General features: G+C 73.4%; 74 protein-coding genes and 3 pseudogenes. 41 read left to right on the plus strand and 36 right to left on the minus strand.

The features are described 5' to 3' along the window. Window positions 1–235: pseudogene (locus I003_RS0120955) on the plus strand (hypothetical protein); the annotation flags it as partial. Window positions 236–294: 59 nt separating this feature from the next. Here the strand turns inward: I003_RS0120955 and I003_RS32775 are convergent. Genes I003_RS32775 through I003_RS0120970 form a run of 3 tightly spaced genes read right to left on the minus strand, consistent with a single transcriptional unit; the run spans window position 295 to window position 2,544 of the window. Beyond that, window positions 295–915: an ABC transporter substrate-binding protein gene (locus tag I003_RS32775; protein ID WP_486584315.1), complete on the minus strand. Its 621-nt coding sequence runs from the start codon at window positions 913–915 to the stop codon at window positions 295–297. Between the two features lie 53 nt (window positions 916–968). Then, complete coding sequence (locus tag I003_RS0120965; RefSeq protein WP_078564231.1) at window positions 969–1,643, minus strand: branched-chain amino acid ABC transporter ATP-binding protein; 675 nt, start codon at window positions 1,641–1,643, stop codon at window positions 969–971. Between the two features lie 10 nt (window positions 1,644–1,653). Then, window positions 1,654–2,544, minus strand: a complete 891-nt coding sequence (locus I003_RS0120970; protein ID WP_486584316.1) for an ABC transporter ATP-binding protein — start codon at window positions 2,542–2,544, stop codon at window positions 1,654–1,656. A gap of 74 nt (window positions 2,545–2,618) precedes the next feature. Between I003_RS0120970 and I003_RS0120975 the strand changes: the two genes are divergently transcribed. Together I003_RS0120975 and I003_RS0120980 are read left to right on the plus strand one after the other, a co-directional pair. Then, window positions 2,619–4,232: a long-chain fatty acid--CoA ligase gene (locus tag I003_RS0120975; RefSeq protein WP_027773304.1), complete on the plus strand. Its 1,614-nt coding sequence runs from the start codon at window positions 2,619–2,621 to the stop codon at window positions 4,230–4,232. 134 nt (window positions 4,233–4,366) lie between these two features. Further along, a complete protein-coding gene (locus I003_RS0120980; protein WP_027773305.1) occupies window positions 4,367–4,786 on the plus strand; it encodes a VOC family protein in 420 nt (139 codons plus the stop codon). Window positions 4,787–4,834: 48 nt separating this feature from the next. Here the strand turns inward: I003_RS0120980 and I003_RS36145 are convergent, their stop codons facing one another. After that, window positions 4,835–5,236: an aldolase/citrate lyase/malate synthase family protein gene (locus tag I003_RS36145; RefSeq protein WP_158689010.1), complete on the minus strand. Its 402-nt coding sequence runs from the start codon at window positions 5,234–5,236 to the stop codon at window positions 4,835–4,837. A gap of 316 nt (window positions 5,237–5,552) precedes the next feature. On the opposite strand from I003_RS36145, the gene I003_RS0120995 reads away from it, so the two are divergent. From I003_RS0120995 to I003_RS0121045, 11 genes are all read left to right on the plus strand, one after another. Next, on the plus strand, window positions 5,553–5,981 hold the full coding sequence (locus I003_RS0120995) for a thioesterase family protein (RefSeq protein ID WP_027773307.1): 429 nt from the start codon (window positions 5,553–5,555) through the stop codon (window positions 5,979–5,981). 291 nt (window positions 5,982–6,272) lie between these two features. Next, window positions 6,273–7,367 (plus strand): hypothetical protein, encoded by a 1,095-nt coding sequence (locus tag I003_RS32780; RefSeq protein WP_051368366.1) that lies wholly within the window; start codon window positions 6,273–6,275, stop codon window positions 7,365–7,367. 228 nt (window positions 7,368–7,595) lie between these two features. Beyond that, the gene (locus tag I003_RS0121005) at window positions 7,596–9,185 is read left to right on the plus strand and encodes an AMP-binding protein (RefSeq protein WP_027773308.1); all 1,590 of its coding nucleotides are present in this window, start codon (window positions 7,596–7,598) and stop codon (window positions 9,183–9,185) included. Continuing rightward, window positions 9,182–10,435 carry an acyl-CoA dehydrogenase family protein gene (locus tag I003_RS0121010; RefSeq protein ID WP_027773309.1) on the plus strand — a complete coding sequence of 418 codons (1,254 nt, stop codon included), beginning with the start codon at window positions 9,182–9,184 and terminating at the stop codon, window positions 10,433–10,435. The genes I003_RS0121005 and I003_RS0121010 overlap by 4 nt, the downstream gene beginning before the upstream one ends. A gap of 22 nt (window positions 10,436–10,457) precedes the next feature. Beyond that, on the plus strand, window positions 10,458–11,201 hold the full coding sequence (locus I003_RS0121015; RefSeq protein ID WP_027773310.1) for an enoyl-CoA hydratase/isomerase family protein: 744 nt from the start codon (window positions 10,458–10,460) through the stop codon (window positions 11,199–11,201). A gap of 86 nt (window positions 11,202–11,287) precedes the next feature. Beyond that, on the plus strand, window positions 11,288–12,223 hold the full coding sequence (locus tag I003_RS0121020; RefSeq protein WP_027773311.1) for a VOC family protein: 936 nt from the start codon (window positions 11,288–11,290) through the stop codon (window positions 12,221–12,223). Continuing rightward, window positions 12,223–13,311: an acyl-CoA dehydrogenase family protein gene (locus I003_RS0121025; RefSeq protein ID WP_027773312.1), complete on the plus strand. Its 1,089-nt coding sequence runs from the start codon at window positions 12,223–12,225 to the stop codon at window positions 13,309–13,311. Before I003_RS0121020 ends, I003_RS0121025 begins: the two co-directional genes overlap by 1 nt. 380 nt (window positions 13,312–13,691) lie before the next feature. Continuing rightward, on the plus strand, window positions 13,692–14,051 hold the full coding sequence (locus I003_RS0121030; protein ID WP_027773313.1) for a UBP-type zinc finger domain-containing protein: 360 nt from the start codon (window positions 13,692–13,694) through the stop codon (window positions 14,049–14,051). Window positions 14,052–14,070: 19 nt separating this feature from the next. Then, complete coding sequence (locus I003_RS0121035; RefSeq protein ID WP_027773314.1) at window positions 14,071–15,003, plus strand: DUF5996 family protein; 933 nt, start codon at window positions 14,071–14,073, stop codon at window positions 15,001–15,003. Between the two features lie 68 nt (window positions 15,004–15,071). After that, window positions 15,072–15,494 carry a VOC family protein gene (locus tag I003_RS0121040; RefSeq protein WP_199784330.1) on the plus strand — a complete coding sequence of 141 codons (423 nt, stop codon included), beginning with the start codon at window positions 15,072–15,074 and terminating at the stop codon, window positions 15,492–15,494. 126 nt (window positions 15,495–15,620) lie between these two features. Further along, window positions 15,621–16,976 carry a glutamine synthetase family protein gene (locus I003_RS0121045; RefSeq protein ID WP_037721332.1) on the plus strand — a complete coding sequence of 452 codons (1,356 nt, stop codon included), beginning with the start codon at window positions 15,621–15,623 and terminating at the stop codon, window positions 16,974–16,976. A 21-nt stretch (window positions 16,977–16,997) separates the two neighbouring features. On the opposite strand, the gene I003_RS0121050 is transcribed toward I003_RS0121045, so the two are convergent. From I003_RS0121050 to I003_RS0121065, 4 genes are read right to left on the minus strand one after another with little or no spacing between them, the layout of a single operon-like run. Beyond that, entirely contained in the window at window positions 16,998–17,870 is an 873-nt protein-coding gene (locus I003_RS0121050) for a GntR family transcriptional regulator (protein ID WP_027773317.1), read from the minus strand. Window positions 17,871–17,881: 11 nt separating this feature from the next. Beyond that, window positions 17,882–18,961 carry a 4-hydroxythreonine-4-phosphate dehydrogenase PdxA gene (pdxA, locus tag I003_RS0121055; protein ID WP_027773318.1) on the minus strand — a complete coding sequence of 360 codons (1,080 nt, stop codon included), beginning with the start codon at window positions 18,959–18,961 and terminating at the stop codon, window positions 17,882–17,884. Beyond that, complete coding sequence (locus tag I003_RS0121060) at window positions 18,958–20,250, minus strand: four-carbon acid sugar kinase family protein (RefSeq protein WP_027773319.1); 1,293 nt, start codon at window positions 20,248–20,250, stop codon at window positions 18,958–18,960. The genes pdxA and I003_RS0121060 overlap by 4 nt, the downstream gene beginning before the upstream one ends. Beyond that, the gene (locus I003_RS0121065) at window positions 20,247–21,311 is read right to left on the minus strand and encodes a 2-keto-3-deoxygluconate permease (RefSeq protein WP_486584317.1); all 1,065 of its coding nucleotides are present in this window, start codon (window positions 21,309–21,311) and stop codon (window positions 20,247–20,249) included. Before I003_RS0121065 ends, I003_RS0121060 begins: the two co-directional genes overlap by 4 nt. 206 nt (window positions 21,312–21,517) lie before the next feature. On the opposite strand from I003_RS0121065, the gene I003_RS0121070 reads away from it, so the two are divergent. After that, window positions 21,518–22,075 carry a GNAT family N-acetyltransferase gene (locus tag I003_RS0121070; RefSeq protein ID WP_027773321.1) on the plus strand — a complete coding sequence of 186 codons (558 nt, stop codon included), beginning with the start codon at window positions 21,518–21,520 and terminating at the stop codon, window positions 22,073–22,075. 421 nt (window positions 22,076–22,496) lie between these two features. Here I003_RS0121070 and I003_RS0121080 read toward each other — a convergent pair whose 3' ends face one another. Beyond that, window positions 22,497–23,159 (minus strand): HNH endonuclease family protein, encoded by a 663-nt coding sequence (locus tag I003_RS0121080; RefSeq protein WP_027773323.1) that lies wholly within the window; start codon window positions 23,157–23,159, stop codon window positions 22,497–22,499. A gap of 323 nt (window positions 23,160–23,482) precedes the next feature. On the opposite strand from I003_RS0121080, the gene I003_RS0121085 reads away from it, so the two are divergent. The 5 genes from I003_RS0121085 to I003_RS32785 all read left to right on the plus strand — a co-directional run bounded on the left by I003_RS0121085 (window position 23,483) and on the right by I003_RS32785 (window position 28,567). Then, window positions 23,483–23,923, plus strand: a complete 441-nt coding sequence (locus tag I003_RS0121085) for a hypothetical protein (RefSeq protein WP_027773324.1) — start codon at window positions 23,483–23,485, stop codon at window positions 23,921–23,923. A gap of 75 nt (window positions 23,924–23,998) precedes the next feature. Continuing rightward, window positions 23,999–26,230, plus strand: a complete 2,232-nt coding sequence (gene secD / locus I003_RS0121090) for a protein translocase subunit SecD (RefSeq protein WP_027773325.1) — start codon at window positions 23,999–24,001, stop codon at window positions 26,228–26,230. Between the two features lie 90 nt (window positions 26,231–26,320). Continuing rightward, window positions 26,321–27,229, plus strand: coding sequence for a dihydrodipicolinate synthase family protein (locus tag I003_RS0121095; RefSeq protein WP_027773326.1), 909 nt, complete (start codon window positions 26,321–26,323; stop codon window positions 27,227–27,229). A gap of 138 nt (window positions 27,230–27,367) precedes the next feature. Further along, on the plus strand, window positions 27,368–28,078 hold the full coding sequence (locus I003_RS0121100) for a GntR family transcriptional regulator (protein WP_027773327.1): 711 nt from the start codon (window positions 27,368–27,370) through the stop codon (window positions 28,076–28,078). 111 nt (window positions 28,079–28,189) lie between these two features. After that, window positions 28,190–28,567: a DUF6081 family protein gene (locus I003_RS32785; RefSeq protein WP_486584318.1), complete on the plus strand. Its 378-nt coding sequence runs from the start codon at window positions 28,190–28,192 to the stop codon at window positions 28,565–28,567. A 510-nt stretch (window positions 28,568–29,077) separates the two neighbouring features. On the opposite strand, the gene I003_RS0121110 is transcribed toward I003_RS32785, so the two are convergent. The 8 genes from I003_RS0121110 to I003_RS32795 all read right to left on the minus strand — a co-directional run bounded on the left by I003_RS0121110 (window position 29,078) and on the right by I003_RS32795 (window position 37,434). After that, entirely contained in the window at window positions 29,078–30,604 is a 1,527-nt protein-coding gene (locus I003_RS0121110; protein ID WP_027773328.1) for a PQQ-dependent sugar dehydrogenase, read from the minus strand. 97 nt (window positions 30,605–30,701) lie between these two features. Further along, the gene (locus I003_RS0121115; RefSeq protein ID WP_027773329.1) at window positions 30,702–31,697 is read right to left on the minus strand and encodes a LamG-like jellyroll fold domain-containing protein; all 996 of its coding nucleotides are present in this window, start codon (window positions 31,695–31,697) and stop codon (window positions 30,702–30,704) included. 233 nt (window positions 31,698–31,930) lie between these two features. Further along, the gene (locus I003_RS0121120) at window positions 31,931–32,725 is read right to left on the minus strand and encodes a glutamine amidotransferase (RefSeq protein ID WP_027773330.1); all 795 of its coding nucleotides are present in this window, start codon (window positions 32,723–32,725) and stop codon (window positions 31,931–31,933) included. Further along, window positions 32,722–33,555, minus strand: a complete 834-nt coding sequence (locus I003_RS0121125) for an N-acyl homoserine lactonase family protein (protein WP_027773331.1) — start codon at window positions 33,553–33,555, stop codon at window positions 32,722–32,724. The genes I003_RS0121120 and I003_RS0121125 overlap by 4 nt, the downstream gene beginning before the upstream one ends. A 47-nt stretch (window positions 33,556–33,602) precedes the next feature. Further along, a complete protein-coding gene (locus I003_RS0121130) occupies window positions 33,603–34,718 on the minus strand; it encodes an ABC transporter substrate-binding protein (protein WP_027773332.1) in 1,116 nt (371 codons plus the stop codon). A 61-nt stretch (window positions 34,719–34,779) separates the two neighbouring features. After that, complete coding sequence (locus tag I003_RS0121135; protein ID WP_051368368.1) at window positions 34,780–35,613, minus strand: ABC transporter permease; 834 nt, start codon at window positions 35,611–35,613, stop codon at window positions 34,780–34,782. Continuing rightward, window positions 35,600–36,370, minus strand: a complete 771-nt coding sequence (locus tag I003_RS32790) for an ABC transporter ATP-binding protein (RefSeq protein WP_037721353.1) — start codon at window positions 36,368–36,370, stop codon at window positions 35,600–35,602. Before I003_RS32790 ends, I003_RS0121135 begins: the two co-directional genes overlap by 14 nt. Window positions 36,371–36,384: 14 nt before the next feature. Continuing rightward, window positions 36,385–37,434 (minus strand): LacI family DNA-binding transcriptional regulator, encoded by a 1,050-nt coding sequence (locus I003_RS32795; protein WP_051368369.1) that lies wholly within the window; start codon window positions 37,432–37,434, stop codon window positions 36,385–36,387. Window positions 37,435–37,591: 157 nt separating this feature from the next. Here I003_RS32795 and I003_RS0121150 point away from each other — a divergent pair, with 157 nt between their 5' ends. From I003_RS0121150 to I003_RS32800, 3 genes are all read left to right on the plus strand, one after another. Further along, on the plus strand, window positions 37,592–39,199 hold the full coding sequence (locus I003_RS0121150) for a helix-turn-helix domain-containing protein (protein ID WP_027773334.1): 1,608 nt from the start codon (window positions 37,592–37,594) through the stop codon (window positions 39,197–39,199). Window positions 39,200–39,425: 226 nt separating this feature from the next. Then, entirely contained in the window at window positions 39,426–39,863 is a 438-nt protein-coding gene (locus I003_RS0121155; protein WP_027773335.1) for a TIGR02611 family protein, read from the plus strand. A gap of 2,254 nt (window positions 39,864–42,117) precedes the next feature. After that, window positions 42,118–42,495, plus strand: coding sequence for a phosphotriesterase family protein (locus I003_RS32800; protein ID WP_486584319.1), 378 nt, complete (start codon window positions 42,118–42,120; stop codon window positions 42,493–42,495). Window positions 42,496–42,600: 105 nt separating this feature from the next. Here the strand turns inward: I003_RS32800 and I003_RS0121165 are convergent, their stop codons facing one another. Then, entirely contained in the window at window positions 42,601–43,299 is a 699-nt protein-coding gene (locus I003_RS0121165) for a TetR/AcrR family transcriptional regulator (protein WP_027773336.1), read from the minus strand. Between the two features lie 91 nt (window positions 43,300–43,390). On the opposite strand from I003_RS0121165, the gene I003_RS0121170 reads away from it, so the two are divergent. Then, complete coding sequence (locus I003_RS0121170) at window positions 43,391–44,524, plus strand: PQQ-dependent sugar dehydrogenase (protein WP_027773337.1); 1,134 nt, start codon at window positions 43,391–43,393, stop codon at window positions 44,522–44,524. On the opposite strand, the gene I003_RS0121175 is transcribed toward I003_RS0121170, so the two are convergent. From I003_RS0121175 to I003_RS35005, 10 genes and pseudogenes are all read right to left on the minus strand, one after another. Continuing rightward, window positions 44,521–45,675, minus strand: a complete 1,155-nt coding sequence (locus I003_RS0121175; RefSeq protein WP_027773338.1) for an XdhC/CoxI family protein — start codon at window positions 45,673–45,675, stop codon at window positions 44,521–44,523. The two genes, I003_RS0121170 and I003_RS0121175, sit on opposite strands and share 4 nt — an antisense overlap. 14 nt (window positions 45,676–45,689) lie before the next feature. Beyond that, window positions 45,690–47,876 carry a xanthine dehydrogenase family protein molybdopterin-binding subunit gene (locus tag I003_RS0121180; RefSeq protein ID WP_027773339.1) on the minus strand — a complete coding sequence of 729 codons (2,187 nt, stop codon included), beginning with the start codon at window positions 47,874–47,876 and terminating at the stop codon, window positions 45,690–45,692. After that, window positions 47,873–48,856, minus strand: a complete 984-nt coding sequence (locus I003_RS0121185) for an FAD binding domain-containing protein (protein WP_027773340.1) — start codon at window positions 48,854–48,856, stop codon at window positions 47,873–47,875. The genes I003_RS0121180 and I003_RS0121185 overlap by 4 nt, the downstream gene beginning before the upstream one ends. Further along, the gene (locus tag I003_RS32805; protein ID WP_037721338.1) at window positions 48,853–49,479 is read right to left on the minus strand and encodes a (2Fe-2S)-binding protein; all 627 of its coding nucleotides are present in this window, start codon (window positions 49,477–49,479) and stop codon (window positions 48,853–48,855) included. The genes I003_RS0121185 and I003_RS32805 overlap by 4 nt, the downstream gene beginning before the upstream one ends. A 214-nt stretch (window positions 49,480–49,693) precedes the next feature. Further along, on the minus strand, window positions 49,694–51,523 hold the full coding sequence (recQ, locus tag I003_RS0121195; protein WP_027773341.1) for a DNA helicase RecQ: 1,830 nt from the start codon (window positions 51,521–51,523) through the stop codon (window positions 49,694–49,696). A gap of 344 nt (window positions 51,524–51,867) precedes the next feature. Then, on the minus strand, window positions 51,868–52,872 hold the full coding sequence (locus I003_RS0121200; protein WP_027773342.1) for a proline racemase family protein: 1,005 nt from the start codon (window positions 52,870–52,872) through the stop codon (window positions 51,868–51,870). A gap of 95 nt (window positions 52,873–52,967) precedes the next feature. Beyond that, window positions 52,968–54,497, minus strand: a complete 1,530-nt coding sequence (locus I003_RS0121205) for an FAD/NAD(P)-dependent oxidoreductase (RefSeq protein WP_486584320.1) — start codon at window positions 54,495–54,497, stop codon at window positions 52,968–52,970. An 11-nt stretch (window positions 54,498–54,508) separates the two neighbouring features. Continuing rightward, a complete protein-coding gene (locus I003_RS0121210) occupies window positions 54,509–54,865 on the minus strand; it encodes a (2Fe-2S)-binding protein (RefSeq protein ID WP_078564237.1) in 357 nt (118 codons plus the stop codon). Then, window positions 54,852–56,045 carry an FAD-dependent oxidoreductase gene (locus tag I003_RS0121215; protein WP_027773345.1) on the minus strand — a complete coding sequence of 398 codons (1,194 nt, stop codon included), beginning with the start codon at window positions 56,043–56,045 and terminating at the stop codon, window positions 54,852–54,854. The genes I003_RS0121210 and I003_RS0121215 overlap by 14 nt, the downstream gene beginning before the upstream one ends. 61 nt (window positions 56,046–56,106) lie before the next feature. Further along, window positions 56,107–56,232, minus strand: a pseudogene (locus I003_RS35005) (helix-turn-helix domain-containing protein); the annotation flags it as partial. 262 nt (window positions 56,233–56,494) lie between these two features. Here I003_RS35005 and I003_RS0121220 point away from each other — a divergent pair. Then, window positions 56,495–57,601: a peptidoglycan recognition protein family protein gene (locus tag I003_RS0121220; protein WP_027773346.1), complete on the plus strand. Its 1,107-nt coding sequence runs from the start codon at window positions 56,495–56,497 to the stop codon at window positions 57,599–57,601. Window positions 57,602–57,726: 125 nt separating this feature from the next. Here I003_RS0121220 and I003_RS0121225 read toward each other — a convergent pair whose 3' ends face one another. Continuing rightward, window positions 57,727–58,407, minus strand: coding sequence for a hypothetical protein (locus I003_RS0121225; protein ID WP_037721341.1), 681 nt, complete (start codon window positions 58,405–58,407; stop codon window positions 57,727–57,729). A gap of 851 nt (window positions 58,408–59,258) precedes the next feature. Between I003_RS0121225 and I003_RS0121230 the strand changes: the two genes are divergently transcribed. After that, window positions 59,259–60,686 carry a multicopper oxidase family protein gene (locus tag I003_RS0121230; RefSeq protein WP_486584321.1) on the plus strand — a complete coding sequence of 476 codons (1,428 nt, stop codon included), beginning with the start codon at window positions 59,259–59,261 and terminating at the stop codon, window positions 60,684–60,686. A gap of 60 nt (window positions 60,687–60,746) precedes the next feature. Here the strand turns inward: I003_RS0121230 and I003_RS35010 are convergent. Next, window positions 60,747–61,191: pseudogene (locus I003_RS35010) on the minus strand (AbfB domain-containing protein); the annotation flags it as partial. A 281-nt stretch (window positions 61,192–61,472) separates the two neighbouring features. Here I003_RS35010 and I003_RS0121240 point away from each other — a divergent pair. The 3 genes from I003_RS0121240 (at window position 61,473) to I003_RS0121250 (ending at window position 64,237) form a co-directional block, all read left to right on the plus strand. Next, on the plus strand, window positions 61,473–62,354 hold the full coding sequence (locus I003_RS0121240; protein ID WP_027773350.1) for a universal stress protein: 882 nt from the start codon (window positions 61,473–61,475) through the stop codon (window positions 62,352–62,354). Between the two features lie 94 nt (window positions 62,355–62,448). Next, complete coding sequence (locus tag I003_RS0121245; RefSeq protein WP_027773351.1) at window positions 62,449–63,546, plus strand: baeRF3 domain-containing protein; 1,098 nt, start codon at window positions 62,449–62,451, stop codon at window positions 63,544–63,546. 118 nt (window positions 63,547–63,664) lie between these two features. Beyond that, the gene (locus tag I003_RS0121250) at window positions 63,665–64,237 is read left to right on the plus strand and encodes a dihydrofolate reductase family protein (protein WP_027773352.1); all 573 of its coding nucleotides are present in this window, start codon (window positions 63,665–63,667) and stop codon (window positions 64,235–64,237) included. Between the two features lie 53 nt (window positions 64,238–64,290). Here I003_RS0121250 and I003_RS35015 read toward each other — a convergent pair whose 3' ends face one another. Continuing rightward, window positions 64,291–64,410, minus strand: coding sequence for a DUF397 domain-containing protein (locus I003_RS35015; protein WP_486584322.1), 120 nt, complete (start codon window positions 64,408–64,410; stop codon window positions 64,291–64,293). Between I003_RS35015 and I003_RS36150 the strand changes: the two genes are divergently transcribed. Further along, window positions 64,387–64,560 carry a hypothetical protein gene (locus tag I003_RS36150; RefSeq protein WP_158689011.1) on the plus strand — a complete coding sequence of 58 codons (174 nt, stop codon included), beginning with the start codon at window positions 64,387–64,389 and terminating at the stop codon, window positions 64,558–64,560. The genes I003_RS35015 and I003_RS36150 overlap by 24 nt on opposite strands. Window positions 64,561–64,604: 44 nt before the next feature. Here I003_RS36150 and I003_RS0121260 read toward each other — a convergent pair whose 3' ends face one another. The 4 genes from I003_RS0121260 to I003_RS0121275 form a co-directional block, all read right to left on the minus strand. After that, window positions 64,605–64,970, minus strand: a complete 366-nt coding sequence (locus I003_RS0121260) for an Mth938-like domain-containing protein (RefSeq protein ID WP_027773354.1) — start codon at window positions 64,968–64,970, stop codon at window positions 64,605–64,607. Between the two features lie 149 nt (window positions 64,971–65,119). Further along, window positions 65,120–67,348, minus strand: a complete 2,229-nt coding sequence (gene katG / locus I003_RS0121265; protein ID WP_027773355.1) for a catalase/peroxidase HPI — start codon at window positions 67,346–67,348, stop codon at window positions 65,120–65,122. 366 nt (window positions 67,349–67,714) lie between these two features. Continuing rightward, on the minus strand, window positions 67,715–68,800 hold the full coding sequence (locus I003_RS0121270) for a magnesium and cobalt transport protein CorA (RefSeq protein WP_037721343.1): 1,086 nt from the start codon (window positions 68,798–68,800) through the stop codon (window positions 67,715–67,717). Between the two features lie 112 nt (window positions 68,801–68,912). Next, a complete protein-coding gene (locus I003_RS0121275) occupies window positions 68,913–70,271 on the minus strand; it encodes a family 43 glycosylhydrolase (RefSeq protein WP_027773357.1) in 1,359 nt (452 codons plus the stop codon). 261 nt (window positions 70,272–70,532) lie between these two features. Between I003_RS0121275 and I003_RS0121280 the strand changes: the two genes are divergently transcribed. The 8 genes from I003_RS0121280 to I003_RS0121315 all read left to right on the plus strand — a co-directional run bounded on the left by I003_RS0121280 (window position 70,533) and on the right by I003_RS0121315 (window position 79,251). Continuing rightward, a complete protein-coding gene (locus I003_RS0121280) occupies window positions 70,533–71,735 on the plus strand; it encodes an ROK family protein (protein ID WP_027773358.1) in 1,203 nt (400 codons plus the stop codon). A gap of 34 nt (window positions 71,736–71,769) precedes the next feature. Continuing rightward, the gene (locus I003_RS0121285; protein ID WP_027773359.1) at window positions 71,770–72,582 is read left to right on the plus strand and encodes an ABC transporter permease; all 813 of its coding nucleotides are present in this window, start codon (window positions 71,770–71,772) and stop codon (window positions 72,580–72,582) included. Then, window positions 72,579–73,358 (plus strand): ABC transporter ATP-binding protein, encoded by a 780-nt coding sequence (locus I003_RS0121290; protein ID WP_027773360.1) that lies wholly within the window; start codon window positions 72,579–72,581, stop codon window positions 73,356–73,358. The genes I003_RS0121285 and I003_RS0121290 overlap by 4 nt, the downstream gene beginning before the upstream one ends. A gap of 79 nt (window positions 73,359–73,437) precedes the next feature. Next, on the plus strand, window positions 73,438–74,424 hold the full coding sequence (locus tag I003_RS0121295) for an aliphatic sulfonate ABC transporter substrate-binding protein (RefSeq protein WP_027773361.1): 987 nt from the start codon (window positions 73,438–73,440) through the stop codon (window positions 74,422–74,424). Next, the gene (locus I003_RS0121300; protein ID WP_027773362.1) at window positions 74,421–75,890 is read left to right on the plus strand and encodes a sulfatase family protein; all 1,470 of its coding nucleotides are present in this window, start codon (window positions 74,421–74,423) and stop codon (window positions 75,888–75,890) included. Before I003_RS0121295 ends, I003_RS0121300 begins: the two co-directional genes overlap by 4 nt. A gap of 312 nt (window positions 75,891–76,202) precedes the next feature. Beyond that, window positions 76,203–76,409, plus strand: coding sequence for a hypothetical protein (locus I003_RS36510; RefSeq protein WP_027773363.1), 207 nt, complete (start codon window positions 76,203–76,205; stop codon window positions 76,407–76,409). A gap of 145 nt (window positions 76,410–76,554) precedes the next feature. Beyond that, window positions 76,555–78,168, plus strand: coding sequence for a phosphodiester glycosidase family protein (locus I003_RS0121310; RefSeq protein WP_027773364.1), 1,614 nt, complete (start codon window positions 76,555–76,557; stop codon window positions 78,166–78,168). A gap of 72 nt (window positions 78,169–78,240) precedes the next feature. Next, window positions 78,241–79,251: an alpha/beta hydrolase gene (locus tag I003_RS0121315; protein ID WP_027773365.1), complete on the plus strand. Its 1,011-nt coding sequence runs from the start codon at window positions 78,241–78,243 to the stop codon at window positions 79,249–79,251. Between the two features lie 38 nt (window positions 79,252–79,289). Here the strand turns inward: I003_RS0121315 and I003_RS0121320 are convergent, their stop codons facing one another. Then, complete coding sequence (locus tag I003_RS0121320) at window positions 79,290–80,498, minus strand: membrane protein (protein ID WP_027773366.1); 1,209 nt, start codon at window positions 80,496–80,498, stop codon at window positions 79,290–79,292. 115 nt (window positions 80,499–80,613) lie between these two features. Between I003_RS0121320 and I003_RS0121325 the strand changes: the two genes are divergently transcribed. The 3 genes from I003_RS0121325 to I003_RS0121335 form a co-directional block, all read left to right on the plus strand. Then, complete coding sequence (locus tag I003_RS0121325) at window positions 80,614–81,297, plus strand: response regulator transcription factor (protein ID WP_027773367.1); 684 nt, start codon at window positions 80,614–80,616, stop codon at window positions 81,295–81,297. Beyond that, entirely contained in the window at window positions 81,281–82,831 is a 1,551-nt protein-coding gene (locus tag I003_RS32810) for a sensor histidine kinase (protein ID WP_078564239.1), read from the plus strand. The genes I003_RS0121325 and I003_RS32810 overlap by 17 nt, the downstream gene beginning before the upstream one ends. 212 nt (window positions 82,832–83,043) lie before the next feature. Further along, window positions 83,044–83,254 (plus strand): transposase (locus I003_RS0121335; protein WP_027773368.1); only part of this gene is annotated, 211 nt, incomplete at its 3' end.

Consider the following 83,254-nt stretch of genomic DNA (forward strand, 5'->3'; position numbering starts at 1 on the left):
CGCCGACCGGCTCCCGGCCGTCCCACCAGACCTGCCCGAGCACCCGGACTACCCCCGCATCCTCGCCGTCTTCAACGGTGCGACCGGACCGCTACGGGCCCGGGATGTCTGCGAAGCCCTCGATCACGAACTGCTGCCGAAGAACATCGAGGGCACCCGCGCCAAGCTGAAACGCCTGGTCAAGCTCGGCATCATCACCGAGATCGACACGGGCAGCTTCGCCAGGAAGCAATAGCCGACCAAGCCCCGCGACCACCAGCCCTGCCCCAACCTCACCAGGAAACGGACATCAGATCACGAACCGCCCTCTGAGACAAGTCCAGAACAGCAGGTCAATCGCTCGCCGAGGGACATCGGAAACGCGAACCTACACTCGCCGCCCTGCCTGGTCACCTCCGTGCCCGTTCCGTTGGCCAGCATGTAGGTGTCGTACGCCCAGGCGTAGGTGTACGGGTTGCAGGAGGCGCCGGTCAGCTCCGTGGTCGCGGCGCCGATGTTGAAGTACAGCTTCTTCGACTGTTCGGCGATGGTCGCCACGGCGAGCGCCGCGGAGGACGTCGGCACGTCGAAGACGGCGTCGGCCTTCTCGCGCTCGTACATGTTCCGCGCCTGGGTGTTGGCGACGTCGGGCTTGTTCTGGTGGTCGGCCGAGACGACGTCGATGTCGTCGGTGACCGCGTCGTCGCCGTGCTTCTTCTCGAAGTCCGCGACGGCCATCTCCACCGCGGTGACCGCATCCTCCCCGGCCAGTTCGGCGTACACGCCGGAGAGGTCGGTGAGCACCCCCAGCGTGATCCCGTCGTCGCTGATCTTCCCGCCGCCGGAGCCCGGTCCGCCTCCGCCGCACCCTGCCAGCAGCGACCCCGCCACCACCGTGGCCGTGGCCACCGCGGCTTTGGACCATGTGTGTCCCATGCTTCCTCCTTGAAGTGGTCGAGGTGGCCGGTACGGCCGTGGCGACGGCCGGGCTACAGGCCCAGGTAGCCGAGGAGTTCGTGTTCGCGCTCCCGCACGTCGTCGTTGGCCAGCGACTCGGCGATCCGGCCGCGGTCCAGCAGGTAGTGGCGGTCGGCGACGGTGGTGGCGAAGCGCAGGTTCTGCTCGACGAGCAGCACCGCCGTGCCGAGCCGCTTGGCCTCGCGCAGGATCCCGCCGATGCGCTCGACGACGATCGGCGCCAGACCCTCGGTGGGTTCGTCGCAGAGCAGCACCCGGGCACCGGTGCGGAGTACCCGGGCGAGCGCGAGCATCTGCTGTTCGCCGCCGGAGAGCCTGCCGCCGGGACTCCGGCGGCGTTCGCCGAGCGCCGGGAACTCCTCGTAGACGCGCGCCAGCGGCCAGGGCGAAGTCCCCTTCGCCGGGGGCAGGGTGAGGTTCTCCTCCACGGTCAGGCCCGCGTAGATGCCCCGGTCGTCGGGGACGTACCCGAGGCCGCGGCGGGCCCTGCGGTGGGGCGGTACGGCGCTCAGGTCCCGGCCCTGAAGGCGAACGGTCCCCGCCGCGCCGCGGTGCAGGCCCATCACGCAGCGCAGGAGTGTGGTCTTTCCCGCTCCGTTGCGGCCCACGAGGGTCACGACCTCGCCGGCCCCGACGTCCAGGGACACCTCGCGCAGCACCTCGGCCTCGTCGTAGTGGGCGGTCACGCCCCGCACCTCAAGCAACGCCGGCCCCCAGGTACGCCTCGACGACCCGCGGGTCGGAACGGACGGTGCGGTACGGGCCTTCCACGAGCACCCGGCCGCGCTGGAGCACCGTGACGGTGTCGGCGAGCGAGCCGACGACGCTCATGTTGTGCTCGACCAGCACCACCGTGCGGCCTGTGCGGATGCGGTCCACCAGGGCGACGGTGCGATCCACGTCCTCCAGGCCCATGCCTGCCGTCGGCTCGTCGAGCAGCAGCACGCGGGGATCGAGGGCGAGGGCGAGCGCCAGTTCCAGCGCGCGCTTCTGCCCGTACGGCAGGCTGCCCGCCGGTGCCTCGGCCCGTCCGGCCAGGCCCACCTCGTCCAGCAGTTCCAGCGCCCGGCCGGTGAACCGCGCCAGCAGCCTGTCGGAACGCCAGAACCGGCGGCCCAGGCCCGTACCGGCCTGGAGCGCCAGTTCCAGATGGGCGCGCGCCGTCACCGCCGGGAAGAGACTGGTGAACTGGAAGGAGCGGGCCACCCCCAGACGCGCCACCCGCTCGGGCGGCAGCCCGGTGATGTCCTGCCCCGCCACGTCGATGCGCCCCGCCGACGCCGGCAGAAAGCCGGTCAGCAGGTTGAACAGCGTGGTCTTCCCGGCCCCGTTGGGGCCGACGAGGGCGTGGACGGTGCCCTCCGCGACGGCCAGGTCCACCTCGTCGACGGCGCGGAAGCCGTCGAACGCCTTGGTCAGGCCGTGGGTGGACAGGATGGCGCGCGGGAGCGGGGGGGTGGCTTCGCTCGTCCTTCTCGTCGTGCTCGTCATGCCGACCTCGGATGCCGCGGGTGGGGAGCCAGCCGACAGGGCGTCGGTGTCGGGGAGAACGTAGAAGCGGACGGCACGCGCGACTACAGAGAACATCTCCACAAGGAGAGGGTGCGGAGTGGGGGATTCATCCGTGGTCCGGGTCCGGGGCCCCGGTCAACATGTCCGCCATGGCGATGATGGACATCCCGCTCACCAGTTGGCTGCTGTTCGACCACGGGCCGCGCTACTTCCACGACACCGAGGTCGTCACCCGCCTCCCGGACGGCAGCGAGCACCGTTACACCTACGCGGACTTCGGCCGCCGCGCCCAGCAGCTCATGCACGCGCTCGACGACCTCGCGCTGCCGCGGGGCGCCCGGGTGGCCACCCTCGCCTGGAACGGCTACCGGCACCTGGAGGCGTACTGGGCGGTGCCCTGCACCGGGCGGGTGCTGCACACCCTCAACGTGCGGCTGTCCGCGGACGAACTCGCCTACGTCGTCAGGCACGCCGGCGACCGGGCCGTCCTCGTGGACGCGGACCTGCTGCCGCTGCTGGAGCAGGTGGCGGAGCGCGGCGGGCTCGCCGACGTGGAACACGTGGTGGTCCTCGGCGACCGGGTGCCGCCCGGCACCACGCTGCCGGGCGCCGTCGCCTACGAAGAGCTCATCGCCGCCCGGCCCGGGACGTACGAGCCGCGTGAGATCGACGAGCGGGCGCCGCTCGGCCTGTGCTACACCTCCGGCACCACGGGGCGGCCCAAGGGCGTGGTCTACACCCACCGCTCGACCATGCTGCACGCCGTCGCCGGCTCGTCCCGGGCCGCGATGTCGATCGGCCCGGGGGATGCGGTGCTGCCGGTGGTGCCGATGTTCCACGCCAACGCCTGGGGCCTGCCCTACACCGCCACCCCTTACGGCGCCAAGCAGGTGTTCTACGGCGGGCCGCTGGACGCCGCCGCGCTGGTGGACCTGATGGCCGCCGAGCGTGTCACCGTCGCCGCCGGCGTGCCGACGGTGTGGATGGCCGTGGCGGACGCGCTGGCCGCCCGCGGCGGCGGACTGCCGGACGTGCGGCACCTGCTGTGCGGCGGGGCGCGGCCGGCCCGGGCACTCATCGAGCGCTACCGCACCGAGTTCGGCATCCCGCTGGTGCAGATCTGGGGAATGACGGAGACGTCACCGCTGGCCAGCTTCGCCTGGCCGAAGGAGCACATGCGGGACTGGGACGAAGAGCGGCTCGCCGACGCCGTCCGCGGCATGGCGGGACTGCCCCTGCCGGGGGTGCAGACGCAGATCCGCGGCGACGACGGGCGCCCGCTGCCCTGGGACGGCGCGTCGATGGGCGAGCTGCTGGTGCGCGGGCCCTGGGTGGCCGACGCCTATCTCGGCGACGAGGGCGGCGGGCCGTTCACCGAGGACGGCTGGTTCGCCACCGGCGACATCGCGACCGGCTCGCCCGACGGCTACTTCGTCATCACCGACCGGGCCAAGGACCTCGTGAAGTCGGGCGGGGAGTGGATCTCCTCGGTCGACATGGAGTCGGCGGTGATGTCGATGGACGCGGTCGCCGAGGCGGCGGTGGTCGCGGTGCCGGACGAGAAGTGGTCGGAGCGACCGCTGGTGTGCGTGGTGCTCCGCCCCGGCGCAGCGGTGACCCTGGACGAGGTGCGGGCGCACCTGGAGCGGAGCGGCTTCGCGCGCTGGCAACTGCCCGACCGCGTGGAGCTGGTGGATGCCGTGCCGCGTATCGGCACCGGCAAGTTCGACAAGAAGGCACTGCGTGCCCGCTTCGACTCCTGAGACCGGCCGCCGACCGGCGGGAGTCCGCGCCGGGCGGGCCTGGGACCAGCGCCCGATGGGCGGCCGGCGGCGCCTTTCCCTAGGCTGCCTGACAGCGCCCGTTCCCGATGACCGCACCGCTCAGGAGGCAGCACGTGCCGGCCGACGCCACGGCTCATGTCCGCATCGCCCGCCCGTCCCGCGACCTTGCGGCGGCGGAACGATTCTGGCACTCGGGTCTCGGCCTCGACGTCCAGTACCGGCACACCGCGGACGGCACCTCCGGCGACCACTCGCTGCTCATGGTCGGCTGGCCGGAAGCCGCCTGGCACCTCGAACTCGTCCACGACCCCGCCGACCCCGTCGAGCCGCGGCCCACCGCCGAGGACCTGCTGGTGGTGTACCTCGGCGAACCGGTGCCCGACTCTCTGGTGGAACGGCTCGAACGGCACGGCGGCAGGCGGGTACCCGCTCACAACCCGTACTGGGACACCTGGGGTGTGACCCTCCGGGACCCCGACGGCTATCTGCTGGTGCTGTCCACCCGGGTCTGGTCCGGTCACAAGCGGGGCTAGCCGATCGCAGGCGGCCGGCCTCGCGGGGCGCGGCGCCGCGGTGCGTCCTCACGCCGGGCGGATCCCCGGCCAGCGGGGGCGCGGCGCGTCGTCCTCGCGGAAGACGGCGGCAAGGTCCAGCCGCCCGGCGAGCAGCAGTTCGTGCGCGTAGGCGGCGTGCACCTGCTCCAGTTGCGCCGGGTGGATGCACGGCTTGCCGCCGAAGCCCCAGTCCCGGCCGCGGCCGGCGGCCCGGGACACGGCCGGGGCGTCGCGCACCGCCGTGGTGACGCCGTCGACGGGCGCGGGCAGGCCGTGCGCGGCCGACCAGCGGACGAGATCCGCCCGCGCGGGGTCGAGCGCCGGGCCGTCGCTCCGGGCACGCCGGCCGCGGGGCGTCCGCCGCCACGGACGCGACCGCCCCGGGCTCGCCCGAGGACGCGCAGCAGGTTCTCGACCAGTCTCTGCCACCGTGTGCGTGCATGAGAGGGAAACACGGTGGTCACAGGGGCGGAAGGCGGAAATCCGCGAGAGGGGTATCAGCCGCGGTGAGGGCGCCGCCGGGAGTGCGCCGGCCGCGGTGCGTCCCTGCACCGTTGCCACCCCTTGACCGACCTGTCAGTGTGCTGCTGATCGACGGCGCCCACGCCCGCGTCGTCCCCGACGACCGCACGGCGATCCGTCCGCGCACGCCCACCGCCGCACGCCTCGTCTCCTGCGCCCGGGGGCCGGCCCCGACACACGGCCGGGGCGTGGGCCCACCTCAGGGCGACTGATGGAGGAGCTGATGGAGCTGTCACTCGAACCCGGCCTGCGCGCCACGTTGAACTACCGGGTCCCCGAGCACCGCACGGTGCCGCACCTGCTGCCGGAATCGGACCAGTTCACGGCCATGCCGGCCGTCCTCGCCACCGGCTACCTCGTCGGGCTCGTCGAATGGACCTGCATGCAGGCGCTCGTGCCGCACATCCCGTCGGACAAGCGCACCCTGGGCGTGCACGTCGACCTCAGCCACGAAGCTCCCACACCGCCGGGATCGACGGTCAGGATCGAGGCCGTCCTCAAGACCGTCGACGGCCGGCGTCTGCTGTTCGACGTCACCGCCAGCGACGAGGCCGCCGTCGTGTGCCGCGGCACCCACCGCCGTGCCGTCGTCGACCTGGACCGCTTCGAGTCCGCGATCACCGCCCGCAGAACCCGCCCGGTCGACGCCTGAGGCGAGGGCTCACTCTGCCGGTCATGCGAGCGGATGCGCCCCGGGCAACCGTCAACATGCACCGCGCCATGCGTACGGAGCGGTGGCGGTGTTAGCCCTGTCGGGGTCGATCGCGGGCGGGATCGGGGCCTGCGGCCGGGGCCGGGCCTAGGTTCTCTTGTACACGAGCGATTGCGGCGCAGGGGCTGATCCGAGCGGTCGGCCCCTGGCGGCAGCGCCGGCGGCATGCGGGGTGACGCCGCGTGCCGCCGCCCGCGATGCCCCCCAGGCCCCCGACCCCTGGAGCCCCGGTTGTCCCACCCGCCCTCCGGCCGCCTCCGCCGTGACGACCACGGTGGCCAGGCCCGACTGTGCCCGGAGAGTCATCTCCGGGAGGTTTTCCCGCGCGTTCGGCGGTACCTCGATACGTTCATCGACCGCCTGTACGGGACCCGGCACCCGATACTCCACGCCGCGCTGAAGACGCTCGTCGCCCGCGGCCGGCGCGACCCCCAGGAGTTCGCACTGCCCCTCCTCGTCCACGGGGCGATCCGCGGCGGTACCGAACCCGCCGTGCCGGTCGCGGCGGTGCACGCGCTGTGGTGGCGGGCGGCCAACGCGCTCGACGACCTGGCCGACGGTGACGCCGGCCCGCGGACGTACGGGATGGACCGGGGCGCGGCGCTGACCGCCGTGCTGGAGTGCGGCTACGGACTGCCGCTGCGCGTGCTCGCCGCGCTGCCGGCACCCGAACCGCTGCGCCGTGTCCTGGCCGCGGACTACCTGGAGAGCTGGAGCGCCGCCACCGACGGCCAGCTCGGCGACCTCCTCAACGACCCGCGGGAGGTGGGGCCCGAGGAGGTGTGCGAGGTGTACCGGAAGAAGAGCGGCGCGGTCTACGCCATGGCCTGCGTCCTGACCGCCCGGCTGGCCCACGGCGCCCGGTCGGCCGTCCCCGGTCCGGAAGCGGACGAGGTCGCGGCATGGGGTGAGTTCGGCGAGATCCTGGGGATCCTGGCGCAGCTCCGCAACGATCACGAGGACCTGCGCGACGGCGCCGGGTCGGACCTGCGCAACGGGACCGCCACCTACCGCCTCGCGCAACTGCTGCACGGGACCGGTTCGGCCGCCGGGGAGCGGGCGCGGCTGCTGGTCGGCCGGGCCGCCGTCTCCGAACCCCACCACCGCGAACTCACCGCGCTGCTCCGGTCCCCGGAAGTGGCGCGCCCCTGCAACCGGCTCCTCGCCGGGCTGCGCCACCGCGCCCACGGCCTGCTGGACGTCCTTTCCCCCGGGTCCCCCTCCACCGCCCTGCTGCGTGCCCGGGTCGACGCCGAGGCCCGGCCGCTCGATGCACCCGGGCGGCAACAACGCCCCCTCGCCCCGCCGATGGCCGACCGCACGTGAACCCGGGTTCCAGCATCCGGACAGGATCGGCAGATCCGGAGCCGCCGTAACACGGCGCTATGCAGCGTGAGTTGGCTGCCCAGCGCTCCGGGCGCCGGTGGGGCGCGCGTCCCAGCGCCCTTGCGAGCGCCATTCTTTCGTGGTCCGATGTTGACGACCTTGGTGGTCAAAAGCAGATCGACTGTCGCAACCGAATCAGCGCCGCCCAAAGCGAAGCAAGAGGTTCGAATGCGCAACGAAACGCTGGAGAGCCTTGTCCTCGGCGATGTGCTCCGAGAACGGGCCGCAACCCATCGGACCGAGACCTTCCTCAAGTTCCACGAGGGCGACGTCACGTACGGCGAGGTCGACTCGATGGCCGACCGCGTGGCCCAGGGACTGGTCACCGCGGGCATCGACCGGGGCGACCACGTCGGCGTGATGCTCCCCAACTGTGCCGACTTCATCCACGTGATCTTCGCGCTGGCCCGGCTGGGGGCCGTGGCCGTGCCGATCAACATCAGCTACCGCGGCGAGCTGCTCCGGCACGTGCTGCACACCTCCGACGCCTCGGCGCTGATCATCGACGCGCAGTACGCCGACAGGCTGCCGGCGGTGGCCGCGCGCCTGCCCGATCTGGGCCGCGTCATCGTCCGTACCGAGAACGCCTCCGACGTCGCGCTCCACCGGCTCGGCAAGCCCGCCGCGACGCTGTCCAGTCTCCTGTCCCACGGCGCGGAGCCCCCGCGGGCCGACGTCGGCTTCGGCGATCTCCAGGCGATCATGTACACCTCGGGCACCACGGGCCCGTCCAAGGGCGCGATGGTCCCGCACGCCCTGGCGCTGACGTGCGCGCTGGACTCGCTGGACTTCCTCGACAGGTGGGGCAAGACCACCTACTGCCCGCTGCCGCTGTTCCACGCCGCCGGGCTCTGGGACGGCGTGCTGTCCGCGCTCCTCGCCGGCGGCTCCATCGCCATCGTCGAGCGCTTCAGCGCCTCGCGGTTCTGGGACGACGTGCGGAGATTCGACGCACAGGTCGCCATGAGCGTCTTCTCGATGATCCCGATCCTGCTCAACCAGCCGCGGACCGAGCGCGACCGGGATCATCCGCTGGAGACCTTCTACATGGGCAAGTCGAGCCTCGACGAACCGCTGCTGGAGCGTTTCGGGGTCCGCTCCGTGGAGACCTACACCAGCACGGAGGTCGGGATAGCCACCGCGAGCCCGTACGGCGAGTGGCGGCTCGGGTCGTGCGGGCAGGCCCACGAGGAGCGATTCGAGGTGGCGGTGGTCGACGAGTGGGACCGCGAGGTCGGGACGGACGAGCCGGGCGAGCTGGTCGTACGCCCCAGGCAGCCGTTCGTGATCACGACCGGGTACTACGGCTCCCCGGACGCCACGGCCGACTGCTTCCGCAACATGTGGTTCCACACCGGCGACCGCGTGTGGCGTGACGCCGACGGCTACTTCTACTTCCTCGACCGGATGAAGGACGCCATCCGGCGCCGCGGCGAGAACATCTCGGCCTTCGACCTGGAGTGCGAGGTCAATCTGCACCCCGCGATCCTGGAGTCGGCCGCCACCGGCGTGCCCTCGGAGCTGGAGGACGAGGACGTCAAGCTGTGGGTCGTCCTGCGGCCGGGAGCGTCGCTGGAGCCCGCCGAACTGGTGGAGTTCTGCACCGAGCGGCTGCCCCGCTCGATGGTCCCGCGCTACGTCGAGTTCATCGACGCCCTGCCGCGCACGCCCACCGACAAGGTCGCCAAGTACCGCCTGCGGGCCGAGGGGGACCACGGCCTCACCCCCGCCACCTGGGACCGGGAGGAGGAGCGGTGAACTGGGAGGACACCCCGGAGCAGGCGGCCTTCCGGCAGGAGGTGCGCGCCTTCGTATACGACCGCTTCCCGCCGGCGTACGCGCCCGATCCCGGGGCCGAGCAGAGCCTCGAACCCGAGGACGTCTGGGGCTACAACTGGCCGGCCGACCGGGTCAGCGACGACCCGGCGCGCCGCGACGGGGCCCGCGCGTGGGCGGCGGCCCTCGCCGAGCGCGGCTGGATAACGCCGCACTGGCCGGCCGAGTACGGCGGGGCGGGGCTGTCGGTCCTGGAGGAGTTCATCCTCCAGGAGGAGATGATGCGCGCCCGGGTTCCCACCGTGAACGGGATCGGCGCCTTCCTGCTCGGCCCGACGCTCCTGCAGCACGGCACAGGCGAGCAGCGCGCCGCGCACCTGCCGCCGATCGCCCGCGGCGAGGTGACCTGGGCGCAGGGCTTCTCGGAGCCGGGCGCCGGGTCGGACCTCGCCTCGCTGCGCACCCGCGCGGTCCGCGAGGGCGACGAGGCCACCGGCACGTACACGGTCAACGGGCAGAAGGTGTGGACCTCCCTCGGGCAGTACGCCGACTGGCTGTTCGTGCTCGTACGCACCGATCCGCAGGCGTCGCGGCCACACCGGGGCATCACCTTCCTGCTGGTGGACGCGGCCTCTCCCGGCGTGACGATCCGCCCGATCACCGACATCCGCGGGGCGGCGCCGTTCTGCGAGATCTTCTTCGAGGACGTGCGGGTGCCGGCGGCCAACCGGGTCGGCGAGGAGAACCGCGGCTGGTACGTCGCGATGACCGCGCTGAGCTTCGAGCGGGCCGGTATCGGCGCCACGATCAAGTACGAGCAGGCGCTCTCCGAACTCGTCGGCTACCTCCGCTCGCCGGAGGGCCGCGCCTTCCTCCGGGACGATACGAGGGCCGCGCTCCGCCAGGAGATCGCCCGCCGCCACACCGAGATCCGGGTGCAGTACAACCTCGCCCGGTACACGGTGTCCCGGCAGGCGGCCGGCGGGGTGCCCGGCTACGAGGCGTCGGTCAACCAGCTCTTCGGTGCCGAGCTGCACCAGCGCCTGGCCCGTACGGGCGCCTCGGCCTTCGGCCGGTCCGCCCAGCTCTGGCAGCGCCGCGACGCGCCGCTCGGAGCCGTCTTCACCCACATGTCCCGCGACTCCGTCGCCTCCACCTTCCTCGGTGGCGCGGCGGAGATCCAGCGTGACGTGATCGCCACCCGGGGCCTGAACCTGCCTCGCAGCCGATGACGACGAAGGAGGAGTCCTCTCCATGTACGAAACCCTCGACCTGAAGATCGAGGAGCGGGTCGCCTGGCTCACCCTGAACCGGCCCGAGAAGCTCAACGCGCTCACCCCGACGACGATGCGCGAACTCCGCCGGTTCTTCACCGAGGTGGACGACGACGAGGACGTCTGCGTGGTGGTGCTGCGTGGTGCCGGTGAGCGCGCCTTCTGCGCGGGCATGGACCTTGGCTGGTCGGAGCAGCTCACCAAGCAGGAGCGGGTGGAGCAGGGCAGGCTCGGCGAGAAGACGTTCGCGATGATGGAGCGGCTGTCCGTCCCGGTCGTCGCCGCGGTGCACGGCTATGCCGTCGGCGGCGGGCTGGAGCTGGCCCTGGCCGCCGACTTCATCGTCGCCTCCGACAACGCGAAGATGGGCCTGGTCGAGATCACGCTGTCCGCCCGTCCGCCGTACCGGCCGAAGATGACCGAGGACGGCGACCCGGACCAGCCGGAGTTCGGCGGGTCCGCGCCCGGCTGGGGTGGCGTCAAGCGGCTGCCGCGGCGGGTCGGCAAGGCGATGGCCAAGGAGCTGCTGTTCACCGGCGTCCGGCTCGACGCCGCGCGGGCCCAGCAGATCGGCCTGGTCAACGACGTGTACCCGGCCGACGAGTTCGACAAGCGGGTCGGCGAGCTGGCCGAGCGGATCGCGGCGATGAACCGGTACAACCTGCGCCTCGTGAAGGAACTGGTGACCAACGAGTACGACTGGATCGAGCCGCACCCCAGTTGAGCCGCACCCCAGTTGAGCCGCACCCCGGTTGAGGTGCACCCCCGGCTGAGCCGGTCCCGGCTGAGCGGAAGCGAAGAGGAGGATCTGTGCGGATTTACCGGATCGACCACATCGGCCAGGTCGCGCCGGAACTGGAGCCGCAGGTGGCGCTCCTGGAGGGCTTGTTCGGGTTCCGGCGCATCCGGAGCTGGGACAACCCCGGCGAGGGCTGCCGCGGCGTACGGCTGGCGCTGCCGGGCGACCCCGGGCACACCTGGGAGGTGCTGGCGCCCGCCGGGGAGCGGTCCTCGATCCGGGAGTTCCTCGACGCCCAGGGCGGTCGCCCGGGGCTGCACCACGTCGCCGCCGAGGTCCCCGACCTCGGGGCCGTACGCGCCGAGCTGGAGACGCTCGGCGTCAAGGCGGCCGGCGGCGGGGCCGGGGACTGGCTGGAGGCGTCGCTGTCGCCGCCCGAGCGCGGTCCCGGCGTGCTGTTCCGGCTGCGCGGTCCCGGCGGCCACGGCCTGTGCGGGGACGGGCCGTCCGTACCGGCGACCGCCGAGCCCCCGGGCGCACCCTCGCTCGGCGTCGTCGCCCTCGACCACGTCTGCCAGGCGTTCCCCGACCGCGACGAGCTGGCCCGCTGGTACGAGCGGCTCGCCGGCTTCGTCCAGGTCTGGCGGACGCCCGAGGACGAGCACCCGGACATGGCGGACCTCGTGCTGAACATCCCCGGATCGACGATCTGCTGGGAGGTCATCATGCCGCGCGGCGAGGACTCGTTCATCGAGCGGTTCTGGAACAAGAACGGCGCCGCCGCGCATCACGTGACGTTCGAGGTCGCCGACTGGGAGCGGGCCATGGCGGCGTGCGCGCACCACGACGTGCCCACGTTCGGCGAGAACGACGGCAGCACCGACGGCGCCGCCTGGCGCGACACGTTCATCCACCCGAAGCACACCGGAGGCGTGCTCGTGCAGCTCTTCTGGGAGGAGCGGCCCGGCGTGTGGGTGCGGTCCGACAAGATCCCGCCGGAGAACTGATGGACCTGACGCTCACCGAGGAGCAGGAGCTGATCAAGGCCACCGCCCGCGATCTGCTGGAGTCGCGGAGCGCGGGCGCCGGGGCGCGCGCGATGGCGGACGGGCCCGCCGGCTACTCCGCCGCGCTGTGGAAGGAGATGGTCGAGCTCGGCTGGACCGGGCTGGCGCTGCCGGAGGCCCACGGCGGTGTCGGCGCAGGCTTCCTGGAACTGTGTCTGGTCGTCGAGGAGATGGGGCACTTCCAGGTGCCCAGCCCCTTCGTGTCCACGGTGGTGTGCTGCGGGCTGCCGCTGGCCGGGTTCGCCACCGAGGCGCAGCAGGCGCGGTGGCTCGGGGCGATCGCCCGCGGCCGGGTCATGAGCGCCGTGCCGGGCGACTGGGACGGCACGGGTGGCGGGATCACCGCGGCCGAGCGGGACGGCGGGTACGTCCTCGACGGCACCGCCCTGTTCGTGCCGTACGCGCACGCCGCCGAGGACCTGCTCGTCGTGCCCGCCGAGGGACCGGCGCTGGTGGTGGACACCGCCTCGCACGGCGTCGTCCGCGAGCCGCTCGACGCGATCGGCGCCGACCGGCCGCACCGGGTCCGCTTCGACGGGGTGAGCGTGCCCCGCGACCGCGCCCTGTCCGCCGGCCGCCCGGTCGCCGAGGCGATCGACGCCTACGGCGCCGCCGCCACCTGCGCCGCGATGGTCGGAGCGGCCCAGCGGGTCCTCGACATGACGGTCGCGTACGCCGCGGAGCGCGAGCAGTTCGGCCGGCCCATCGGCGCCTTCCAGGCGGTCCAGCACCACTGCGCGAACATGGCCGTCGACGTGCTGAGCGCGCGCTTCATGGCGTACGAGGCGATCTGGCGGCTGGCGAACGGACTGGACGCGGCGGAGGAGGTGTCGATGGCCAAGGCGTGGGTGAGCGAGGCGTGCCGGCGGGTCTGCGACACGGGCCACCAGGTGCACGGCGCGATCGGCTTCACCTACGAGCACGACCTGCACTTCCACTCCCGCCAGATGGCGGCGTGGGCGCTGGCCTTCGGCGACGCCGACCACCACTGGGACCGGCTGGCCGGCGGACTGGGTCTGCCGGCCTGACGGCACCCGCCCGGCGGTGCCGCGGGTGGCCGGACGTCCCGCTGCCCGCGGGTGACCGGCCACCGGCCCACCGCCGGGGGCGCGTGCGCACCCCCGCCGTGCCCGGTCCCGCCGCCCGGGTCCGCCGGGCGGCGGGCTGAGACGGCCGTGGCGCGTCGGGCCCCCGGCGCGGTTCGCGCCGCCGCGGGCCGAGCAGCCGGCTCCCCCCGTCGCGGTCACACATCTCCCAGGGGTTTCCCGGAGCCGGAGGACGGTGTCCGCTGCGCCGACCACCCGCCCTGCCGGCACCGCCCCGGTCGGCGGCCCGTGCTCCGTGCCTCCCGGCACCCGAACGGTCCTGCCGGAATGCCCGTCCCGGCCTTTCCGCTCAGCATGGAGGCATGGAAGCCGATGGGACACCCGGAATCGACCCCACCACCGCCCCCAGCGGGGAGGGCTGCGCCGAGTGCTTGGCCAGTGAGGCGCCGGGGTGGTGGTTCCATCTGCGGCGCTGTGCGGCCTGCGGGCACATCGGCTGCTGCGACTCGTCGCCTTCGCAGCACGCGAGCCGGCATGCCCGGGAGAGCGGGCATCCGGTGCTGACGAGTTTCGAGCCCGGAGAGGACTGGTTCTGGAACGCGGACACCGAGGAGTTCATGGAGGGGCCCGCGATGAGCCCGCCGACCGCGCGACCCGATGATCAGCCGGTGCCGGGGCCGGCGGGGAAGGTCCCGCCGGACTGGCAGCAGCGCCTCCACTGAAGCCGCCCGGGAGATGCCGATGACGAATGTGCCCCCCACCGCCGACCCGTGGCCGGCGCTGCGCGTCGCGGACTGGGCCGACACCCGCGAGACCCTCCACATGTGGACCCAGATCGTGGGGAAGGTCCGGCTGGCGCTGGCGCCGATGGTCAACCACTGGTGGCAGGTGGCGCTCTACGTCTCCGCCCGGGGCCTCACGACGTCGGCGATCCCGGGCCGGCGCACGTTCGACATGGAATTCGACTTCGTCGACCACCTGTTGCGGCTGCGCACCACGGCCGGGGCCGTGGAGACCGTCACGCTGGAGGCGAAGCCGGTCGCCGACTTCTACCGGGAGACGATGGAGGCGCTGGAGCGCGCCGGGATCGACGTCTCCATTCTGGCCCGCCCGGTCGAGGTGGAGGTGGCGATCCCGTTCGCCGAGGACCGTACCCACGCCTCGTACGACCCCGATCATGCCCGCGCCTTCTGGGGGCAGTTGGTGCAGGCTTCGCGGGTGCTGAGCGTGTTCCGTTCGCACTTCATCGGCAAGGCCAGCCCCGTGCACTTCTTCTGGGGCGGCATGGACCTGGCCGTCACCCGCTTCTCCGGCCGCACCGCGCCCACCCACTCCGGCTCCGCACCCAACTGCGCGCACTGGGTGATGACCGAGGGCTATTCGCACGAGCTGAGCAGCGCCGGTTTCTGGCCGGGCGGCGACGGCGAGGGCATGTTCTACTCGTACGCCTACCCGGAGCCGCCGGGCTTCAGCGAGCATCCGGTCCCGGCCGGGGGCTACTCGCAGGAGTGGAGCCAGTTCCTCCTTCCGTACGAGACGGTGCGCACCGCCTCCGACCCGGACGGCCTGCTGCTGGACTTCCTGCACTCCGCCTACGAGGCCGCCGCCGTCCACGGCGACTGGGATCGCGCCGCCCTGGAGGACAATCCCGCGCGGCGGGCCGCCCCGCGCTGACAGGAGGACCCGTGTCCGAACAGCAGTCGGCCATCGACCTGAAGAACCTGCCCGCTCCCGAGACCGGGATGGTCGTGACGCTCTTCCTGACCGTCAGGCGTGTCGCCCGCTCCCGGGCCTTCTACACCGAGGTGCTGGGCGGACAGGTCGTGCTGGAGGAGAACCCCTGCATCGTCAAGCTGGCCAATTCCTGGGTCATCATGAATCCGGGCGGCCCGCCGACCCCCGACAAGCCCAACATCTCGGTGGTGGACTACGAGCCCGGCGACACCGTCTCCAGCTTCATGAACCTCCGCGTCGCCGACATCGACGCCGTCCACCGGGAATGGAGCGCCAAGGGAGCGGCGTTCCTCACCCCGCCCCTCGACCGCGGGGCGGAGAAGCGCTGCTACCTGCGCGACCCCGACGGCTACCTCATCGAGGTCGGCCAGGCCACCGGCCTGCTCGAAGGCAGACTCGCGCGGAAGCGCCCCGAGGACCTGCCCGGCTGAACGGACGGTCCCCGGCGTGCCGTTGATCCGCCGGCCGGAGCGCCCGTGCGGCCGATCGGGTGAACGCCGTATCGGCTGTCGGAGTGGCGGGGGAGGGGGTGACCCGCCCGGCCGAATCATGGGGGCATGACTGTGCGTACCGCCGACGGGGCGGCCCCGGTGGATCGGGCGATGGCCGCCATGGCCGAGGCGGAGGTACGACTCATCGCGCTGAGCTGGGTCGACAACGCCGGCATCGGCCGGGTCAAGGCCGTGCCGCTCGCCCGTCTTCCCTACCTCGCGGTTCACGGCGTGGGGATGTCCCCGGTGTTCGACACCTTTCTCGTGGACGACTCGACGGCCCGCAGCGACGGCTTCGGCGGCCCGGTCGGCGACCTGCTCCTGCTCCCGGACCTGAACCGGCTCACCCGGCTCGCCGCTCAGCCCGGCTGGGCGTGGGCGCCGGCCGACCGGTACGGCCAGGACGGCGAACCGTACCCGGGATGCCACCGGTCCTTCGTCAACCGCATGGTGCGGGCCGCGGCCGGTCAGGGCCTGAGCCTGCGGATGGGATTCGAGACGGAGTGGAGCACCGGCCCCGGCGGCATCGGCGACGGACCGGCGTACGGGCTGTCCCGGCTGGCGGACTCCGGCGCGTACCTCCTCGACGTCGTCGACGCGCTCACCGCGCAGGGCGTGGAGGTCCTCCAGATCCACCCGGAGTACGAGCCGGGGCAGTTCGAGGTCTCGACCGCCGCCGAGGACCCGCTGGGCGCCGCCGACACCGCCGTTCTGGTCCGGCACACGGTGCGCGCCGTCTCCCACGCCCACGGCCTGCGGGCCTCCTTCGCGCCCCTGCCGGAGCCCTCCGGCATCGGCAACGGCGGTCACCTGCACCTGAGTCTGTGGCGCGGCGAGAAGAACCTGATGCACGGCGGTGCCGGGCCGCGCGGCATGACGCCGGAGGGCGAGGCGTTCCTCGCCGGCGTGTTGCGGTCACTGCCCGCCCTGACCGCCGTCGGCTGCCCCTCCCCCGCCAGCCATCTGCGGCTGGCACCGTCCCGTTGGACCGGCGCGTACGGCTGCTGGGGCTGGGAGAACCGGGAGGCGGCGCTGCGCTTCGTCACCGGACCGGCGGGCGAGTCGTCCCACCGGGCCAACGCCGAGCTGAAGTGCTTCGACCAGGCCGCCAACCCCTACCTCGTGGTGGGCTCCGTCATCGCCGCGGGCCTGGCGGGGTACGAGGAAGCGTCGCGCCTGCCGGAGGAGTTCACCGACGACCCGGCCCACGCCGGCCCCGGCGAGCTGGAGCGGCGCGGCATCGAACGGCTGCCGGCCGGCGTGGGGGAGGCGCTCGGCCACCTCAGTGGCTCGGTGGTGCTGCGCAAGGCGATGGGGGACCACCTCTTCGACGCGCTGCTCGCGGTACGCGCGGCGGAGGAGCGGCTCTTCGCCGGCCGGTCCCGCCAGGAGACCGTGGAAGCCACCCGCCGGCGGTACTGACGCGCGGAGCACCGCGGGCGATCAGCCGAGCAGGCGCCGCAGTTCCTCGGCGAGTTCGCGGGCCCGGTCCAGATCGGCCGGTGCCGGCGACCCGGTGCCGGAGGCACCGGGGGCGGCCTCGTCGGCTTCCGCGCCGGCGGCGTCGAGCGCGCTCAGTCGTACCGTCTCGGCGGTCTCGGAGACGTCGATGTCGAAGACGACGCGGTCGGCGCGGTGCCACGTGGTGAACCACTCCAGCGCGTGCCCGTGCTGGTCGGTGGTCTCGCCTTCGAGCATGAGCAGCGGCCCGCCCGGCTCGGTGCGCAGCGCCTCCGCGAGCATGTCGTCGGCGGCGACCGCGCGGACCTGCCGCCGGCCGCTGACCGGCCGCAGCCCGTAGTTCCGGGTGAGCAGCCGGTGCAGCGACGCGTCGGTCAGGTCCTCGGCGCGCAGCCCCGGCACCCTCGCGGCGGGCAGCCAGGTGCGTACGTATGCCAGCGGGTCGCCGCCGACGAGGCGGAGGCGTTCGAGGCGCAGCACGTCCGCCGTGTGCAGGAACGCCTGAGCCCGCGGCGGCGGCGTGCCGGGGCGCAGGGAGCGTACGACGGTGCGCAACTCCTGCCCGGCGACGGCGAACTGGTCGGACAGCCCGGTCGCCCGCTGGACCAGCCGCCGGTACTCGGCGGGCGACGCCACCAGCGTCGCCCGGCCCTGGCGGCGGATGACCAGGCCGTCCGCGGCGAGCCCGGCCACCGCCTGGCGCACGACGCTGCGCCCCACGCCGAACGCGGCGCACAACTTGGCCTCGCTGGGCAGGGGCGCCCCCGGCGGCAGGTCGTGGCCCAGGATCTGCTGGCGCAGGGACTGGGCGACCTGCTGGTGCAGGGGCCGCGGGTCACTTCTGTCGACTGCCATCGCCGGGGAGTCTACGAGGCCGGGTCCGGCCGCTCGACGGCGGCCGCCGGGGCCGGCTCGCCCGCCTGCGCGGTCCGCCACACCTGGTGCCAGCCCGGCGCCAGTTCGGCGGCGCGCCGGGTGGCCAGCACCAGGCTCGCCTCCCGGGCGACGCCCTTGCCCGCGATGTCGAACGCGGTGCCGTGGTCGACGGAGACCCGGACGACGGGCAGGCCGACGGTGATGTTCACGCCGTCGTCGCCGTAGACCGCCTTGAAGGGGGCGTGCCCCTGGTCGTGGTAGCAGACGACGACGAACTTCCACGCACCCCTGACCGCGGCGGGGATGAGCGCGTCGGCGGGCAGCGGTCCGACCGCGTTGATGCCCGCGGCGGCGGCCCGCTCGACGGCCGGGGCCAGCACGTCGGCGTCCTCGTCGCCGAAGAGGCGGTTCTCGCCCGCGTGCGGGTTGAGCCCGGCGACGCCGATGGGTTCCCCGGGCCGGCCCAGGGCGCGGGCGAACGAACCCACCAGGCGCAGCACGTTGTCGGTGCGTGCGGGGGTGACCCCGGCGATGGCCTCGGTGAGGGACACGTGGGTGGTGAGGTGGAAGAAGTACAACTCACCCGCGGAGAGCACCAGGCTGAAGTTCTCGACGCCGAACTCGTGCGCCAGCAGTTCGGTGTGGCCCGGCCAGAAGTGACCGCCGGCGTGCATGGCGGCCTTGTTCAGCGGCGCGGTGACGATGCCGTCGACGAGCCCGTCGCGGGCCAGCGCGCAGGCTCGCATGACGAAGCGGGCGGAGCCGTCGCCCGCCGCCGCGCTCAGCTCGCCGTAGGGCACCGTGGCCAGGGACGGTCCGTCCTGCACCAGATCGATGGTCCCCGGCTCGTTCAGGGCGTCGCGGGGCGAGTCGACGACGCGCACCACCGCGGGGTCTTCGCCGATCAGCTCGACGGCCGCGCGGACCGCGTCGGCGTCCCCGATCACGACCGGCCTGCAGACCGCGCGCAGATCGTCGTGGTGCAGCAGGGTACGGGCCGTGATCTCCGGTCCGATGCCGGCCACGTCGCCCAGGGTGAGGGCGAGCGTGGGCACCTGCGGGTCGTTCACCGGTGGCTCCTCTCCGTTCGTACCGCTTCCGCGGCCTTGATCAGTACATCGGGACCGCCGAAGCCCCCGGCCTTGGTGGCCACGGGCAGCCCGGCCGCGGTGCCGCCGACGACGACGCCGAGCGGCACGCCCGGCTCGACGGTGTCGAACAGCCTGATGCCGGTGCCGCCGAGACGCTCCAGAACCGCGCGGGCGCCGTCGCCCCCCGTGGCGACCAGGCCGCTGACCGCGCCCGCGGCCACCGCGTGCGCGGCGGCGTCCGCCAGGCGGCGGGCGACGAGTTCCGGGTCGACGGCCGTGGCGCCCCGGTCCGGGGTGCTCAGCAGCAGTGTGTCCGGGTGACCGGCCGCCGCCGCCCCGACCCGGTCGAGGAACGCGGCCCACGCGCGGGAGTCGGTCAGGTCCCGTCCGGTGGGCCGCAGGTGCGCGGCGGAGTGGGCCGCGAGGGCCGCGGCCTGGGCGCGGGAGGCGTCGTGCAGGCTCGTCACCACCACGAGGGCGGTGGCCGCCGCCGGCCCGGCCGGCGCCGGGCGGGCGCCGGGAGCGGGGCCCGGGTGCGGCGGGGCGGCCGGGCGGGTGTCGGCGGCCTTCGCCTCCCGCGGCCTCCACCGGGCGGCCAGCGGGCCCGCCAGCCCCGCGGAGCCGACGGCGAGCGCCTGTTCGCCGAGGTGGGCGACCGCGCGTGCGATCCGGTCCAGGTCCTCGCCGTCCGCGGCGTCCAGCACCACGATCCGGCTGTCCGCCGCGCGGACCGCCGCGGCCCAGGAGGCGGGCGTCCCCCGCGGATCGAGGCGTACGAGCGGCGCGTCGAGCACTGTGGGCAGATGGCTGACCGTCACGGGCGTCACCGGGTCCCGGCCCACCGCGGTCTCGGCGACGGGTCGGCCGCCGACCAGCAGGACGCCGTCCACGACGGTGCGGCCGACGGCCGGGAAGGCGGGGCACACCAGCGCGACGGTGCCGGGGCCGCGCACGTCCAGCATGGCGTCGGTCTCGGCGCGCACCGGCCCGCGCAGCGTGGAGTCCACCTTCTTGAACAGGTGCGCCACCCCGGCGCGCAGCAGCCCGGTCGTCGCACGGCGCACCAGGTCCGCCGCCTCGGCGGCGGGGCGGGCACGGGAGTCCGTCGTGACCGCCACCACCGAGGCGCCGCCGCCGCTCTCCCCGGCGCCTGAGGGCGGGCCGCCGCCCAGCCGCAGCAGGGTGGGCCAGCCCGCCTCGGCGAACTGCACGGCGGTGTCGCCGGCGCCGGTGAGGTCGTCGGCGACGATCGCCACCTCGTACGTCATGCGCGCTGCTCCTGCCCGGGGCGGCCCGCGATGCCGCCCGCGGAGCCGTGCGCGGTCGCGTCCGCATCCTCCGGCCGGTCGGTGACGCCTTTCTGGCGCAGGGCTCCCGCCCGCTTCAGCGCGTACGCGGCGAGCAGCGGCGCGACGATCGCCGTGACCAGGGCCGACGCCGCGACCTGCGCCGTGGCGGTGCCGACGAACTCCTCGAAACGGGGGTCGGCGGCGGCCACGACGGCCGGGGTGGCGATGGCGTTGCCCGCGGTGGTGCCGGCGGCGAAGCCCATGCCGGACATCGGGCCGCGCCGCAGCATGTACCGGTAGCCGACGTAGACCAGGAGGCCCGTGAACGGCGCGATGACCAGGCCGAGGAGCAGGCCGGTCACGCCGCCGGTGACGATGTCGCCGAGGTCGATGCCGGTGCCGAGGGAGAAGGCGAAGAACGGGATGACGATGTTCGGCACCGGCTCGACGACCTTGCGCCACTCGGCGTCGACGTTGCCCACGAGCACGCCCAGCAGGAACGGGACGATCGCGCCGAGCAGGGCGAGGAACGGGATGTCGCCGAGGCCGGAGGCGCCGAGGAAGAGCAGCGTCAGGAAGGGCCCGTCGTTGACGGCGCTGGCGACGTAGGCTCCGCGGTCCCGCTCGTCGCCGTACTGTCCGGAGAAGGCCAGCCACAGGCCGCCGTTGCTGTTGTCCATCGAGGCGAGCAGGGCCAGCAGCGAGATGCCGAGCAGGCCGTCGAGGCCGACGCCGAGCCCGAGCACCACGACCAGCGTGGCCGGGATGAGGCTCTTCATCAGCAGTAGGACGCCCGCGTGGGCGAGGATCGGGCCGCCGGTGCGCAGGGAGACCTGGGTGCCCGTCGCGAAGATCAGCAGGGCGATCAGGGGGAGCGCGCTGTCCTCGAACAGCGCGGTGGTGAAGCTGCCGATCCCGAGCGCCCCCGGTGCGAAGGTGCCGAAGATCGCGCCGAGAATCAGCGGGATCAGCATCAGTCCACCGGGTATGCGCTGCATCGTGGCGAAAAGTGGGACCCTGGACTTCTCTGGACCGCTCACGCCAACCTCCTCGTCGGCATCAGTCACGGCGCGAGCGCCGAACTTGTACGTATCTGTTGTACGTACAAGATGCCACACCGGACCGGGAAGGGGAAGCCCCGGTCTGCCGGACCGCGCCCGTCGCCGCGGGCCGGGACGAGAGCTGCGGGCAGAGGGCGCGGAAAACCCGGAAGACCCCGCCGGGCGGGGTGGGTAGGGTCGGGCCCATGCCCGAACTGGAGCGACTGCGCGCCCGTCATGCCTCCGCGGTTCTGGCCTTCGAGCGGACGAACCGGACCTACTTCGCCGCCTCGGTCCCCGACCGCGGCGACGCCTTCTTCGAGGACTTTCCCTCCCGGTACGACGCCCTGCTCGCGGAGCAGGAGGCGGGGATCTGCGCGTTCCACGTGCTCGTCGACCCGGACGGCTCGGTGCTCGGCAGGTTCAACCTGGTCGACATCGAGGACGGGGCCGCAGAACTCGGGTACCGGGTGGCGGAGCACGCCGCGGGCCGGGGCGTGGCGACCGCGACCGTCCTTCGGCTGTGCCGGCTGGCCGCGACCCGGTACGGGCTGCGCACGCTGCGCGCGGCCGCCGTGCACCGGAACGTCGCGTCGCAGAGGGTGCTGACCAAGGCCGGGTTCACGGCCGCCGGACCGGTGGACCCGGCCCACCTCGGCGGCAAGCAGGGCACGTGGTACCGGCGTGACCTGGCCGGCGAGGGCGCGGCCACCGGTCCGCGGGCGGGGTCCGAGGTCGTTGCCGAGACCCGTCGGTCTTCCTGAGAAGGGCGGGGCTATCGCCGGGCGGAGGCTGTGTAGCCTGGTCCGGACGCCGGAGGAGGCGGCGGGGGTGCGCCGGCTCCGGCCGGGTGGTGACGGCCGCCAGGGGAGCCCGTACGGGCCCCACGGCGGGAGCAGGGGGCGGTTCGTGGCGGAATGCCGGAAGTGCGGTGCGCGGAAGCGCCGCTGGCCCCGGTCCTGCCCGGCGTGCCACGCCGGGTCCGGCCGGGCGGATATGGCCGCCGACGGTGCCGACATGGCCGCGGCGACGGGACTGTTCGGCTGGATCGGCCGCGGGGTCATGGGATTGGTGCGGCTGGTGGCGCGCGCCTTCGACTGACCGGACCCGGTGCCGGCCCGCCGGCCGGGAGCACGGCCGCGTACGGGGCGCCCCGGCTGTGACGGGGCGCCCCGGCGGTCGGTACTAGTACGAGCAGCCGCTGAGCATGCTCTGCACCGCGGACTTCTCGGCGGAGTCGATCTTCAGGTTCCAGCGGTACTTGGTGTGGATCCAGAATTTCGCGTATCCGCACCAGGAAGCGGTGCGCGGGGGCTTCCAGTCGGCCGGGTCGCGGTCGCCCTTGGAGCTGTTGACCTCGGTGGTCACCGCGATGAGCTGCGGGCCGGTGATGTCGTTGGCGAACTGCTGGCGGCGCGAGGTGGTCCAGGAGCTGGCGCCGGAGCGCCAGGCTTCGGCCAGGGCCACGATGTGGTCGATGGAGATCTGCGAGGGCGAGCTGCGCGTGACGCCGTCGAAGTAGCTGTACCAGGAGCCGGACGTGGGATAGCAGTCGGCGCCGGTGGAGACGTTGGTGCCGTCGCGCTTGAGGACCGTCTCGCGGGTGTTGCAGGTGCCGGAGACCGTGCTCCAGTGGGGGAACAGGTCGCGGGAGTAGCCGGACATCGAGCCTTCCGCGGCCACGGTCAGGCTGTTGAGTTCGGACTGCACCTGCGCCTTGGGCGGCACGTCGGGCGGGAACGCCGCCGCCGGCGGCGCCGAGCCGAGCGCGACACCGAGGACGAGGGCCAGCAGGGCGAGCGCGGCCGTCCAGCCGCGCGGGGATATCGCCGGGGATCTGAGCAACATGGCCTCCGGGGGGTGGGGAGGAACATCTGGGGACGCGCGGGAGCACCGCCGGTGCCGAACTGCCCTACTGTTGACACGAGTTCGAGCTTCCGGCCCGGTCTACGCGAATAGACATGCCCATGACATGTCGTGCTCATGCCTAATGCTGCGGCGCGTCTCCGTACACGCGCGCGTCGTCGCCCGGACCTCGGCCCCTCTTCTCCGGTCCGGATGGCGCGGGGCGACCCGGCCGGGGGCGGGTGTCCTTGCCGGGCGGGGATGAGTAGCCTGGGCTCTTCGTGCCCGCTCTGCGGGCCCCCGTCCGGCGACCGAGGAGACCGCGTATGAGCAGGTACGCGCGCACGGTCGGCCGGGGCTCTGCCGGCGGAGCCGGCTGGCGGGGCGTGGTCGTCGCCGTCGTGCTCGCCGTCGCCGGCGTACTCGGCGCCGGGGCCGGACAGGGCGGCGGGGCGGCGGTGCACGACGGACCGCCGTCGTACTTTGCCGTCGCCGGTGTCGCCGGTGCCCCCGCCCCGGGTGCGGATCAGCACCTCGTCGCCGGCCCGGACGCCGGGCCCGAGGACCACGCCGCGCCCCAGCACGGTCAGCGCGGCGCCCCCGCGGAGCGGCCCTCCGTGCCGTTCGCCGCCGTACCCCGTCCCCCGTACGACCTCCCGCGCACGCCCGCCGCCACCGCCCCGGCCCCGTCCGGCGGCGGTGCGCTCCCCGGCTTCAGCCCCGCACCGGGTACCGAACGCGCTCCGCCCCCCGCTCCAGGCATCTGACACCACCCCTTTCATCCACCCCGGCGCGTCCCGCGCCCGCGGGCCACCGCGCCATGCCTGGCTGGAGCAAACCCCATGACACGCGCCACCCGCGTGCGGGCCGTGCTGGCCCTCGCCGTTCTCGCCCTGTCCGCAGCCGTCGCCGTTTTCGTGCCCGTACACCTGGGGCTCGACCTGCGCGGCGGCACCCAGATCGTCCTGGAGGCCCGCGACTCCGACACCGCGCGGGCGGACGCGGACACCACCGACCACACCCTCGAAGTGCTGCGCAACCGCGTCGACGCCCTCGGCGTCACCGAACCCACCCTGACCCGCTCCGGCGACAAGCGGATCATCGTCGAACTGCCCGGCGTCCAGGACCCCCGGGAGGCCGCCGGTCTGCTCGGCCGCACCGCCCAGCTCACCTTCCACCCCGTCCTCGGCCTCGCGGACGGCAAGGAGACGGACGGCGGGGGAGCCGGCGGCGAGGTCCTGCCCGACGAGGCGGGGCAGCCGCTGCGGCTCGGGCCCTCCGCGCTCACCGGCGCCGACGTCGCCGACGCCGAGGCCCTCTTCGACACCCGGCAGGCCCTCGGCTGGTTCGTCACCGTCGGCTTCGACGGCGCCGGCGGCAAGGGGTGGGCCGGGCTGACCGGCGCCGCCGCGTGCGCGCCCCCCGGTGACCCGGCGCGGCGTATCGCCATCGTCCTGGACGGCAAGGTCATCTCCTCGCCGCAGGTCGACCCCAACGTCGGCTGCCGCACCGGCATCACCGGCGGCTCGACCCGCATCACCGGCGACTTCGACCGCGACGAGGCGCGCGAGCTGGCCCTGCTCGTCAACGGCGGCGCCCTGCCCGTGCCGCTGGAGACCGTCGAGCAGCGCACCGTGGGCCCGACCCTCGGCGCCGAGGCCATCTCCGCCAGCGCCTGGGCCGCGCTCATCGGCGCCGCCCTGACCTCGCTGTTCATCGTCTTCGTCTACCGGCTGCTGGGCTTCCTCGCCACCGTCGCCCTCGCCTGCTACGCCCTCGTCTCCTACGCCGCGCTGGCCGCCCTCGGCGCCACCCTGACGCTGCCGGGGCTCGCCGGTTTCGTGCTGGCCATCGGCATGGCCGTGGACGCGAACGTGCTGGTCTTCGAGCGGGCGCGGGAGGAGTACGCCGCCCGCCGCCGGCCCAGCGTGCGCACCGCGCTGGCCGGCGGCTTCCGCAAGGCGTTCGGGGCCATCGCCGACTCCAACGTGACCACGCTCATCGCCGCCGGCCTGCTGTTCTTCCTGGCCTCCGGGCCCGTGCGCGGCTTCGGCGTCACACTCGCGATCGGCGTGCTTGCGTCGATGTTCTCGGCGCTGGTCGTCACCCGGGTGCTCGCCGAGTTCGCCGCCGGCCGCCGCGCGCTGCGTACGCGTCCCGGCAGGTCCGGGATCGCGGGCCACGGCCGGGTACGGGCCTGGCTGATCCGGCGCAACCCGCGGCTGATGCGGCACTCACGCCGCTGGCTGGCGGTCTCCGGCGTCGCCCTGCTGCTGGCCGGCAGCGGCATCGCGGTCCGCGGGCTGGACTTCGGCGTCGAGTTCACCGGCGGCCGGCTCGTCGAGTACTCCACCACCCGGACCGTCGACGCCGACCGGGCCCGCGCGGCGCTGGAGGACGCCGGGCTGCCGCGCGCCGTCGTCAACTCCTCCGGGGACAACGAGCTGACGGTCCGCACGGAAGAGCTCTCCGACGACCAGGCGGCCGACGTGACCGACGCGGTGGCCGAGCTGGGCGGCGGTGCGGAGAAGGTCCGTGACGAGATGATCGGGCCCAGCCTCGGCGAGGAACTGCGCACCGGCGCGCTCATCGCGCTCGGCGTCGCCCTGGCGGCACAACTGCTCTATCTCGCCGTCCGCTTCCGCGTGACGTACGCCGTCTCCGCCGTCGCGGCCCTCGTGCACGACGCCGTCATCCTCGTCGGCGTCTTCGCCTGGCTCGGCAAGCCCGTCGACGGTGTCTTCCTCGCCGCCCTGCTCACCGTCATCGGCTACTCCGTCAACGACTCCGTCGTCCTGTACGACCGTGTCCGCGAACTCGCCGCCGCCGACCGGACCAAGCCGTTCCGTACCGTCGCGAACGCGGCGATCCTGCAGACCGTCCCCCGCACCGTGAACACGGGCATGGGCGCCGTCTTCATCCTCGCGGCGCTGGCGCTGCTGGGCGGCGGGGCCCTCACGGACTTCGCGCTCGCGCTCCTCGTCGGCATCGCCGCGGGCACGTACTCCTCGGTCTTCACCGCCACCCCGCTCGCCATCGAACTCGATGCCCGGGAGAGCAGGAGGACGCGGTAGGCGAAAACCATGTGACATTGTACTTTGAGCCGCGGGTCCGCGCCGCCGGCGCGGACCCGCCCGCCTGCCGCGACTCACCGGGAGTACTCCATGACCTCTGCCCCACCGGAACGGTCCCGCCCCTGGCGCGGCCTCATGGTCGCCACCGCGCTTCCCCTGCGCCCCGATCTGTCCGTGGACTTCGACGCCTACGCCGAGCACGTCCGCCGGCTCCTCGACTCCGGCTGCGACGGGGTCGTGACCAACGGCTCCCTGGGCGAGTACCAGACCCTCACCGACGACGAGCGCACCCGGCTGGTGCACACCGCCGTGGCCGCTGCGGGCGACGGTGACCGGGTCATGGCGGGCGCCGCGGCCTACGGCAGCGCCGAGGCCCGCGGCTGGGCCGAGCGGGCGGCCGAGGCGGGCGCCGGCTCGGTCCTGCTGCTCCCGCCCACCGCCTACCGGTCGGACGAGGGGGCGGTGCGCGCGCACTACGCCGAGGTGGCGAAGGCCGGCCTGCCGGTGGTCGCGTACAACAACCCGTACGACACCCGCACCGACCTCACCCCCGCGCTGCTGGCCGCCCTGCACGGCGAGGAGAGCATCGTCGCCGTCAAGGAGTTCACCGGTGACGTCCGCCGCGCGTACGAAATCGCCGAACGGGCGCCCGCACTCGACCTGCTGGCCGGCGCGGACGACGTGCTGCTGGAACTGGCCGTCGCCGGCGCCGTCGGCTGGATCGCCGGCTTCCCCAACGCGCTGCCCGCCGCCTGCGCCACCCTCTACCGCGCCGCCGCCGGCGGCGACCTGGCGGTGGCCAAGCCGCTCTACCGGGCCCTGCACCCCCTGCTCCGCTGGGACTCCACACCGCAGTTCGTGCAGGCGATCAAGGTCGCGATGGACGTCGCCGGGCTGTACGGCGGCCCCTGCCGCCCGCCGCGCTCGCCGCTGACGGACGAACAGGAGGCGGTGGTGCGGCGCGTCACCGGGAAGCTGCTCGCCGACGGGCTGGGCTGACCCGCCGCACCACCGCGCGTACGGGTTCCCCGCCCCGCCCTGGCGCCCCTGCCCTCGGCCGCCGGGGCGGAGGGGCGGGGTACGATTGCGCAATGTCACATCGCGCCCCGGGCCCTCGCCGTCCGCGGAGGGAACGCCATGGCTGAGGCGAAGCGGGGCAAGCTCATCTCGGTGCAGAAGCACCTGCGCGACCAGGTCGCCAACGCACTGCGCGCCGCGCTGATAGCGGGGGAGCTGCACCCCGGCGTCATCTACTCCGCACCCGCGCTGGCCGCGGAGTTCGGCGTCTCGGCCACGCCGGTGCGCGAGGCCATGCTGGACCTCGCCCGCGAGGGGCTGGTCGAGGCCGTGCGCAACAAGGGCTTCCGCGTCACCGAGATGACCGAGCGCGATCTCGACAACTACACGGAGGTCCGCGAGCTGATCGAGGTCCCCACCGTGGGCCGGGTGACCGAAACGGCCACCGCGGAGGAGCTGGAGGCGCTGCGCCCTCTCGCCGAGGACATCGTCAAGGCCACCCGCGACCACGACCTGATCGGCTATCTGGAGGCCGACCGCCGCTTTCACCTCAGCCTGCTCGCGCTCGCCGGCAACGACCACCTCGTCACCGTCGTCGCCGAACTGCGCAACCGCTCCCGGCTGTACGGCCTGACCGACCTCGACCGGGCCGGCGTGCTCGTGGACTCCGCGCAGGAGCATCTCACGCTGCTCGACCTGATGATCGCCGGAAACGCCGCCGCGGCGCAGGAGTTGATGGCCCGCCACCTCGGGCACATCCGCACCCTGTGGGCGGCGGGCCGGAGCAGCGCCGCGAAGCGCGCCGGTGCCCTGCGGCTCGGTGAGGGCTGAGGGCCGGACCCGGGCGGACGGCCGGACGGCTGCCGGCCGGGCGCCCACGCCGAGGTCATGAGGGTCTGCGGGGCGGCCGGGACGCCGAGGTCGTGGCTGCCGAAGCGTGGATTGGCGCAGAGCGGCGTCGTCATCAACGCCGCCACTTACGACACGGTGTACGCGGTTGTCGAGCGGCTGGTGATCCCCGGGGTGAGCCGGCCGGACGACCATTACGTCCACCGCGTCCTCATGAACGTGCCCACCGAACTGGGGCAGCCGCACCGCTACCGGATCGGCTGCCGGGCCCGGACGTCCGAGGTGGAGTGGTCCGTCGACGGGCGGCTGGCCTACTGGGCGCAGGTACCGGTACCGGTGGCCGGCTTCCACGCGGGGATGGCCCTGTTCTCGGCCCGCGGCCTTGCCCGCTACTCCCGCGCGGAGCGGGAGCGCGGGCAGGGCGCGACCGGATGGTGGGGCCTGTGGCGGATCACGACGAGCGACCGCTGAACGCGGGCGCGGGGATGCCGTGGCCGCCCGGAGGGCCGGGGACAGCCGGTGCACCGACCGTACCCCGGCGCGGGCCCGCGGGCTCATCCCGTGTTCACGGTATTTCCTCCGGCTGCGCCGGCGCGGGCACGGGGGCGGGCGCCTGTGACGAAGGCCGGGAGTCCGCCGGGTAGCGGCGTATCGCCAGCGCCGTCACCGCGTACGCGAGCAGCCCCACCGCCGTCGCCGCGACCTTGACGCCGGTGCCGTCGGAGACGGCCAGCGCCGCGCCGCCGCCCGCGCCGGCGAGCGCGACGCCGACGTACAGCCCGCAGGTGTTGAGCGCGCTTCTTCGCGTCGGCCGAAGGCGAGGACACCGCCGGGCGGGCCGGCCGGGACGGCCAGGTCCGCCCGCTGGACGCTGCCGCCTGGCTGGAGTTCGCCCGCGAACGGGAACGGCGGGCGCGGACCCGGCCCGGCACGCCGGACTGACGACCGCGCCCGCCGTCCACGGGCAGGGCTCCCGGCCGGCTACGGCAGCCCCGGGCCGCGGGTGCCGGTGACCTTCCAGACCTTGCCGTTCGCCTTCGCCAGCAGGTACAGGCCGCCCGCTGCGTCCTGGCCGAAGCGCAGATCGACGCGGGTGTCGCCGGCCAGGTCCTGCGCCGAGACGCGCTTGCCGGTGGCGCCGTCGTAGAGCCTGAGCTGGTGGATGGTGGCCATCTCGGCCGCGTCACGGTCCATCTCGCCCGTCTTCGTGGCGAAGACGCGGCCGTCGACGAGATCGCCGAAGAGGTACGTGCCGCGCAGCTTGGCCAGGTCGTCGCCGCGGTGGACGAAGCCGCCGGAGACGGCCCGGCCGACGTCGTCGGTGCAGTTCCAGTCGGCCGGCGGGTCGTGGTCGTAGGCGGCGACAGGGTAGGTGTAGCCGTACGTGTCGTCGTCGGGCGGCAGCGGCTTGTAGGCGTTGCACGGGTCGGCCGGGTCCTTGTCGAAGACGAACGGGCCCTCGCGCTCGCTCCAGCCGAAGTTGTCCCCGGCCCGTACCTCGTAGACCGACTCGATGGCGTGCTCGCCGATGTGGCCGAGGTACATCCGGCGTTCACCGCCGCTGTCCCAGCTGAAGCGGTGCGGGTCGCGGAAGCCGTACGCGTAGATCTCACCGAGGGCGCCGGGGCGGTCGGCGAAGGGGTTGCCGGCGGGGATGCCGTACGCGCCGTTCGCGCTGTCGTCGCCGAGCGGGTCGATCCGCAGCAGCTTGCCGTGCGGCAGCGCCAGGTCCTGCGGCTCGGTGGTGCGCACGCCGGTACCGCCGTCGCCCACGGCCGCGTAGAGCATGCCGTAGTCGGCGCCGCCCTTGCGGGCGGTGGGGTTGAAGGCGATTTGCTGGATGCCGTGGATGCGGCCGTTGAAGCCGAGACGCAGCACCTCGCGGCGGGTGCCGGAGAAGGTGTCGGCGGCCGGGTCGTCGGCGGTCCACTCGGTGATGATGCCGTGGTAGCCGGTGTTCGGCTGCGGGGTGAGGTCCGGCTCCTCGTCGGTGGTGGAGGCCAGTTCGGTGTGCACGGTGTAGAAGAGGCCGTTGCGGGCGAAGTCCGGGTGGAAGGCCGCGTAGCCGAAGCCCTGGCCGAGGCCCTGGCCGGAGAAGAACTGCGGCGCGAAGGTGGCGCCGACGTCGAGGTAGGTGCGGGGCGGCTCCCCGTCCTCGACGAGGTACAGCTTGCCGTTGAGGTCCGGTACCGCCTTGCGGCCGGAGCCGTCGGGAAGTTCGGCGAGTGCGTTGATCCGGGCGTGGCGCATCAGCCGCGGATCGGTCGGCGGGGGCGTCGGCTCGGACTCGGGGAACTGCGCGTACTCCTCGACGACCAGGCCGAGCTTCGCGGGCACCGGCTTGGGGAGGATGGCGTCCCCGGGGAGGGCGGCCGGGGCGGTCGCGTCCGGTGCGGCGGTCGGCTCGGTGCGGGCCTCGGCGGGGGCGGTGAGGAGGGCGGTCGCGGCCACGGCCGCGGCGAGCGCCGGGGCGAGGAGGCGGGGCTTTCGGCGGGTGGGTGGGGGCATGCCGGCTCCGTTCTGGGTGTGCGGTCTGCGCGTGCGCTACGGGCGGGACGCGCCGCGTGGGTACGGGGGACGGGGGCGTACGGCCGCGGTGCGCGGCTCAGCGCCGCGGCGAGACCATCAGCCGGTACTGCGCGCGCACCTGCGTGCCGGTCAGCTCGCGGTCGAGGAACATCAGGCTGTCCATGCGGCAGTTGCAGGGATTGCGCTCCAGGGTGTTCTGCGGGAAGCTCCCGCCGATCTTGATGCCCGCGGGGTCCGTCGGGGACGCGCGGTGCTCGCCCGGCCCGCCGACCTGCCACGGGTCACCGGGGACGGTGTAGAAGGCGTCGAGGGGTTCGCCGTTGCGGTACAGCGCCATCGTGCCGTCCGCGTAGTCGAACGTCGCGGCCAGGAACACCCACTCGTCCGGCGGCAGCAGCCGGCGCCAGTCCTCGGTGGCGGCCAGCGTCTGCGAGGCACCCTCGTCGAGCCGGCGGCCCAGCGCGACCAGCCGCAGCTCGCCGTCCACCTCGATCAGCTCCAGCAAGGCGCGTACGCCGTGGCCGTCGGAGTTGCCGGAGAGCACGCCGGCCAGGCCGACGGCGTTGTAACGGTCGTCCGGGTCCGCGGTGGTGGAGTCGGGGGCGGGGTTGTCGCCGGTGACCTTGAACCAGCCCATGACGGTGGCCGCTTGCGCCCCGTTGAACGCCCTCAGGGAGGGCACGCCGTCCGGGCCGTGGACGCCGGCCTTCCAGTCGTCGTTCCCGGCGGTGCCGGGGGAGACCTGGGCGGTCTGCAGCGCGTCGCCGGCGCCGGGGAAGGCGCGGTCGGGCACCCGCATCGCGGCGCCGCCGTTGACGAGTTCGATGTCGGTGCCGGAGCGGCCCCGGTCGCGTTCGCGGGCCGGGTCGCCGGGGGCCGGGTGGGCGAAGTCGTAGTACGACACGAGGCCGGGCGCCAGCGCGGGCAGCACGACGGGCGCCCCCCGCCCCGCCGTCGGGGCCTCGCCGGCACCCTGCACCGCCTGCACCGGACCCGCCGCGAGGGCGGTCAGGGCCAGCGCCGCGGCTGCCGCGACGGCCCGTGCGGCAACGCTCCCGCTGTGCTTCCGCATTGCGTCATCTCCCCTGCCAGAAGAGGACTCCGAAGAATTCGGTAAGCGCTTGCTACGCGTCCCGCTGCGGACCGTATCCGCGCGACGTGAGCTCGTCAAGAAGTCGCGTCCGAAGCGGATGGCAGGGAGAAGACCGGCGGCAGGAGATCCCGGGTGCGCGCGGAGTGCGGAAGGCTTCAGCCGTGGTGGACGGGCCGGGACAGGCCCCGTGCGCGGGGACGGCGGCGGACCCGCTACCGTGCGGCGGCCCCCGGTGCCGCCGCCTCGGCGCCCCGCGGCGCCGCCGCGGTCCAGCTCAGCAGCGCGTCCCACATCGGCCCGTAGCCCGTCCACTCGGTGAAGCCGGCCGGGGCCCAGTGCGCCGACATGTCGGAGGTGAAGACCGCGGTACGGCCAGCGCCCGCCTCGCGCACGGCGATCAGCGGGTCCCCGTCGATCTCCGCGAGCAGCGTCGCCTCCTCCCGCAGCACGGTCCTGTTGTAGCCCAGCAGGTAGGGCCACGGCCCGGCCACGTCCGGCAGCGCGGGGTGCGCCTCGGCGCGCGGGGCGGGGACACGGCCGTCCGGCAGCTCGCGCCGGTCGTCGTGGTCGAGTACGCGGACGGGCAGGACGTCGGCCAGCGGGCTGGCCCCGTAGCGCGCCTTGCCGTCGATGCCCGCGAACGACAGGTAGCCGCCGACCATGGCCAGCCCGCCGCCGCCTTCGACGTACGCGCGGAGCATCCCCAGCCGGTCCACGTCCCGGTCGCCGTCGTTGAAGACGGAACGGGTGAGCTGGAAGGTGTTCACGCCGACGTCGGAGATGACGACGCAGCCGTACGCGCCCAACGCCGCGGGGTCGACCGGGAAGTCCCGCTCTATGGTGTGCGCCGGGAGGTGGTCGACCTCCCAGCCGCGCCGCGAGAGCGCCGCCGTGAGCGGGCCGGCACCCTCGACGTACTCGGTGGTCGTGAAGGTGTCGAACCCCTTCTGGTGAATCATGTGCGTGGTCCACGACTCACCGAGCAGCAGCAGTTTCTTCGCGGTCATCGAATGGTTCCTTTCGGGAAGTGCTCCGTGAACTGCCAGTCGTGCTCGGGGACGATGATGTCGGCCTCGCGATGCAGCCGGTCGTATCCACGCATGAGCTGGGCCAGGTCCCAGAAGGACCCCATCGGCCAGTTCAGCTCCAGATTCCGGTAGTTGTACATGACGTCGCTGGTGAGGCAGACGGTGCCGCTTGCGGTCTCGACCATGACCACCATGCAGCCGGGGGTGTGGCCGCCGATCTTCACCAGCCTGATGCCGTCCGCGAGTTCCACGTCGCCGTCGATCACCCGGAGCCGGTCGCGTACGTCGGTGACCTTGTAGGAGTACTCCGGGTAATAGAACATGCAGAACTGCGGCGGCGCGATTCCCTGCGGCAGCTCGTCGCGCTGCACCACGAAAGTCGCCCGCGGGAAAAGCTCGTTGTTTCCGATGTGGTCGAAGTGCAGATGGGTGAGGACCACCACGTCCACGTCCGCGGGCCGGACGCCGTGCCTGGCCAGACCCGCGACGATGTCCTGCTGCGACCCGCGGCGCTCGGCGACGAAGTCGACGCCGTAGCGCGACTGCATGGCGGAGACCTCCTCGATGTCGCCGAGACCGGTGTCGATGAGGATCGTGCGGTCCGCGCCCTCGATGAGCCACACCGGCACCGGCACCATCACGCCCTCGTGAAGGCTGCCGTCGAGGCGCCGGATGTCGTGGCGGTATCCGTACGGGAGCACGGAGCCGCGGTCGAGATCGGGATGCGCGCCGCTGTTCAGCAGGCTCACCGCCAGGGAGCTCTCCAGCTCGCCGGTCACGATGTGATGGATGGTGTGCGTGCCGCTCATGGCGTCCTCCTCGCTCCGACCGCCGGCCCGGCGGGGCCGCGCGGTGCTCAGTAGCCCTCTTCGTGCGCGCCGTACTTGTCCACGTAGTCCCGCCAGACCTTCTCGCCCGCGAAGTGCTTCTCGGGGTCGACGGGGGAGCCGAGGGCGCCGGTGCGGGTCAGATAGTCGTTGTCGCCGTCCCAGGTGCGCTTCCAGTAGGCGACGCCGTCCTCGTCCAGAACCCACTTCTTGACCGCCGCTGCGTTCGGCGCGTACAGCTCGATCTTCTGCCAGGCGTCCACGAAGTCCTTGACGCCGGACTGGCTGCCGGTCTCCTTGTTCAGCCGGTCGGTGATGATCTTCCCGCACGCTTCGGTCTCGGCGTCGCAGTAGCGGAAGATGCGATGCATGACATGGGTGAGCTTGAGGATCTTGTCCTCGTGGTCGTCCAGGTACGAGTCCGTGGTGACCCAGCCGTTGATCGGCGGCGGGGCGAGGTCCGGGCCGGCCAGCAGCACGGGGGAGCCGTCGGCGACGGCCCGCGCGCGCTGCGGGGCGCCGCCGATGTAGGCGTCGCCGGTGCCGGACAGGAACGCGGCCAGCCCCTGGTCCGGGTCCATGTCGATGACCGTCACGTCGTCGGTCGACATGCCGACCGACTCCAGCGCCAGGTCGAGCGCCTTGCCCATGTCGGTGGAGTTGGTGGTGACGACCGTCTTGCCGCGCAACTGCTCGATGACCTCGGTGCGCGCCCTCTCCTCGTCCTGGCCCTTCTCGACGGCGTCCTCGTACGTGGTGAGGTTGCTGCCGGGGCGGGCGACGAGGGCGGAGCCCTCCGTGAACGGGTTGAAGCCGTAGGCGTACACCATGTCGTCGGTGGCCTCCGCCACAGAGACCAGGCCGGTGGTGTTGTTGATCGCCACGTCCACGGAGCCGGAGGCGACCGACGGCGTCACCGTGTTCCACGCCAGCGTCTTCAGCTCGACGTTCAGGCCCTCCTCCTCGAACCAGCCCTTCTCCTGGCCGATGATCGGCAGCATGGTGTCCTGGAACGGGGAGATGCCCAGCCGCACCGTGTTCGGGTCGCCGCCGCCGGGCTCCGAGCCCGAGCCGCAGGCGGACAGGGTGAGCAGCAGGGCGGCGGAGACGGCGAGACCGGCGGTCAGCGGTGAGGACGTGCGCATGTCGTGCTCTCCTCGGGTGGTTCGTGCGCGCGCCCCGGCGGCGGGACGGCGCGGGGAGCGCTCACGGAGCCGACGCGGACCAGCGCGTGGCCCGGTCGCTCAGCAGCTTGATGATCCGGTCGAGCAGGACGGCCTCGATCGCGATGATGATCGTGCCCACCAGCACCGACGGGGTGTTGAGGGTCCGGCTGGCCTGCATGATCAGCCGCCCGAGCCCGCTCTGCGCGCCCTGGAACTCCGCGGCCACGACGACCGCGAACGTCAGCGCGCTGCCGATCCGCAGCCCGGAGAGCAACTCGGGGACGATGGCCCGCAGCACCACGGTGCGGTAGACCTGCCCGGAGCCGGCGCCCAGCGACCGGGCGGCCCGGCCGTACAGCGGGTTGACGTTCCCCGCGGCCACGATCGTGTTGACGACCATGACCATGAACGAGGCCAGCGCGCCGAGGAAGATCTTGCCGCTGTCGCCGATGCCGAACCACAGGATGACGAAGGGGATCAGCGCCACCGGGGGGATCGGCCGGACGGCCTCGATCACCGGCGTCAGCGCGTAGAACAGCGTGCGGGAGCGGGACATGAGCAGCCCCACGGCCACGCCGAGGGCGCTGCCGGCGGACCACGACACCACCACCCGGCCGAGCGTCGCGGTGGCGTCCGACCACAGCGTCTCGCGCAGGTTCGACGCGCTGTCCCACACCTTGTCGGGCGCGGGGAACTTCAGCGGGTCGATCGCGTCGGTGGCGGTGGTGAACAGCCACCACAGGAACAGCGCCAGCGCGATCACGGCCACGGAGAGCGCCGGCCCCGCCAGCCGCCGCGCGGGGCCCTTCCGCTTGGGGGACCGGTCGTCCGGCGCCGCGGGCGGGCGGACGGGAGTCGTCTCAGGCAGCGTCATCGGTCGTCTCCCTCAGCAGATGGGCGATGCGCAGGCGCAGGTGCTGGAACGCGGGCTCGCCGCGGACGTCGAGGTCGCGGGGCCGCTCGAAGGGGACCTCGACGATCTCGCGCACCCGTGCCGGGCGCGGCGTCATGACCGCGATGCGGTCGCCGAGGAAGAGGGCTTCCTCGATGTCGTGGGTGACGAAGAGGACGGTCTTCGGCGCGGCCTGCCACGTGCTGATCAGGAAGAGCCACATCTCCTCCTTGGTGAACAGGTCCAGCGCCCCGAAGGGCTCGTCGAGCAGCAGCACCTCGGGTTCGTTGACGTAGGCGCGGGCCAGGTCGACGCGCTTGCGCATGCCGCCCGACAGCTCCTTGGGATAGGCGTCGGCGAAGTCGCTCAGCCCGACCTGGGCTAGGAAGTGGTCGACGGCCGGCGCCCACTCGGAGCGCGGTACGCCGCGCATGCGCGGCCCGTACGAGACGTTGTCCCGTACGGTCAGCCAGGGGAAGACCGCGTCCGCCTGGAAGACGACCGCGCGGTCCGCCGACGGGCCCTCGACCCGCCGGCCGCCGACCTCGACGCTGCCCTCGGTGGGCTGCTCGAAGCCGGCGATGAGGTTCATCAGCGTGGTCTTCCCGCAGCCGCTCGGGCCGACGAGGCAGACGATCTCGCCGGATGCCACGCTGAGTTCCGTACGCGAGAGCGCGAGCGTCTCCCGCCGGCGGCTGACGAACAGTTTCGATGCCTGCGCTACATGGATGCCGGACACGTCCTCACGCTCCTTCACTCTCTCGTACGGCCTGGCGCTCCCTTCCGGCCTGCCGGGCGACGGGGCGCCGGCGCGGTGGAGTGGCGTTCCCTTAAGGTCACGGGCAGCACGGTGTGCTCGGGCCCGCTCGCAGGGTCGGTGATGATGCGGTACAGCTCCTCGGCGGCCCTCCGGCCGAGGACGGCGGCGTCCTGGCGCACCGTGGTGAGCGCGGGGGCGATCAGATGGGCCGCCAGCACGTCGTCGAAGCCGACGACGGAGACGTCCGCGGGGACGTCGAGCCCCAGGTTGCGCAGGGCGGCGACGGCTCCGAAGGCCATCATGTCGTTGGCGGCGAAGATGCAGGTGAAGCCGCGGTCGAGGAAGAGGGGGGCGGCCTCGCGCACGGCCGTGTAGCCGCCGTCGTAGGTGAAACCACCGGGACGCACCTCGCAGCCGCCGCCCGTCTCCCGCCAGAGGTCGCGGAAACCTTCGACGCGACGAAGGCTCGACATGAGCTGGGACGAGGCGGACAGCACGAGGGCGTCCCGGTGGTCCAGGGCCGCCAGATGCCGGGCGGCGAGGCGTCCGCCCTCCGCGTTGTCCGAGACGACGCTGGTGGCGCCGATTCCCGGCACCTCCTCGTCGACCAGCACGAAGGGGATCCCCGCCAGCATCTCGGCGGTATCCGGGGCCGGCGAGGGCGCGCCGGCGGCGTAGACGACGCCGTCGACGGCCCGCGACCGGATCATGTTCAGGTGGAAGCGCTCGCGCTCGACCTCGAAGGCGGTGTTGCCGAAGACGACGTTGTATCCCTGGTCCAGGGAGACGTCCTCGACGCCCTTGGCGAGGTCGGCGAAGAAGGTGTTGCTGATGTCCGGCACGATGAGGCCGACGATCTGGGAGGCGCCGCTCTTGAGTGTCTGGGCCGCGCGCCGCGGCACGTAACCCAGCTCGGCCATCGCCTCCTGCACGCGTTTGAGCACGGTGGGCGACACCGGCCGCTTGCCGGACAGGGCGTGGGAGACGGTCGTCCTGCTGACGCCCGCGCGGGCGGCGACATCCGCTATGACCGGTCGTGCCATCCCGCTCTCCTCCTCACGCAAATCGGTTTGCCAAACCGTTTTGCCCAACGTAGGCCGACGGCCGCCGCCACGTCAAGGCCCGGTGCGTGCGTCGTGCGGCGGGCATTTCTCAGGAAGATTCCGCAGGATGTCTGCCCTACGCAGAGGGGGGACTGCCATGCAGTCATCAGGGATCAGGGATCCGCACTGGCGCACCGCGCGCTCCGATGAACTACTCCGCGAGGTGCAGCGGCAGGCCGCACGGCCCGTCGAACCCGACCTGCGCCGCATCGTCGACTGGTTACGCGGCCACATCGACGCGCACGTCGCGCTCGTCTGGAGCACGGGGGCTCTGGTCGCGGCCTCCGCCGGGTTCCCGCACGCCGTGCTGGGCGCGGTACCCGCCGGGCTCGCCCGGCTCGGCGAGGGCCGGGGCGGAGTCGCCGGGCTGGAGGCCGGCGGGCTGCACCTGCGTCTCGACGTCCTCGAACCGCAGCCCCAGCCGGCCGGTCACCGCGCCCGCCTCCACGCCTTCGACACCGGCGACACCACCGGCCTGTGGCCCGCGCGGCCGGTACTGGTGGTCGCGGGCGCGAAGCCTCCCGCCCGGGAGGACGCCCGCCTCGCCGCCGACGCCGCCCGCTCCGTCGCACTCCTGCTGCGCCTGCACGAGGCAGGGGCGGTGCAGCGCAGCTACCAGGCGAAGGCCCGGCAAATGCGCTTCGCCGTGCTCCAGGCCCTGCTGGCCGGCGACCCGGATCTGGCCCGCCGGATGACCGTCGGCGCCGTCCCCGAACTGCTGCAGGCGCGCACCCTGCGCATCTACCTCCTGCAGTGCCCCGCGGCCGAACGCGACCGCCTGGCCTTCGGCCTCCAGGACCCCTCGGGCTACCACGACCGCGACCTCATGGTGCAGTGCCCGGTCATCCGCGAGCACCTCATCTGCCTGGTCTCCGAGGACTCCGAGGACTCCGAGAGCGGTCCTGCCCCTGCCGGGCGGGGCCTGGAGCTGCGCCGCCTGGCGCGGAAGAACGCCGGCTACGCCCTGGGCATCAGCGCCGTCCATGCGCTGGAGGCGACCTCGCAGGCGTACGAGCAGGCCCGGCACGCGCTCTCGGTGGCCGGGAACCTGCCCGGCGGCGTGGCGTCCTACCGCGGCGAGTCCCCCCTCGCCCAGCTTCTGCCCCGGCCGGACGCGGCGGAGTGGGCCCGGTCCTTCCTGCGCCCGCTGGCCGACTCACCCCGGCTGACCGTGCACATCCTGCGGGTCGGGCTGACCGTGTCACGCTCGGGGGCCGCCCGGTTCCTGGGCGTCAGCCGCAACACGGTCGCGGCCCACGTCAGACGGGCGGAGCGGCTGCTCGGCCTCGACCTCGACGAGGTGGACTCCCGGGCCCTGCTCCACCTGGCCCTGGCCCTCGCCGACCCCCCGTCCACCGGGCCCGTGGCCGGCGCCGGCGGCGGCTCCGGCCCCGGCCGCGCGGGCGACGGTGCCGTGCCGTCCGTCGCCGAGCTGATCCACTCACCGCCGGCGAGGGCCTGGGCGGCGGCGTTCCTGCACCCGCTCGACGACACCCTGCGTACCACCGCACGGGCCTGGGTCACGGCCAACGCCGACGCCCAGCGCGCCGCCCGCGCCCTCGGCATCAGCCGCAACACCGTCAGATCGCGGCTGCGCACCGCCGAGGTGCTGCTCAACCGGGACCTGCTCACCACCGGCTTCGGCATCTACGACCTCGTGCAGGCTCTCGCCATCACGGAAGGGCGCATGGCGCGTCTTCCATGAACGATTCCTGAGAACCTGCTGAGAAAGTGGGCGCCGAGCCGCGCCGCGTCCGCCCGGCGCGGCTGCGCGCGGTGCCCCGGCCCCGTGCTCCGGGGAGGGGGAGCGGAGTACACCGCCGGGAGGAGGCGGCTCCGGCACGACGGGCCGCCGGGTGGACGGCCGGAACCGTCTCAGCCCGTAACGTGTCTCCATGAATGTCGGGCGTGGCGATCAGGGGGACAGGAGAATGGACAAGACCGACACCGACGCTCCGGTGGCGAAGCTTGACGAGCCGGAGAAGCCGGAGACTCCGGAGCACCGGGTGTGGGGGTCGAAGGCACCGGGGTTCATTCAGCGCTCGCGCGCGCTGCATGTGAGCTGGCAGGTCGGGGTCTTCGTGGTGGGTCTGGCCATAGTCGGCGGGGGCATCATCCTGCTGCCGCTGCCCGGCCCCGGCTGGCTGGTGATCTTCGCGGGCATGGCCGTCTGGGCGACGGAGTTCGTGTGGGCGCAGATAATCCTCCGCTGGACGAAGCGGAAGGTCACCGAGGCCGCGCACCGCGCTCTCGACCCGAAGGTCCGCCGGCGCAACGCGATCCTGACCGCTGTCGGCCTGGTGATCGCCGGCGCGCTGATCGGTATTTATCTGTACAAGTTCGGTCTGGAGATGCCCTGGAAGGTGTGACCGTCCCGGACTCGCGGCCTGCGGCCTGCGGCCTGCGGGGTGCGGCCTGCGGGGTGCGGTCTGCGGGGCGCGGGGTGCGGTCTGCGGGGCGCGGGGCGCGGGGTGCGGTCTGTGGCGTGTGGCCCGAGGCGTGCGGCCTGCGGCATGCGGTCCGAGGCGCGCGGTCCGAGGCGCGCGGTCCGAATCCCGCGACCCGAGGCCCGAGACCGCCGGAGGCCCGCGGCCGTAGGTCCGAGGCGTGCGGTCCCGTCACGCACGGTCCCCATGCCGCGCGCTCCCGGCCCTGGCGGGCAGCCTGGCGGCTGCCCGCCAGGGCCGCATTATCGGCCGGGGCCGGGTTTTGCGGGGGGCGGGGATTTCGCTGGAGTCGGGCTGGATCCCCGGCGCGGAACTTCAGAGCTGGGGGGACGGCCGCGGGGCGGCCCGCTGCCGGACGGCCTGTCGCCGGACGCCTCCTGCCGGACGGCCTGTCGCCGGACGCCTCCTGCCGGAGGGCCCTCGACGGGGTTGCGGGGATGGGGTGCTTGGGGTGCGCCGGCGGCCCGGGTGGGCCGGGGGCGGGGCCGGCGTGCGGAGGACCTGCGTCGGTGGCGCCGGTGCCGGAGGGCCGCATGTCGGCTGCTCCACCGTTCGCCCAGCTCCCCAGTCCCTCACGCCCGCCCAAGGGTATGCGCCTGCTCTGACATTGGGCCCGCGTTGCCGGGGTGGCGGGCTGGTTCGTCGTGCCCGCGGGGCGGGTGCGGGGGTACGCGTCGGGGCGGGCGTTGGTGTGTGGGGTGGGCCGGTGTGCGGGGCGCCGTGTCGGGGTGCCCGTCCGTGACGGGGGCGGGTGCGGGGGTGCCGGTGTCGGGGTGGGGCGGTGTCGGGGGGGCTCCCCCCGGGCCACCCCGCTTGTTGATTGTCGGGCCTGCGTCCGGCGTCAAGGGCGCTCCCTCCGCTTCGCTGCGGGGGCGTCGCTGCGCGATGGGGCTTCGCCCCACCCTTGACCCCGGACTCCGGCCCGTGACAGACCGGCAGCTAAGGGTGGCCCAGGGGGAGCGGGCACCCTCCGGCAGGGCTACGGATGCCGACCCCGGCGGACGGGGGGCCGCTGGCCCGAGTCGGGCCTTCCCTGGTCGCGGGCGCCCTGGCGGACGGGGCCGGGGCACCGGCGCCGGGCCTGCCCGGTCGCGGGCGCCCCGGCGGACGGAGGCCGGGGCGCCGGTGCCGGGTCTTCCCTGGTCGCGGGTGCCCCGGCAGTCGGGGGGCGGGGCACCGGTGTCGGGCCCGCTCCGGTCGCGGAAGCTCCGGTGGACGGGGGCGAAGCCCCGGAGTTGGGTCTGCCCCCGGTCGCGGGTGGGCCGGGGACGGGGGCGGGGGTCGGTGTCGGGGTCCTCCGGTCGCGGGTGCGTCGGCAGTCGGGGTTCGGGGCCCCGGAGTTGGGTCTGCCCTGGTCGCGGGCGGGCCGGTAGGTGGGGGCGGGAGTCGGTGTCGTGGCCGTTCCGGTCGCGGGGTGCCGGCGGTCGAGGGCCGGGGCACCGGTGTCGGGTCTTCCCTGGTCGCGGGTGTGGTGGTGGTCGGGGTTCGGGGCCGGGGAGTGGGGTCGGTCCCGGTTGCGGGCGGGCCGGTAGGCGGGGGGCGCGGCGCCGGAGTGGGGTCGGTCCCGGTTGCGGGCGGGTTCGTGGACGGGGCCGGGCGCCGGTGCCGGGGGTCCTCTGGTCGCGGGTGCGGTGGTGGTCGGGGTCGGGGCGGACGGAGTGGGGTCGGTCCCCGGGGTGCCGATGCGTCCGGTGGGCGGGGTGAAGCCCGGTGCTGGGCAGCGGGTTTCGTGGTGGACGGCGGGTCTGTTGGGTCGCGGGGTGTGCGTGGGTGGGCAAGAGTCGGGGCGGGTGGGCGTTTTGGGCGGGTCTGGTTAGTGGGGTGCCGCGAGTTTGTCTCGGTGGCGTGCGCGAGGTCCGTTTCTGGGTGCGGATTCGGGGCTGCGGGGGGTTTTGTGCGTGTCGCGGGGTGAAACTCCACCCCCACGGGCGATTTAACCCGGTTTGACGGGCCGGAGGGGGCGAGTTTGTGTCGGTAGCCCTCATTCCGGGCCGCCTGGGCGGTGATGCGCACCGTCGGGGCGGGGCGGCGCGTGTCGTGGAGCAAAACTCGGACACCGGGGGGCGTTTGCCCTGGTTTGGTGGGCTGGTTGGGGTGACTTCGCACCGGAAGCGCTCCCTCCGGGCCGCCCAGGCGGCTGCGGGTAAGGGGCGAGGCCCTCCTTGGGGCGTTCGAGGTGCTGGCCGGACACGGGGTGCCGGCGCACCGCGTCGTTCTCGCGCACGCCGATCGCAACCCCGACCCCGGACTGCACGCGGAGCTCTGCGCGGCCGGGGCGTACCTCGGCTACGACGGCATGACCCGGCACCGCAGCCACCCCGACTCCACCGTGCTGGCCTGCCTGCTGGCCACCGCGGAACGCGCGGGCCCGGACCGGCTCCTCCTCGGCGGCGACATGGCCCGCCGCAGCCGCTACCGCGCCTACGGCGGCATGCCGGGCCTCGACTATCTGCCGCGCCGCTTCCTCCCGCGCGTCGCGGCCGGGGGCGGCGGGGAACGTGTGCGCGCGGTCACGGTCACCAATCCCGCCCGGCTGCTGGACTGGGCGGGCTGACCGCTCCGCCCGCCCCGCCGGCGCGAGCGCAACGCGAGGCGGGATCAGGGCCCGAAGACGGCTCGCCGGTGCGGGCTCGCGCGCTGAGCAGGGCGGACGCGGCGCTCAGTCCGTGGTGGCGATGCGGTCCAGCCACTCGGTGAGCAGGGCCCGTTCGGGGTCCGTCAGGGAGGTGGTCTGCGGGAGGGCGGCGCGCAGTGCGACCGCGTGGCCGACCACTCCGCCGCCGTCCGGCTGGGTCTGCCGGGGGGGATCGGTGGTGACGGCGGCGATGACCGATTCCCGGGCGAGGACCGAGAGGGACATGTCGCGCGCGTTCTCGGGCTGCGAGATCAGCGTGAGCGTCACGCCGCGCCCGGTGGAGTGGACGAGGAAGGCGGCCCGGTCCTCGCTCATCCGCAGTCGCCCCGCCGCGGCGATGCGACTGATCATGCCGGCCAGGACCGCGGATGCCTCCCGTGCGGCCGGGGGCTCGGTGCCGGGCCGCTGGTCGCCGTAGATCAGGGTGTAGAACGCGGGGTTGGCCAGGCCGAAGCCGACGTGGAGATCCCATCCGCGGCGCAGGTCCGCGACCGGGTCGTCGGTCGGCTGTTCGGCGGTCTTGCTGCGCAGGTAATCCGCGAAGCCGTGGCTCGCGACGGCGTCCAGCAGTCCCTGCTTGTCCCCGAAGATGCGGTAGATGGCCGGGGCCTGGACGCCGGCCGCCGCGCTGACCGCACGGGTCGACACGGCGTCCCCGCCGCCCTCGGCGAGCAGGGCGGCGGCCGCCTCGATGATGCGGTCGCGATTGTTCCTCGTCTCCATGTTTCCAACGTTAACAGAAATGCGCTATCGGATTCTGTTATCTGTGATACCGTCAATCTGTTTCCAGTGATTCGTGATCGAGGCGGTGGACATGAACGAGAGCATCCCGAAGAGGCGATCCGGCGTCGCGGCGGTCATCGCGCTGGCCGTTGCGCTGGGCGGGTGTACGGCGCCGGACGGCCGGCCGGCGGCCTCCGCGCCCCCGGCCGGGGACGGCCCCGGCGGTGCGGGCGCCGCGGTCGTCCCCGGCGAGGTGTCGGAGATCGCCACCCGGCTCGACTCGCCCTGGGGGCTGACGTTCCTGCCCGACGGGACGGCCCTGGTCTCCTCCCGGCTGTCCGGGGAGATCCGCCGCGTCCCCGCGGCCGGAGGCCGCACGTCGCTCGTCGGCACGGTGCCGGGGGTGCGCGAGAGCTCCGAGGGCGGCCTCCTGGGCCTGGCGGCCTCCCCGGACTTCGAAAGCGACCGGACGGTGTACGCCTACGTGTCCGCCGCGCCCACGAACCGCGTCGTCGCCCTGCGGATCGGGGACGGCTTCCGGTCGGTGACCCGGGAGCGGGTGGTGCTTTCGGGCATCGAGACGGCGGATCGCCACCACGGTGGCCGCCTGCGCATCGGGCCGGACGGCAACCTGTGGATCGGCACGGGGGACGCGTTCCGGCCCGGGAACGCGGCGGATGACTCGTCGTTGAGCGGAAAGGTGCTGCGCGTGCGGCCCGACGGGTCGATCCCCGGCGACAACCCCTTCGGCACGGCGGTCTACTCCACCGGCCACCGCAACGTGCAGGGCCTCACCTTCGGCCCGGACGGCACCATGTACGCCTCCGAGCTGGGGCACCGGACCTGGGACGAGGTGAACGTCCTGCGGGCCGGAGCGGACTACGGCTGGCCGGAGACCGAAGGAACCGCGGGAGAGACGGGGGAGCCGCCGCTCTTCACGGTTCACCCCGACGACGCCTCGCCCTCCGGCATCGCCTACGCGGGCGGCTCGCTCTGGATGGGCGCGCTCGGCGGGCAGAGGCTCTGGCAACTGCCGGTCGACGGCCCCCGGGCGGCCGGCGATCCGATCGCCCACTACGTCGGCGAGTACGGCCGCATCCGGACGGTCGAAACCGCGCCCGACGGCTCGCTGTGGATCACGACGTCGAACACCGACGGAGCCACCTGGGGCGGCACCGAGCCCCGGCCCGGCGACGATCGCATCCTGCGGATCGACCTCCCCTAGCCGAAGCCCGCGATCCGTTCCGGTGCCGCCTCACGGTGGAGGGGACCGGCGGTCTCGGACAGGCGGAGCCCGTGGTGCCCGTGACGCAGAAGGAGTATCTCGGCCGCGATGGAGACCGCCGTCTCCGCCGGGTCGGCGCCGCCGAGGTCGAGTCCCACGGGGGAGCTGAGCCGCGCCAGTCGGCCGGCGGGAAGTCCCGCCGCCCGCAGTGCCGCGATGCGCTGGGCCACGCTGCGCCGGGAGCCCATGGCGCCGACGTAGGCCAGATCCATCTCCAGGGCGGCCGTGAGCAGCGGTATGTCGAACTTCGGATCGTGCGTCAGCGAGACGACCACGGTGCGGTCGTCGATGCGCCGCTTCTCGGCTTCGTCGGCGAGGTGGCGGTGCGGCCAGCTCACGACGACCTCGTCGGCATCCGGAAAGCGCTCCGGGGTGGTGAACACGGGGCGGGCGTCGCAGACCGTGACACGGTAGCCGAGCAGGGCGCCCTGGCGGGCGAGAGCCGAGGCGAACTCGCCCGCACCGTAGATCAGCATGCGGGGCGGGGGAGCCAGGCAGTTGACGAAGATCCGCGGACCGTGCGCGCAGTCCGCTCCGGCCGGACCGGGGCGGACGGTGCCGGAGCGGTTCCGGGCCAGCAGCCGACGGGCCGCCGAGGCCGTCTGTGCATCGAGGACGGGACTGCCGGTGCTGCCCGCGGTGCCGTCGGCCCAGCAGACCAGGTGGTTTCCCGGTCGTGCTGCCGGCCACGACGGGTCGGCTTCGACGACGGTCGCCAGGGCGACGGGGGTCGCCGATCTCAGGTGCCCGAGGAGGACGCCCAGTTCGGGAAAGGACCGCCGGTCGACGCGCTCGACGAGGACCTCGATCGTGCCGCCGCACGTCAGACCGACGGCCCCGGCGTCGGAGTCGGACACTCCGTAGCGTTCGAGCACGGCGGTGCCGTCCGCGACGGCCTGCTGGGCCAGGTCGTGGACGGCGCCCTCGACGCAGCCGCCGGAGATGCTGCCGGTGACCCCGCCGTCCGGGGCGCAGATCATGAGCGCCCCGGGCCTCCGCGGGGCGGAGCCGAAGGTGGACACGACCGTGGCCACTCCGCTCGGGGTGCCCGCCTCCCACAGCCGGTGCAGTCGCTCCCACAGGGCGTTCACCGTGTGCGCGCCCCTCACAGCAGCTTGTCCGGGGTGATGGGCAGGGCGCGGATCCGGCGCCCGGTGGCGTGGTAGACGGCGTTGCCGATCGCCGCCGTCATCCCGGTCCCCGGGGTCTCGCCGAAGCCGCGTGCCCCCAGAGCCTCCTGCTGTACAGGGTCGGGTTCGTCGAGGAACACCGTCTGGATGCGGGGGATGTCGGCGTTGACGGGCACCAGATAGCCGGAGAGGTTCGGATAGACGACCCGGGCCCGGTGGGGGTCGACCAGGGTGTGCTCGGTGAGGGCGAAGCCGACCGCGCAGACGGCGCCGCCGAGGGCCTGGCTGCGCAGGGTTCTGCGGTTGAGGACGCGGCCGGCGTCGTACGCCCCGGCCATGCGGGTTACCCTGACCCGCCCGGTCCTGGGATCGACGCGCACCTCGGCGAACTCCGCGCCGACCGAGTAGCCGGGAGGGATGGGTACGGGGTCGGCGGTGGCCTCGACCGCTCTGCCGTGCCGGGCGAGGACGGCACGGATGCGTTCGCGGCGCCGGGGTTCGCCGGTCACGTACAGGACCCCGTCCTCCGCGGTGACCTGCTCGGCGGCGACACCGTGCAGGGGGGAGCGGGGGTCGGCGACCGCGATGCCGATGAGCGATCGGCGGGCCGCGGTGCAGGCGCGGGCGACGGCGGCACCGACGCCGGGGACGGTGGCGGACGCGACGGACATGAAGGCGAAGGGATAGTCGGTGTCGCCCAGTTCGAAGCCGACGTCGTCCAGGTCCAGCCCCAGGGTCTGGGCGGCGACCTGGGTCATGACCGTGTAGGTCCCGGTGCCGATGTCGTGGGTGCCGGCCTGGACCACCGCCCGCCCCGCGGTGGAGAGGACCACCCGGGCGCCGGCGCCCGGCCTGCCGCCCGTCGTGTGCGCCGCGGTGGCCATGCCCCAGCCGATCAGGGTGCTGCCGTCGCGCATCGACCGCGGACGCGGATCGCGTTCGCTCCAGCGGAACATGGCCGCTCCGCGCCGGTAGCACTCGATGAGGTGCTTGCTGCCGAACGGTTCGCCGGTCTCGGGGTCGACCGCCGTGTGGTTGCGCAGCCTGAGTTCGACGGGGTCCATGTCCAGCGCGTAGCTCAGTTCGTCGAGGGCCGACTCCAGCCCGAAGGAGCCGACGGCCTCCGGTGGCCGCATGAAGCTCGGTGCGGACAGGTCGAGCCGGACCGCCCGCTGGGCGACGTGCACGTGGGGGCAGGCGTACAGCACGCGGGTGGAGTGGCTGGTGGAGAAGATGCCCTGCTCGGTGCGGGTGACCTGCTGGGTGCTGACGTGGTCGATGGCGGTCAGGGTGCCGTCCCGCCTGGCTCCGATCCGCAGGCGCTGGTGGGCTTCGCCGCGGTGCCCGTTGGAGGTGAAGGTCTGGGCGCGGGAGAGCACCAGCTTCACCGGGCGCCCCAGCTCCCGGGCGACGGCGGCGGTGAGCAGGGTGTGCGGCCAGACCGGGCCCTTGGCGCCGAAACCCCCGCCCAGGAACGGCGAGAGCACACGCACATTGCCGAGGGGGAGGTCCTCAAGCGCCTCGGAGACGCAGATCCTGGTGGCGTGGCCGCCCTGGGCGGACTCGTACACCGTCACCCGGCCGCCGTCCCAGACCGCGGTCGTCGTGGACGGTTCGAGGGGATTGTGGTGGTGCATGGGCGTGGTGTAGGTGACGTCGACGCGGACGTCGGCGTCGGTTAGCCCCGCCGCCACGTCCCCGCGGGTCGTCTCGTTGGGGCCCGCCAGGCCGGGCGGAGGCACGAAGGCGTCGTCGAGCGCGTCGGCGACGGCGGAGCGGGGCCGGCGGGTGTCGTAGGAGACGTCGACGAGCGTGGCGGCGTGCTGGGCCTGCTCCAGTGTCTCGGCGACGACGTAGGCGACGGGCTGCCCGCTGTGGTGGATGTCCGTCTCCTGCAAAGGGAGGGAGCTCTTGAGGAAGCTGAGGTACGTCGGCCGCGTGAGGCGCGGCATGTTCCGGTGGGTGAAGACGGCGACCACCCCGGCCGAGCGCTCGGCCTCTTCGGTGTCGATGCCGGTGATCCGGCCGCGGGCGACGGTGCTCGTCGCGAGGAAGCCGTGCAGCGTTTCGCCGATCACGGCGTCCGCGGCGTAGGTGGCCGTGCCGGTGACCTTGGCGCGACCGTCGATCCGGGGAACGGGACTGCCTACGATCCGGCTCATCGGTCGCCTCCCAGGGCGTCGAGGACGTCGGCGAGGGCGCGCTGCACCAGCTCGACCTTGAATCGGTTGTGCTCGCGCGGCTCGGCGCCGCGCACCAGGTGCCGGCCGGCCGCGGCGACCGCGGCGCCGGTCAGCGGCCGGCCGCGCAGGGCGTCCTCGGCCGCGGCCGAGCGCCACGGACGGGGCGCGACGCCGCCGAAGGCGAGCCGGACGTCGGTCACCACCCTCCCCCGGAAGGCCAGCGCGGCTGCCACGGAGACCACGGCGAACTCGAACGAGGCCCGGTCGCGCAGCTTCAGGTACCGGGAGGTGCGGGCCGCCGGGGAGACGGGGACCTCGACCCCGGTGATGATCTCGCCGCGGCGCAGGGCGGTTTCCCGGTGCGGGGTGGAGCCGGGCAGGAGGTGGAGGTCGGCCAGTGCGATCGAGCGCCGGCCCGCGGGTCCGAGGGTGAGCACGAGGGCGTCCATAGCGGTGAGCGCGACCGCCAGATCGGAGGGGTGCACGGCGATGCAGTGGGAACTGCCGCCGAGGATCGCGTGCCGGCGGTTCTGGCCGTCGATGGCGGGGCAGCCGCTGCCGGGGATGCGCCGGTTGCACGGGCTGCCGCTGTCCCGGTAGTACCCGCAGCGGGTGCGCTGCATGAGGTTGCCGCCGATCGTGGCCCGGTTGCGCACCTGGGGAGACGCCGAGGCGAGCAGGGCCTGGGAAACCGCCGGGAAGCGTTCGCGGACCACCGGGTGATCGGCCACCGTCTGCATCCGGGCGGTGGCCCCGATGTGCAGCCGTCCGTCGCGCAGTTCGACGCCGGAGAGGGGGAGTCCGCCCACGTCCACGACCAGGTCGGGAGCGAGGACGCCGTCCTTCATCAGGTTCGTCAGCTCGGTGCCTCCGGCGATGAACGCCGCGGCGTCGCGGGAGGCGACCAGGCCGGCGGCCTCGGACGGGCCCGAGGCGCGTACGTAGTCGAAGGGATTCATCGTCCGGCCCTCCTGGCGGCGTCCCGCACGGCGTCGACGATGTTCGGGTAGCAGCCGCAACGGCACAGGTTTCCGCTCATGTGCTCCCGGATCTCGTCGTCGGACCGGGCGTGGCCCTCGTCGATGCAGGCGACGGCGGAGAGTATCTGCCCGGGGGTGCAGAATCCGCACTGGAAGGCGTCCCGCCGGATGAAGGCCGCCTGCACGGGGTGCAGTTCGTCCCCGTCGGCCAGGCCCTCGATCGTGGTGATCTCCCGGCCGTCCTCCATGACGGCGAGCGTCAGACAGGACGAGACGCGGCGGCCCTCGACGAGGACCGTGCAGGCCCCGCACTCACCCCGGTCGCAGCCCTTCTTCGTGCCGGTGAGCCCCAGCCGCTCGCGTAACGCGTCCAGGAGGGTGACGCGGGGCTCGACGGTGACCCGGCGCGCCTCGCCGTTGACGCGGAGCGTGATCTCGGCCGTCGGGTCCCCGGGAGCGGGGGCCCCGGCTTCGCCGGCGGCCGCGAGCGCGGGGGCGGCCACGCCGCCCGTCGCGACCAGCCCGGTGGCGGCGATGCCGCCTGCTTTGAGCACGCCGCGGCGGCTGTGCCCGGCGGTGGGGACTTGCTCGTGCTCGGACATATGTCTGCATCTCCTGGATCGCCCCGACACGCTGTTTCCGTGGATAACGGAACCATGTTAACGTCGGAACGGTCAAGGTGATAACTCAGAACTGTTTACATTGATACCGGGGTCGCGCGAGGGTCCGGTGCCGCTGTCCCTCTGCCGCCGTCGCCCGTGCCCTTGCGCGCAATCCGGCGCGCCGGGACCCGCCCCGAGGCACGGGCCCCCGGTCTCAGCCGGCGTCGTCCTCCGCGACGACCGCCAGGATCTGCTCGCCGTACTTCGCGAGCTTGTTCTCGCCGACGCCGCTGACCGAGCCCAGCGAGGGGAGCGACCCGGGGCGCTCCGTGGCGATCTGCCGCAGCGTCGCGTCGTGGAAGATCACGTACGCGGGCACGCCCTGCTCCTTCGCGGTCGCGCCCCGCCACGCGCGCAGCCGCTCGAAGAGCGACGCCGCCTCCGCGGGCAGGTCGGCCGCCTCGGCGCGCCCGGACCCGGACTTCGCCTTCGCCGCCCTGGCCGCCCGCTTGGGCTCGCTGCGCAACGGCACCTTGCGGCCCCGGTAGAGCACCTCGTCGGCTTCCTCGGTGAGCACCAGGGTGCCGTAGTCGCCCTCGACGGCCAGCAGCCCTTTGGCGAGCAACTGCCGCACGACACCGCGCCATTCGTGCTCGGCGAGGTCGTCGCCGACGCCGAAGACGGACAGCGTGTCGTGGTCGTGCTGGATGACCTTCGCCGTCTTCCTGCCCATCAGGATGTCGACGATCTGGCCCGCGCCGAACTTCTGCCGCCGCTCGCGCCGCAGCCGCACCACCGTCGACAGCAGCTTCTGCGCGGCGACCGTGCCGTCCCACGACTCGGGGGGCGTCAGGCACGTGTCGCAGTTGCCGCAGGGGGAGCCGCTCTGGCCGAAGTACGCGAGCAACTGCGAGCGCCGGCAGTCGACGCTCTCGCAGAGCGCGAGCATCGCGTCGAGATGGGCGCTCGCCCGCCGCCGGTGCGCGTCGTCGCCCTCGGAGCCGTCGATGAGCTTGCGCTGCTGGACCACGTCCTGCAGCCCGTACGCCAGCCAGGCGGTGGAGGGAAGCCCGTCGCGGCCGGCGCGGCCGGTCTCCTGGTAGTAGCCCTCGACGGACTTGGGCAGGTCGAGATGGGCGACGTAGCGCACGTCGGGTTTGTCGATGCCCATGCCGAACGCGATGGTGGCGACGATCGCCATGCCCTCTTCGCGCAGGAACCGCGACTGGTGCTCGGCGCGCGTCGCCGCGGGCAGGCCCGCGTGGTACGGCAGCGCGTCGATCCCGTTGCGCACGAGGAAGTCCGCGGTGTCCTCCACGGACTTGCGCGACAGGCAGTAGACGATGCCCGCGTCGCCCGCGTGCTCGGTGCGCAGCAGCTCCAGGAGCTGCTTCTTCGGCTCCCGCTTGGGCACGATGCGGTACTGGATGTTGGGCCGGTCGAAGCTGGCCACGAAGTGCCGCGCCTGCTCCAGCCGCAGCCGCTGCGCGATCTCCGCGTGCGTGGCCTTGGTCGCCGTCGCGGTCAGCGCGATGCGCGGCACGTCCGGCCAGCGCTCGGACAGCGCGGACAGGGCGAGGTAGTCGGGCCGGAAGTCGTGGCCCCACTGCGAGACGCAGTGCGCCTCGTCGATGGCGAACAGCGCGATCGTCCCGCGGTCGAGCAGCCGCATCGTGGACTCCACCCGCAGCCGTTCGGGCGCCAGGTAGAGCAGATCGATCTCGCCCGCGACGAACTCGGCCTCCACCATCCGCCGCTCGTCGGGATCCTGCGTGGAGTTCAGGAACCCGGCCCGCACCCCGAGGGCGCGCAGCGCGTCGACCTGGTCCTGCATGAGCGCGATGAGCGGCGAGATCACCACGCCGGTGCCCGGCCGCACGAGCGCGGGAATCTGGTAGCACAGCGACTTGCCGCCGCCGGTGGGCATCAGCACGAGGGCGTCGCCGCCGCCCACGACATGGTCGATGATCTCCTGCTGACCCTCGCGGAACGACTCGTAGCCGAAGACCTTGCTGAGGACCTGCAGCGCCTCGGTGGAACTCATCGGGCGAGTTTATGCCCCACCACCGACACCCCGCGGGCACACCCCCGGCCGGCCCGGCGGCGCGGTGTCCTCTTCTCCGACCCATGCCCAGCGCTCCGGAATCCTGGACGATTCGCCGTTTCTCGCAGTCCGATCCCGCGGGACCGGGCTGTGCCAGCGTGCCGGCGCTCCTGAGGAGACCGGCCGACTCGATCGAAGCGTGGGGCCCCTGTCGAATGCAGGACATCGTCATCGAGCCGGAGATGACCGAGCACGGACCCTGGCGGTCGGGGCCGGTCTCCTTCCACCTGCCGGACACGGCTGAGGACGGCCCCCCGGGCCGGCACCCCTGTGAACCCGTTCACCTAGAGGGTGAAGCCCGCGGGGAAAGGGTCTGCCGGGTCGAGGAGGTACTGGCCCATGCCGGTGATCCAGGCGCGGCCCGTCACCGTCGGGACCTGCGCGGGCAGGCCGCCGACCTCCGTCTCCGCCTCCAGACGGCCCGTGAACAGGGTGCCCAGCAGCGACTCGTTGACGAAGTCCGCGCCCAGGCGCAGCTCCCCGCGGGCGTGGAGCTGCGCCATCCGCGCCGAGGTGCCCGTGCCGCAGGGGGAGCGGTCGAACCAGCCGGGGTGGATGACCATCGCGTTGCGCGCGTCGGCGGAGCCGCCGGCGGGCGGGGCCGTCAACTGGACGTGCTTGCAGCCGGAGATCCCCGGGTCCGCCGGGTGCACCGGACGGTTCTGCTCGTTGACCGCGTCCATGATCGCCAGGCCCGCGCTCAGCATCCGCTCCTTCTCCGCCTTCGCGAACGGGATGCCGAGGCTCTCGATCGGCAGGATGGCGTAGAAGTTGCCGCCGTACGCCATGTCGTACGTGACCCGCCCGATTCCCGCCACCTCGACCGCGGCGTCCAGCTCCAGCACGAACGACGGAACGTTGCGCAGCGTCACCGACTCCGCCCGCCCGTCCGTCACCGCGACCCGCGCGGTCACCAGCCCCGCGGGCGTGTCCAGCCGGACCTCCGTGACCGGTTCCGTGACCGTGACCATTCCGGTCTCCACCAGCACCGAGGCCACGCCGATCGTGCCGTGCCCGCACATCGGCAGCAGGCCGGAGACCTCGATGTACAGCACGCCGTAGTCGGCGTCGGGCCGCGTCGGCGGCTGCAGGATCGCCCCGCTCATCGCGGCGTGGCCGCGCGGTTCGTTCACCAGCTGTTGCCGGATCTCGTCCAGGTGCCCGGCGAAGTACGCGCGGCGCTCGGCCATCGTGGCGCCCGGCACCACCCCGACGCCTCCGGTGATCACCCGGGTCGGCATCCCCTCGGTGTGCGAGTCGACGGCCGTGAAGTAGCGGGAGGCGCGCACCTCACACCCCCGCCCGGGAGGCCGGGAAAGCTCTGTCGGACGTGCCCTGCGGCATGGCGTTCTCCCTCGTGTGACGGTGGGGCGGTACGGGACGGTCACGTTCCCGGCTCCGGGTCGGCGGGCGGCTCCGCCAGCTCGCCCAGCCGCACCGGCGAGGCGATGGGGCGCCGCGCGAACCCCGCCGCGTCCGGCACCCCGGTCAGGCAGGCGACGTGAGGGCCGCACACGCGGCCCTGGCACTGGCCGAGTCCCGCCCTGCTCACGAGCTTCACGGCACGTGTCCCGAGCGCTTCGCGTTCCTCGACGGAGCGGCGCAGCTCGCCGTACGGGACCTCCTCGCAGCGGCACACGAGGGTGTCCTCGCGCAGCCACGTACGCCATCCGTCCCGCACCGGGTACGCCCGCGCGAGCGCGGCGGCGAACCTGCGTCCGGACCGTACCCGCCGCAGCGCCGCGACCGGGGGCGCCGGGCGTGCGCCGAGCAGCCGGGCCGCGGCGACGCCCGCGACCTCGCCTTCCGCGGCGGCCGGGCCCGCGCCGCCGACACCCGTCAGCTCACCCGCCGCGAACACCCCCGGCACCGATGTGGCCTGGGCGGCGTCGACCGCGACGAACCCGTCGTCGAGCGCGCAGCCGGCGGCGAGAGCCGTCTCCACCTGCGGTACGAACCCGAAGCCCACGCACACCGCGTCGACCGCCACCCGCCGCTCGCTGCCCGGCACGATCCGCCAGCCGGGGTCGAGACGCGCCGTGGTGACCGCCTCCACGCGGTCCGTGCCGTGGGCGGCGACGACGGCGGAGCGGCGCCGGTACGGGATGCGGTGGCGGGCCAGCAGCGCGGCGTAGCCCGCGAGTTCGCCGAACCTGCCGCGTCCGGCGATGACGCCCGCGGGCCGGCGCAGCCAGGCGGTGACCGGCTCCGCGGCCTCCAGCACCCCGGCCACCCCGGCCCCGGCCGCCGTCAGTGACGCGGCGACCGGCAGCAGGAACGGCCCGGTGCCGGCCAGCAGTACGCGCTCGCCGACGCGCACGCCCTGCCCCTTCGCCAGCGCCTGCGCCGCACCGGCGGTGAAGACGCCGGGCAGCTCCCAGCCGGGGAACGGCAGCGCCCTGTCGTACGCCCCGGTCGCCAGCACGAGCGCGGGGGTCTCGACGGTGCGCCCGGCGCGGCCCGGCCCGTCGGCGGGCCCGGTGCGCAGGTGCACCCGGTGCCCGCCGCCGGGCACGGGCTCCAGCGCCCAGACGACGGAGTGCGGCAGATGCTCCACGCCGGGCGGCGGTGCGAACCGCTCCCGGCCGGCGAGGAGGTTCTGCCGGTGGTACTGCCCGCCGAGCGCGGCGCCGGAGTCCACGAGCAGCACGCGGACGCCGAGCCGGGCCGCGGCCCGGGCGGCGGCCATCCCGGCGGGCCCGCCGCCGATGACGACGACGGGGCCGGCGGCGCGCAGCGCGGACCGTCCGGCGCCGGAGCGCTGCGGGCCGGGTCGTCCGCCGGTGGGGTGCGGGCGGGGCGAGTCGGCGGCGGGACGCTTCACCCCGGGTGGGTCGGCGTCGACCCGGTTCGCCCCGGGCCGGTCCGCGGCCGGGCGGTTCACCCCGGGTGGGTCCGCGTCGGGGCGGTTCACGCCGGGACTGTTCACGCGGGCAGCTCCGCGCCGTTCTGGGTGCGGATGTCGTCGCCGTCCTCGGCGAGGCGCTGGCAGGCGCGTACGTCGGGGGCGCCGTTGACGACGACGAGGCAGTCGTGGCAGACGCCGATGCCGCAGAAGACGCCGCGCGGCCGGCCGCCGCCGCGCGTCGTCCGCCAGGAGACCCGGCCGAGCACCAGCAGCAGCCCGGCGATGGTCCGTCCGGACTCGGTGACCAGTTCCTGCCCGTCGACCCGCACGGTCACCGGGCCGCCGGCCCGGCCCTTCCGGGCGGCATCCGCCCGGCTCCCGCCGGCTCCCGCGCCGCCGACGGCCCGCTTCCGGCTGCGCCTACGCCGCCTCATCGGCCGCCGCCTCCCTCATGACCCCCGGCCGGTCCACCCGGAACGGCTTGTCGTCCATCTGCGGCGTCCGCCCCGTGAGGAGATCCGCCAGCAACTGCCCCGTGCCCGCCGCCAGTCCGATGCCCGCGCCCTCGTGCCCGGTGGCGTGCCACAGCCCGGGACGCCGCGGGTCCTCGCCGATCACCGGCAGGTGGTCCGGGACGTACGGACGGAAGCCTCCGTACGCGCGGATCACGGGCACTCCGGCGAGTACCGGGAACAGCCCGGCGGCCTTGCGCGCCAGCTCCCGCAGCACCGCCACCCGCACCGTCTCGTCGAAGCCGACCCGCTCCCGGCTGGAGCCGATGAGCACCGTCCCGGCCCGCGTCGCCTCCACGACGGTCGACGTCTGCAGGCCGGCGGTGCCGCCGGCGACCGCGCCGACGTAGTCGGCGTCGTAGACCTTGTGCCGCACCGTGCCCGCGGGCAGCGCGGCGGTGACGAGGACCATCCCGCGCCGCGGCAGCACCGCGACCGGGGCGCCCGCCGCCGCGGAGAACCGGCCGGCCCACGGACCGCAGGCGTTGACGACCGCCCGGCACGGCACGGTGTCCCGGTCGGTGCGCACCCCGGTGACGGCGCCCGCGGCGCCGGTGGTGACCCCCAGCGCGGTGACGCCGGACCGCACCCGCCCGCCCCGCGCCCGTACCGCGGCCAGCAGCGCGGTCGTCGCGAGCACCGGCTGCACCTGGCCGTCCTGCGGGTAGTGCACGGCGGCCTCCACGTCCGCGGTCAGATGCGGCTCCAGCGCGCCGGCTCCGGCCGGGCTCACCGGCTCCGCCTGCACCCCCGCGGTGCGCTGGGCGGCGGCGAAGTCCGTGAGCGCGCCGGCCGCCGCCGGGGTGGTGGCGACGACGAGGCCGCCCTTGGCCTCCCACTCCGCCTCCGCGCGGCGCGGGCCGAGCAGGTCGCGCACCTCGGCGAGAAGCTGCGGCCAGCGGCGGCGGGAGTGCTGAGCGAGCGTCAGCTCGGGGCCCGGTGCCTTGTCGGAGACCAGGACGTTGCCCTCGCCGGCGGCGGTGGTGCCGCCGGCGGGCGCCCCGCGGTCCAGTACGGCGACCGACAGTCCGGCGGCGGTGAGCGCCTCGGCGCAGGCCGCGCCGATCACCCCGGCGCCCACGACCACGACGTCGTACGCCACCTGCCGCCACCTCCGTTCATGAAAACGAACGTCAACGAGCGTATGGAGGGCGCCGGTCGGCGAGTTGCGACAGCGTGCCCTTGGCGATCCCGGAGGCGCGCGCCAGCCCGGAGAGGGTGAGCCCCGCCCGCGTCCGCAGCGCCCGCAGATTGGCCCCGAGCACCCGGCCTGCCTCTTCCCGTACCACCGGACCTCCTCGACGCCTCGTGCGAGAGGCTACCGCGCGCCCGGCGAGGCGGCGCCGGACGTATTCACTATTCGCGTATCGTCGTTTTCATTGGTCGGCCCATTGGCGCGGAGAGCTGACCCCCATTTCCCGTGCAATAGGGGCCGTTGTTACTCAGGGGTTGTCGTGTGCATGTCTCGGATGTTTTCATGGCCGACCGGACAGCGCGCGCACAATCCTTGATCCCCCCACATCCACCCCCCACCTGAAGAAGGAGACCAGGATGGCTGCACATCCGGGTTTCGACCGCCGCGCACTGCTGCGCGGTGGACTGACCGCCTCCGCGGCCGGAGCGCTCGGGCTCGGCGCGGCGGGACTCGCACACGCCACGCCCAGGTCAGCGACCACCTCCGCACCCGCCGCACCCCGCGGCGCCCGCTCCCTCGCGGCGCCCGAGCCGCGCATCTACACCACCGCGGAATGGGGCGCCCGGCCGCCGCAAACCGACATCGTCGTCCTCGACCACGTGCCGACGTACATCGCCGTCCACCACACCGCGGAACCCGGAAACAGCGAGGATTACTCGCTCGAACACGCCATGGAAATCTGCCGGTCCATCCAGAACTTCCACATGGACACCCGGGGCTGGGGCGACACCGGCCAGCAGTTCACCATCAGCCGCGGCGGTTACCACCTCGAAGGCCGGCACCAGAGCCTGGACGTCGTGCGCGGCGGCACTCAGCACGTGCAGGGCGCCAACGTCGGCGGCCGCAACAGCGAGGTCATCGGGATCGAGAACGAGGGCCTGTACACCGACGTCGACGTGCCCACCGCGCTGTGGGACGCGCTCGTCGCGATGGTCGCCTGGATCGCCGGCCAGTACGGGCGGCCGGTCGAGAACATCATGGGCCATCGCGACTTCAACTCCACCGAATGCCCGGGCGAGGTGCTCTACGGCCGCCTGCCCGAGCTGCGCGAGGCGGTGGCCGGGGTGCTCGGTGCGCCGAAGCCGGCCCCGCTTGCCGTCTGGCCGCTGCTGCGCCCCGGCGACAGCGGGCCCGTGGTCCGCGCGGGGCAGCACCTGCTGCGCGCCCGCGGGTTCACCGGGGTGGCGGCCGACGGGGTCTTCGGCCCGGCCACGAAGCGGGCCGTGGCCAAGCTCGCCCAGGTCGACGGCGTCGAGCGGCACTCCTGCTCGGCGGAGTTCCACAAGCGCGCCGACGAGACGGGCTACCTGGGCTCGGACATCTGGCCGCTGATCACCCCGCGCGGGCGCGCCGGGACGAACGGCGAGGTCGCGAAGGCCCTGGAGGTGCTGACCGGCCGCGGGCGGCGGGCGCCGTCGAACCGGGAGCTGGACACGGCGGTATGGAAGCAGTTGCTGTCCTGAGGGCCTGACCGGGTACGGACCGGGCGCGGCAGCGCGCCCCGTCGCCCACGGCCCGTCAGGGGTACGGAACGACACCGCGACCGCCGCGTGCAGCCCTTCGCCGGGCGGCGCGGCGGTCGCCGGCGTCAGCGCCGCCCCGCCACGAACGGCCGGAGCTTGTCGGCGAGAGCCTCGCTCGTCACCAACTGGAAGTCATCGGCCAGAAAGAGGGCCGACTCGGGGCACGTCTGTTCGGGGCTCGTCGTGCCGTCGAGGGCGAACGTGGTCACCGGCTCGCCCGTGGCGGCCTCGAAGACCCGGAAAACGTAACGCGCGGTCTTCACGTCGTACTCGCCGTCGCCGGTGTTGTTCGAGCCGCCGACGTAGGTGCAGGTGCCGACCGTGCGGCTGTCGTGGGTGTCGTCGTCGTACTGGCAGACCACGAGCTGGGTGTCGATGCGGGGGCGGGCCGGCGCCCAGTCGGCGGGCAGTTGCGGGGGCTCGCTCTCGTCGACGGCGATGGTGTCCTTGAAGAGCACGGCCGGGTGCGGCCCGGCGCCTTCATAGGCGGGTCCGCCGGGGAGGTAGGGCTTGACCTCGGCGGCCTCGAACGGCCCGGTGAAGTCGCAGGCGTCCTCGCTGGTCGTCACCGTCTGCCGCGCCGGCGGCGGCGTACGCGGCAACGGGTCGGGGGAAGCCGCCGGGCTCGCCGTCTTCGGCCCCTTTGCGCCCTCGTCGCCGTCTCCGCCGGTGCAGGCGGCCGGCCCGGCCCCACCCGCGACGGCGAACAGCACGAGCCCGGCCACGCCGCGCCGTACACGTCCCACGATGCCCGCTCCCTCTCCGACGCCGGGGTCCCGCCCGCACCGTACCGCCACCGCCCCGGGACGGGTCCCCGCCGGATTGCGCGCTGACGGTCGGGCTGGGGCCGATTACCGGAGGTCTCTTGGTGGTTGGGCAGGGGGCGAGCAGTGCCGGAGGGTGTCGTCCGACGGCTTCGTGCTGCTGCCGCGCTCCGCCGCCGAACACCTGCTCCCCGCCACCGCCCCGCCCGGCCCTCACCGACGTGCTGCCGCCGGTGCCCCGGGTGCCGCGTCCGGCCGTCATGCGGTGGGCGGCACGGAGCGGTCAAGAGGTGAGCGGCGCGGGCGGGCGGCGGCGAGCGTGCCGCACGCGTCACCCGAGGCGCCCGCGGGCCTCGCGCCGTCCACCCCGCCTCTCACCTGTGGCAGGAGCCGCCCGGCCGCTGCTCGCGGGACGCGGTCCCGCCCGTGACCGCGTGCGCCTTCCTTCATGTTGTTGAAGAATGAATCAGTCCGCTTCGGGCGTTGCCGCCATCTCCTCTACAAAAAATCAAGTCATCACCAAGTGGGACGTTCCATACTTGAGTGCGAGGTGCGAGTCGCTCACACCTCCCTGTCGATCCGTTACGGATCACGCTGAACCCGTGGCGGGCCGGGGCCAACGGCTCCCGGCCCCGGTCCGCACCGGTGACCGCACGGACTGTCCACGGCCCCCCGGGTGACACCGCCTCGGAACCGTCTGGACGCCACCCCCCTCACCCCGGTCCATCCCGGCATCGCCACGGCGCTGTGGCACTGATGTCCGGGCGCACACAGTTCACAGCTCAATGGAGGCAACTTTCATGGTGAGTCGGCGCAGGGTGCTCGCTGCGGGTATGGCCACAGCGGGCGTCGGCGTGACCGGAGCGGCGTTGGTGCCGCTGGCGACCGCACCGGCCGGGGCAGAGCCCGCCGGGGCGGAGCCCGCGGCCGGTGCAGCGCTCGCGGTCACGCCTTTCACCCAGCCCATGCCGCTGCCCGCGGTGCTGTCGCCGGTGTCGACCGGCGGCGGCGTCGACACCTACGTGATGACCATGAGATCGGGCACCGCGGAGATAATCCCGGGCGTCGAGTCGGAGGTGTTCACGTTCAACGGGGAGTTCCCCGGTCCGCTGATCAAGGCGCGCCGGGGCCGGCCCGTCGTCATCGAGCAGCGCAACCGGCTCGACGTGCCCACCTCGGTACACCTGCACGGAGGAGAGGTGGCGGCGGAACACGACGGCCAGCCGATGGCGACCATCGCCCCGGGCGAGGACCGTACGTACTACTACCCCAACACCCAGCCGCACGCCTCGCTCTGGTACCACGACCACGCCCACCACATCGAGTCCGAGAACGTCTACCGCGGCCTGGCGGGCCAGTACCTCCTCACCGACGAGGAAGAGGAGGCGCTGCCGCTGCCCACGGGGGAATACGACCTGCCCATCGCCATCCGCGACGCCAATGTGGACGCGACCGGCCTGCACTACACCATGGGCGACCGGCAGCGCTCCACGATGATCGCCAACGGCAAGGCGTACCCGTACGTCGAGGTCGCCGCCCGCAAGTACCGCATCCGCCTGCTCAACTGCTCCAACCAGCGCTTCATGGAGCTGGGCCTGGAGGACGGCAGCGAGATGATCCAGATCGGCTCCGACGGCGGACTGCTGCCCCGCCCCTACCCCACCACCGCGATCCCGCTGTCCGCCGCCGAGCGCGCCGACGTCGTCATCGACTTCTCCCGCTACGCCGTCGGCAGCAGCGTCGTGCTGACGAACACCGGCGGCTTCGGGGACCCCGAGCTCGTCGGCCAGGTCCTGCGCTTCGACATCGTCCGTACCGCGAAGGACAGCAGCCGCGTCCCGGACGTGCTGCGCGAGCTGCCGCCGCTGCCCGAGCCGACCGCCGAGCGCACCGTCACGCTGCGGATGGACGAGGACGGCCGGCCGGACCCGCAGGCGTACATCGACGAGAAGCTGTACGACCCGGACCGGGTGGACCAGCAGGTCCGCTTCGGAGCCAGCGAGATCTGGACCATCAGGAACCTCAACCAGATCGCGTGGCACAACTTCCACATGCACCTGGTCCAGTTCCGCATCCTGGACCGGGACGGCCAGGCACCGGGGCCCGGAGAGGCAGGGCTCAAGGACACCGTCAACCTGCGCCCGAACGAGACGGTCAGGGTGCAGGCGACGTTCGACACCCACCAGGGGTCGTACGTCTACCACTGCCACATGCTCGACCACTCCGCGATGGGCATGATGGCGACGATGAAGATCGCCTGACGCCCGGCCGGCCGGCGCGCCGGCCGGGGATGCGCCCCCCGGCCGGCGTCGCCGCCCCGCTCACGGAGCCCAGGGTGGCGCCACCGCCCAGGTGGTGTCCTCGGTGTAGGCGGCGGGGTTGTCCCAGGGGTTGCCCCCGCCCTGCCGGGCGAGCCACACCTCGGCGTCGATGTGGCCTGCGAAGCTGCCGGGGAAGTTCGCCGAGGACAGCCGCACGCCGCCGCTGCCGGCCGTCGGGCAGAACGTGGCGTCCTCGCGGAACAGCACGCCGTCCCCCGCCTCGCGGCGCACCCGGTGCTCCCGGTGGCGCAGATACTCGCCGGGGTGGTTGCGCGGCTCGAAGGAGTAGCACAGCGGCTTCCCGAGACCGCGTACTACCTTTCAGGTGGCGTCCTGCCTGAGCAGGTCGCCGCTGCCCGCGGTGACGACCTCGGTGGTGGCGAGGGCGTCGGTGTGGCGCAGGTAGCGGTCGGTGGCCGGGGGTGCTCACGCGCAGCGAGACGTACGAGACGCGGCCCGCCAGCAGAGTGCGCTGGACCTGATGAACGCGGCACCCTGACGGCCGGGCCGAACCGGGGCCTCGCGGGGCCCGGCCCCCGAGCGGTCCGGCCGCCGCGTCACCGGTGCGCTCACCCCCGGGGGAGCGGGGGAGCGGGCCGCCCCCGGCGGGCACTCACCCGACTGCGGGCGCAGCGCTGGTGCCTCCGGCGGGTGTGACCCAGGCTCGGGAGAGGACTGGGGAGCACACCCCGGGCGTACGGCCCGGGGGAACGGAGTGTGGCTGGGATGGAGACTGCGCCGGTCGTCGTGGGTGTGGACGGCTCCGCGGCGGGCCTCGACGCGGTCGCGGCCGCCGCTCGGGAGGCGAGGCTGCGCCGGTGCGGCCTGCGGGTGGTGCACGCGCTTCTCTGGCCGGCCTTCGGCGCCTACCCCGGCGCCGCCGTCATGCTCCCCGGCGATTCCGCGCTGCGCGAGGAGGCCGAGAAGATCGTCGCCGACGCCGTCGCACACGCCCGGCGGACGGAGCCCGCCGTCACCTCCCACGGAGCCGTCATGACCGGCGAGGCGATGCAGGTCATGGTCAAGGAGACGGAGACCGCGCAGTTGGCGGTGGTCGCCCGCCGGGGCCGCGGCGCGTTCGCCCGGCTGCTCGTGGGCTCCACGGCGGTCCACCTGTCGGCGTACGGCCACTGCCCCGTGCTCGTCGTCCGGCCCGGCGGCGCCGGTCCCGGCGGGCCGGTGCTGCTGGCGGTCGACGGCTCTCCGGCCGGGGCCGCCGCCATCGACTTCGCCTTCGACGAGGCCGCCAGGAGGGACGTCGGGCTGGTCGCCCTGCACGTGTGGAGCGCCTGGGCCAGGTACCCGCCGCGGGCGGACGCACCGGTCCGGTCCGCCGCGGCCGACCCGGCCGCGGAAGGCGACCGGGTGCTCGCCGAGGCGCTGGCGGGAGCGGAGAAGACCTATCCGGGCGTACGGGTGGAACGCACCGCCGTCGAGGGATCGGTCCGCGAACTGCTCATCGAGGCGAGCAAGGACGCCGGCCTCCTCGTCACCGGCGCCCGCGGATACGGCGGCTTCGCCGGGCTCCTCCTCGGCTCGGTCAGCCACGCACTCCTGCAGCACGCGCACTGCCCGGTCGCCGTCGTGCGCGGCGCGGAACGCCTCTGACCCGCCCCCGACCCGTCTTCGACCCGCCCCCGCCCCGGCCCTGACCGGCCCTGACACCCGCCGCACCGACGGCCGAAGGACCTGGAGAGGCACGATGGAGACCTCGATCACCCCCAAGGCACTCGCGGAGCTGCGCGAGCGGCGCCCGTACCCCGCCGTGTCGCTCACCCTGCCCACCCATCGGGGAGCATCCCACAACGCCGAGGACGCGGTACGGCTGCGCAACGTCCTCGCCGAGGCCGAGCGGCAGCTCGACCGCGACCCCGACGCGACGCGCGCGGCCCGCCAGGAGGTCCGCGCGCAGCTCGCCGCGGCGGCCGACGAGATCGATCTGTCCCAGGCGCTCGACGGCCTGGCCGTCTTCGCCGCCGCGGGCGAGCATCACGTGTTCGCTCTCCCGCGCACCGCCCCCGAACGGGTCGTCGTGTCGGACTCGTTCCTCACCCGCAATCTGGTCGCGGCCTATACGTCCCAGCGCCCGTACTGGGTGCTGTCCGTGGCAGCCGACCGCGCCACCCTGTGGAGTGGATCGGAGCAGCACGTCACCGAGGCCGCCGTCGGCGGCTTCCCGATGACCCGCACCGTGGACAACCCCGACACCGAGCGCGAGGAGCGCATCGGCGACACGCCCAGCAAGTTCCGCGACGAGGAGGTGCGCGCCTTCCTGCGCGACGCCGACGCGGCGATGCGCACCGTCCTCGACAGGGACCCCAGACCCCTCTACGTCACCGGCGAGGACGCGGCTCTCTCCCTCCTCGCCGACACCGGCGCCGCCACCGCCACCGCCGTTCACGTCCACCACAGCGGCCTGGCGCAGGGCCCCCCGGACGCGGTCGCCAGAGCCGTCGCCCCGGCCCGGGAGGCGCAGGCGCGCCGGCACACCGACGAGGCCGTCGCCGCCGTGGAGGAGGCCCTGGGCCGCCGGGCCTTCGCGGGCGGCGTGGACGAGGTGTGGTCCGAGGTCTCCGAAGGCCGCGTCCACCACCTGGTCGTCGAGGAGAACTACCGTGTCACGGTCCGTTCCGCCGAGGACGAGCACCTGATCCCCGCCGAGGACGACGACCCGCGGGCACGCCACGACATCGTCGACGAGATCGTCGAGAAGGCGCTCGACACCGGCGCGGAGGTCACCTTCGTGCCCGACGACGCCCTCGCGGACCACGACCACATCGCGGCGGTCCTGCGGTACTGAACGCCGCTGCCGGCCGCCGGCCGATGAGTTCCGGGTGTCCGCGCCGTCGTAAGGGATGACAGCAAGCCGCGCGGGGACCGCCCACGCCGGAGTCGTCACCAACCAGGAGTCATCTCTCATGCGCACCTTGATCAGCACTGCCTTCGTCTCCCTCGACGGCGTCGTGGAGGCCCCCGGCGGCGAACCCGGTTACCGCAACTCCGGCTGGACCTTCAAGGACGTCGAGTTCCGCCCCGAGGCGTACGAGTTGAAGGCCCGGGAGCAGGAGGAGGCCGGCGCCCTGATGCTGGGCCGGAACAGCTACGAGGCGTTCAGCCCGGTGTGGCCGGGCATGGACGAGTTCGCCCGCTACAAGGTCCTGCCGAAGTACGTCGTCTCCACCACGCTGGCCGAGGACGACCTCGTCACCGACTGGGGCGACATCACCGTCCTGCGCTCCCTCGACGACGTCGCGGCCCTGAAGCGGACGGAAGGCGGCCCGATCATCGTCCACGGCAGCGCCACGCTCAACCACCACCTCTCCGACGCCGGCCTCATCGACCGCTACCACCTGCTGGTCTTCCCTCTGCTGCTGGGCGCGGGCAAGCGCCTGTACAGCGACACCTCCAAGGACACCCAGAAGCTGAAGCTGGTCGAGCACGAGGTCTACGCCAACGGTGTGCAGAAGAACGTCTTCGACGTCATCCACTGACGCGCGCGTCACCGCCCGCGCGGCCGGACACGGCTGCACGGGCGGTGGGTACGTCAGAGCTCGACGGCCTTGGCGAAGGCCACGAAGTCGGCCCAGGCGGTGGGGGTCAGGGTGAGCTGACCGCCGTCCCGGTCCTTGGTGTCCCGGACGTGGACGGCCCGCGATGTGAGCAGGCGGTCTACCTCTCCGCCTCGGCCCTGGCGGGCATAGCCCGCTTCGCGGTCCTCCGAGCCCTTGTCTTCACCACCCCCCGCCCCGAGCCCCGCACCCGGGCCCTGCCCAAGCCGCGGACGGCCAAGACGTCGGTCACGATCGCCGCGTAGGACGTAGGGCCCGGCCCCGGCAGAGGGCCCCAGCCGGCGGTTGCTCAGCAGGTGGAGTGGAAGAGGCCGCCCACCGGGCCGGCTGCGGCGAGGGAGTTGTACAGCTCCACCGCCTCGGGTGTGGGGGCCACGTGGGCCTCGATGTCCTTCTCCGCGAGGAGTGCCAGCGTTTCCGGCATCGTCCCGAGGCGGCGGTCCATGCCCTCGCTGAGGACGACCACCGTGGCTCCGTGGTCCAGCAGTTCGCGGATCTCCTCCGGGCGGATGCCCGGGTCGTGGCGGGTGCCGTACTCGTTCCAGTCCCAGGCGTGGCCGCCGCCCGGGAACAGCTTGAAGTCCTTGCCCTCGCCGAGCCCTTCGACCACCATCCGGCCCCACGACAGGTGCGTGATCCTCGGTGAGCGCTCCATCGTGGTCCTTCTCCCGGTCTTGTGAGACGTCGGAGTCCTACGGCGGCCATCGTAGGGCCGGCCGCGGCAGCACAAGCCGTGCACGCCGCACGCACGACGGGAACGGGCCGGCCCCCGCGGGAGGGCCGGCCCGTTGGGTCAGGACGGGGTCACTTCAGGTCGAAGCGGTCCAGGGTCATGACCTTGTCCCAGGCCGCGACGAAGTCGTGCACGAACTTCTCCTTCGCGTCGTCGCTCGCGTACACCTCCGCCAGCGCGCGCAGCTCCGAGTTCGAGCCGAAGACCAGGTCCGCGCGGGTGCCCGTCCACGTGACCTCGCCGGTCGCGTCGCGGCCCTCGAAGAGCTGGCCCTCGCCGTCGACCGACGCCCAGGTGATGTCGAGGTCGAGCAGGTTGACGAAGAAGTCGTTCGTCAGCGTGCCCGGGGCCTCGGTGAAGGCGCCGTGGGCGGACTGCTGGTGGTTGGCGCCCAGGACGCGCAGGCCGCCGACGAGGACGGTCATCTCCGGGGCGGTCAGGCTGAGGAGGTTGGCACGGTCGAGGAGGAGGTACTCGGCCGGGAGACGCTGGTCCTTGGCCAGGTAGTTGCGGAAGCCGTCCGCGGTCGGCTCCAGCGCGGCGAAGGACTCGGTGTCCGTCTGCTCCGCCGTGGCGTCCGTACGGCCAGGGGTGAACGGAACCTGGACCTCGACGCCGGCGTCCTTGGCCGCCTTCTCCACACCCGCGGCGCCGGCGAGGACGATCAGGTCGGCCAGCGAGATCCGCTTGCCGCCGGACTGGGCGGAGTTGAACTCCTCCTGCACGCTCTCCAGCGTGCGCAGCACACGCGCCAGCCGGTCGGGCTCGTTGACGTCCCAGCCGATCTGCGGCTGCAGCCGGATGCGCGCGCCGTTGGCGCCGCCGCGCTTGTCGCTGTCACGGTACGTCGACGCCGACGCCCACGCCGTGGCGACCAGCTCGGAGACGGACAGGCCGGACTCCAGCAGCCGGGTCTTCAGCGCCGCGACGTCCACCGCGTCGACCAGCTCGTGCGTGACCTCCGGCACCGGGTCCTGCCAGATCAGGTTCTCGTCCGGCACCTCCGGGCCGACGTAGCGCACCTTCGGGCCCATGTCGCGGTGGGTGAGCTTGAACCAGGCGCGGGCGAAGGCGTCCGCGAACTCCGCGGGGTTGTCCTTGAAGCGCCGGGAGATCTGCTCGTACGAGGGGTCGACGCGCAGCGACAGGTCCGTCGTCAGCATCGTCGGGGCGTGCCGCTTCGACGGGTCGTGGGCGTCGGGGACGGTGCCCGCGCCGGCGCCGTCCTTCGGCCGCCACTGGTGGGCGCCCGCGGGGCTCTTGAACAGCTCCCACTCGTAGCCGAAGAGGATCTCGAAGAAGCTGTTGTCCCAGGTGGTGGGGGTGTCGGTCCAGATGCCTTCGAGGCCGCTGGTGATCGCGTCGCCGCCCTTGCCGGTGCCGTGGGTGCTGGCCCAGCCCAGGCCCATGGCCTCGATCGGGGCGCCCTCGGGGGCGGGGCCGACGGCGTCGGCGGGGCCGTTGCCGTGGGTCTTGCCGAAGGTGTGGCCGCCGGCGATGAGGGCGACGGTCTCCTCGTCGTTCATCGCCATCCGGCGGAAGGTCTCCCGGATGTCGCGGGCCGCGGCGAGCGGGTCGGGGTTGCCGTTGGGGCCCTCGGGGTTGACGTAGATGAGGCCCATCTGCACAGCGCCGAGCGGGTTCTCCAGCTCGCGGTCGCCGCTGTAGCGGCTGTCACCGAGCCACTCGGTCTCGGGGCCCCAGTAGACGTCCTCCTCGGCCTCCCAGACGTCCGCGCGCCCGCCGGCGAAGCCGAAGGTCTTCAGGCCCATGGACTCCAGCGCGACGTTGCCGGAGAGGATCATCAGGTCGGCCCAGGACAGGTTCTGCCCGTACTTCTGCTTCACCGGCCACAGCAGCCGGCGGGCCTTGTCGAGGTTGCCGTTGTCCGGCCAGCTGTTCAGCGGCGCGAAGCGCTGCTGGCCCGAGCCGGCACCGCCGCGGCCGTCGTGGATGCGGTACGTACCGGCGCTGTGCCACGCCATCCGGATGATCAGCGGGCCGTAGTTGCCGAAGTCGGCCGGCCACCAGTCCTGCGAGGTCGTCAGGACCTCGGCGATGTCCCGCTTGACCGCGGCCAGGTCCAGGCTGCGGAACGCCTCGGCGTAGTCGAAGTCCTCGCCGAGGGGGTTGGAGGCGGGCTGGTTCTTGGTGAGGATCTTCACGTTGAGGCGCTCGGGCCACCACTGGCGGTTGCCACCGCCCTGGGTCGGGTGCGGGGCGCGGCCGTGTGCGACGGGGCAGCCTGCCGCGCCCTCCGGGTTGCTGTCGGTGACGTGTGCTTCAGGCTTGTCGGCCATGAAAATCCTTCCGGACCATGCGGTTGAGAGTGCGGTGCGCGGGGGCCGCGGGGCGGAGGAAGTTCGGAAGTGCCGGGGCAGGCGTGGGCAAACCGTGCGGCGTGGCCGGTTTATGCCTGGACGCGACCCTCGAACCGGGCTCCGAGCAGCCGTGCGGTTCGAAACGGCGGCGTACGCGCATGTCGGAGTCTTCGTCTCCTGCCGTACGAGGTCTTCCTGTTTCCTGTGGCTGGCGCCGTGTCCGATCCTACGGTGGACTCATTCTAAGTCAAGAAGGACGCCAACTTCGTATCGGATCGGAGTAATCTGAGCAGAGGTTACCCCCCGGATTCGGACACCTGTCCCCGGAAGCTGGCGGGACGAACGTCAGAGCCAGCCGTTGCAGCGGAAGCCCCGGTGGACCACGACGCACGCCACCGCGATGACCAGCAGCGTCGCCGGATACCCGTAGACGGAGTCCAGCTCCGGCATGTGCGCGAAGTTCATCCCGTACACCCCGCACACCATGGTCGGGATCGCAATGATCGCCGCCCACGCCGTGATCTTCCGCATGTCCTCGTTCTGCGCCACGGTCACCTGCGCCAGATGCGCCTGGAGTATGGAGTCCAGCAGCACGTCGTACGACGTGATCTGGTCGGTGATCCGCTGCAGGTGGTCGGCGACGTCCCGGAAGTAGGCCCGTATCCCCGGCGCGATGTGCGGCATGGGGCGGGTGGCGAGCCGCTGCAGCGGCCGGTCCAGCGGCGTGACGGCCCGGCGCAGTTCCAGCAGCTCGCGTTTGAGCTGGTAGATCCGGCCCGCGTCGCCGCTTCGGGCGTGCTCGCTGAAGACGGCGGACTCCACGTCGTCGATGTCGCGCTGCACCGCGTCGGTCACCGCGAGGTAGTCGTCGACGACGTGGTCGGCTATCGCGTGCAGCACGGCCGCCGGCCCCTGGGCGAGCTGCTCCGGCGACGCCTCCAGCGTCTCGCGCAGCGGGCCCAGCGAGCCGTGCGGCCCGTGCCGGATGGTGATGACGAAGTCGGGTCCGGCGAAGACCATCAGCTCGCCGGTGTCGACGACCTCGCTGGTCGCGGTCAGCTCCGCGTGCTCGACGTAGCGCACGGTCTTGAAGACGGCGAAGAGCGTGTCGTCGTACTGCTCGACCTTGGGCCGCTGATGCGCGTGCACCGCATCCTCGACCGCCAGCGGATGCAGCCCGAACAGGTCCGCGAGCCCGGCGAACTCCTCCTGGCGCGGCTCGTGCAGCCCGATCCACACGAACCCCCGGCCGCGCCTGCGCACCTGCCGCCGCGCCTCGGCGGCCGGGCAGTTGCCCTGCTGCAGGCGCATGCCGTCCAGGTACGACACGCAGTTCACCACGGAGCTGCCGAGCGGCGAGCGGGCGTGGTGGCTCAGGTCCACGGTGCACCGGGGTGCCCTGCGCACCACGTGGCGGAGGCTCTTGATCATCGACACTGCGGGCTCCTTCGGCGGACCGGTGGCCAGTCTGCCACCGGTCCGCCGCGCGCCTGACTCCCCGGTGGCGATCACCTGCGGCTCCGGAGGGGAGCTCGGAGCGCGGTCAGTCCCCGGCCGTGCGCCCCCGGCGTCGTTGCACGTAGATGCGCCCGTCCTGTCCGCCGGTGTACTCCAGGCGCACGACTCCGGGGACGGCGGCGTCGGCGATCCGGGCGGGGTCGGCCCAGTAGCCGACGTTGGGATTGCGGAAGAAGGTGGCCCACAACCCGCCGTCGGCGTCGGTGAAGAAGTTGTTGTGCCCGGCGCCGACCCCCGCGGTCCAGCGCCGGGAGTAGGGGCCTTCGAAGCGGTCGGCGACGGCGACGACGGCGTCGTACTGGTACTGGACACGGCCGGTGCCGCCGGGTTCGTAGGCGTGCCGGGTGCTGCCGTAGGCGTCGAGGCTGGCGCGGTTCCATGCGGCGTGCAGCAGGAAGTACTTCCCGCGGTGGCGGAAGACGTAGGCGCCTTCCAGGTACGGCTCGGGGGAGTAGCGCTGCTGGGTGAAGCGCGGCAGGTCCGTCGCCGGGACGATGTCCTCCATGTCGTCGCGGAACTTCGCGTACAGGTCGTTGTGCAGGACCAGCCAGGCGTCGTCGCCCTCGGCGTACAGGCTGCCGTCGATGTGGTGGTACGCACCGGGCTCGATGAACGACGGGCCGCCCTTGACCGGGTCGCCGAAGGGCTTGCCGAGACTCCCCTCCACCAGCCGGTACGGACCCTCCAGCCCGCCCTCGCTGACCAGCATGAACGACCCGACCAGGCGCGAGTGGTCGCCCATGCACGCCACGATGTACCAGCGCCCGGCGACGTAGTGCACCTCCGGCGCCCAGACGTTGGCGCGCTTGCCGAACATGTCGTCGTGCCAGTACTCCTGCCAGGGCGCGACGACGGTGTGCCCGGCCCGGTTCTCCCCGGTGAACTCCGGCGACCAGACCTTGCCCTTCTCGGCGTCCGGCCGGATGCCGGTGGTGTCCGCCAGCCGCCAGGGACCGTGCAGGGAGCGGGCCGTCCACACGAAGATCCCGTCGTTCCACGGGCTCGCCGACTCCAGCCCGGGGACACGGGTGGTCCCGGTGGCGACATAGAGCGGACGGCCGTCCACCTCGAAGCAGTTGACGTAGGTGTCACGCATCCACACCCGGCCCAGGTCCTCGTCACGCGGGCGCAACTCCAGCGGCAGCACGAAGGAGTTGTCCTCGCGCGGCCACAGGTCGGCGCGGGTGTCGGCGAGTCCGTACGGCTCGGGGTCCGGCCAGTTCCCCGCGGCACCGCCGCCGCCCGCGGCCGGGGCCGCGTCCGTTGATCCGGGAGCCGTCGCCGAGGCCGGTACGGGCGCCAGCGCCGCCGCCGCTCCCACGGAGCCGGCGCCGGCGAGCAGGGACCGCCGGCCGATGGGCGAACCGCTCGCTGAGTGAGTCATCTTCTCTCGTCCTCCCTCGTCGTGCCGCTCGCACCGGCGGCAGCCTGGCGCACAGCATGCGAACGCCCGGAGATTTTCGTCAACAGGTCGGAAAAATAATCCGGCCGGGCCGTACCCGCCGCCGGATCCGCGCCCCGGAGCATCCCCGCAGGTCACGCGCAACTCCCTCGTGCGTCAGTCGCGGCGAAGTCGTGTGACGGGAGTCTTGCGGTCGTGTGTATCTTTTTTCCGACCTGTTGACGAAAAACGCGGGGCGTCTCCATGCTGTCGGCCATGCACCCCTCCGCCGGCCCTCTCTCCCGCCTCCGCCGCGAGCACGAAGAGCGCGTGCTCTCCCTGCTGCGCAGGCACGGCCCTCTCAGCCGCGGCGAACTCGGGACCCGCTGCGGGCTGTCCCGCACCACGCTGTACGACATCGTCGGCGACCTCGTCGCCAACGGCGCCGTCGTCGCCGCCGTACCGCTGGCCGAGGAGCGGCGGCGCGGCCGGCCCGTGGAGAAGCTCTCCCTCAACCCCGACGCCGGGCAGGCGCTCGGCATCGACTTCGCCCGCCGCGCCGTCCACGTCGCCGCCGTCAACGTCGCCCACGAGATCGTCGGTTCCGCCAGCGAGCAGCACGCCCCCGACCTGTCCTGGGAGGAGCGCGTACGGCTCGCGGAACGGCTCGTCTCCACCCTCACCGGCGGCGCCCTGCGCCTCGGTGCGCTCGACGCCATCGGCGTCGGCGTCGTCGGCCCCATCGGCGCCCCCGGCGACCTCACCGCAGGCGGCAGGCGCCTCGACGTGCTCTCGGACCTGCTGCGCAAGAGCTTCGGCGTGCCCGTCCTGCTGGACAACAACACCCGCCTGGCCGCGCTCGCCGAGGCCACCTGGGGCGCTGCCGCGGACGACGCCGACGTGCTCTACCTGCGCGTGTCCCACGGTGTCGGCGGCGGCCTCGTCGTCGGCGGCTCGCTGCACCGCGGCGCCTTCGGGCTCTCCGGCGAACTCGGCCACGTCACCGCCGTGCCGGCCGGCGCGCCCTGCGAGTGCGGCGGCGCCGGCTGCCTGGAGACCGTGGCCTCCGTCGGCGCCGTTCTCGACGCCTACCGCGCCGCCGGTGGCAAGGCCGACGACCTCGCCGCCTTCACCGCCGCGCTGTCCGCCGGCGACGCCGCGGCCCGCGCCGTGCTCGCCGTCGCCGGCGCCCACATCGGCACCGTGCTCGCCGCCGTCTGCAACGCCATCGGCCCCGGCGTCATCGTCATCGGCGGTGAACTCGCCCGCACCGGAGAGGCGCTGACCGGGCCCGTCGAAAAGGCACTCCGCACGCACATCATGCCCGCCTCCCGCGACCGCGTGGTGCTGCGCCCCGCGACCCTCGGCGCCACCGGCGGCGCGCTCGGCGCCATCGCGCTGGTGCTGCACGAATCCCCCCTGCTCTCCCACTACCCCGCAGAAGCCGACCCCGAGGACGACGCGTGAGAAGCGTCAGACGCGTGAGACGAACGAGGTACCTATGGCCGTGATCACCACACCCCGCAAGCGGGCCGCCCAGCCGCGCGACCGCCGCACCGGGCGGCGCGGCCAGGTCCGCTCCCTCGTGCTGAACGTCACCGCCCTCGCCGGGGGCGTGGCCGTCTGGGCGGTGCTGGCCGCGCTCAACGTCGAGAGCCTGCCGGGGCCGCTGGCCGTCGCGCAGAAGGCCGGCGACCTGATCGCCGACGGCACCCTCGCCGACGACCTGCTCGCCAGCCTGCGCCGGGTCTTCACCGGCTTCGCGCTCGGCACCGCGCTGGCGATCCCCGTCGGCTTCCTCATGGGCTGGTATCCGACGGCCCGCGGGCTGCTGGAGCCCTACGTCCAGTTCTTCCGCACCATCCCGCCGCTGGCGCTCATCCCGCTGGCGATCGTGCTCATGGGCATCGGCGAGACACCGAAGGTCTTCGTCATCTTCCTGGCGGCGTTCCTGTCGTGTGTCGTCGCCGCCTTCCAGGGGGTGGTCGACGTCGACCGCACCCTCATCAACGCCGCCCGGGTCCTCGGCGCCTCCGACCGTGTCATCTTCCTGAAGGTCGTGATCCCCGCGTCGACCCCGTTCATCCTCGTCGGCATGCGCATCGGCCTCGGCGCCGCCTGGGCCACCGTGGTGGCCGCCGAGCTGATCGCCGCCCAGGAGGGCCTCGGCTTCCGCATGCAGCACGCCCAGACCTACTACGACCTCGACACCATCTTCGTGGGACTCCTCACCATCGGCGTCCTCGGCCTGGTCATGGACCGGCTGCTGCTGCTCGCCGAACGGCGTCTCACCGGCTGGCAGGAGCGCCGATGACCGAGAAAATCTCCTTCCGGGACGTCGTGAAGACCTTCCCGATGAAGGGCACCGACTTCACCGCCCTGGACGGGGTGTCACTGGACATCGCCGACCGCGAGTTCGTCACCGTCGTCGGCCCCTCGGGCTGCGGCAAGAGCACCCTGCTCAACATGGCCGCGGGGCTCGCCGAGCCCACCTCGGGCGACGTCCTCGTCGACGGCGGTCCCGTCACCGGGCCGGGTCCCGACCGCGGGGTGATCTTCCAGCAGTACGCCCTCTTCCCCTGGCTGACCGTGCGCAAGAACGTCGAGTTCGGGCTGCGGCTCGCCGGGCTGACGGCGGACGAGCGCGCGACGCGGGCCGACCACGCCATCGAGCTGGTCGGGCTCACCGACTTCGCCGACGCGCTGCCCAAGACGCTCTCCGGCGGCATGAAGCAGCGCTGCGCCATCGCCCGCGCGTACGCGGTCAGTCCGCAGGTGCTGCTGATGGACGAGCCGTTCGGGGCGCTGGACGCGCTGACCCGCGTGCAGTTGCAGGACCAGCTCCTGGACACCTGGAGCCAGGACAAGCGCACCGTCATGTTCATCACGCACGACGTCGACGAGGCGGTCTACCTGGCCAGCCGGGTGGTGGTGATGGCCGCCCGCCCCGGGCGCATCCACCGGATCGTCGACGTCGCGCTGCCCTATCCCCGTACCGAGGAGATCCGGCTGTCGCCCGAGTTCGGCCGGATACGCAACGAGGTCTGGCACTCCGTCTACCACCAGGGCGCCGCCCCGGCCGCCGCCTGACCCACGCCCCCGTACCCGGACACCTCTGCGCCCGCGCCCCTCACGAGACTTCAGCACACCCGGAAAGGACCACCCCGCCATGCGTGCGACCCGCCGTACCCTCGCCCTCTCACTCACCGTAGCGCTCATGTCACTTCCGGTCGCCGCCTGCTCCGACGACAGCGGCGGCGGGTCGGACGGCTCCACCGTCCGCTTCGGCTACATCAACGACTACAACGGCGCCAGCCTCCTGGCGATCGCCGAGAAGCAGGGCCTGTGGAAGGAGGCCGGCCTCGACGCCGAGGTCTCCGTCTTCAACAACGGCCCCATCCAGATCCAGGCCCTCGGCGCCGGCGACCTCGACTTCGGCTACATCGGCCCCGGCGCGATGTGGCTGCCCGCCTCGGGCAAGGCCGACGTCATCGCCGTCAACACCCTCGGCTACGCCGACCGCGTCATCGCCCAGCCCGGCATCACCTCCCTCGCCGGCCTCAAGGGCAAGAAGGTCGGCGTCCCCGAGGGCACCTCCGGCGACATGGCGCTCAACCTCGCGCTCCAGGAGGAGGGGATGTCCATCGACGACGTCGAGAAGGTGCCCATGGACCCCGCGACCATCGTCTCCGCGTTCTCCTCCGGGCAGATCGACGGCGCCGGCCTGTGGTACCCGATGATCGACGAGATCAAGGCCAAGGTCCCCGGCCTCCAGGAGGTCGCCAGCACCCGGGAGATGGAGGACAGCTTCTTCCCCACCGCCTTCGTCGCCGGCACCGGCGTCGACCCCGAACTGTCCACCAAGGTCATCAGGGTGCTCCAGAAGGCCAACGACTGGCGTTTCGAGAACCCCGGGGAGTCCGTCGCCGAGACCGCCGGCATGCTCAAGCTCGACGAGAAGAAGGTCGAGGCCGACGCCGCCAACCAGGAGCTGCTGCCCACCGAGGACCTCGTCGCCAGGACCAAGGACGGCACCGTCGGCGACTGGCTGAACGACCTGGCCGAATTCTTCGTCGGCACCGGCCAGCTCCCGCAGGCCCCGGACCCGGCGGACTACTACCTCGGCGACCTCTACACGAAGGCGTCCGCGAAGTGAACCTGCTGTTCCTGATGACCGACCAGCACCGCGTCGACACCCTGGGCTGTTACGGCAACCCGCATGTCGCCACCCCCCACCTCGACCGGCTCGCCGCCACCGGCACCCGCTTCGAGAGGTGCTACACCCCCACCGCCATCTGCACCCCCGCCCGCGCCAGCCTGCTCACCGGCCAGGCGCCGTTCCGCCACCGGCTGCTCGCCAACTACGAACGCAACGTCGGGTATCTGGAAGACCTCCGCGGCGACGCGTTCACCTTCCCCGGCGCCCTCGCCGAACGCGACTACCAGCTCGGGCTGATCGGCAAGTGGCACGGCGGCACCCACCGCAACGCCGCCTCCTACGGCTTCGACGGGCCCGACCTGCCCGGCTGGCACAACCCCGTCGACCACCCCGACTACCTCGCCTACCTCGACGAGCGGGGGCTGCCGCCGTACCGGATCTCCGACCCGGTGCGCGGCACCACCCCCAACGGCAACCCCGGCAACCTGCTCGCCGCCCGGCTCCACCAGCCGGCCGAGGCGACCTTCGAGCACTACCTGGCCACCCGCGCCATCGAGCACCTGGAGACCTACGCCGCGACCGGCCGCCCGTTCTTCCTCGCCACCCACTTCTTCGGCCCGCACCTGCCCTACCTGCTGCCCGACGAGTACTACGACATGTACGACCCGGATCTGGTCGAGCTGCCGCCGTCGATCGCCGAGACCTTCGAGGGCAAGCCGGCTGTCCAGCGCAACTACAGCGCCCACTGGACCTTCGACACCATTCCCATCGAGGTCACCCGCAAGCTGATCGCCGTCTACTGGGGCTACGTCACCCTCATCGACGAACAGATCGGCCGCATTCTCGCCCGGCTGGACGAGCTGGGGCTGACCGACGAGACCGCGGTCTTCTTCACCGCCGACCACGGCGAGTTCACCGGCGCCCACCGCCTGCACGACAAGGGCCCGGCGATGTACGAGGACATCTACCGCATCCCCGGCATCGTGCGCGTCCCCGGCGCCCCGCCGCAGGTCAGGGACGAGTTCGTGACCCTCACCGACTACACCGCCACCCTTCTGGACCTCGCCGGCTGCGACACCGCGCCCGCCGTCGACAGCCGCAGCCTGCTGCCGCTGGTCCGCGGCGAGCACCCCGAGTGGCCCGCGGAGCTGCTCGCCGAGTTCCACGGCCACCACTTCCCGTACCCGCAGCGCATGATCCGCGACGAGCGCTACAAGCTCGTCGTCAACCCCGAGTCCGTCAACGAGCTGTACGACCTGCGCGCCGACCCGCACGAGCTGACCAACCGCTATGCGCACCCCGAACTGCTGCCCGTACGCGGCCGGATGCTGCGCCGGCTCTACGACCTGCTGCGCGAACGCGGCGACAACTTCTACCACTGGATGACGCCGATGTACGACGTCGGCGCCCTCGACCACGACCCGACGCTCAGCGCTTTCGAACCGGAAGGAACCACCGCATGAGACGGACGTGGACACGGACCGCGCTGCTGCTGTGCGCACTCCTCGCCGGACTGCTGCCCCTGTCGCCGGCGACGGCCGCGGACCCGGAACCCGCGGCCCCGGTGCCGGCACCGGGGGAGAGCGCCGCCCCCGGCACCTACACCAACCCGGTCACCGACGGCGTCGTCGACACCTTCCCCGACCCCGTGACGATCCGCGGCAAGGACGGCGCCTGGTACTCCTACGGCACCACGAACCCCGTGTTCCAGTCCGGCGGTGAGCAGGGCGAGCGGATGCTGCCGATCCTGCGCTCCGAGGACCACCGCCGACACGATGCTGCTGCGGCTGTCGTACCACCACGACGCGGACCACGGCGAGCACGAGGTGCGCGCGGCCACCAGCCGCGACGGCCGCACCTGGGTCCACAACGGCGTGTGGACGCTGCCCGGCGACGAGCGGCTGCAGATCGGGCTGGTGTCGATGAACAGGGAAGGAGCGGTCGCGAAGTTCGCCTACGTACGCACCCACCGGAGCCGCTGACATCGGGGTACTTGCCTCCGACGTCTTGACGGCGGTCTCGATCACGCTCACCGTTGCTGAGGCTGGTCCACCGGCCCCGCCGGCACCCCCGGGTGCCGGCGGGGCCGCCTCGTGCGCTCCCGTACGTCACCTCGGAGAGGTCCTTGTGAACAGCAAACTGCTCGGCGCGGGCACCGTTCTGGCGCTTCTCGCCTCGTTCGCGGCGATGCCGTCCGCGTCCTCCGCCCCCTCCTCGGCGGCGGCGAAGCCCCTGCCCCTGGGCGACCCCGGTCTGACCGAGACCCGGACCACCGAGACGCTGCAGCCGGGCGTCACCCTCACCCGCATCGTGCGCGGCGCGGGCACCGCTGAACTGCCGTGGACCGTGGAGGTGTCGATCCCCGGCGGCACCGGCTCACCCGACCCCGACGCCCCGCCCGCGGCCCTGCGGGACCGGGCCAGCGCCGAGGAACTGGCCGCGACACTCACCGCCGAGGGCTTCGCCGCCCGCGCCGAGGAGGTCACCACGCCCGCCGTCGCGGACTTCGCGGGCGGCACCCTCGGCTGGCGCGTCCGCGTCGGCACCTTCGACGCCCAGGCCGAGGCGAACGCCGAACGGGCCCGGCTGGTCGCCGCCGGATACGCGGGCTCCGCCGCGTACACCGGCTGGGACGGCGACGCCGGCGTCCGCGGCACCTGGCGGGTCGACGTGCTGACCGTCGACCCGCGCGCGTTCCGCGGCGGGCTCGTCGCCGGTTACGGGCGGGACCTGGAGAACCGCGAGAAGACCAGCGAACTGGCGACCGCGGCGGGGGCGACCGCCGGGGTGAACGCCGGGTTCTTCGTCCTCGACCCGAAGGCCGGCGCGCCCGGCGACCCGGCGGGCGCCGGCGTCTACGACGGCCGGCTCCTCAGCGAGTCCGTCGGCACGCGGCCCGCGCTCGTGCTCAGCGACTCCGCCCGGGGCACCCACGTCGCCCGGCTCGGCTGGGAGGGCCGGGTCACCGCCGCCCGCGGCGCGCTGCCGCTGGACGGCATCAACCGCGTACCCGGCCTCATCCGCAACTGCGGCGGCACCGCCGACGACGCCCCCACCCACCTCCCGCTGCACGACGTGACCTGCACCGACGACGACGAAGTCGTCGCCTTCACCGGGGAGTACGGCGCCCGCACCCCTGCCGGGGACGGCACCGAAGCCGTACTCGACGCCCGCGGCCGGGTCACCGAAGTGCGCTCCCCCCGCGGCGGCGCACTCCCGCCCGGCGGCAGCTCCGTCCAGGCCACCGGCGAGCACGCCGGCGACCTGGCCGCGCTCGCGCGCTCCGGTGAGAAGCTGCGGATCAGCCACGGGCTGCGCGACGACCGCGGGCGCCCGGTAGCCACCCCGCCCGGCACGGCCGTCGTCAACGGCGGGCCGGAACTCGTCCACGACGGCCGCCTCCACGTCACGCCCGCCGCCGACGGCATGGTCCAGCCCGGCAACCCGAGCTTCTACTACGGCTGGATGCACAAGCGGAACCCGCGCACCCTCGCCGGCACCGACGCCGCGGGCCGCACCGTCCTCGTCACCGCCGACGGCCGCGCCACCGACTCCCTCGGCCTCAGCATCCCCGAGAGCGCCGACGTCGCCCGCGCGCTGGGGCTGCGTGACGCCGTGAACCTCGACGGCGGCGGATCGACCACGATGGCCGTGGGCGGCGAGGTGATCAACGACCCGTCCGACGCGGCCGGGGAACGCCCGGTCGGCGACGCGCTGCTGATCCTGCCCGAGCGGCGCTGACACTCCGGGCCCCCGGAACACCCCCGCGAACCCGGCACCGGCCGAACGTTCCACCCTCACCAAGGAGCCGCCGTGGTACCCGTTCTGACCGTGAGAAAACGCTTTCTCCTCTTTCTCTCCGCCCTGCTCCTCACCGTCGTCCCCGCCGCCCCGTCGCTCGCCGCGGCGGCCCCGGAGGCCGCCCCGCAGGGCGGCCCCCGGGGTGACGCCGAGGTCGTCGGCGTCACGCAGGTCGGGGAGCGCCTGGTCGACTTGTCGGTACGGTCCCCGGCCCTCGGCGGCCGCACCGTCCCCGTACGCCTGCTGACCCCCGACGGCTGGGACCCGGACGACCCCGGCCGGCACTGGCCCACCCTGTGGCTGCTGCACGGCTGCTGCGGCGACTACACCTCGTGGACCTCCGCGACCGACGTCGAGGACACCGACAGCCTGCGAGACGTCCTCGTCGTCATGCCCGAGGCGGGCTGGAACGGCTGGTACAGCGACTGGTGGAACTTCGGCGAGGGCGGCGACCCGGCGTGGGAGACCTTCCACACCGACGAACTGCGCCGCCTGCTCGAAAGCGACTGGGGCGCCGGCCCCAACCGCGTGGTGGCGGGCCTGTCGATGGGCGGCCAGGGCGCACTGATGTACGCGGCCCGGCACCGCGGCATGTTCAAGGCCACCGCCGCCTACTCCGGCGCCGCGCACCCGCTGCTCAACGACGAGTCGGTCAACCGCATCATGGGCTTCTTCGCCGGCCAGGGCGACGACCCCCGCCGCGTCTGGGGCGACCCGGTCGACCAGCGCGCCATCTGGCAGGCCCACGACCCGTACTACCTGGCGAAGAAGCTGAAGCCGCTGCCGGTCTACCTCTCCTGCGGCGACGGCACGGCCGGCCCCCTCGACCCGCCCGGTGCCCTGGACGCGCTGGAGGCGGACTTCAACAGGCAGAACCACGCCCTGGCCGACGCCCTGAAGAAGGCGGGCGCCAAGAAGGTGACGACCAACTTCTACGGCCCCGGCAAGCACACGTGGGCGTACTGGGAGCGCGAGTTGCACGCCTCGCTGCCGATGCTGCTGGGCGCGCTGAAGGTGCGCTGAACGTGCACTGACGGCAGGCCGTCGGGGCAACGGGCCGCTCACGGCGGCCCGTTGCCCAGCAGCGCCAGCGCCCCGTACGCGCCGGAGACCAGCGCCAGCACCCCCACCACCGCCGCGCACCGGCGCCCCGGCCAGTGCGCCATGGGCACCGCCAGGGGGAGCAGCAGCGGGAAGGCCGGCGTCATGAGGCGCGGGCGGGAGCCGAAGTAGGCCGACCCGACGAGGGAGAGGGCGACGACGGCACAGGCGTAGGTGACCAGGGCGAGCGGCAGCCGCCGGCGGACGCACAGCCATAGGAGCAGGCCGACCAGTCCCAGCGTCGCGCACAGGGCGGCGCCGCCGAGGGGGGAGGGCCAGGGGCCGGTGAGAAGGCCCAGGACGAAGGTGGCGAGGGCGACGCCACCGTCGACGTGATTGCCCCAGGCCGCCTGGACGTGGAAGTAGCCGAAGGCGCTCTGCTCGCGCACCCCGACGTAGGCCAGGTACGCGATCCAGCCCAGCGGGGCGAGGAGCATCCCGGTGAGCAGCCGCCCGTGCCGGCGCAGCAGCGCCCTGACCGGGGCACCGCCGCGGGCCCCTGCCGCCAGGTGCGCGGCCCCGGCGGCGCCGAGCGCGGCGATCAGCGCCGCGGCCGTCGGGCGGCACAGCCCCGCCACCGCGGCCAGCACCCCCGCCGTCCGCCAGCGGCCGGTCAGGGCCGCGTGGAGGGACCACGCCGCGAGCGCCGTGAACAGCGACTCGGTGTACGCCATCCACTGCACGAACCCCGTCGGCAGCGCGCCCCACAGGGCGGCCAGGAGGACGCCGGCACGGTGCCCGGCGACGTGGGCGCCCACCGCGTAGACACCCCACGCCGCACCGAAGGAGGAGACCCACGCCACCAGCAGCCCGGCGTCCGCGACCCCGAGCGGCGAGGCCTCCGCCGACAGCCGTTCCAGCGCCGGAAGAAGCGGGAAGAAGGCGAGGTCCGGGTGTACGCCGCCGCCCGGCAGCCGGGCCTCGAAGCCGTAGCCGTTCTGCGCGATCCGCTGGTACCACACCGAGTCCCAGCGGCCGTTGAGCCGGTGCAGCGGGTCCTCGCCCGCCCAGGCGGCGCCCGCGCAGAGCAGGAGCAGCCCGGTGAGCCGCACCGCCGCGTACGCCGCCAGCCCGGGCGCCGCCGCCGGCGCCGCGGCGCGCAGCGCCCGCAGCAGCCGCCGGGCGGCGGAGGAGGAGGGGACCGGGTGCGTACGCGACAAGGCCGTCATGGGAACCGGATGCTCCCCGGCGACCGCTGTGAGGACGCTGAAGGACCCTGAGGAACCCCTCAGACCTGAAGAGTTCCTTCAGGAAGGGGGCGGGGGCCGCGGGAATACTGGAGGCATGCGGTTACTGGTGGTCGATGACGAGGAAGGGCTCGCGGCGTCCCTCAAACGGGGCCTGGAGGCGGCCGGTTACGCCGTGGACGTGGCCCACGACGGCCACACCGGCCTGTACCTGGCGCGGGAGTACCCGTACCAGGCGATCGTGCTCGACATCATGCTCCCCGGACTGAACGGTTACCGCGTGTGCGCCCGGCTGCGGGCGGACGGCGTCGACACGCCCATCCTCATGCTGACGGCCAAGAACGGCGAGTACGACGAGGCCGAGGGACTGGACACGGGCGCCGACGACTACCTGGCGAAGCCCTTCTCCTACGTCGTGCTGGAGGCCCGGCTGCGGGCGCTGCTGAGGCGGGGCGGTTCGCGCACGCGGGCGGTGATGCGCATCGGCGACCTGTGGATCGACCCGGCGGGCCGCTCCTGCGGGCGTGGGGAGACCAGGGTCGCGCTGACCGCGAAGGAGTACGCGGTGCTGGAGTGCCTGGCCCGCAGGTGCGACGAGGTCGTCTCGAAGCCGGAGATAGCCGAGCAGGTGTGGTCCGCGGACTTCGACGGCGACCTGAACATCGTCGAGGTGTACGTCAGCGCCCTGCGCCGCAAGATCGACGTGCCGTTCGGCCGCCGCTCGATCACGACGGTCCGCGGCTGCGGCTACCTGCTGACCGGCCATGCCGCCGCCCGCTGAGCCCCGGCCCGCGACCGCCCCCCGGCCCCGCCCGCTGCGCCGCGCGGCTGCGGCCCCCCGGGCCCGGGTCGCCGTCGCCGCCGGTGCCGCGGCGGGCGGGGTCCTCTTCGTACGCCCGCTGCTGGGATACGGCGGGCTGTTCGGGGTGGTCGTCGTGGTGGCCGCCGCCTGGGCGGCGGGGCAGGGCGGCGCCCTCCGGCTGCGGCTGTGGGGCGCCCTCGGGGCGGGCGCGATGACGACCGTCCAGTTCGCGGCCCGCGCCGCCCTGGGCAGTCCGCTCGACGCCTACTACGGCTACGGAACCAGCAAATCAGTGATGTCGGTCGTCGAGACGCCCGTCTTCGTCAGCCCGCTCCTCGGCCTCACGGTCGGCGTCACGGCCTGGCTGTGCGCGCAGCCCGCCGGCCAGGGGGTGCCGCTGAGGGCCCGGTTCGCGCTCGTCGCGTACGGCGGCACGGTGCTCGCCTCGTCCGCCGTGGTCTCGGTCTCGTCGGCACTGGCAGCGGCCCACTACGGGGAGTTCTCCTGGGGCCCGGACGATTTCCGCGGAGAACTGCTCTACCTGACGCAGACCGCGGCCGTCCTGATCGCCGCCGGCGCCTGGATGACGGCCGGGCGGGCACTGCGTCCGGTGGACGCCATCCGTACGGAGCTGGAGGACATCACCCTTCGTTCGCTGAACCGGCGCGTGCCCGTGCCCAGGGGAGGAGACGAGCTGACCAGGCTGGCTCTGACCACGAACGAGATCCTGGGCCGCCTGCGGCGCTCGACCGAGACCCAGCAGCAGTTCATCGGCGACGCCTCGCACGAACTCCGCAGCCCGCTCGCGGCGGTGCGGGCATCGCTCGAATCGCTGCTGGCACACCCCGACGAGGTCGACTGGCCGACCGCCGTGCGCGGCGCACTGCACGACCTGGAACGGCTCCAGGGCCTCAGCGAGGACCTGCTCCTGCTGGCCCGGCTCGAAGGCACCGCGCCCGCCCCCCGCGACCCCGTCAACCTCACCGACGTCGTCCACGATCTGGTCGAAGAACACCGCCACCTGCGCCGCCCGCACCCCCTTCAGATACGCCTCGGCTCCCCGGGCCCGCCCGCGTGGGTGGTCGGCAGCGGCAGCCAACTGGAGCGCATGCTGCGCAACGTGCTGGACAACGCCTGCCGCCACGCCGACAAGGAGGTCGAGGTGGCCGTCCGTACCGAACGGCACGACGGCGCCGACACGGTACGGATCGACGTGTGCGACGACGGCCCCGGCATACCCGCCGCAGACCGGGAGCGGGTGTTCGAGCGGTTCAGCCGGCTGGAGGACGCACGCGCCCGCACGTCCGGCGGAGCCGGACTCGGCCTGGCCATCGCCCGGGAGATCGCCGACCACCACGGCGGCACCCTGCGCTTCACCGACGCACCGCAGGGCGCACACGCGGTCGGCCGCCTGCCGGCCGCCGGACCGGGACGGCGACCGGACCCGCCCACGACCCGCCCAGCCGACGGTTGGGCGGGTCACTCACTGGAGACGGATTTTCACAGTCAGTGATCATGGTGTTGTCGAAGTTCCGGCGGTGATGGAGGAGAGGGGCCGGACATGGGGAAAGTCGGCAGCGTCAGCTTGTACGGGGGCGAGTCGGAGTCATCGGACAATCTCAGAGGGCGGTTCGTGACTCTTTGATGGGTTATCGCGTCACCTGTTGGTGTGGGTACGGGGCGGAGTCTGCCGGTCCATAGCCGCTCGTCTGCTGGTGTGATGGTGTGAGTGAACGCAAGCTGTACCCCAGCGACTTATCCGACGAGCAGTGGGCTCTGATCGAGCCGGTGATCACCGCGTGGAAGGACCGGCACCGCTCGGTCAGCGGTCACCAGGGCGCCTACGCGATGCGGGAGATCGTGAACTCGATCCTCTACCAGGGCCGGACCGGCTGTCAGTGGGCCTACCTCCCGCATGATCTGCCGCCGAAGAGCG

This window comes from Streptomyces sp. CNQ329 (genome assembly GCF_000482585.1).

Coding starts and splice junctions, on each gene's coding strand:
- I003_RS0121040 (WP_199784330.1), top strand. CDS start 15,072: ATGGTCGTGACGCTCTTCCTGACCGTCAGGCGTGTCGCCCGCTCCCGG.
- I003_RS0121250 (WP_027773352.1), top strand. CDS start 63,665: ATGCGCACCTTGATCAGCACTGCCTTCGTCTCCCTCGACGGCGTCGTG.
- I003_RS32810 (WP_078564239.1), top strand. CDS start 81,281: ATGCCGCCGCCCGCTGAGCCCCGGCCCGCGACCGCCCCCCGGCCCCGC.
- I003_RS0121080 (WP_027773323.1), bottom strand. CDS start 23,159: ATGTTGCTCAGATCCCCGGCGATATCCCCGCGCGGCTGGACGGCCGCG.
- I003_RS0121270 (WP_037721343.1), bottom strand. CDS start 68,800: ATGATCAAGAGCCTCCGCCACGTGGTGCGCAGGGCACCCCGGTGCACC.
- I003_RS0121240 (WP_027773350.1), top strand. CDS start 61,473: ATGGAGACTGCGCCGGTCGTCGTGGGTGTGGACGGCTCCGCGGCGGGC.
- I003_RS0121280 (WP_027773358.1), top strand. CDS start 70,533: ATGCTGTCGGCCATGCACCCCTCCGCCGGCCCTCTCTCCCGCCTCCGC.
- secD (WP_027773325.1), top strand. CDS start 23,999: ATGACACGCGCCACCCGCGTGCGGGCCGTGCTGGCCCTCGCCGTTCTC.
- I003_RS0121290 (WP_027773360.1), top strand. CDS start 72,579: ATGACCGAGAAAATCTCCTTCCGGGACGTCGTGAAGACCTTCCCGATG.
- I003_RS0121045 (WP_037721332.1), top strand. CDS start 15,621: ATGACTGTGCGTACCGCCGACGGGGCGGCCCCGGTGGATCGGGCGATG.
- I003_RS0121155 (WP_027773335.1), top strand. CDS start 39,426: ATGGACAAGACCGACACCGACGCTCCGGTGGCGAAGCTTGACGAGCCG.
- I003_RS0121025 (WP_027773312.1), top strand. CDS start 12,223: ATGGACCTGACGCTCACCGAGGAGCAGGAGCTGATCAAGGCCACCGCC.
- I003_RS0121180 (WP_027773339.1), bottom strand. CDS start 47,876: ATGAGCCGGATCGTAGGCAGTCCCGTTCCCCGGATCGACGGTCGCGCC.
- I003_RS0121165 (WP_027773336.1), bottom strand. CDS start 43,299: ATGGAGACGAGGAACAATCGCGACCGCATCATCGAGGCGGCCGCCGCC.
- I003_RS0121210 (WP_078564237.1), bottom strand. CDS start 54,865: ATGAGGCGGCGTAGGCGCAGCCGGAAGCGGGCCGTCGGCGGCGCGGGA.
- I003_RS0121095 (WP_027773326.1), top strand. CDS start 26,321: ATGACCTCTGCCCCACCGGAACGGTCCCGCCCCTGGCGCGGCCTCATG.
- I003_RS0121100 (WP_027773327.1), top strand. CDS start 27,368: ATGGCTGAGGCGAAGCGGGGCAAGCTCATCTCGGTGCAGAAGCACCTG.
- I003_RS0121085 (WP_027773324.1), top strand. CDS start 23,483: ATGAGCAGGTACGCGCGCACGGTCGGCCGGGGCTCTGCCGGCGGAGCC.
- I003_RS0121260 (WP_027773354.1), bottom strand. CDS start 64,970: ATGGAGCGCTCACCGAGGATCACGCACCTGTCGTGGGGCCGGATGGTG.
- I003_RS32775 (WP_486584315.1), bottom strand. CDS start 915: ATGGGACACACATGGTCCAAAGCCGCGGTGGCCACGGCCACGGTGGTG.
- katG (WP_027773355.1), bottom strand. CDS start 67,348: ATGGCCGACAAGCCTGAAGCACACGTCACCGACAGCAACCCGGAGGGC.
- I003_RS0121050 (WP_027773317.1), bottom strand. CDS start 17,870: ATGGCAGTCGACAGAAGTGACCCGCGGCCCCTGCACCAGCAGGTCGCC.
- I003_RS0121030 (WP_027773313.1), top strand. CDS start 13,692: ATGGAAGCCGATGGGACACCCGGAATCGACCCCACCACCGCCCCCAGC.
- I003_RS0121170 (WP_027773337.1), top strand. CDS start 43,391: ATGAACGAGAGCATCCCGAAGAGGCGATCCGGCGTCGCGGCGGTCATC.
- I003_RS0121245 (WP_027773351.1), top strand. CDS start 62,449: ATGGAGACCTCGATCACCCCCAAGGCACTCGCGGAGCTGCGCGAGCGG.
- I003_RS32795 (WP_051368369.1), bottom strand. CDS start 37,434: ATGGCACGACCGGTCATAGCGGATGTCGCCGCCCGCGCGGGCGTCAGC.
- I003_RS0121110 (WP_027773328.1), bottom strand. CDS start 30,604: ATGCCCCCACCCACCCGCCGAAAGCCCCGCCTCCTCGCCCCGGCGCTC.
- I003_RS0121220 (WP_027773346.1), top strand. CDS start 56,495: ATGGCTGCACATCCGGGTTTCGACCGCCGCGCACTGCTGCGCGGTGGA.
- I003_RS0121325 (WP_027773367.1), top strand. CDS start 80,614: ATGCGGTTACTGGTGGTCGATGACGAGGAAGGGCTCGCGGCGTCCCTC.
- I003_RS0121115 (WP_027773329.1), bottom strand. CDS start 31,697: ATGCGGAAGCACAGCGGGAGCGTTGCCGCACGGGCCGTCGCGGCAGCC.
- I003_RS32805 (WP_037721338.1), bottom strand. CDS start 49,479: ATGTCCGAGCACGAGCAAGTCCCCACCGCCGGGCACAGCCGCCGCGGC.
- I003_RS0120970 (WP_486584316.1), bottom strand. CDS start 2,544: ATGTTCTCTGTAGTCGCGCGTGCCGTCCGCTTCTACGTTCTCCCCGAC.
- I003_RS0121295 (WP_027773361.1), top strand. CDS start 73,438: ATGCGTGCGACCCGCCGTACCCTCGCCCTCTCACTCACCGTAGCGCTC.
- I003_RS0121230 (WP_486584321.1), top strand. CDS start 59,259: ATGGCCACAGCGGGCGTCGGCGTGACCGGAGCGGCGTTGGTGCCGCTG.
- I003_RS0121275 (WP_027773357.1), bottom strand. CDS start 70,271: ATGACTCACTCAGCGAGCGGTTCGCCCATCGGCCGGCGGTCCCTGCTC.
- I003_RS0121035 (WP_027773314.1), top strand. CDS start 14,071: ATGACGAATGTGCCCCCCACCGCCGACCCGTGGCCGGCGCTGCGCGTC.
- I003_RS0121185 (WP_027773340.1), bottom strand. CDS start 48,856: ATGAATCCCTTCGACTACGTACGCGCCTCGGGCCCGTCCGAGGCCGCC.
- I003_RS0121150 (WP_027773334.1), top strand. CDS start 37,592: ATGCAGTCATCAGGGATCAGGGATCCGCACTGGCGCACCGCGCGCTCC.
- I003_RS0121015 (WP_027773310.1), top strand. CDS start 10,458: ATGTACGAAACCCTCGACCTGAAGATCGAGGAGCGGGTCGCCTGGCTC.
- I003_RS0121060 (WP_027773319.1), bottom strand. CDS start 20,250: ATGACGTACGAGGTGGCGATCGTCGCCGACGACCTCACCGGCGCCGGC.
- I003_RS0120975 (WP_027773304.1), top strand. CDS start 2,619: ATGGCGATGATGGACATCCCGCTCACCAGTTGGCTGCTGTTCGACCAC.
- I003_RS0121320 (WP_027773366.1), bottom strand. CDS start 80,498: ATGACGGCCTTGTCGCGTACGCACCCGGTCCCCTCCTCCTCCGCCGCC.
- recQ (WP_027773341.1), bottom strand. CDS start 51,523: ATGAGTTCCACCGAGGCGCTGCAGGTCCTCAGCAAGGTCTTCGGCTAC.
- I003_RS0120995 (WP_027773307.1), top strand. CDS start 5,553: ATGGAGCTGTCACTCGAACCCGGCCTGCGCGCCACGTTGAACTACCGG.
- I003_RS0121285 (WP_027773359.1), top strand. CDS start 71,770: ATGGCCGTGATCACCACACCCCGCAAGCGGGCCGCCCAGCCGCGCGAC.
- I003_RS0121120 (WP_027773330.1), bottom strand. CDS start 32,725: ATGACCGCGAAGAAACTGCTGCTGCTCGGTGAGTCGTGGACCACGCAC.
- I003_RS0121070 (WP_027773321.1), top strand. CDS start 21,518: ATGCCCGAACTGGAGCGACTGCGCGCCCGTCATGCCTCCGCGGTTCTG.
- I003_RS0121135 (WP_051368368.1), bottom strand. CDS start 35,613: ATGACGCTGCCTGAGACGACTCCCGTCCGCCCGCCCGCGGCGCCGGAC.
- I003_RS0121125 (WP_027773331.1), bottom strand. CDS start 33,555: ATGAGCGGCACGCACACCATCCATCACATCGTGACCGGCGAGCTGGAG.
- I003_RS0121130 (WP_027773332.1), bottom strand. CDS start 34,718: ATGCGCACGTCCTCACCGCTGACCGCCGGTCTCGCCGTCTCCGCCGCC.
- I003_RS36510 (WP_027773363.1), top strand. CDS start 76,203: ATGCTGCTGCGGCTGTCGTACCACCACGACGCGGACCACGGCGAGCAC.
- I003_RS0121005 (WP_027773308.1), top strand. CDS start 7,596: ATGCGCAACGAAACGCTGGAGAGCCTTGTCCTCGGCGATGTGCTCCGA.